Raw genomic sequence first — 115,343 nt, 5'->3', positions numbered from 1 at the left:
ACGATAACAACGGAAACAACTACGGCAATGCCAATGCCAACGAGCCGTTCGGTTCCGGCAACGCCTCAGGCGGCAGCAACCCTGCCAACACTCCGGCCATGCCATGGAACGGTATCTTCGGCAGCAACGGCCAGAACCCGAACGCCGGCCAGAACAGCAATGGCGGCAACGGGAACATTAACGATTTCGGTACTTCCTACAACCCGTACAATGCCGGTTCCGGCCGGCCGGAAGGCCCTAACGGCGGCAATTTCGGTGGGCCGAACATGCCCAACGGCGGCAACGGCAATGGCAACGGTTACGCCCAACCCACCTCACACAGCAGTGTCGTTTCGGCCATCGTCGCCGCCGTGGTTACCGCAGCGCTGTGCCTGGGCATCGGCTATCTTGGGATTTCCAAAGGCTGGGTCACGGTACCGACCTCCAGCAGCATGTCCGGCATCACTTCCAACAAATCCGGCTCCGGCTCCGCCAATGTCAAGGGCGGCCAGGCGCCGGACTGGGCAGGCGTCTCCTCGCAGGTCTCCAATTCGGTGGTCTCCATCACCACGCAGGTCAGCCAGGGCATAGCCAAGGGTTCCGGTGCGATTATTGACAACAAGGGCCACGTAGTCACCAACAACCACGTCGTTTCCGGCGGCAAGAACATTCAGGTCACGCTTTCCAATGGCCAGATTTATAATGCGAACGTTGTCGGGGCCGACAGCACCACCGATCTTGCTGTTATACAGATTCAGAGCCCTCCGAATGGCCTCAAGCCGGTGCAATTCGCGGATTCCAGCAAGCTTGCGGTTGGTGAGAACGTCATGGCCGTCGGCAATCCGCTGGGTTACGACGACACCGCCACCACCGGTATCGTTTCCGCGCTGAACCGCCCGGTTTCGGTGATGGACGACAACAATTCCGAAATCGTGACTAATGCGGTGCAGATTGACGCGGCCATCAACCCCGGTAACTCGGGCGGCCCGACCTTCAATGCGGCCGGCCAGGTCATCGGCATCAACTCTTCCATTGCCTCCGCTTCCTCGTCCTCAGGCCAGTCCGGCTCCATCGGCATCGGCTTCGCGATTCCGTCGAACCTCGTCAAACGCGTGGCCGACCAGATCGTCGAGAAGGGCTCCGTCGAGCATGCCATGCTCGGCGTGACCATCAAGTCCGCCAATGCCGAATCCGATGGCATCAACCGTGGCGGCGCGCAGATCACCACGCCTTCTACTGGTGGTTCGGCGGTCGTCAAGGGCAGCCCTGCGGACAAGGCCGGTCTCAAGGACGGTGACACCGTGGTGGCATTCAACGGTCAAGCGGTCGGTAGCAGCTCCGCGTTGCTTGGCTACGTCCGCGCGGCGAGCCTTGGCGACAAGGTGAAGCTCACCATCGTGCGCGACCACAAGACCATGGACGTCGATGTCACCCTCGATCAGAAGGAAAGCGACGTCAAGGGCAGCAACCGTTCCGAAAACCAGAAGGAGAACGGCAACGGGCAGGGCCAAAATGGTCAGGGTCAGAACGGTCAGGGCCAGGGCGGCAACAGTGACGGAGATGGCGGCGGCCTCTTCGATCCCTTCGGCCTCTGGTAAAGCGAGGCTGTTGGTCAACATCTGCATTCGGCCTATCGGCTGAGGGGCAGAAATTGAAATGCATGATTGGTTCCGGGTTATTCCTTATTTTGGGAATATTCTGGAACCATTCGTGCTTTATAGCCATATTTCGCAGTATTTTGGAGTGAATTTAGCTTAGAAATAAATAATGTATTAAAAGTTCATACGTCTTATTTTCTATATATAATTCAGTTGATTGTTTAAAGATATTGCATCTTTTGCAAAATTGGGGAATTAGAAAAGACTGAATTATATTGTCGCGTTTTAAGTTTGTGCATATTCTAGTCAGTGCGATCAGCGGCGTTGCTGCGTTGGGAATGTTCGCTCCTTCCGCAATATGCGCCCCGAATATGGCCGGGGATAATGCCGGAACGTCATCGGTGTCGGCATCCTCCAAACTATCGTCCGGAGGCGAATCCTCTCAGTCCCCGTCGCAGACTGTGTCGCAGCAGGTCCCGTTGCAGCAGGGTTCATCTCAGACTGAAAGTCGGATTGCCGTCGATTCCAAGAATCGGCAGCAGGGTGAGGAATCTGCCGCTGCCAATCAAGCGACCAATGGTTCATCGAACAACAAGTTGGTGGGCTCGAAGCCGAATCCGCAGCAAGACGCTGGCTCGTCGGCTGCAAATCCTGGCGTCATCTACAACAACGGCTCTCAGCCCAAACAAAACGATGATGGCTCCAAGGCAAGTATGCCGTTGACCAGAGGCGGCACCATCATCACCCATGATGTTGCTACCGCCAGCGACAACGTTGTAGTCAGCAGACTCAACCTCGACAGTATGCGCACCGGGCAGGCGCCCTTTGATGCCGATGACAACCCCGGCGACGATTCCAGCGACAGCAATGCCATTGTTCGTTCTTTCGACAAAGTCACCTACGATTACGATTACACGCTCGCCCCGCAGTCTCCGACGGACTATTATCGCGACGCTCGTGTGCGTTTCGACGTCCACATCCCGGTCGATAAGAACAAGGCGGTGCTGGACATCAACGACATGAGCTGGATCGACCAGAATCCGCAATATCCCAGCACTCATACGGACAATCCCGACGGTTCGCAGGACTACGTCTTCTGGCGCCACACCACCGCCTCTCGGCCGGGCACCTACGTCGCGCCGGGCACTGCCTCGGTGACCATCGTCCTCAAGATCAACGTCATGCTCAATGGGCAGACGCTTGCGCCGAGCGTCAACGCACGTTCCGAATACACTGGTGACACCGTCGGCAAAACCGATACGCCACGCGCACTGACCATCAGTGCCAAGACGAGTCTCGATATCCGCATCGGCAATTTCGCAGGTGATTCTACCGTCACCCAAGCCTCGCCCGTCAGGAAATTCGATTTTGACAAGCCCGATGCGGCGGGCCAGATCAACTACGGTTTGGGTAAGAAGCGGGGCTACATCACCGGTATGCCTTGGGCCGTCGATCTGCGCTGGCCCAAAGCCGATATCGTCCGTGGCAAGGGGATGAAAGGCCTGGAGGCCCCGCAAGGGCCGATCACCTTCAACCTGAGCACCACCGACAAATGGAACAAGGACAATGGAGACATCGCCGACGCCGGAGCGGACGTACAATCCAGATTCTGGGGGCTGGCACCGGTGACGACGCCGACCATGAGTCATGCGGACGCGGTCGCACAACAGGCGACGCCGTCGACGCCGGGCAGGGAACTCAACAACGACACGCAGAACTACGTGCCGCGCTCGGACAATTACAAGATCGCCGGCGGCTTCCGCTCCCATACCGACAGCAGGGACCACAACAGGACCTACGACAACGGCGACTACCAGGTCACCCAGGAGATCGGCGCCGATTACACCGCCTACCATTTCACGCTCAGCGGCTACGACATCGGTTCGTTCTGGCCAAAGCAGGGGAGTTCTCCCCAGGCCGGCGCGTCATGCAGCGATGAGTTCATGGGCAATAATTGCACCGTCCAAAATGTCGGCGAAATCTCGACCGGTTATCTCTATCTTTTCCACCCCGTCGATAAAACCGACAGCCAACTCCAAGCGGCCTATGGATCCGGAGTCACCGTGACCCTTACCGCCGACGAAGGTGGCATGAACTACACCGATGTCAGCGGCGTGGCTTCCAATACCTCTGGCTCCGATCGGAGCAATCAGGCGGTCAACGATCACAATACCGACGGCAGTACGGTCAATAACGACAACTGGCGGCCGGACAGGTTCAACCTCGTCGTCCCGGGTTCCGTTTCGCCGTTCTACGGCTACGCCTGCGCCACGGATCGCGCTTATGAAGAGAACGGTGTTGACTGCGCGGGATGGACGAGCGACGACAACCGCAAAGACACCGATGTGGCCACGCCGGGCGACCCCATCCGTATTTCAACGGCATACGTCTTCCAGCAACCCGATGCGAAACTACCTGTTGGCCACATGATGCTCATCAAAATCGATCCAAAGGTCATTGATCTGGCGGACGAAAACCATCTTGACGCCGGAGGCTCAGGTGGTTCGGGGGTGTATGCAGGGAAAACAGGGTTCTTCCACAGTTGGAATGATCCCGATCCCTTCTCCAACCGGGCCACTCCGGTCAAAGCCAAATATGCGGTCAAGCCGGATGGCTCGGGATGGGCCGATGACACGGAGGAACGAACTGCTGTCCTCGGCGACCTTAGGTATTACAATTCCAAACCTGAAGCCCAGAGTCACGGCACTGTCGTCGGCGTCCTGCTCGCCTCCAACCAGCCGGCATACAGCCGTAGCGCAGGCATCGAGACCAAGTTCAGTATGGGCAATATCCGCGCGACGGTTCGCAGGGACGCTCCGGACGGCTCGGTGGCCCAGCTCAGCGCCATCAACTATATGTATACGCGTCAACAGATGAAGGACGAAAAGAGTCTGTCCCTTTCCGTCGAAGGCCAGGACTCTGATTGGGCCGATTGGACCATGACTCAAAATCCTATGGATTGGTATTTCAACGACCATCTGCAGGGCGCGATCGATACCGGCACGTTCCAACAGAAACCATACATAAAGCCGTCATACAATGTTGCCGGCTATCAAGTCGGCTCTGGCACCCACGAACGTCAGTGGGGCGATGCGCTTTATGTGGCGGGTGAGCAGCCGGCGGTCGACATCTCCGTCGCGCAGAAAACGGGTGGGCATCCCAAGTCCGAGTTCGACCTCGACAATCGGCAGCGTACCGTGGATTGGTCGATTGGGGCTAGAATCCGCACCATAACCAGGAGAGGTACCAGCAACGCCACCGTCACCGCTACTTTGCCGGTTGGTCTGCATTATATAGTGAATTCATCCAAGCTCGACGGTATATATACGGAACATACGCCTGATGCCGGCACCGTGATCGGCGGTATGGACCTTGAGCCGACCGTCACCCATAACTCCAATGGCACCACCACTCTCGTCTGGCAGGTTCCCGATATTCCGCGGGACAACCATGACCGGACCATCCATTTCAGCACTACAATCGGCAATGAGGATGATGCCAGCCAGGACGCGAAAAACAACGACCGCTATACGGTCAGTGCGTCCATCTCCTCTGATGGCTATCGTGTTTCGCCGAACACCGCGAAGGGAACCTTGAGCTCGGCGAGTATGGGCGTCTCCAAGCTGCGGGAAGCGGGACTCACCACACGAGCGAAGACACTCATCAACGAAATTGGACAGCCGTTCGTCTACCGCTCGATGTTCGGCAATTATTCGCAAACCGGTAAGGCAAATCCATTCTCATTGGAGATTATGCCGCACCACGGCGGCAACGACAGCCTATCCACCTTCCATGGCACCTACCGGATTCAGAGTGTACGTATCAAAGCGCAGGGCGGTGCTTCGCTTAGTGGCTTGGTGGTGCGATATTCCACTGATACGAGCCTGCAGGGAGCGAGTGTGAGTCCGGAGAATATCACTCGCACACAAATCGATACGCATGCGGATGTTTGGAAGACGGTCGATGTCGTCCCCGATGGCGCCGACGACTTGGTCCGCATCGATTCCAGCAGCAGGTCCCTTGCCATGCCTTCCAGCGGTGTCACGGCCATGGCGTTTGAGCTTCCGACGCTGCCGGCTGGCTCTAGTCTGCTCATTGACACCACATTGAAACCCCGAGACAACAATGCAGGGGACTTTTACGAGCAGCAGTGGGCTGATGGCGCCAACAACGTCATCGCGTTGACCCAGACTTGCAACCGCATCGTCAGCGGCACGGTGTGGTATGACTCCAACAAGAACGGTCTCAACGATCCCGGCGAGCCCGTCGTCCCCAACGCCTCGGTGAAGCTGGTCGATGGTTCGGGCCATATCGTGACGGATACGGGTGGGCATCCGTTGCAGGGCGTGACCGACAGTCATGGAAACTATAGGTTCGACGATGTCTCATCGGGGTCAGGGTATCGCGTGCTCGTCAATGGTCCGAGAGGCCTGACACCCACCACCGCTCATGTTGGCGACGACAGGACTATCAACAGCAAGGCCGACGAGAACGGGTCCATCGCCATCGCCGGCATACCGGCATTGACAAGAATGGTCAGCCCGACTTACGAAGACGATTATGAGAATGAGGGGCTCGTGGGTCCCTTGGACGCCGGAGAAACTGGATTCGTCATCGTCAAGAGGCTTCTGGGCCGCGATTGGCTGCCGGGCGAACAATATAGGTTCAATATCGCTCCTATCGGTGGCGCGCCGGCCACGGGTGAGGGGCAAGCGGTGCCTTCCAGCGTCAGTGTGGGAGGCTTGGGCAGCGCTGCTGGGCGGAAGACGGTACTCGTCGACGCTACCAAGTTCACGCTCCCAACGACGGATCACTACACGTTCAGATACAAAATCACGGAGGATGGTACTGGCCATCACACGGATGTCGCCCCGGCACCGGGCACTCCCACCGAGTATGTGCTGACGATTGTGGTCTACGACGATTACAGCGATTTCACTCGCCATGTGGTCGTGACGCTGAACGACGCCAGCGGCACCAGCGTTCATGCTGCGACTTTCACCAACAAATACACGCCTGCCTCGTCTGGGCCGAGTTCTGGTAACAGTGGTACGTCTGGGTCGTCCGGTGACGATGGCACATCCGGGTCGGGTTCCGGTGACGGCAGTGTGTCCGGATCAGGAACCGATAATGGCGATACGTCTAGTGCGTCCAAGCCAGGTCCTGGTGGTGGCGATACGTCTGGTGCGTCCGGACCGTTACACGGTAATAATAACGATTCTGTGCCAGCTAAGTCGGCATTTGGTAATGTCAACGGACCGGTTTCGCCGAATACGATTCGCGGGAAAGGCACGTCTGCTGCGCTGAAGCCTGCAAAGGCAGCGATGGCGAAGACCGGAGCCGAGACGTTCGTGATTGCCTTGATGTCCTTGCTGACTGCGGCCTTGGGGATTCTGATTGTCTGGTTCAAGAGGTCACGAAGCAACATGTGACGATAAAGCCTGGTGATTTGGTGGGTTGTCGGCTTCGGCCGGCGACCCATACAAATTTTGCGATGTGTTGTCGGCATCGTTACGCTATACTGAAGTTCATTATCTTTACGCCGTGTATCGGTGGTTTTGTGCCACCGGTGGGTTAACAAGGCGTGACCAACTTGCTTGGGCACGCAACTTGTGTAGCCGGGCAGTACACGCGCAAGGAGAATCATGCGGGTTATTCGCAAGATCGGCGACATCTGCCGGCGAGTACCTATGCTTCCTGCCACTATCGTGGCTGCGATTTTTGTGGCTTTATTCTGGAATTACCGGCCATGGTCGGACGGCATCGAAGCGCTTGATATCGGCAATTTCGTGGCCGTTCCGCCGGATGCCGGGGCATGGCATATCGGGCCGTTCGCGTTCAATCCTTCCGTCGGCCAGCTTATCGTGGTGCTGCTCGTCGCGTATTCCGTTTTCGATTCCGTTCGTGGGATGATCGCCTCGCTCAAGGCTGGGCATGTGGGCATCGATGTGCTGGCGATTCTGGCGTTGCTCTCCACGCTTGGGGTGCAGGAATATTGGGCCAGTTGGGCTGTCGTGCTGATGATCTGGTCGGGCGAGGCCATCGAAGAGTTCGCCCAGACCAGGGCCGAAAGCAATCTGAGTGCCTTGATCGCCGCCGCCCCGCAGATGGCGCACATCTCCGATTTGCCGGGTGTGCATACGGCCACGGACGGCAAGGATTCTGCTGTACATAGTGAAACTTCAAAACCAAATGAGGATATTGCAGGAAATCATCTTGCAGCGCTATTTTCCAATACCGATAGGCGTTTGGCAGACGGTTTCCGAGCAACTTTGGCAACGGCTTTGCCCCGCGGTGACGCGCGCGATCTGGAAAATAATCTATGCATGATTAACGCGGATGATTGCAACTGTGAGTTGTCTTCCGTTGCTAAAGACAATGCTGCAAATGTGCCGGAGAATTCTCGTCGAATGCGCGCGCAGCCCGTGGGCTCGTTGGCACGGCACACGTTCATTGGTGGGTCGTTGGCGAGAAGTTCTCAAGCCGCAAAAGCATTGGAATCGCAGGCTTCGCAGAACGCGCATTTCCATACTGTTCCCGTCGATCAGGTCGCATTGGGCGATGTCTTGATAGTTTTGCCGGGCGAGACGATCCCTGTGGACGGCGAGCTTCTGAGCGGCACGGCGACGTTGGATTTGAGTGCCATCAACGGCGAACCGTTGCCGCGTACTGTGTTCGCAGGCGCTCGCGTGATGTCGGGGGCAATCAACGGGTCGACGATGATCGTGATTCGCGCAACGCAACTGGCTCGAGATTCGCAGTACCAGCAGACCATGCAGCTGGTCGATTCCGCGCGTTCCTCGCGTGCGCCGGTGGTCAAGACCGCCGACGTGCTTGCGGTGCCGTTTACCATTGTTTCGTTGATTATCGGCATTGTCGCATGGATTGCGTCCGGCACCCCGGAACGGTTTGCACAGGTGCTGGTACTGGCCACTCCCTGCCCGCTGCTCATCGCCGCGCCGGTGGCGTATATGGCTGGAACGGGACGGCTTGCGAAGGCCGGAATCTTAACGAAAACGCAGGAAGTATTGGAGAATCTCGGCAAGGTCTCGCATATCTTCTTTGATAAAACGGGCACACTGACGGTCACGAAACCGCAGGTTGTGCGGATCGATGTGCCGGAAGTCGCGCGCAAGCGGTTGCCCGTGGTGCTCGATTTCGATGGCGAAAAGTCGAAATCGCAAGCTGAACAATATATCGAAGATGTCATTGTGGAACTTGCCGCGGTGGTTGAGACCTACTCGGTTCATATTCTCGCTCAGGGTATCGTGGCTGCTGGTGCCGCCGCGTCGAAGAAATTGCATAATGGCCGCACGGCTTTTCCGGTGGTTAAAGGTGTGCACGAGGATGCCGGAAACGGCGTGCAGGGCATGGTCGAAGGCCATACGGTTCGCGTTGGTCGCTTGAGTTTCGTCATGAATGCGAGTGTTGATAGCGGCAACGGCGACCGTCTTGAAGCCAAGACAGCTATGGGTTCGCAGGCTCCCGATAATCCCAATTCTGGATTACGTTCGGATGACGTATTCCCGCCGTCGCAATTCAAGCCGCGTTCGGCCGACGAAATGGTGTCGTACGTTTCTGTGGACGGAATTTTGGCCGCGCGAATCGTGCTGCGTGACGTGCCTCGCGAGAATGCCCGCGAATCCTTGCAGCGCTTGTGTTCCATGGGTATCGGCAAAGTGACGATGTTGACCGGCGACTCCCGAAGTTCGGCCGACGTGATCGCCGGCGAGGTCGGTATCGATGATGTTCGCGCCGATTTGCTCCCGCAAGATAAGGTATCCGCGGTCAAAGCTGCTTCGCATGAAACCTTGCAGCATCCCTCGAAAATCGAGGCGTTCCTTGACCGACTTTCCGGCCAGCCGAAGCCGCGCCCGATTTCGGTGATGGTCGGCGACGGCGTCAACGATGCTCCGGTGCTGGCTGCGGCCGATATCGGCATCGCGATGACGGACGGCACTTCTACTGCCGCCTCGCAAACTGCGCAGGTCGTCATCATGAACGATGACATTGCCGACGTGCCCAAGGCCGTCGCCATCGCCCGTCAGACCAAGCGCACCATGCTGCAGGCCGTAGTAACCGGTCTTGGCCTCGCTCTGATTTGTATGGTCGCCGCCGCGTTCAACCTCATTCCCGTGGTGGTCGGTGCGTTCACGCAGGAGGCCATCGACGTCGTCTCGATTCTCTGGGCGCTTACCGCGCTCCGTGATCGCAAAGTGTGAGTTGTGGAATGCTTGGGTTGCTAGGGTCCGACTCGTCTGTGAGCCGGATTCACTTGGAGCGGCGATTTTCGTGCTGACAGCTGCCGGCTTCTGGCGTGATCGGGGGTGTTGCGAAGATGAAGTATCGCGTGCTGAATGTTCGCCGAACGAAAATATGTGTGATGTATCTCACTATTGTGATTTTGATGTCGTCGACGTTCTGGTCGTACATTTGTAGTTTGCCGCGATATTCAAGGGAAAAAGGATCGCTGAGAAGCGTATTGCGGATAGCAATCAAAAAACGATATTAGCTGCTTATTTATAACATATATGGTTAGAAATCAGCGAAATTTGATGGTATGGTCTCACTCTGGCTCCGTCAAAACATGACGGGTCGATTGGGATAGAAATCTATGAATAATGCAAAGAAATCAACAAAATCGTTGAAGAAAGCAATGGTTTCCGCCGCAGCGCTTGTTGCTGGTGTCGCTATGCTGGCGCCAGGCACGGCTCAGGCGAGTCAGACCAGTTCGGAGTGTGTGACGGATCAAAGCTCCATCGTGCAATGCTTCCATGACTGGAGTCTTGCCTGGGCGGTTGCTGGCCAGACTCATAGCAGCATCAATGATGTCTTCACGTCTGCGATGGCTGATTCCGTCACCAATGTCAAGGCTAATGCTGTCAATACCTTGGTGGGTGTGCAGAATTTGCCGCATCTGCGTTCATTGACGGTCGGTTTCGGCAATGTCTATAATTTGCAGCCGCTTGCTGGGCTCAGCGAACTAAGCGATCTCACTTTGCGGTACAACCATGTCGACAACGTAGCGCCGTTGGCGAGCGACGCCGGACTCAAGAACATCGACATGACCGGCAACAATGTGCACGATGTTTCGCCGCTTGCCGGTCTTCACGGTTTGCAGAGTCTTAATTTGGACCGCAACCATGTCGATGATTTGCGTCCACTATCGGGCCTGTCGAATCTGAGCAATGCGTCGTTTAGCCCGGAGAGCATTAACCGTCCCGATGCGGCATCCTCTGATAACGTGTCGCTTGAGAGCGCCGTCGCGGCGGATGGCTCGCACGTAACGCCTACGGCCATGGTTCCTGCGACCGGTGTCTATGATCCGGCGACCGGAACTGTGAATTGGGATCACACGGATGATTCGCACAAGGTTTCGCTTCAATTCAAACAGAATGTGCGCGTCGGTGGAGCCAACGCGGCGTTCTCCGGTAATATCGAGCGTGCTGTGCCCGCGGCGAATGATTCGCATCAAAATAACCAGGATCACCAGAATCACCAGAATCAGAACCACGGGAACCAGAATCAGAATCACGGGGATCAGAACCAGGGTCACCAGAATCAGAATCATGGGAACCAGAACCAGGATCACGGGAACCAGAACCAGGATCACGGGAACCAAAATCATGGGAATCAGAATCAGAACCATGGGAACCAGAATCAGAACCATGGGAACCAAAACCAGGATCACCAGAACCATCAGGGCAATCACTCCAATGGTTCGCACCCCTCGGTGACCCGTACGTACCGAGTGCAGTTTGACTCGGAGCATGGCAGCCGTGTCGCCGATCAGCGGGTTTCCGCCGGCCAGACCGCTTCCGAGCTGCAGGCTCCTACGCGTAGGGGTTATACGTTTGTTGGTTGGCAATACAATCACAAAACGTATGACTTCAGTACTCCAGTGACGCACGATATTCAGCTGCGCGCGCAGTGGAAGCGAAACTGAACAATCGAGTGATTAAAGAGTAAAGGTAGCTGATGTGCGGCGACGCGGCTTTGTACATGCATCCGTTTGGGCGGTAGCGTGCATGAATGCTTGGGTCGCCGCATTCAACTTTATTTCCGTGGTCATGCGCATTCATGCGAGAGGACATTGGCGTCATCTCGATTCCCTGGGCGTTGACCGCGTTGTGTGAGCGTGGGTGACGGAGCGCGACTTTGCTGGCTGTATGTCTGAATCGATAGTAAAGATATCGCTTGTGTTCAGGGGCTTATGCTAGGCGATTAGTCGATTGAGGGGAATGCCATAGGTGTTATTGTTTTTTAATACTTATTGTTTATTGATGATGATATGGCGGCTGGTATGCAACGTGTTCAGGGGAAGCGTGGCGGCAAGCTCGCGTTGATTGCCGTGGCGTGCCTGCTTGCTGTTGCTGTGGCGATTGGGGGAATCGTGGCCAAGTATCATGCCGATCAAAAGCAGTGGATGCGTAGCGTTGTGTATAGCAAAGAAGCTGACAAGGTATTCAGAGACACATTGGTAGCTCAATATGATTCAAAGGCTTTTTCTAAAGACGGCGTTATCCAGTCTTATAAAGTTGACGACAAGAGCATTAAACATAGTCCTATGGGAGGAATATTAGGAATCCGTATCATCAATGACAAGCCGGATTTGTACGTGTATTTTTCACTCGATAAAACAGCGAAACCGGTGTTTTGAAGGGCGGCGGCGGAGGCAACTCGGCTGCACTCGGAAAACTTCTGAAGAATGAGCAATAAAGCCAGAACCATAATCAAAGATTCCGGCTTTCGCGCCAAATGCTGGTATAGGCGTGACGGTAGGCTGATAACGGCGGAATAACGCGTATCTCGGGAGGTTCGTATGCCTGGAATTGTTCTGATTGGTGCCCAATGGGGAGACGAAGGCAAAGGTAAGGCGACTGATCTCATCGGCACGAAGGTCGATTATGTCGCACGCTTCAACGGCGGCAATAACGCGGGCCACACGGTGGTGGTCGGCGACGAAACGTATGCGCTGCACCTGCTGCCCAGCGGTGTGGTGAACCCTCACGTCACGCCGGTGATCGGCAACGGCGTGGTGGTAGACCCTGAAGTGCTGTTCGAGGAGATCGACGGGCTGGAGTCTCGTGGTGTGGACTGCTCGCGCCTCAAAGTCAGCGAATCGGCACAGGTCATTGCTCCGTACCATCGCGTCATCGACAAGGTGACCGAGCGCTTCCTCGGCAAGCACAAGATCGGTACCACTGGCCGTGGCATCGGCCCGGCTTATGCCGACAAGATCAACCGTGTCGGCATCCGCGTGCATGACCTCTTCGATGCCGAGCGCCTGCGCGACAAGGTCGAGGCGAGCCTGCATCAGAAGAACCAGATGCTCGTCAAGCTTTACAACCGCCGTCCGATCGACGTCGACGAGACCACCGACGAGCTGCTGAAGCTCGGCGAACGCTTGAAACCGTACGTCGCCAATACTTCATTACTTTTGAACAATGCGCTCGAAGAAGGCAAAACCGTGCTTTTCGAAGGCGGCCAGGCCACGATGCTCGACGTCGACCATGGCACTTATCCGTTTGTGACATCTTCCAATCCAACTGCCGGCGGCGCGTGCACCGGTACCGGCGTCGGCCCCACGAAGATTGACCGCGTCATCGGCGTGGCCAAGGCCTATGTCACCCGCGTGGGCGAGGGCCCGTTCCCGACCGAGCTCAACGACGATTCCGGCGAATGGCTGCGTACGCAGGGCCACGAGTTCGGCGTGACCACCGGCCGCCCGCGTCGCTGTGGCTGGTTCGATGCCGTCGTCACCCGTTACGCCACGCAGGTCAACGGTCTGACTGATATTGTGCTCACCAAGCTCGACGTGCTCACCGGCTTGAACGAGATTCCGATCTGCGTCGCCTACGACGTCGACAACGGCGACGGTACGCACACCCGTTACGACGATATGCCCATCGACCAGGCTGCGTTCGCCAAGGCCACACCGGTCTACGAGACCATGCCCGGCTGGACCGAGGACATCTCGAAGGTGCACAAGTTCGAGGATCTACCGGCCAACACCCAGGCCTACGTCAAGCGCCTCGAGAAGATCTCCAACTGCCGCATCTCCGCTATCGGCACCGGCCCGCAGCGCGATCACATCATCGAGGTCCGCTCGCTCGTCGACTGAGTGCCGATTGCGGTTGTGTACTGCTAGAGGTGCTGATTGCTGAGTGCATGTTATTGATATTGGCGCAAAAGTGCATTTTAGTGTTGCTAAAGTGCACTTTTTCTATACCGTCCTCAGAAAGGTGTGCTTAAGAAGCAGTAGGCTGCATTTTTAGTGACAATGTTGTCGTAGTGTGTTCGATGGACGCCAAGCTTATGCTTTTGTGACGCTGACGCCAGAAAAGCACAGATTGATAGGTTGGACCTCGCTTCTTGTCGTCATATTCTGATAGATTCTAATCATCTATGTTATTTGGTCGCTACCGGATGAGTTGGGCGACAGTGATGTTGCTGTTGTTTTTGAGGAAGAGAGCACAATGTTCAAGCGAATAATTGGCATTGCAGTATCAGGTTTACTGGTCGTTGCCGGCATAGCTCCGGGGGGCTCTGCGTTTGCCGGTTCCGTTGAAAACTCTGGAGTATCGTCGACACGGAATACACGAAGTGATGATACCGGCAAAGCTGGCGGGCGCCAAATGCGGGCGCCGGGTGTCGTTTCGCAGTCGTCGGAGCAGCCGGAAAATACGGATTCTTGTGTGCCGCAAGTAGGTAAACTCGCCTCGTGTCTGGTGAATTCAAGTTTCGACTATCCTTATGGCCTTTCCTTCAATAATGCTGGTTGGGATGACTGGGCAAGGATCGATCCCCAACAAGGCCCTACTTCTCCGTGGCAAACAGTCTCTGATTGGAGTTATGAACGGTTTGGGTGGAATTCGACGCAAACGGTGAACCCTGTTGGCGCCGTCGAGGTCAGACGTGATGCGGAATCGAACAATCGGTATGCCGAAATCACTGAATCTCAGTTGAATACCAGCATTTATCAGGATATTAAGACGGTTCCGGGAGCCACGTATCGATGGTCGTTGCGCCATACCAGTAAAACACGAGGCTTCGTCGACAAAATGCAAGTGGTAATTGGGGCTCCAGGGCAGGAGCAAGTGCAAAACAATGTCATGAGGACGGTCTCCAACGGCAATGATTCCGTGGGCGGGCCATTGACGGAAATCGCCACTAAAGTCACTAATTCCAGCCCTGCCAATCATGAAGGGCAATGGGAAACGTACGAGGGTGAGTATGTTGTGCCAAAGGGTGAGACAACCACCCGTTTCATGTTCCAGGCAACGGCTTCTCCAAGTTATGATAGCGGTAATGAAGTCGATGATATTACGTTCGTTAAGACGCGTTCATTGACCTATGATGCCAATGGCGGAGAGGGCAAGTTGCCTACGGACATTGAGGGTGGCCAAGGAGCGTGTGCCGTCTTGCATATGCCGGGTGACGCTCTGACTCTGCCCACTGCGGCAAAGGACGCGGACTGCTGGGATTCGAGTATGCTTACTCGGCCAGGTATGTCGTTTATGGGCTGGTCCCAAAGGGAAACGGATCCCGTGGCTGTTGCTGCTGACCCATCAAGTGCCGGAGTCGTTTCAACGCTGACCATGCCGGCGAAAGATGTGAAACTGTATGCAGTGTGGAAGGCCGATCCGGCTGAACTTCGCTTCGATGCTAATGGCGGCACGGGGACGACGGCTGCGGTCGTAGGCGTAACCGGCCAGGCTGTGACCGTTCCCAATAGTGGATTCGCCCGTCCGGGATATTCATTTGCCGGATGGAACACACAAGCTGACGGAAAGGGTGATACTTACGCTGCCAATGCGACCTACCGTATGCCTGCCAGTGGCGTAACCCTTTATGCGGTGTGGAAGGCGGAGAGTGCAAAGATTACGTATGATGCCAATGGCGGCACGGGCGTGACCGCGGCGACGTCCGGTGCAACCGGGCAGGACGTGGAGTTGGCAGCGAACGGTTTTGCCCGTAACGGCTATTCGTTTGTTGGGTGGAATACGCAGGCCGATGGCAAGGGCACGGGTTATGCCGCTCAAAGCTCGTATCGTTTGCCGGCTGGCAGCTCTGTTTTATATGCGATATGGAAGGCTCAGGCTGCGACGGCTCATTTTGATACCGAGTGCGGCAAGGTATTTGATATTCAAGGTGTGACCGATGAAGTGGTGACGTTGCCTGAGTGTTCCTGCACTCGTGCGGGGTACCATTTCGTTGGATGGAGCGATACAGCGGTGAAGCATATTGCCGTTCGGACAATTTATCCGAGCGGATCTACGTACCGAATTCCTGCCGGAGGCGCTACGCTGTGGGGTATATGGGATGCTGATGCGGCTGATGTCCGTTACGATGCTAACGGCGGCAGTGGCTCCATGCAGGCTTCTGTTGGCGTTACAGATCAGAGAATCGCGCTTGCTGCCAATACATTCGTTCGTTCAGGGTACACATTTGCTGGGTGGAACACCGTCTCCGATGGAAGCGGTCAGAGTTATCAGTCAGGAGACAATGTGAATCTGCCGGCTGGGGGATTATGGTTGTATGCGCAATGGACAAAGAAGGATAGCGACCCTTCTACTGGTGGCGGTAGCTCGGCTTCTGGCGGAAATGCTGGTGGGCTGACTCCCGGAAATGGCAGTGAAACGGGTAATAATTCGGAAGGAAGCAACCCAAGCGGTAATGGGCAACAACATGCTGGTGCCTCGTCTGTTCCGCCGTCTGCTTCCGGCGACCCGAATTCTTCGAATCCCCGGGCTCCCCAGACTTCTCGCAATCGTGCTCGTACTGGCGGTGACCAATCTCATGCGACTTCTGGCCTAGCGGTCACAGGAGTCACGGTAAGTTTGATTGCAGCGATTTCCGGTGCCCTTCTTGCAGTAGCTGGCTTGTTGATATTGTTCAGGCGCCGTTTGGATGATATGGAATAATTAGTGGATTGATTTCGATTCTGTTGCCGTCGTCACCGTTACGAGTTCGCTGCATGCGCTTCATTATGGCATGACTGACCTCGTGTATGCTCAAGGATGCCGAAAAGTGCGTTTTACGGTTTTTAAAGTGTGATTTTCTGGTGTCAGGTCAGAATGATGCACTTTAGAGGTGTGAATAGGCACTTTTCTGCCAGTAGTGTGCGAATAGTGCGTTTTAACGTGCCCGGATACGCCTTTCTGGCGCTAGTAACAGAATGGCGTGCTCGCAATTACGGCTTGCGTTTTTAGTTGTTGATGAATGGCGGAGGTCGTTACCGGTTTCGCAGAGATAGAACGTACCGGCGGAAGGTCACGAATGCGGCTATCAGAACGGCCGCGGCAGCGATCATTAGGGCAAGCGGTGCTGTAATGCGGTATCGTAGGTCGCCGGTGAAAGGCAGGCTGGTCAGAGGTGGCGTAGTGCCGCCGAGGAACGCTTCAGGCGAGATGACGCTGAGCCGGCCGCCTCCTCCGCCACCTCCCGAGGCATTGTTTCGCCAGGTGTCGTCGATGTAAAGGTGCGAGCTGGTGTCGTAGCTGTCGAAGGCAGTGCTCTCGGGCAGATCGAGGCTCCAGTTGTGGGCGGTGGTGCCGTCGAAAGCCGCTGTGTTATCCATGGTCGCAGTGCCGCAGACGTAGTTGTTGGCCGCAGCGTCCATTGGTTTGACGCAGGTCTTGACCGAATTATCGCTGCCTTGGGTGAGCGGGGTGACCGTGAGCGGTCCGTCGATGGCGCCGGATTGATATTGTGTGTAAACCCAGATGTATGGTTTGCCGGTGACGTTGAGATTGGCTGACCATATATTATTGAGACCGCCAAGCCAGGAAGGGAATCTGGGAACTTGAATATAGGAGGTCGGCATCCCAAAGACCTGTGTGCAGCCTGCTGGAATGTCGTTGTTATCGTTGCTCCAGCCGGTTTTGGCCGGAGGCGCTGTGCCGTTGGGGCCGGTGGTGTTGGTGGAGCAGGCGCGTATGCGCACGGTGACCACTTGCCCGCCGGATGAGGTGCCGGTGCCGGAAGCGGTGCCGGCGATGGAAAGTGTCCCGTCCGAAGTGAGCGTCGCCGCATCGACTTTCAGTCCCCTGCTCGAAGAGCCGCCGACGCTGGGAGGGCCGATGACGTTCCAGGGCTGGGCGGTGCCTGTCGCGATGACGTGATGGCTCGTCGGGTCGCGGTGCACCTCGCTGATGACGGGAGCTTTCGCTTCATGCCACACGGCATAGAGCGTCAGGGTTTTGGCTGTTGGGTGCGAGCTGTCGTACTGCCAGAAGGTCGGCGCGTGGTTGCCGGGGTTATAGGCGGGATCCGGCTGCGTGGCCGTCGGGCTGGTGGCCCAGCCGGCGAACATATCGTGCTCGCCTTTGGCGGGGATGACGTTCGCGGGAATGGGGGATGTGGTGAGGTAATGGTTGTCCACGTCGGCGAAGCCGGACATGTCGGCCGGAGCGCCTGTGCCTCCATTGGCGTCGAATGTGATGTTGAAATACGGTATCATGCCGTTTTTCGAAACAGGTCCGGCTGTTATGGTGTTGCCGGTGAGAGGGTCGGTCATGGTAGTCAGCGCTTTGATGGCGTAGGTTCGGCCCATCACGGGTTGGATGCTGGCTATGGGAATGCCTGTTTCCGTCCATGTGCCGGTGCCTGTTTCGGCTTTGTTATAGCCCAAAGGCGTGGTGATGGTGGTGGTGCTGTTGGCGAGCGCATTGGCTACAAATGAGTTGGTTCCGGTCGCAGTGTTCGATACGATGATGTCCGCGGTCGGGCTCGCGCCAAGGGGAGCGTGGACGATTGGTGAGTTGTTGTCGATTATGGGCGCCGGTACCTTGGTCCACTGGGCGTAAAGCGTGATGGTTCTGGCGGGGTTGGAATCGCCTTGGGCCACGGTGATGGTGTCGTTCGGCTGGTAGGCTTGGCAGCCTCCCGTGGTGCCGCCGCCCGCGCAGGTGTTCCAGCCGGTGAAGACGTATTGGGGCTTGTTTGCTGTAATCACGTTGCCACGCGGCACGGTGATGATCGCCGCTGCGGTGGTGGTGTCGTAGGAGACCGGGGTAAAGCTGGTGTTGCCTCCGTTGGCGTCAACGCTCAGCTGCACACTGGTCGGCATCAGTCTTCCGTCCCAATACGAACCGGCGGGATTGCTGGAAGTCACCCGGGTTTCCAGATCAGGCAACGCGCCGATATGCCCGATGTGGGAGGCGTTGTTGTCGAGACTTGACATTTCCTCCCAGTTGATGGTGTCGTTGACATTCGATAACGCGCTGCTGGTCAGTTTGGTGTTCGTGCCGAGTTTCAGGCGACGCAGGCCGCTGGGCAGCAGGTTGCTCATCGATGGGGTCCGGCTGGTATCGAAGCTCGAGATGTCGAGCGTCGCAAGAAGGGTGCACCCGTCGAACATGTAGTTCATGTTGGTCACGAGCGGGGTGGTGAAGTTGGGATAGATCCACGAGGTCAGCGACGAGCAGTCGTTGAACATGAATTCCATGTTCGTGACCTTGGAAGTGTTGAAACTCGAGAGATCGACGGAGGTGAGGGCGTTGCAGCTTTGGAACATGGCGTTCATGTTGTTGACGCTGGTGGTATTGAATTTGGAGAGGTCGAGGGAGACGATCTTGGAACAGCCCGCGAACATACGGGCCATGCTCTTGACGGAATGGGTATCAAATTTGGATAAGTCGAGGGAGGTCAGCAGCGAGCAGCCGTTGAACATGCTGGACATGCTGGTCACATTGCCCGTCTTGAAATTGTTGGAAAAGCGGATCGACGTGAGGGCGTTGTCGCCGTTGAACATGTCGCTCATGTCTTCCACATTGGCGGTGTTGAAACCGGAGAGGTCCAGTTGCGTCAGCCCCGTGCAGAAGTAGAACATGCTGGCCATGCCTGTGGTCTGACTGGTGTCCCAGCCGGTGATGCCGTTGATGGAGGAAAGCGAGGTGCAGCTGTCGAACAGTCCGGCCGCCGCGGATTCGGCCAGGTGCAGAGAGCCGCCTGTGGTGTCGACGCTGGTGAGGCTGTACATGTCGGTGAACATGGGATTGAGGTCGATATTGCTTTTGAACAAGGTGAGATTGCCTTCAACCTTGATGCCGACGATGCTGCCGCGCCGTGAATTCCAAGGTATGCTGCTTGCCCTGTTTGGAATATCCGGGCTGGTTCCGCCAGTGAGGTGCAGTACGCAATCGCTGGTGATTTGCCATTGGATGGTGCTGCGGTCTTGGCCGCTCACGCCTGTAGCGCCGGCGTACGGTGTGCCCCAGTTGGCCCAGTTTGTCGCTCTGCAGGTGGCTTGGGGTCCTACCTGCGGAGCGGATGCTTCGTCTTGTGGCTTGATTCGGTTCGAGACTTTTACCACGTTGTTGCTTCCGGAGTTGGCAAATCCGGTTGGCTCCGTGGCGGACAGAATATTGGAACCGTTTACCGGTGAGTCGGTGCTATCGGCGTTCGCAAAAACTGCGCAGGAGGTCATGACTGTGCATACCACTGCCGCGACGAGACGCAGCGGGGTTGTGTACCAGCGTTTTTTCATCGGTAATCACCTCTCCGAAGCGCTTGAGGCAACGCATAGAAAGCCTGCAAAGCCTCCGAGTCGCTGTTGCGGACGGAGGTTTGAAGTGGGAATTGTAATGCGTGTAGGCGATTTACCATAGGCCGATCAATTTCCACCAGAGCGTACCGACTCCGGCATAGATAATGAGATTGACGAGGCTGACGATAAAGCCGACCTTCCACCATTCCTTCTGGCTGACGTAGCCGGTGGAATAGTAGATGGAGGCGGTGCCGGTGCCGTAATGCGTCATGCCCGGCGAGATGCAGGTCAACAGGCCCAGCAGCATGGTGGCGACGATCGGTGGCACGCCCAGCGAGACCAGGATGACCGCGAACGGGATGAAGAACGTCTGCACATGGACGAGCACGCTGGTCAGCAGATAATGCACGTAGAGGTACAGCAGCACGATGACCACGATGGCGAGCCATGCGGGAATGCCGGCGACGCTGGAAGTCAGTACGCGCTTGATCCAGCCGACCACGCCGGTTTTGTTGAGGTATTCGGTCACGCCGATAAGCGGGGCCAACCAAAGCAGGATGTTCCAGCCTTGCTTTTCGGCGAAAACGTCGTCGAGATCGATGATCTTTAAAATCAGCAAGGCGGTGAGGCCGAGCATCGCGATGAGCGTGTTGTCGAGCTTCGTGATGCTTGAAGTGCCCCAGAGCACGACGACGAGCACGAAGACGGCAATCATGAGGTATTCGTTCAATGCCATCTTCGGCATCTTCTTGAGTTTGTCCTGCGCGGTCTTGTGCACGACGGTGAGGTCGGCGCTTTGGCCTTGCGGATGGTGGATTGCGAGGATAACGATGGGCACGATCATTGCGGCGAGCAGCGTCGGAACGCTTGCATACGCGAACCATTGGAACCAGGAAATCTTGATGCCGAAGGTGCTGGCGGCCATGCTGGCGACCAACGGGTTGGTGGCCATCGAGGTCAGGAAGAGGCCGCCGATAATCAGGTTCAGATGGAAAGTGGCCAACGTGAGGAACGAGCTCACGGAGCGCTTGCTCGGATCTTTGGGCTCGTCAAGTGCCTCGACCAGCGACTGATTGATCGGGAAGAGGATGCCGGCACCGCGTGCGTTGGTGTTCGGGATGACCGGGGCGAGGACCAGATCGCAGGCGGCCATGACGTAGGCCAGAGCCAGCGGGCTGCGGCCGAAGTGTGCGATGAGCCAGTAGGCCATGCGCGCGCCGAGGTTGGTCTTGCGGAAGCCGATGGCCATGAAGAAGGCGAACAGCACGAGCCAGACCGGGGCGGAGCCGAAGAACGAGATCAGCGTCGCGGCCGGCATCGTGAAAGTGACGCCCAGAAGTGTCATCATCGTCAGTGAAAGGGTGGAAAGCGGGGCCACGTTGAACACGCACCCTGCGAGGAAGAAAAGCACGATGGCGAAGCTGTGCCAGCCTGCGGTCTGCACGTGCGCGGGCGCAGGCGTGAACCACATGAAGATGAGGCCTATGCAGCATAAGAGGAAGAGGGCTAGGGGAATTCTCTTCCTGGTGAGTACCGAAGACATAATGGCTGCTCACGGTCCTTTCGAATCATGGCTTTTCATTCTCTTTTTAAAAGGTTTCCGTTACTTTCCGAGCACGCCATGAAGCGCACGAAACCCATGGTTATGACTACCGTACATGGTGGAATTTTGTATTGCACTGGATGACTTGGGTTATTCTGCCTAACGGATTTTTGAGAACCTGCCATTTATTCATATAGTGTCGGAGAAACAAAAATTCCCGCCGACAATTGTCGTGTTATTCGCTAAAGAAACTAGCAAAAATCCCCGATTTCGTCTTCGCTGACAATGAAATATAGCAATCAACAAAAGGTCGGTTGCCAGATTTTAAAAAAATAAATTGACAGAGCCAATTCTATTTTGCTATCGGCCGACCCGGTTATCTACCTTGAGCTCATTGCAAATCACAGGCAGAAAGCGGCATAAAGTGGCACGCTCTCGATGTCTTTTTCTCGGCCGAAGTTCTTGGTGGAGAGTCGGATCAAGCGTTGGGGCTGGTATTTGTCTTGGTAGGCCCGAAGGCTGCGCGAACGGACATTATCGGAGGATTTCACCTCGATCGGTGTGGCGGTGCGCAGTGTTGCTTGGTCGCCGAGCGCGGCGACGAAATTGACTTCCGCGTCACTTTTGCTGGTCCAGTAGCGCAGGGTGTGACCGCTTGCTGTGAGTGTTTGCGCCACATAGTTTTCGGTGAACGCGCCAAGGTCAAGTGAGCCGCGCAGCTGCGGGTTGAGCAGGGTTTCGACGGGTAGTTCGCTCATCGCGCCGAGCAAGCCGGTATCGGCCATATAGATTTTGAATGCCGAACGGTTTTCGTGCAGTGCGAGTGGAAGCTGGCCGGAAGTGATTTGCACGCAGCGGCTCGCTAGTCCTGCAGTTTCTAGCCAGTCGAGCGCGAAGGCATACTGGCTCGCTCGCCCCCCACTGTGAACGATCTTATACTGGAATTTATGGTTTTCTTTGGCCAATTGGGCGGGAATGCTGTTGAATGCCTCGCGTATGCGTGCGGTTTCGGTGGGTAAGGCGTATTTGGCCATGTCGGCAACGTAAAGGTCGAGAATGTTGCGCTGTATGGTGCGAATTTCGCCAAAATCGTGGTTGTCGGCAACGTAGGCGGCCACGGCTTCAGGCATGCCGCCGCAGAGCAAGTAGGCCCAGTAGCGGTCGAGCGCGTCGTCGTGTCGCACGTATTGTTCGGATAATCTGTATTGCGCTTGTATGTCGTCGCGCATGGTTTCGTCGCCGAGCGCGAGCAGGAATTCGTCGAAGCTCATCGGCCGCAGCGTCATGGTTTCGACCTTGCCGACCGGCGCCGAAAACCCTTCGCGCTTGACGGCGACACCGAGCAGACTTCCGGCGGCGATGACGAACGAACCGGGCAGGCCTTCGTTGAAATATTTGAGGCTGGCCAGCGCGCGGTTGGAGGCTTGAATCTCGTCAAGGACCACGAGCGTCTTGCCCGGATCGATCGGTTTGCCTTGAACCTGGCCGAGTTTGCGCAGGATGGTTTTCGGCTCAATGTCGCCGTCGAACGCGCTGCGGGCGGCAGCATTGGCTTCGAGATCGAAGTAGGCCATGTCATTGAATTCGTCGTGGCCGAAATGCCGGATAAGATAGCTTTTGCCGGTCTGTCTGGCGCCATAGACGAGAAGAGGCTTGCGCTCGCAGTTCTGCTTCCATACAAGAAGCTGCTTCATGGCGTTGCGGTACATGTTTTGCCCCCTGCTGTTACAAGCCCGGTTTACTCGTTCCTTGGCTATCCATCATACCCGATTACCGAAGTTATCTCCGAAAAAATGTAAATTTCTACATTTTTTTGGAGATAGTTGCGAAGAGTGAATGTCTGATTGGTATTCAGCGGATTTTGAAAATCTACTCTGAATTCCGGGGAATGCCCCATATGATTCGTTGGGAATCATTGGCGTTCGCGGACAGCTAATGTGACTGTTGAAATACTGGTGAGCTTGCTGCCCATACGTATCTCTACACGCCATGTTTGCAACGTTTTACCGACATTTTCGGGAGTTGCGGTGGCGGTCAATGTGCCAGACGTCACAGGGCGGAAGTGATGCGTGCTGATGTCTACTCCGACCGCGACGTGAGAGGCATCAAGCCGTGCCATCGCGCCCAAACTTGCGGCCTCCTCAGCCAAAACAGCATTGACGCCGCCGTGCAGAATCCCGAAGGGTTGTAGAACGTTTTCTGTAACCGGCAATGTTAAGATGACCTTTGACCGCGAGATTTCCTGTTGTTTGATGCCCAGATAATTCGCAAGTGACATACTATCGAACCTCGCATTCGCAATAGGGGACATGACGCTAAGGAGCCAGCATGGCGACAAGTCACGATTTTGAGACCGTCAAAACATACGACGAAATACTGTTCGAGCGACTCGACCATATAGCCAAAATTACCATCAATCGGCCCGAGAAGCGAAACGCCTTCACGCCGAAAACCATTGAAGAGCTGATTGACGCCTTCACGCTCTGCCGCGACGACGCCACGATCGGCGTCATCATCTTCACCGGCGCGGGCGACCTCGCCTTCTCGTCGGGCGGCGACCAGGGAGTGCGTGGCAACGGCGGATACGTCGGCAGCGACCAGGTTCCGCGCCTCAATGTGCTCGATCTGCAGCACTTGATCCGCATCATCCCGAAGCCAGTCATCGCGATGGTCAAGGGTTGGTCGGTCGGCGGCGGCAACGTGCTGCAACTGGTCTGCGACCTGACGATTGCGGCCGACAACGCGAAGTTCGGTCAGACCGGGCCCAAGGTCGGCAGCTTCGACGCGGGCTACGGCTCCGGCCTGCTCGCTGACGTCATCGGACAGAAGCGCGCGAAGGAAGTCTGGTTCCTCGGCCACTTCTATTCTGCTGAAGAGGCGCTGCAGATGGGTTGGATCAACAAGGTCGTGCCGCTCGCGGACATCGAGACCGAGACACTCAAGTGGTGCGACGAGCTCTTGACCAAGTCGCCCATGGCCCTGCGCTTCATCAAGGCCTCCATGAACGCGGCCACCGACGGGCTCGCGGGCCTGCAGCAGCTCGGCGGCGACGCGACGATGCTTTTCTACACCACCGACGAGGCGAAGGAGGGTCGCGACGCGTTCAACCAGAAGCGCACGCCCGACTTCGACCAGTTCCCGAAATTCCCGTGATCGCAAGCCGTTGCCCACGCCCCGGGTCTCAGCCTGCGCGTGCGCAACGGTTGCTTGACTATGGCATAGTCGAAACGGATTGGGGGAATCTGTGATGGACAATTGGGTACTGAAACGTGCGATGCTCACGCCGGAACGCACGGCTGTGTTCGACGGCGAGACGCGCTATACGTTCGGCGACGTGTTCGACGAGGCCCAACGGCTGGGCGGCGTGCTCAGCAAGTTCGGTGCATTCAAAACACAGAACGTGGCGATGGTCTCCAATAACAACGTCCGCGGCTACCTGCTGGCTGTCACGCTGCTGCTATACGGCAAGACCGTCGTGTGGCTCAACAAACGCCTGACCAATGACGAGCTCGCCGGCCAGATGCGCGACGCCGGAGTCGCCTGCTGTCTCAAGGACGACAGCCTCCCCGATGATTTGCTGGATGGAGCTTCAGCCGATGGCAACGTCCATATTGTCGGTTTCGACGAGATATTCACGAAGGCTGACAGTTTCAAACTTGGTGATAACTCTGCTGCTTCCCTGCGAATTTCGCCGATTCCGCGTGAGTTCAGCGACGACCAGGTGGTGAGCATCATGTTCACTTCCGGCTCGACGGGCGCGCCGAAAGGCATTCAGCAGACCGTGCGCAACCACTTCACTTCCGCGACGAGCGTGGCGCTGAACCTCGGCACGAGCCCCGCCGACGAGTGGCTTTGTGCCGTTCCGATTTTCCACATCAGCGGCTATTCCATCATTCTGCGTGGTCTCATTTTCGGTGTGGCAGTGCGTCTGATGAATCATTTTGACGCCCCGGAAATGGAACGGATTCTCACCAATGAGCCGGTGACGTGGGTTTCCGTCGTCCCGACGATGCTCAAGGAGCTGGTGCCTGAGCATGAGCGACGAATATCGGGCGCGTTGGGGCTTTCGGATTCCGCGATTGCATCCGTTGGTATGCCGAATAATAATGCTGAAAATATTGCGGATTCAGGTGCACGTTCTTCCCGAGCGTCACAATCGGATGTGCCTTCCGTCCAAGCATTGGGTTCCGATAATTCCGGCATTGAAAGTTCTGTGTCGGACCCGGTCTCCTTGCCGGCCAATTTCGGCTATTCCCCTGCCTTCAAGGGTTTCATTCTGGGCGGCGAAAAGTCCGACCTCAAACTGCTTAAACGCTGCAACAAGCTTGGCATGATCGTGGTGCGTTCGTACGGTATGACCGAAACCTGCTCGCAGATCGTCGGCACCGGCACGGGCGACGGCGCTCGCAAGCTGCTGGCAAGCGGCAAACCGTACTTCACCACCTCGCTCGAGCTTGCGGACGAAACCGGTGAAATCCTTATCAAAACCGGCGCGCTCACGCCAGGCTATCTCAATCGCCCCGGCGTTTTCGAGGCCAGGAAAACCGGTGACGGCTGGTACCGCACCGGCGATGTCGGTCATCTTGACGACGACGGCTATCTTTACGTCGACGGCCGGCTTGACAATATGATGATTTCCGGCGGCGAGCACGTTTTCCCCGAGGAGGTCGAGCGCGTCTACGCCGAATGCCCGGGCATTGATGACATTGCCGTCACCGCCGAGCCCGACGAAAAGTGGGGCGAGGTTCCGGTAGCTTACGTGGTGTGCAAAGAGGGTTACGACAGGCTTGCGGAAAACAGGCAACCCAGCGTAGCCGCTCCCGTTCCTGACGAATCGGATGCCGACGAATCCGCCGCAAAAAATATGCCTGCTATCAGGGCCGGGGCGATTACTACCGGCGAACCGACATCGCGAGTTGACGGCCGGGAAACCGATGAATCGGTTGAGAGCGATCGCTGCAGTAAGGCGAAGCAAGCCCGCGCAGAGGTTTCGGGCTCCTTAGACGCGCGGTGGCGAGAGTTCGGCCGGGACAATCTGGCGCATTATAAAGTGCCGCAGCGTTTTTATCGTGTTGATTCCCTGCCGCGCACGAGCACGGGCAAGATCCGTCGCTTCCTGCTCGGCGAAAACTAACACAAAGGCGGAGATTGTTCCAAGCCCCGGTTTCGGCGGTGTTGCGGAGTCTCATCTCTTGAGGCGTAATTTGAAAATACCAGGTTTGCGATGCAGCCTGAGAACGTGCAATATATCATATTATAATAACTGGATGTTTCTTATATATACAGTTTAATAAAATAGATAAATCAATTATAATTTATAAGGTTTTACATAAAATAAATCAGGATTCTTCATCTGATTAAAGCCTGAACGCATCGATAAGTACTGGGCAGTATCCTTTATTTTCAGCGCTTTATACAACTATGCCTAAAATGTTTATTTCTCAATTGCGATACGCTGATAGGATGATGGTAAATATTTTTAGTTAATGTGCTTTTTGGTTATAGGCAAAGGATTTATGCAAAACGGCATTGACGGGGGAATGGGGAAAGTGTCCCCTTGTGATAATGCATATGCCGCGAGGCTCTGATCCGAAGGCCAGGGGAGTTAGAGATATGAAGTGGTTTGACAGGCGTCGAACAATGAAGCACGCAGCCGATACAACGCAGAATGCGGGTGGGCAGACCAAGAAACAGCTGAAGTGGCTCGTGGCCATGGTGGCTGCCGTGGCAACGTTGCTGAGCGGCGGAGTGAGCGCTTCAGCTAACCCCAGCGATCCAAATCCTTCCAGCAGCTCCTCTCAATCTGCGCAGCGTAGTAATAAGGTGGGCACCCAGGGGGATCCGGAGTACCAATTCCTCAATTTCTCGCAATCCGTTTACGGTGTTGGTGGCGCGAACCCGACGGCCCTCAAGCCCGGCGACAAATTCACCTATCAATTCAATCTCGGCTGCTCCGAGACCAACTGCGAAGACGCGAGCCTCGTCGATCAGCTCCCCGCGGCCCTGCAAGGCTTTGTCATCACTGATTTCACCGTCAGCTCGACCCTGCAGGCAAACGTCCAATGGAAGGAAGGCGGGGTGAACCAGCCTTCGAGGCCCGCAACCGTTGGCGCCGGCACCTCGTTCACGGTGACCCCGGGCCAGCAATTTGTTTCGGACGGAACCAACAAGACCGGTTTGGTCGTAGGTATGAACGGCTCGGTCGGTCTCACGTTGCAGGTTCCCGCAAACTTCTCGCCAAGCGATCCGCGCAACAAAACCGATTTCATCAATTCCGCAACGCTTTCCGCTTCCAATTCCAAGTCGGTGACTTCGTCGGCCACGGCGAAGGTGAGCATCGACCAGAAGCTCGAGGCCAAAGGCACGGCTTCGTTTGATCCTGCCAATACCCAGTACGTGGCCGGTGCGGCACAGGTTCTCAAACTCAACGTCACGAACACCTCGAACATCAACGCCGACAAGGTTGTCGTCCAGATTCCGCAGGATGCTCAAGCCGGCGCGAATGCCACTTCGCTTGACACCAACAACCCGTTCCGTTTCTTCGATTTTGATAGTTTTGGCGCTACGGTGATGCCGGCAGGCGTCACGCAGGTGCAGACGGATGCCTATGTCAAAGACGGTACCGGCAAATGGAACTGGGTCAACGGTGTTGCCGCGCCTGCGTTCGCCTTGCCCGCCGGTGTGAGCGTCGGCGATGTGGCCGGACTCCGCTTCACCTTCTCGGGCGGAACGATGGCGCCGAATGCCGCGACCGCCAGCCCGATTATCCTCAATCTCAAACAGCGTTCGACTGACCGCAACGATGCGAGCAATAGTCCGCTTGCCGGATTGAGCACGTCGTCTTCCGTCAGTCCCATCGTTCAAGCCAACGCCGCGAAGGGATCGCAAACCGGTGTGCCGACGGCTTCGGCCCCGGCGACGGTAACGCTTTCGCCGAACCAATTGAACGTCACGGTGAGCGAGTCCCTCGACCCGGCCCGTCATCCGGCCGGCAACAAGGCGGTCGGAACGGTTGTGCTTACTAATGGCAACTCGGCGGTGGCAAAGATGGAAGCCAAGGTTGGCAGCGGCTTCTTCAGTTCCGATATTCAGTTCGACGGTTTCAAAGAGGGTATTGCATATCCGGCGGGTGCCGATAGCGGAACGGTTGTCTACCACATGCTTGGTGGCGGCCCTGACCAGAGCGTGACATTCGCTAATGGCGCGGTCCCGGCGCCACCCACCGGTGACATCTCTTCCTTCGAGATCAAGTTCGGATCGACTCCGGCTGGAAGCGTCGTTGATCCAATAGTTGCCGGCGCAAACACTTCCGTCAGGTTCACGGTGAAGTCCTCAAGCGCGCACAGCTTCCCAGCAGGCCAGACCACGCAGGATATCACCGATGCCAACACCACCGCGAAGGTCATCGCGTACAACACGGCAACGGCATCCGCCACGGCTCCGGCCGCGACCATGACGCTGGTCAAGCCGCAGATACTGGTGAGCGTGAACAAGACGGTAAGCCCGAGCGATGCCGTCCCGGTCGAGCATCAGGCGGTGGTTGGTTTTTCCGAGTCGACCAGTGCCAACACCGATTATCTGCAGCCCAATGTCATCACTGTTGAAGATTCCTGGGTCAACAAGACCATCGACGGGAGCGGCACGATCCACGACGGCACCTCCTCCGACACTAATAATTTCTGGAACGTCTTCGATTTGAATGCCATCGAAGCCACACCGATTCCCGCCCATACCAAGTTGACCGTCAGCGTCAACCTTCCAGGCGTGGGCTGGGTCGATCTCGACAGCAAAGCCGAGCAGAACACAAGTTATATGTATAGCCTCGGCGCAGCGGATTTCAAGACTAAACTGGGCGCCGCCCATTCTGGCGCGACTCCGGACCAGGTCACCGGCATACGCTTCAAGCTCGAAGCCCAGGGCGCCAACAACGCCTTCGCCGGCAGCACCTCGATTTCTCAGTATGTCAGTTTCGTCGCCCGTGACCAGAAACGTGACGGATCCGGTCCGACCGACGTCCTTGACAATCCCGGCCCGCAGCAGCCGACGAAATACGATTACGGTAACACCACCAGTCTCGCCACTTCCGGTGTGACGGATGATGGCCATGTCGTCCACAGCAACGCTCTCGACGCAGATGCGACCAATCAGAAGAAGGTCGGCATCTTCACGTTCAATAATCCGGATCCCCATATCGGTCATGATTTCTACGGCGTCAACGACTGGATCAGCACGACGTTCACCGATCCCGACGCTTCCGGGGCTCCAATCAGTGCCGTGGCCTCGCTGTCCAGCAAGAAAGTCACCTCGCATCTCAACTGGGGCGTCGACTCGGATATGGTTTCCGTGTCGGTCAAGCAGTCCGGAGATGTGGCGGATTATCCGGACGCGGGTGCGCACAACGATCAATGGCATGACGTTTTCAATCTGATTTCCATCGATCCCATTGCCGTTTCGGACACCCCGTATACCAACGGTTGGTATTTGAAGTATGACAAAATCACCGAGGTGCGGGTCTTCCGCGCTTCCGCTGGCGCTTGGGTCACGGTGCCGGCGCCGGACGGAACGTGGCAGAACGCCGACCGTTCCTTTAAGGGTTACACGGTGCCGAGCGGTGATATTGAGGATGTCACCGGCCTCGAGGTGAACCTGGCGCCGGACGATGCCGCCCGTAGTGCCGACATCGCGGCAGGCAAGACCTACGTGCCCCATCCGGGAACGGGCGTCGTGGCTTCTGCCCCAACGCGTGATTTCTCAGCCACTTGGCAGATTCGCGACAAGAAACGTGGGGCAGGCACGTTCGTCACTGGCAGCGTGCTGCATGCGGGCGACACGAGCCATCATCAGCCGCAGAATGACAGGTTGGATGCCGAAAGGGCGACGGCCGCGGATCCCGCCTATCCGAGCATGTTGTATTACGTGGCGAAGAATGGTGCGAAGCTCGACATCACTGATTACAAAGCGGCCATCAAGGAAGGCGATGGAGGAACGTATAACCTTCTGGTACCGCCGCATGGTGTTTCCGTCCCGGTCGGTTCCTATCCGACGCAAACGTATGACATCTCTGCGACCAACGATTCTGCGAACCGTGCCTCGTACCTGCGTATCGTCACGCCTTCGGAATGTGATACCGGCAGCCAGACCAGCTGCTATACCGCCAATACCCCGTTCGCGGCCACGCAGAATCCATTCACCGCATCGCAGGTTCCCGATATCGGCACAGGCAAGCTCGATTCCACCTCGACGATGCCCAACATGTTCAACCGCCAGACGCTGACCCATATCGATATCGGCGCAGACGACCCAAGCCAGATATCGCTTGCCGATTCGCGTGTCTATATTCTTCGCTATACGCCGACCAATTACGCGACCGGCAGCGGCACTTTCGCCGTCGATCCGTCGATCACGACCGCCGCGCAGGCCAACGCCATGACGGAAGCCGACCTTGCCAATGTCGTCGCCGTTGCGGTCACTTTCCAAGGTTCCTCCGACCCGGCAACGGTTGGCCCGACCCTGACTAAAGGCAACTACGTGCATGTGAAGCTGACGGCACGCGTGCGTGACACATTACGTGCTACAAACCAGCCGTTTGTGCCAAGCGCCGCCGAGGGCAATAATGCCTACGTCAGCCGTGCCACCGCGCAGATCTACGCGCCGATCACCGACAGCGATGCGGCAGATAAGCCCACCAAGTTCATCAGAACGAACGTCAATTACCGCACCGGAAGCCTGCTGACCTCCATCGGCGAGACCATCGCTCCCAACAACCTGGTCGAGGTCAATCCACAAGTGCCGCAGACTGTCACGATGAACGCGAACAGCACCAACGGAGCGAGTGCGGATTCCACGCTTTCGCCCACCAAGGTGACGTTGACGAGCTGGCCCGACGGTCAGGGCAAGAGCGGCAGCTCTACCAAAACCGGTCACTTCTGGAAGAACTTCAACTTCACCGGCCTCACGCAGCTCACGTTCCCTGCAGGCGCCACGAAGGTGAAGATCGGTGTCTACGGGCCGTTCGGGCCCGGCGGCGCGATGGGATGGAAAGACGGAGCCGAGCAGGCGCAGCTTCCCGGCGGAAGTGTGGCTTATGATTTGCCGGTAACGTCGGCACAATACAACGATATCCAAGGGTTGCGTTTCGCTTTCACCAACCCGGACGCTCTTGGCAATCCAAAGTTGTTCACGGATTCCAGCAACGTCTCTTGGAATTCGCAGATCCAATATCGGGTGGCCCAGCGCACAACCGAGCGCGGCAACGATACACAGAACGTCGTCTACCCGGGCAGCGAGCCCAACGCGGTCTCCTCCGAAGCGGAAAGCATTCTGCGCGATGGCGTCAACCCCGACCAATCCACCTCTGCCGATACCAGTACCTCTATGATCTGGGGCTCCGGCATAGCCGGTCTCGGCGTGAGCGAGGTGGCCAACAACGGTACTCCTTCGGTCGAGGTCGGGCAGATGGTGCCGTGGGATGTCTACTTCTCCAACATCGGCACCGGGTACCTCGATATTGACAAGGTGAGCGCCGACCTGCCCGCCGAACTGCGCTATACCGGCCAGGGAGGCCCCGGCGATCCGGCCCATTCGATTGTCTTTACGCCTGGTGCTGTCAGCGGAGTGCCCAATTCCGGACAGCTTAATACCGAGCCGACGCTCGATTCCAGCAACCCCAACAAGCTTGTGTTCAGCTGGCCGGCGGGCAAGAGCCGCATGTTGCCGGGCGAAGTGGTGAAAATGACCATCTGGTTGGAAGTGGAGCCGGGTGCGATGGCTGGTGCGAACGTCAACCTGCCTGTCACGGTCACCAGCAAGAAGCATTTGACGCGTTTGTGGTATGTCGACGGTCATCCCAACACGGTTGATCCGGTTACGGATGGCACCAGCCCCCTCAGCATTGGTGGTAAGGTGACGGCTTTCGTCACCCCGTCCAGCGGCGAAAACGTCTACATCGTCGGTGGTGTAAAAGGCAGCAAGCCGGGCGCAGTCAATACGCTCGATCCCGCCCAGACCTGCACCCCGACTCTCACCGCGCTTGACGGCCATAGCTATTACCGCGCGCCGTGCCGCGCCAATACCGCCGTGGGTGGCAAGGACGATTGGGTGCTGCACATGGTCAACGCCGGTACCACCACGGAAAAGAAGGTCCAGTTCTTCGAGCAGCTTCCGGCCAAACACGACAAGAGCGTGGTGGCCAGCAGCGATTACCGTGGTTCGACCTATCATCCCGAGCTCACCGGAGCCCCGAGCGTCGTAGGAGCGCCTGCGGGTACGACGGTGACCATTGAGGCTTCCACCGATACCTCGCCTTGCGTAGGTACGTGGAGCACGTTGCCGGGTATTTCCGGCAGCCCCGCGAACACGTCCTGCTCGGCCTCTACTTGGATTCCGAGCGCCAGTGTCACAGATTGGTCGAAAGTCACCGGCCTGCGTATAACCCTTGACTTCACGACTTCCACCGATCACGGGCTCGTACCCGGCAAGGGCGCGGACGTCACGTATACGGCCAAGAACGTTCCGGCAACATCCCCGGGCTCGCTCGCGGACGATTCCGATCCATCGGTTCCCGTTTCGCTCGATCAGGCGGCCGGCGTGCAGGAGGCTTGGGGCCAGTTCGGCATCCTTTATACTTCAGCGGACGGCACCATGCATCCCGCTGCGCCGGAACGCTTTGGCACGCGCATCGCAACCGGTTCCCTCAAGGTCAACAAGGCCGTGGAAGGTGCCGCCGCGAGCGCGTATACCCCGCAGCAGGTCCGTGCCTCGGTTACTTGCAAGGACGCCGATGGTAATTCCATACTCTTCGGCGGCCAGAGCCACGGTCTGATAACGCTCAACAAGCAGATTGACGGCACTTACGCGGCCGGCAGGCTTCCGGGCATTCCGTTGAGTGTCGATGGCAGCGGCTCCGGCAATACCGTCTGCACGGTTTCCGAAGACGGCACGCTCGGCCAGTTCGGTGAGGCCGCACGTACCGTGAGCGTCAATGGTGACAACAACACCAGTGATTCCGATACGGTGAATATCACCGCTGGCGACACGCTCGACGGAACCAACAACCCGACCAACGCAGTGGTCGCCGCCCAATCAGCGAAGATCACCAACACCTACCGCTACTCCGGTCTGAGCGTCACCAAGAAGGTCGACACCAAGGCCGACAAGGGCAGCTTCGGTCCGTTCAACTTCAAGGCGATTTGCACGACTAGCGACGGCCAGACGGTCAAGTTCAATGGAGGTCGTGACGACAGCGTTTCATTCACGCTGAGTGACGGCCAGACCTGGAGCGCGCCGGCCGATACGGTTCCGGCCAACTCCACCTGCACCATCACTGAAACCGATACCTCGGCAGCCGACAAGACGGTATTCACCGGCGACAATGTCACCGACAATACCAACGGCAGCGCGAGCGTTCGCGTCGGCGACGGCAGCGCAAGCGACATCGCCCATCTGGTGGCCACCACGGTGACCAACCATTACGACGCTGGCACGCTTACCGTCAACCGAGCGGTTTCCGGGGCCGGGGCTTCCCGATATGGCAGTGTTCCCGTCACCTTCAAGGCGGTCTGCGATTATCGCGGCCAGCAGCTGCTCAACGAGAGGTTCGACCTCGCCGGCTCGGCTACCAAGAGTTTCGGCGTCTTCCCTGCGGGCACGCAGTGCACCATCACCCAGGTGACCGATTCGGGCGCGACGAACCATACGTTCCTGCCTGCCAACGGCCAAGTGACCATTGCCACCGTGGCGCAGGCCGGCGCTGCCGATGCCGCTGCTGTTGCCAGTTCCGTCGTTCCAGGCTCCGTTCCCGGAACCCCCACGCTGATCAACGATCTGAGCAGTGTCACCGTCGCCGAAACCGACAGGTATGACGTGGGCCAGGTGCCGATTGTCCTGAAGCGCACCGGCGACGAAAGCGCCGTGCAGTCTCGCGGCAATGGTCCGTTCAAGATCAAGGCCACCTGCACCTACCAGCGCGACGGGGACCCTGTCTCGATTGATTTGGGCGGCGACGATACGTTTGTTCTGAACGGATCGAATGGTTACAGCACAACGCTTAACGACATTTTGCTGGGTGCGCATTGCGCGGTCGTGCAAACCGATTCTGCCGGCGCGGATTCCACGTCGATCGCCCCGGTGAACGGCGAGGAGACGGTGGTCGAGGCCACGAGCAGGAACACAGTGACCATCACCGATGTCTTCCGCAACAAGCCTTCCCTTGCCGGTCCTGTCGCCGGTCCCGTCAGCGCTCCCGTTGCAGGTCCCATCGCTGGTCCCGTCGGTGGTCTTCTCGGGGCCAATGGTTCTGCGCCCAACGGCTCCAGAGTCAACGGTTCCGCGGCTAACGGTCGCTCTTCGATGGCCAGGACAGGTGCAGCGGTTGCCGGTATCGTCGTGCTGATTATCATTCTGCTTGCGGGCGGTGCGATAATCCTCTACATGCGCCGTCGTTCGACGGGTGGCGATGAGAGCGATACTGCTTTGGATGATTCCGGCGATTCGGTTGAGTCCGGCAAACCCAATGGTTCGGATGATTCTCCATCAACGGATTCCGGCGAGACGAATCACGGAATGTAATTTGGTAGCCGATTGAAGTTGAAGGCCGGATATGTCAAACGTATCCGGCCTTCAACTTTCCGGGTAGTAGGTATGGAAGAACAAATAATATTATTTCTTAATAGGTCCGAATAGTGAGATGCCTGCGGGTGCCGGTTTAAAATCGTGCCTACGGTAATTAACTAAACGGGTCACGAACCCGAAAGAACTTGGTAAATGCGAAAGGAGGACGCCATGAAGAACGGATTGATGAGTTTCAACGCGCAGTCTGCACGAATTATTAGCCCGTCTTCGTTGGCGGCCTGATTTTCGTATTCAGCTTGAGCCCCGCCAATGAAGGCAGGGCAAGCAGGCGAATCGTTCAGTCGAACGAATAACGATATTAAAACAAATATCTAGCGTATAGCTTTCTGAGCCCTGCATTCAAACGCAGGGCTCTTTTTGTTATTACGCCCCAAAAGGTCACCGTGGTAATGCCGCAAGTTCGTGCACGAACAAAACTCAATACTCGATAACTCAATAAACGCAAAACTCAAAACCGGCTAGACGACCGGAATCCAGCGCATGCCGCAAGGATTCCAGATCGGCCGCCCGCGCAGCTCAGGAAGCGAGACGCAACGCAGGCCACGGGCGGTGAGAGCGGCAAGAGCGACGAGAGAATGAAGCAGTAATCGGTACAAACGTACCGGAGGAGAGCATTATGACATCAGTCGACACAGCGACTGGAAACGGCAGTGGCAGTGGCAACGGCAACGTCGGGGCCGCCGCACGCAAGGCAAAACTTCAGGAGATGGCGCACGATTCGGTAGGCACTGTCATCGCCGCCTCGATGGTCGGCACGGCCATTGAATTCTACGATTTCTACGCCTACGGTACCGCATCGGCGAACTATTTCCCGAAGATTTTCTTCTCGGACAAGACCAACCCGACCGTGGCGCTTTTGGTCAGCCTTCTGACCTTCGCCATCGCCTTCATCGCCCGTCCGCTTGGCTCGCTGATTTTTGGCCACTACGGCGACAAGATGGGCCGCAAGACCACGCTGGTCGTCTCCTTGATGACCATGGGCCTCTCTACCTTCCTCATCGGCTGCCTGCCGACGTATAGCCAGTGGGGCCTGCTCGCGGTCGTTGTGCTCTGTCTCTGCCGCTTCATCCAAGGCATCGGGCTGGGCGGGGAATGGTCCGGAGCTGCTCTGGTCGCCACGGAAAACGCTCCGGCCAACAAGCGTGCGCTTTATGGCTCCTTCCCGGAGCTCGGCGCGCCGATCGGCTTCTTCCTCTCGAACGGCACCTACTTCGTGCTTGAGTCCTTCTGCACTCCGGCGCAGATGCTCTCCTGGGGTTGGCGCGTGCCATTCCTGCTCTCCATCGTGCTCGTCGTGGTCGGCCTCGTCGTCCGCGTCCACATGGAGGAGACCCCGATCTTCCGTCTCGCCCAGGAGCAGAAGAAGACCGTGAAGTCCCCGCTGAAGGAAGTCTTCCGCACTAGCTGGCGTCAGGTCCTGCAGGCCACGTTCATCGTCGCAGTCACCTACACGCTCTTCTACACGCTGGCCACCTGGTCGCTGGCTTGGGGCACCAAGACCAAGCGTGAAGGCGGCGGCGGCCTCGGCTTCACCAACCGCGAGTACCTGCTGATGCTCATGGCCGGTATCTGCGTCTTCGCCCTGTTCATCGTGCTCTCCTGCGTCTACGCCGACAAGCTCGGCCGTCGCCGTGTGCTGATGTTCTCCGCGGTTGCGCTGGTTGTCTTCTCGTTCGTGTTCCCATACTTGTTGATGGGTCACCGCAACTTCGTGGAGATTATGGTCTTCCTGTGCGTCGGTTTCGCTTTGATGGGCATCGCCTTCGGTCCTGTCGGCGCGATTCTGCCTGAGCTCTTCAGCGCCAACGTCCGCTACTCCGGCTCCGGCTTGGGCTACAACCTCGCCGCCATCGTCGGCGCCGCCTTCGTCCCGACCGTCGCCACTTGGCTTTCCTCCCACTGGGGCGTCAGGTCCGTCGGCCTTTATATGGCCGTGATGGCGCTGTGCTGCCTGGTCGCCCTGCTCACCTGCAAGGAAACCAAGGACACCGACTTCACCGCGTGATGGCGCCGGGCTGTCGCCTCACGGCTTGATTCGATCAGACTCTCGGTGACAGCCCTTATATATGCGGACGATCACGCGACGTGTCTCCGTTCATTGAAGGTATCTTTATAACTGAATATTTATAATTAAATAGTAATAAAAATTTGAAAATGGCTTTTGGCCCGGGATTCGTCCCGTCTCAATCTGTGAGAATTACCTGTTCGATAATTGGACGGCGGCGCTGTTCGCGATGTGACCGGCGTTACAATGAACGGACACGGGACAAAATCCCTTTCGATTAAGAGCCAATTTCTAGGTCGCGCAGGCAGATTGCCTAGCCCGGCACAATAAATAATGAATTATGCAAGGAGTGCATATTATGGCAGCACAAATCTGGTACGAAGACGACGCTGATCTTTCCGTTCTCGACGGCAAGAAGGTCTGCATCATCGGTTACGGTTCGCAAGGTCACGCTCACGCGCTGAACCTGCGCGACTCCGGTGTGGACGTCGTCGTCGGCCTGCGGCCTACCTCCAAGTCCGTTGAGTACGCCAAGGAGCAGGGCCTGGAAGTCAAGCCCGTCGCTGACGCGGTCAAGGAAGCGGACATCGTTATGTTCCTGGCTCCTGATCAGTATCAGGGCACGATCTATAAGGAAGAGGTCGAGCCCAACCTGAAGCCTGATGCGGCGCTCGCCTTCGCGCACGGCTTCAACATTCGTTACGGCTACATCAAGCCGGGCAAGGGCCACATGACCTTCATGGTCGCTCCGAAGGGCCCGGGCCACATCGTCCGTCGTGAGTACGTCGCCGGCCGTGGTGTGCCGGTCGTTGTCGCCTGCGAGAACGATGACAAGGGCGACGGCTGGGATATCACCCTGGCTTATGCCAAGGCTCTCGGCGCCCTGCGCGCCGGCGCCATCAAGACCACCTTCAAGGAAGAGACCGAGACCGACCTCTTCGGTGAGCAGGACGTGCTCATGGGTGGCGTCAACCACTTGGTCGAGACCGGTTTCGAGGTCCTCACCGATGCCGGCTACCAGCCGGAGATCGCCTACTTCGAGGTCTGCCACGAGCTGAAGATGCTCGTCGACCTGATGAACGAAGGCGGCCTGAACAAGGCCCGCTGGTCCTGCTCCGACACCGCCCAGTATGGCGACTTCACCTCCACGGTGATCGATGAGCATACCCGCCACAACATGGAGCATCAGCTCCAGCGCATCCAGGATGGCTCCTTCGCTAAGGAGTTCATGGACGACCAGGCAAAGGGCGGCCCGCACTTCAAAGAACTTCAGGAGCAGTACAGCCACGAACGTATCGAGACCGTCGGCCCGAAGCTTCGTTCGATGTTCTCCTGGCTCAAGGGTAAGTCAGCCGACGCCGACGAGAACGAGTCCTTCAACGGCGACATCGCCCGTACGCAGGTTCAGGAGTGAGCTGCGCGCTCGCGTTGAGCCGCTAAGGCCATTCGTTCCAGCTGACTGAGCGTCCTCACTCATCGGCCTAAACGTTTAAAGGGGTTGCCACCAAGTTTCGGCTTGGCGGCAACCCCTTTTGTTTTCAGATTTGGTTTTGCCGTGTAAAAACCCTCAGATTTTTGTGTCCAGAAATACGATAGCCCATGTCTTATGGCACAGGCTGAAGAACTTATTATTAAAAAATATTATAAACACAAAGCTGAGGGAATGAGATAACAGACTTATTCTAAAAGATGGATGCTTGTACAGGCAGGGATTATTGCTCAAGCAGCCAATCGAGTAGGTTTTCTTGTTTGATACCTTCGTGATCCCCGTTGCCGATTCTGTCTAACGTCAGCAAGGTTTTCGGATGGTTGTCATTAATGCTTTGCAGCAGGCGAGATTACGGTCCAGCGTTTCGCTGTGTGGAATTTGCATTGCGTTGTATGGCGTCACAATGATGTGACGTACTTCACAACCAATAAAAAGAGTTAAAACGCAATAATTTCATTGATGTAATGCTTAAGTGTTCTGCTGTATGGCAAAAGAAAAAATCAAGCGGATTCACATCAAACCTTCTGCGTGAAAACAGGCGTCATCTCGCGCAATATTAGGCAAAACGCAAAGGCGTCATCGCGATACGCTTTTTAGGTATTACAAAAAAGAAAAAGATTTGTTTCAAGCGCGAGAAGGGCGCTGAAGGCGTCAATAAGAGGCAACGCGCAATCGATTTAAGGATGGCAGACATGACCGCACGTAACGAATTGCCCAACCGCAATAACCCAGTCAGCGGGCAAGATAATTTGACGGGCAACCGCCATAACGTCTCAAAGCAGAAGAAGAGCCTTATGGATCCCCTTGACGATTTTAATTTTGCCGGTGAGCGCGGTACTTTCGCAGGTGAACACGGCCAGCGTGCAAACTCCGAAGGGAAACAGTCCAACCTCACAAGTGGGAAAGGCAACTTCGCGAACGTGCAGTGTCACTTCGGGGATCAAAAAGGGAACATCGCGGGCAAAGAGCGTAACTTTGCCCAGGGGAAGGCCGATGCTGTGGACAAGCAGGGCATTCTGGCCCGTTTCGGTTCCTGGAAGCGTGTCCTCTTCATGGCAGTCATTTTCATCTGGCTCGCGGTCGGTTGCTTCGCGGCGTACAAGGCGTTGAATACCGAAACCATAGTGACGGAAAATCCTCAAACAGTCTCCGCCACCTACGAGGAAAAGCAGGCCGGAAGCAACGAGACCGTGGCTCCGGCTTCCGTGGCCCCGGTTCCTGTGGCTCCGGCGGTTGCGTAGCCGAGTAGAGAAGCATGATGCTACGGTTTCGCTGAGAATTATTGACGCCTTACGAAACTTTGCTCCGGCTTTCCGGATTGATTTTCATTACCTAAAACCTGTCAGTCTACTGGCAGGTTTTGTTTTGCGTGGGTTATGCGGCGATATGGAAAGGTCGAAGCCGACCTTGTATGTCGCGGCTTTTGAGGGTTTCCTGAATCTGTTTGGGCATCCCTGATTGAACTCGATGCGTTTTGTGATAAGGCCGGCGGGAGCAACGAGGTGCTGCGTTGCGCGGAATGCGGATGAGACCATATCACAATTAAGACCCACTATGATTATATAGTGGAAAATGTTTATTATTAATGAAGGAAGTGGGTAGTCCGCTGCCAAGAAAATTGTCGGAAGGACATGACAATGCAGGAAGATAATAACCCGTATGGTGGTGGCTCAATGCCCCAACCCAATGCGCAGTACAACGGCCAGCTGCCTTACGCCTCGCAGCAGCCTGCGGATCCGGTGCAGCAGCCGGTTGACTCGGCACCGCAGAAGTCGATGAGTCAGATGCCGCAGACGCAGACGTCGGATTCAGCGCAGCAGCAGCCGTCGATGGGCGGCATGCCACCGCAGCAGCCTGCGAATCCGGCATCGCAACCGCCAATGGGCATGCCCCAGCAGCAGCCCATGGGGCAGATGCCAAAGCGCCCGGGTATGGCCCTGGCCGCTCTGATTCTGGGCATCGTCGCCATAGTCATGTTCTGGATTCCCATCGTAGGCATCATCTGTGGCATCGCCGCCCTTGTCATCGGTATCATGTCCATGCGTAAAATTAAAGCCAACAGGCTTCCCGGCAAGGGCATGTCCGTCGCCGGCCTCGTCACCGGTATTATCGGCATTGTCCTTTCCCTCGTCATGTTCATTGCCTCGTTCTCTATCGGGGTGAACATGATCAATAAAGTCACGAATCCTTCGAGTTCCGCCACTACTTCCCAATCGTCGAAAGCCAAGGACGATGCGCAGAAGGGGCTTGATACCTATAACAAGACGAAGGGCAAGGAGCTGAAGGGCAGCGGTAGCTTTGGAGGTGCCGATGTCAAGATCGTCTCCGCCCAAAAAGGCCCGAACGATGACGAGGGACATCCCACGGTGGTCATCACCTACCAGTACAAAAATACCGATAACGAAAACCGTTCTTTCATGGAAGGCGTCCAAGACAAGGTATTCCAAAAAGGTGTTGCCTTGAAATCTACGTTCTACTCGGAAGACGTTCAGGGGTATGACATGGAATCCAAGGACACCACCGTGCAGCCCGGCGGCAGTTTGAATGTCACCGTCGCATACGCGTTGAGCGACGAGACCTCGCCGATCGATGTGGAACTCCGCTCGAGCGTTGATTTCAACGATCAGACGAAGATTACGCAAACATTCAACTTGCAGTAACGGCCTGCAGCCGCCAGTGTTGCGGCTTGGCGTAAATCGCAAATAAGTACCGGTGTTGGCGTCAGACAAGATCGAACCAGCGCCACGGTGCAATGTCGATGCAGAAAACCGGTCACTTAGGACATCTCCAGTGACCGGTTTTCTGCATATTCGGGCGCACATGCTGGAAAGCGGGCAGGTCTCGCACAACGTGGCTATGTACTTGTGGACGGTGTTGAGGGGGGCGTTATGCTCCTGCTTCAAACTTATTGGTCTATTGCGGCATGAAAAGGGAGTCGAAAGTCCTGTCAGTCTGTCGACAACTTTTATCGGAAACCTAGAATCCTGCCAGTCTGCCGACAAAACTTTATAATTCGATATGTTCCTGTCGTTCTGTTAATCGAAATAAGTATCTTGGAGCCTGAGAACAGTTATATTGTGACCAATATTCTTTATTATTGATAAAATAAATGGATAGCCCGTTGCCGGGAAGACTGCGAGAAGGACGACAACTATGCAGGAAAATGACAATCCGTACAATGACAATCCGTACAATGATGGCGTTGTATCCCAGCCCAATGTGCAATATGGCGGCCAGGCGGCTTCGCAACCGCCGATGGGACAGATGCCGCAACAACCGGTTGACCCGACATTCCAGCCTCCTTTCAACCAGATGCCGCAACAGCAGCAAGTAGGCCAGATGCCGCAGCAGCCGGTAGGACCGACGTCTCAGCCGCCGATGGGTATGGCCTTGCAGCCCCCGATGGGTATGGAGCCCGAGCATCCGTTCGGACCTGGGGCGAAACGTCCTGGGATGGCCATTGTCGCGCTGGTCCTGGGCATTGTCGCCATTATTTTGTTCTGGATTCCCATCGTAGGCATCGGCTGTGGCGTCGCCGCTATCGTGACCGGCATCATCTCCATGCGCAAGATCAACGCCGAAAGGCTTCGCGGCAAAGGCATGTCGATCGGCGGCCTGGTCACCGGCATCATTGCGGCCGTCCTTTCCGTCATCGTATTCATCGGCTCGTTCAGTACCACGATGGAGCGGCTCAACGGCAATACGGGAGATTCCTCGGATTCCTCAGCCATCTACGCCCCTCCTCAGGGTGACAAAGACGAGAAGAAGGAAGAGCGGGATTACAAGAACCCGAAACTGAAGATACTGAAAGGCAGCGGGAGTCTTAAGGGCGCTGATGTGAAAATCGCCTCCGCCAAGAGGGAGCCGAAAAATACTGAAGGACATGCGACATTAATCATCACCTACGAATATAAAAATACCAGCGATAAAAAGCTTTCTTTTCTGAGAGCTGTCGATTACTCGGTTTCCCAGAACGGCATGAGTCTTTCAGAGGACTATCTGCCGAACAGGGATGGGCGATATAAGGGATATGACGGAGAGTCTCTTTATACTGACGTGGCGCCCAACGATAGTTTGAAGGTCACAGTTGCCTATGAGCTGGTCGATGGCTCAACACCAGTGGATGTGGCGCTTGAATCGGGCACTGATCTCGACGATACGACCTATATCACGCAAAGAATCAACCTCAAGTAATAGATTCACGGTTTTGTAATAGCAAATCGTGATTTTGGGAAAAATCTGTTCTCTCGAATCGTTTCTTAGGCGATTCGAGAGAACAGATTTTTTTGTAGGTTCATGTTCCCTGATTTTCTTATCGATTCCGGTTTCTGTTTCAGTGTTGGTCTGACGAAGCGCTGTTTCCTGCGCTCGCCGCACTTGCAGCAGCCTTTTTGCGTTCCTTCTTCAGTACTTCGGGGCGGGCCGAGGAGACGTCCATATCCTTTAACTTCACGATGTGGGTGTGGTGCGTGAACTTGAAGCCGAAGTAGAGGATGGCGACGAGGATGACGCTGAAGTAGGTCATCAGGATTTCACCCCAGTTGCCGGAAGCGAAGGCCGGGATATCCTGGCCGCAGATCACGACCAGGCAGATCACGATGGCGAGGATCGGACCGAGCGGGAAGAGCTTCGCATGGTATTTGAGCTCGGAGAGCTTGTGGCCCTGCAACTTGAACGCGCGGCGGAAGCGGAAGTGGCTCAGTGCGATGCCGATCCACGAGATGAAGCCGGTCAGGCCGGTCGCGGTGACGAGCCACATATAGAACTTCGGGCCGAAAATGCTGGACGAGAAGGCCAGTGCTTCGATGCAGAGCGTGGTGATTAGCGCCGCCAGCGGTACGCCGCGTTTAGTGGTGGTGCCGAGGAACTTCGGTGCGTAGCCGTTTTTCGCCATGCCGTAGAGCATGCGGCTTGAGGCGTAGGCGCCTGTGTTGACCGCGGAAAGGATCGAAGTCAGCACCACCGCGTTCATAATGCTTGCGGCACCGGCCAACCCCGCCTTTTCGAAGACGATGGTGAATGGCGACATCGCGACGTTGGTGTCGGAAGCACCGAGCAGGTTCTTGTCGGTGTACGGAATGATTGCCGCGATAACGAAAATGGACAAGAGATAGAACAGCACGATGCGCCAGAAGACGTTGTTGATGGCCTTCGGCACCGCCTGGCTCGGGTTTTCGGATTCGCCGGCGGTGACGCCCACGACTTCCGTGCCCTGGAACGAATAGCCGGCGATGAGGAAAACGGCCATGATCGCCGGCAGTCCGCCGATGAACGGTCCGCCTTTGTAGGTGAAGTTCTTGAAGCCGACGGCCGGCTGGAACATGATGCCGCAGATCATCATCAGGCCGATGACGATGAAGATGATGATGGTGACGACCTTGATGAGCGCCAGCCAGAATTCCGTCTCGCCGAACGCGGAGACCACGAAGGCGTTGAGGCAGAAGATAATGACGAGCATGGTCAGGCTCCACACCCAGCCCGGCGATTTCGGGAACCAGTACTGCATTAAGAGCGCCGCGGTCGAAATGTCGGTGGCGCCCGCGATGGCCCAGTTGAGCCAATAATCCCAACCCATAGCGAAGCCCAGCGCGGGGTCCACGTATTTGGAGCTATACACGGCAAAAGAGCCGGAAACGGGCATGTTTGTGGCGAGCTCGCCGAGACTGGTCATCAAAAAGTAGATCATGAATCCCATGGCCGCGTAGGCCACGAGTCCGCCGCCAGGCCCGGCTTGCGCGATGGTGCCGCCAGAAGTCATAAAGAGGCCGGTGCCGATGCACCCGCCGAGCGCAATCATCGAGATGTGGCGGGTCTTGAGCTTGCGGACGACGTGGTTGCCCCCGCCTTGCTTTTGCGGTTTACCTGTTTTCCCGGTGCTGTTCCCGGCTCTTGTGGCGTTACCTATTGCTGTGCCCGACTCGCTGGTCATGTGGCGCTCCTCTTTCACGGGATTCCCTGCTCGTGTATTGCATGTCACGTCCTTCGACGTGACGTTTTGATGGAAATAAACCCATGGGCCGTCCCACCGTGATTGACGGTTGGAATTTGCGGCTCGTTTGAACATTCCCCCAACATTTCGAAAGTGTAAGAGGGCAAAAGGATATTTGTGTTAAGGGGTTCGGGATTTGGCGAGAGTATTCTCACGATCCGGCAAGTAAATCCGTCTACTCGCCCGTTTTGCTCAGGCTGCTTTGGTTTATTTGCAATATAAATTCTCATTTATGCTTTGGGATGGTCCACTTTATGAGACGGAGCCCAAAACCTTTGCATTTGGCATGAAAGTGAGTGATAAATACCGAAATGTCGCATTACCTAAGAGGGAATGTCGAATTATTTTCGCTATTTTTTATCACATATTGTCATTTTGTGGGTAATAAATCCCTTCGGGCAGTGCCGTGAAACCTTGATGTCATCTCTCGCGGCGTACTCTATTCTCTATTGCGCGCATAAGCGGCAAGTAGCGAAGGAAGGATGATGACACAAATGGATGAAGGCAGGAATGCTGCAACCAATGCCGATATCAACGCCAAAGCTGCAAACGGTTCGTCGGCGAACGCGGCGAACGACACCTCGGGCAAGGTCAGCGGCGGTAGCGTCGGCGAAACCACCAATCAGCTCGAGCGAGGCCTGAGCAACCGTCACGTCCAGTTCATCGCCATCGGCGGCACCATCGGCACCGGTCTCTTCCTTGGCTCCGGCAAGTCGATCGCGTTGACCGGCCCGAGCATCATCCTGGTCTACATCCTCGTCGGCGTGATGATGTTCCTGTTGATGCGCGCTATCGGTGAGCTGATGTATCACGATCCGAACCAGCACACCTTCATCAATTTCATTGGGAAATATCTCGGCGCAGGATGGGGCCATTTCGCAGGCTGGACCTATTGGACCGTCCTCATTCTGCTTGGGCTTTCGGAACTCACCGCAGTCGGCACGTATTTCGTCACGTTCTTCGACACGTTCGGTTTCAATCTGCGTCATTGGCAGTGGCTTGTGGAAATCTGCTTCCTCGTCGTGCTCGTGACCATCAACCTGATTGCCGTCAAAGCGTTCGGTGAAACCGAGTTCTGGTTCTCGATGATCAAGATCACCCTGATCGTCGGTTTGATTGTAACTGCCGTGGTCATGGTCATCATCGGTTACCATTACCCTGCCGTCCAGATTCATGGCGTCGACCACATGAGCCCTGCCGGCCATGCAGGATTCGACAACATCTTCAACGGGCTTTCGATGGCGCCTAACGGCTGGATGGCTTTCCTGATGAGCTTCCAGATGGTCTTCTTCGCCTACGAAATGATTGAGTTCGTCGGCGTCACCGTTTCCGAGACCAAGAACCCGCGCAAGGTGCTGCCCAAGGCGATCAACGAGATCATCATGCGAATCCTGATCTTCTATGTCGGCGCGCTTGTTGCCATCATGCTCATCGTGCCGTGGCGCACGTTCAAGCCGAACAAGGACGGCTCCTTCGCCTCCCCGTTCATCATGGTCTTCCAGTACGCGGGCCTGAATTGGGCTTCGGCGCTGGTCTTCTTCGTGGTCATCACCGCCGCGTCTTCCGCGTTGAACTCGCTGCTTTATTCCGCAGGCCGCCATCTCTTCCAGTTGGCCGAGGTCTCCAAGTCGCCCATTATCCGCAAGGTCGGCGTCGTTTCCTCCCACAAGGTTCCCGCGCGTGCCATCGTGGTCTCCGCCTGCTTCATCCTCCTGTCGCCGATCATCAATGCGATTCCGCAGATTTCCAACGTTTTCGTGCTTTTCTCCTCGGCTTCCAGCGCGGTGATTCTCTTTGTCTATATCCTGACGATGATTGCTCACCAGCGTTACCGTCAGTCCGTCGATTTCGAGCCGAACGGCTTCGTGATGCCGGCCTACAAGATCACGAACACGCTGACGATCATCTTCTTCGTGTTCATCTATGTGACGCTCTTCCTTTCCCCGGATACCATCGGTTCGGCCATCGCCGGGCTGATTTGGCTGGTGCTCTTCGGCGGGTATAGCCTGATTCGTTATCGTGGGAAAGAAGCCGAGCTCTTAGTCTGAAAAACTGCCCGCGCCCTCCAATATGTCCAGTTGGAACGTTTGATGAGGGCGCCGCTGTCCTGTTCCAGGCTGATTATGCTGAGAGCATGATTTTTTTTAAAAAGGTTTTTACCTTTGAGAAGTAATGCAAATAATTTTACATTAATGATATTTTTTATCGGAACGTGATTGCGAAAACCGTTGTGAGGATTTGGAAATCGGGTTGCCAAATCTGAATATTGTATTACTACAAAATGCAAAGATGCCGACGAAAAATCTTACATCAATGTGGGTTGTGCAACAATAGTTGCCTTGCAATCGGCCTCGGATCTGTTCCGTCAGACGCCAAAGTGATACAATATTTTTATCTGTAAAGCAGATTTTCGCGAATATAACGGAGGTAGGAAATGGCTAAGGCAGTTAAGGCACAGCATGGAGTTCGTCAGCTTCAGGAGCGCACTTGGTGCGTTCGTGCAACTTCGGAGCTGGCTGATTGGGTTCTTTCGGGCGCGGCAGACGAAGAGGTTCGTCCTTCTGCTCTCATTCGTGAGGCTGTTGGCGAGTATCTGAAGCGTCATCACGCTGATCTTCGTCCGGTTGCGAAGGCCTGAGCTCGGATTCGAATTTTATAAGATTTTGTGTCTGCGCCTGAAACGTAGGCGCCTGCCACTCGTCGTTTATGCGGCGGGTGGTTTTTTATGTCTGCAGGAGGGTCGGTTTTTCCTCTAAATGATGGTCCGTGGTTTGCCCAGTATTCATACGGTGCGATCATTTTCAGCACGGAGCAATAGCGGTACCGCAAACGATCCGATGTCATATCCAGAATATGATGTTTTTCACATTTAGTAGAATATTAATAGTGTTAGCTATTTAATGGTGTTAGCATTACGTGTGCATTAATCGTCAGAAACGGAACGGTCATGGGATTCGAACAGGAAGCGCTTCAATCGCTGCGTGAAACGGTGCATGGCAGCAAATCGGCCATGTGGCATCAGGTCGAGGGCGCAGGCAAGGGCGAGCCCTTTGTGCTGCGTCATCTGCTCAAGCATGGCACCCAAACCCCCTCGCGTCTGGCCGAAGCGTTGCATGCCAGCTCCGGCAGGATCTCGGCGTTGCTAGGTTCCATGGAGAAAAAGGGCTATATCACCCGGGAAATCGACGATCGTGATCGACGCAATATCTTGGTCTCGCTAACGCCGAAAGGCACCAAACAGGCCAAACGCGACCGCGATGACATCGATTCGGTCGTTCGCTGGATATTCTCGCAGATGGGGGAGCGCCGCACCCGCGAGTTCGTCGAGCTCTCCCAAGAGTTCATGACCTATATGTCGGTATGCAAGCCTGGCGCTCCCAGACCTAGCGCGGAAGAAGTCACCGCGGCGTTCGCCGCCAAGCGTGAGCATAGCGAAAAGCGGAAGGCCGAGGCCTCTTCTGCGCAGGCCGACGGGTAATGAGCGATTTTTCGCATAATTGAATAGGAGTGCTGAAAGTCGTCCGCTTGGCGACCTTTGGCGGCCACTTTCCGGCATAACGAGGCAATGCTATAAATCGGACGTTTGGAAGTTGTCAGCGACCGTTTTCTAGCAGAATTCGCGCTATGAACGGGCCGTTTGGTTCCGCGTGTTCCTACGCGTTGGGTGAAAAGCAGACACAACCCAGCGGCCGCGAGTATTGTACGTTCAGTCAACAAAATATTTAACATCGTTAATCATTATGGGTGCTCGGTAATTATGACTCCGAGGCCACAACAAATATGGAAGGGGATTCATGCTTCGCATCAGCAAATATCTCTCCAAAACGGAGATCGGGCAGATGCTGCTGAGCCTTGCGTTCATCGCAGGGCAGGTATTTTTCGACCTGAAGCTGCCGGACTACATGTCCAAGGTGACGGCGCTCGTCGAGACGCCGGGCAGCAAGATGATTGACATCTGGAAAGAGGGCGGCAAGATGCTGCTCGTTTCCTTGGGTTCGGTGCTCTGCGCCATCGCCGTCGGCTACCTCATGGCCCGCATCGGCGCCTCGTTCAGCCAGCGTCTGCGCTCGCTTGAGTTCCGCAAGGTCGAGTCGTTCGGCCCGGCCGAGATGAGCAAGTTCTCCACGGCCTCGCTGATTACGCGCTCTACCAACGACATCACGCAGATTCAGATGTTCATCACCATGGGCGTCCTGCTGATCTTCCGCGCGCCGATTATGGCCGTATGGGCGATTTGCAAGATCGCCGGCAAGGGCTTCGAATGGACGGTGGCCACCGCCGTCGCCACGGTGCTTATGTTGGTCTTCGTCGTCGTCATCATGATTTTGGTGATGCCCAAGTTCCGCTCGATGCAGCGTCTGACCGATAACATCAACGCCGTCGCCCGCGAGAACCTGACCGGCCTGCGCGTGGTTCGCGCTTATAACGCCGAGGATTATCAGGAAGACAAGTTCGCTCGTGTCAACGCCGATTTGACCAACACCCAGCTCTTCACCACCCGTGCGATGGCCGCGATGAACCCGGTCATGTCCAGCGTGATGAACGGCTTGGGGCTGGCGATCTACTGGATCGGCGCCTACCTTATCAAGGATGCGCAGCTGCCGGCCACCAAGCTCACCGATTTCTCGAACATGGTCGTCTTCTCCAGCTACGCGATGCAGGTCATCATGGCCTTCCTCCTCTTGAGCATGGTCTTCGTGCTCTGGCCGCGCGCCGATGTCTCTGCACAGCGTGTGATGGAGGTGCTGGATACCGAGCCGAGTGTCAAGGACGGAACGCTTACGCAGGGCAAGCCCGGCGAAACCGGTACCGTCGAATTCCGCAACGTCGGTTTCGCCTATCCGGATACTCGTGAGGAAATGCTCAAAGATATCAGCTTCACCGCCAAGAAAGGCCAGACCGTCGCTTTCATCGGCTCCACGGGTTCCGGAAAATCCACGCTGGTTAACCTGGTGCCGCGTTTCTACGACGTGACCGAGGGCGAGGTCCTGATCGACGGCGTCAACGTCAAGGATTACGACATCAAGGATCTGCGCGACAAGATCGGTTACGTGCCGCAGCAATCGGTGATGTTCAAGGGTACCGTCGCCTCCAACGTCAGCTACGGCGACCGCCCAGGTGATTCCGAGACTGTTGAGGTTGCGGATACTTCTACCGCCAAGGGCCGCAAGCGCGAACTGGCGCTCATCGCCGGCGAGGACAAGCGCGATGAACTGACGCTTGAGCAGATGGACAACGTCCGCGAATCCAGCGAGGTCGCCCAGGCCGACGAGTTCGTGGAACGTATGGACGGCGAGTATGAAGCACCCATCGCCCAGAGCGGTTCCAACGTCTCCGGCGGCCAGAAGCAGCGCCTTTCCATCGCCCGTGCCGTCTATCGTCATCCGGAGATCATGGTCTTCGACGACTCGTTCAGCGCGCTTGATTTCAAGACCGACCGCGCGGTGCGCGACGCCCTCAAGAAAGATGCCGCAGACTCCACCAAGCTCATCGTCGCCCAGCGCGTGGGCACGATCATGGACGCCGATACCATCGTCGTGCTCGACGACGGCAAGGTAGTGGGCGAGGGCACACACAAGGAACTGCTCAAGACCTGCAAGGTCTACAAGGAGATCGCCGAGTCCCAGCTGAGCCCCGACGAGCTGGCCGCGTAATGACTAAGGGACGGCGGAAATGTTGCGAAATTACGATATGCCAATAAATATCGGAGTGAACCGTTCGCTTTCCGTCGTCCCCCTGCCAGCCAAACCGATTATGAAAACAAACAAACGTTAGATTTATAGGAAAGTAGCCAACAAATGCCAAGAATGAGGGGACCGGTCGAAAAGCCGGCCGATTTCGGCGGAGTGATGCTCAAACTGGTGCGTTACTGCCGCAAATACCTGCCCGTCATCATCATCGCGCTCATCTTGGGCGCCGCCGGCACCATCTGCCAGATCATCGGGCCGGACCAACTGAAGAACATGACCAATGCCATCGCCAAGGGCCTGCCCGCCATGGTGCACGGCAAGCCCGTGATGGGCGCGGTCGATATGGGTGAGGTCACGCGCATCGCATGGCTTCTGGTCGGCCTGTACGTCGGCTATGCCATCTTGGGGTACGCGCAGCACTGGATGATGGCCACCGTCACCCAGCGCATCGCGCAGAACCTGCGCAAGTCGATTTCCGACAAGATCAACAAGCTGCCGCTCAAATACTTCGACCACACCAGCTATGGCGACGTGCTCTCGCGCATCACCAACGACGTCGACGCCATCGGCCAGACCCTGGGCCAGTCCCTGGGCATGCTGATCACCTCGACCACGCTCTTTATCGGCTCGCTGATCATGATGTTCTACAACAACGTCATCATGACGCTGTGCGCCATCGCCATTTCCATTCTGGGCGTGGTCATCATGATGACCATCATGCACTTCTCGCAGAAGTACTTCGCCCGTCAGCAGATCGCGCTCGGTGACGTCAACGGTCACGTTGAGGAGATGTATTCCGGCCACATCGTCGTCAAGGCATACAACGGCGAAGCCGACTCCATCCGTCGTTTCGAGAAGTACAACAACGACCTCTATGATTCCGCATGGAAGAGCCAGTTCCTTTCGGGCCTGATGAACCCGATGATGAACATGGTCGGCAATCTGAGCTTCGTGGCGGTCTGCATCGTCGGCGGTGCGCTCGCCATCAACGGCAAGATCGAATTCGGCGTCATCGTGGCCTTCATGATGTACGTTCGCCTCTTCACCCAGCCGCTTTCGCAGTTCGCGCAGGCCTTCCAGAACCTCCAGCGTTGCGCCGCCGCGTCCGAGCGCGTCTTCGGCTTCCTCGAGGAGCCCGAGATGAGCGACGAGTCCAAGAAGCCTGCGCTGCTCGGCCGAGACCCGAAGACCGGCAAGCCCACCCGCGTGCGTGGCGACGTCGAGTTCAAGGACGTCAGCTTCGGCTACGAGCCTGGCAAGCCGATCATCCACGACTTCTCGGCGTCCGTCAAGGCCGGCCAGAAGGTCGCCATCGTCGGCCCGACCGGTGCCGGCAAGTCCACCATGGTCAACCTCCTGATGCGCTTCTACGACATCAACGGCGGGGCCATGTACATCGATGGCATCGATACCTCTACGGTTCCGCGCGCCAATGTGCACGACCAGTTCTCGATGGTGCTGCAGGACACGTGGGTTTTCCGCGGCACTGTCAAGGAAAACGTCGCCTATTCCAAGAAGGACGTTACCGACCAGCAGATCGAAGACGCGTGCAAGGCCGTCGGCCTTGACCACTACGTGCGCTCGCTGCCGCAGGGCTACGACACCGTGCTCGACGACAACTCCTCGCTTTCGCAGGGCCAGCGTCAGTTGCTGACGATCGCCCGCGCGATGGTGCAGGACGCACCGATTCTGATTCTGGACGAGGCCACCTCGTCGGTCGACACCCGTACGGAGGAACTGATCCAGAAGGCGATGGACGACCTGACCGTGGGCCGCACGAGCTTCGTGATCGCGCACCGTCTCTCCACCATCAAGGACGCCGACATGATTCTGGTGATGAACCACGGCGACATCATCGAACGCGGCACCCATGACGAACTGCTGAAGAAGGGCGGTTTCTACGCCGACCTTTACAACAGCCAGTTCTCGACGTTGGTCGAGTAAGATTCGTCGATAAATTCAGGGGTTTGCAACGGTAAAAGGTAGCGGAGTTAAGCCCTATTTTAAAGGCCCATTCACTACGTAGGACGCAGTGAATGGGCCGTCCGCGCGTGTAGATTTGTTTCAGTTTGGTCGGAATGTTCACAAATTGAAGTTATGGGTCAGAATATTTGGTTTATGATTCGAGTTTGACCTTGTGGGAGTAGCATTTCGCTGTGTTATTTCTCGGCGGATTCTAAGCGAGCTTTCCCAGTAGGTCCGAACGGTGTGAGGGCGAGGTCGAGGCATGGCGGCGGGACCTCGGAGGTTCGGCAGCGCTGGTGCTGCCTGGAATGCTCGACCAGTCGGGTACCCCTCAACTACAAGGGTCATGCAACGCTGCGTCGCGAGCTGGATGTGTCCTCGCGTGGTTGCTCGGCGGTCATATCTTTGCCGAGCAGGGTGATCGTTTCGGCACGGCCGCCGGTGATGACGGCGGGTCGGAATGGTGATCCCCATGCCCGCAGCGGGGTGGCTGGGAACTAGGTTGTGGCGCTGCCTAGGGCGCTCACAGCTACACGAATCTCAACCTTACCCACCAGCCCAGGATCCAGGCTGCCAAGGAATTGCGGAAGCTGTAATCCCGGCTGTTCAGGGTGCATGCGACCGAAAAGGCGGCGAGATTGGACGAAGGCCTCAATGCGTAGTACGAGCGGTGGAAGGGAACCGTTAATGAAGCGCACCACGGCGAAGGGCGATTCGGCGTATGCGGCTGGAAGGAAGCGGTGGTGGGCGCATGAGCGGCTCCTCCGCCGCTGTAAAAGGCCCGAACCCCTTTTCCGCGGCCGGAGCCTGTTCCACCTCATACTTACCGCCGGACATCGTTTCCTTTTCTTCGATCTCGTCCTCACACCGTTCAGGACTACCAGAAAAGCTCGCTAAAATCCGCCGGAAATACCATAGCGAAATGTTTGCTCCCACAAGGGCAAACTTGAATTGTGAACCACATAGCCTGGCCTATAGCCCGCAAACTGATGTATTTCGTCTTAAGCGAAAAATATGAACTTATCAGAATCTTCACAAATTTTTTTTGTCGCATTTCATTTAAACCCTTTGACGTAAGACCCTTGGTTTTTGTAGCTAATTTTCATGTCGAATAATTTTAATTATATTAAGATAATGTACATTTTAAATTTGTCTGTTTATTTTTATTGAAATATAAAGGGTATTTGTTGTATTCGTTGCTAAATGGATTTGTATTATGAGTGCTATTATTAAAAAACGAATTACAGGAAAAGAAAGATGTCAAAGGTTTTCTTTTGGCATTGAGAAACTCGAGAATTGCGCTAGTAAATAGGCCATGACAAGGTAACAGACTTCAACAAAGTCGGCAACTTTGTGATGAAAAGAATATTTAGGGAAGTTGATTGAATGAAGCGTCAGAGGCTCCTTACGCGACTGATAGGGCTCGTAGCTGCCGTCGTACTGACGGTTACAGTTGCGATAGTCGCAGCGAAAGTACCCGCATCAGCTGATAACCTTGGGGTGAGCAGCCAAAGTGGCATGAGTGTCCGAGGCGGCGGGGTCGGGCCGCAAGCCAACAACGATTGGAAGTGGCAGTCCGTAGACCCGATGCACAACGGTGCGTCCCGCAAGCCTGTGTTGTATAAGCTTCTGGCTAATAACAATAAGATCGATACGTTGCGCGATGAAATGCGTATGGATTTCGTGGTCCGTGTCGCACATGGCGAAGTCGATCCCACAGTTGCGACCAGAGGCGATACTGGTCTGAGAATAATATACGATTACGGCGATGGTGGTGTCAGCAGTAACGGAGATCTTTATCCGAACTATGCTCATAAGGTCAGTTATCTAAATACAATTTACGGAGGCGACAAAAAAGCCGGAGCGACGAAATGGGCTGAAAATAACCAAGAATATTATACTATTCTTTCCGTGCAGAGCTCGGGTCCTTATGATTTCGTCACGGTTTCCATTGAAGGGGATATGAACATTCCCGATGAGCAGAGCACCTATTGGAACCGGGCCAATGCTCATGGGGCCGTATGGAAACAGCACGTTTGGGCTCTTGTAGGACCGGCGGACAGGAGTCCTGATAGTTCGGGATCTAGCGCATATAATTGGCTCAACGCGTATGTCAGTAGCAGCCTTGGTGGCAGTTGGAGCGGCCAGAAGGCTTCTGCGATTAATACTTACCTCACTTCAGGTGACGGAGCGCCGTTTGCTTCGAATGTAGCTACGGATGCTGATCAGACTGCATACCCGGGCGTTTGTTACAACGGTTCATACAATCATGGCTGCAATATTCCTCAATCGTGGGTTGGGTTTGATGAATGGCCCATGCTTTGGAGTGATGTCGGCGGCCAGGGTGGCGGACAGTCGAACTGGGGACTTACTACCGATAACGGATTCTCGGAATCGCGTGCCGGCGTCTCTACCGGACCAGGAATTGCTCCGCCAAAATCTTTCTTTGTCCGTTGGTATGATTCGGCGCTCAACGGAAGAAACGCAAACGATCCCTGTTCGAAGGTCAGTGGTTTCAAATACCAGTGGATAGGTTTGCAGGACGGGAAAAACTGGGTTCCGGTCAAAGACCTCACACCTACTGCCAAGGAAGTCAATAATGTGCCATTGGTTGGTTTCCAGCCAACGGGTGGTACGGAATTTACCATGGATGCTTATAACAATGGTAGTTGGAATCATATCGGGAATCAGCCTTATTTTACCCAACTGACTGCATTGAATTCTCCTAACAGCAATGGCAACACCTTGATGGTAGATGGTGCCGGCACTGCGAATTCCGCGATGAAATCTGATGGCAGCATTGACTTTAAAAAAGCCAAGGATGATCAGAAGCTCGACGGTTATTTCAAGCTGGTCACTTGGCCTGTTGTCGATTCCAGCTGCACTGCGACCGATCCTTTGGCTAATCCTAACCTTGAAGCCCACGGCATCGATGACACGATGGCCGTCAATAATCAAACAGCTGTTCAACAGCAGATTGATACAGGTTGGACCGTCGGCACTGCATTCTACAAGTTCGACGTCGCTCGTCCTAAAGCACCTACGATTCTTCAGGTCTCGGATGATAACGAAGATACAACGGCCAAGCGCCAGAACTTTGTAGATTTCCCTAGCGATTCTACAGATCCACAACTTTCATTGGGAGACAACAAAGCATGGTCGCATGCCAGCGAGCCGACGATTCGTGGCGATCATGCTGTGTCCGGTGACATTGTGCACCTTTATTATGACGTTCCCAATCGTACCGATTCAAGCGGGACTCTTACCAATAGAATCATGAAGAAGAATGAGAGTGGTTCTAACGATAACGGTGACCAATATGATAACCTTGGTACCGAAGTGGGCACGGCGACAGTCGCGGCGGATGGAACTTGGGCGATACAGGACACTACTCAGGTTGATAATACCAAAAAGGGCGAGCGAGTGCGCCGTTATCATGCCTATGAAGTAGATCCTGCTGACCAGATGCAAGTCTCTTCGCATGTGTCGGACATCTCGATAGTCGATTTCTATTCAGGTCCCGACGCCGCTCCGACGTTCAATGCAATCATATCGAAGCCGGATGGTACCCATCTCAACTCCGATGTGCCACATACGGTACTAAACACTTCGACTAATACGGCGGCTTTGCCCACGGGCTCCAAGGTAAAGATTTCCGGCACCGTTTCCTCGACGGACGGCGGATCTGCGTTGCATATCTATGCCAAAGGCAAGGTGAAACCATCGAGCAGTAGCCCAAACGGCACGGAGCTGACGGGTAATTCGAAGGTTTCGTGTTCGATCGGTAACACTTCGAGTAGCTACAGCATCAATAATCTTCCGCAGGGAAGCACTACTTGGCAGTGCGTCATCGACCCGAGCTGGTTCGCCGACAACGTGGGCACCGAAGGTGACCAGTGGACGTTCAGCGCGATTTCGAAGACTTCAGATGGTACCGAATCCGCCGCTGCCACCCAGGCCTCAGAAGTCAATGTTTTTGCGCCGAAACCGGGTATGGTTTCAGCCGATTGGCGGGGTGTGATCGGCACTGCCGTCCCTGCGGACGCCAATGCCGTGACCGGAGGCGTCAATGAAGAAGGTGCGACGGTTATCGTCACTTGGCCCGACAATACAACGTCAACCACGACGATTGACAACTCCTCCAGTGGCAAGCCCAAAGGCTATTGGCAGATTCCTTTGCCTGAAGGTATGCGCAAGGGCATTGTCAAGGTCAAGGTCACCGATAGCTCCACCAACCAATCCGTTGAGGAAGACCTCAACATGGTTCCGGAGCCGGCTCTCAGCAAATTGCCGTTCACCGGTGGGTTCTCGCGATGGACGCTACTGCTGGCGCTGGCAGCCGTGGTCATCGCAGTCACAGCTTATGTCGTCTTCCGAAAGACGCATTCCCGTTTGGTTCATAAGGGGGTGCATGCGAAGTGACGTATGTGAATTTCGGTCCCATGCAAGGAGGTAAACAACTTGACACTGGGTAAGTAACGAACTCATGCCTCGTCGAACCGTCGCGTGGCACATACGAAAAGAACAATTTTATTCGAGCAATCGAATGCAAAAAAGGAAATAAAGGAAAAGGAAGGCATTCCATGAATAGGAAAGTCAGTCTTCGTGCGTTTGTAGGTGCAGCGGTATCCGCCGCCACCCTTCTCGCACTGGCACCTCTCGGAGTAGCGAACGCTGCCGAGACCAACATCGACATGGGTACTCAGGTAGATAACACCAAAAGCACGATTACCATCAATGGCACTGACCACAGCATAACCGGACACAAGTTTGCCGCGGTCCAGATCGGCACTTACGACAACGCGACCGCCGATCTGAGCACAAACAAACTGACTTCTGTGTCGGTCGGCACTGTTGCGGGTGTGAAAAACGACGCTGTAACTGCATTGTCTGACACTAAAACTCAGTTGAGTCTTCCAACGGCTGAGGCCGCTGGTTTTGCTGGCAACCCGGTGGGTGAAGTTGCCAACAAGTGGCTTGGCTACGGCAGCAGCGGAGACGATACGAGTTCGAATACCGAAGCTAAAGCCTGGAACGGCAACCTTCGCAAGTTCGTCACCAATCTGACCAATACCTCCGGCTGGAACGCGAAGTTCACTGGGTCAAGCCTTACCGTTGGGCCTGTGGCTTCGACCAATCCTGCCACTACTGAGGCTACGATTACCGTGGGCACCCCTGGTGTCTATCTGGTAGAGGACATCACTTCCGACTTCTCGGCGTCCACCACCGCTCAGAAGAACTCGATTCCGATGTTGGTCAGCACCGGCATCACGACTAAGGCTGATCCTTCCACCTCTACGCCCAGTTACGTTCTCAATACGCTGGGCACCACCGAGCTTGGCAAGATCAACATGAAGGCCGATGAATCGAAGATTACCAAGACATTGGATACCAGTGCCGGCGTTACCAACGATCCTTCAATCGGCGGCAAGCTGCATTACGTCCTTTCCAGCACTGTTCCGCTGACCACCGGTTATAAGCACTACATTTTCAACATGACCGATGCCACCTCGCAGGCCGGCCTGACCTATACCGGAACCGACGACGTAACCGTGACCATTGGCGGGAGCCCTGTACCTGCCACGGATTATGAGATTAAAGAAGTCAAGTACGATGCTCCGTTCACCAGCAGCACCAAGTTGCTTGTCTTCGATTTCACCAAGTCCATCCGCTCCAAGACTTACAGGGATGCGATTGTTATCAAGTTCGCGATGCAGGTCAATGACGAGGCCAAGGGCGGCGCGCTCCTGAACGGCGCTGTGCTCAATACCTCGAACGACACCAACCATCAGCCCGATACCGACGCTGCTCCGACGCCGAATCCTGACGGCACTGATGTCAACTGCAACGTCACTCCGGCTCCTGCCAACTGCACCAACGGCTCCATCAGCAACGAGGTCATCAGCGGTCAGGACAACTCCGCGTCCTCGGCCTACTTCCGTGACTTCGATCTGCAGAAGGTCGCCAAGCTCAGCGGCTCTGGTCTGGCCGGTGCGACGTTCCAAGTCCTCGACTCCGAAAACCATGCGATCTACTTCAACAAGGTCGGCAATGGCTCCTATAAGAAGGCCATGACGCAGGATGCCCCCGCTGTCACTGAGCTCAGCGTGTTCCACATGGGTAACGGCGACCCCGATCCCGCCACTGGCGCTCCCTCGGACGAAGGCCAGCTGAAGGTCGACGGTCTTGCCGAAGGCACTTACACGGTCGAAGAAGTCACCGCTCCTAGCGGCTATTCCACCACCTTCAAGCCTAGCTTCTCTGTGACCCTTGGACATCAGGATTCCACTCATATGGACGTGAACACGTTCACCAATACCGCTGACACCTGGGGTCTTGTTAACGCCACTTCCACTGCCCACACGGTAAACTTCACCGACGGTTTCGCCAAGGTCCAGAACGTGACCTCGATCTCGCAGCTGCCGTTGACTGGTGGCGCGGGCGTGATTCTCGCTCTGCTGGTTGTCGTGGCCCTCGGTGCCCTGACTGCAACGCTGATTGTTGTGCGCCGTCGTCTTGGTGCCAATGACAACGGAAACGCGAATGTCGCCGTCGCCGCGTGAGCATGTGACCGTAAGACATATATGAGTTGAGGGCACTGTTCGTTCGGTTTGTCCGAAAGTTCGGTGCCCCGGACTCCCTAGCCGGTCGGTTGGTGCGGTCTGCTTTCTTTCCGACTCGGTAACAGTTGATGGGGTATGTCCTGTGTAACCGCAGGTCATACCCCATCCGCGGTCTATACGTGGATAAATTTTGTAATAATAATCCATATAAGTCGATAATTCATGATTATTCGACATTGGTTATTGATGCCTGATAGCAGATAACCAATAATCTTTTCATTCTTGATCGGTACATAATAATTAATGTTTATGCCGATGATAAATAATTCATAGTCAAGGAGCGACAGATGACGTCAACACAGGAAGAGGTCAAGCCTCAAACGGCTGTTGCGCCTTCGTTTGACGACATTGTTTCGGCAGGCGTGGGGAAGATCAACAAAACACGCAGGATTATCATCATCATCGTCGATGTCATGATCGTCATCTGCCTGATAGCGCTCCTCGTCGCCGCGGCATGGTTCCCGGCCCGCTGGATGTTCAATATGTATAAGGAAAGCACCCAGGTCCAGGATTCCATCAGCCGTGTCGCCCAATGGCCGCAAGGCAAGATTGCCGACGAATACCACCGTGCGCAGGCCTATAACGCCCGCATTGCCTCCTCGGGCCAGCCGCTGCTCGGCGAGTTCACCGATCCGTTCGATACCGGCAACCCCAACGCCAAGCCAAAATCTGAGAAAGACCAGGAATACCAGTCTTTGCTCAATGACGGCACCGGGGTAATGGGGGTTGTGCGCATCCCAAAGATTTCGGTGAAAATGCTTGTTTTCCATGGTACTGGCGACAATGTGCTGATGCAAGGTGCCGGACACCTCTACGGCACAAGCCTGCCGGTGGGCGGGCCCTCCACAAACGCTGTCCTGAGCGGGCATACCGGGTTGCAGAACGCGCTACTTTTCACCCGTCTTGATGAGCTCAAAGATGGCGATATCTTCTATATCCAGACGCTGAACCGTACGATGGGCTATCGCGTGATCGGCATTCATGTCATAGAACCGACCGATACGCATCTCTATAAAGTGGTACCTGGTCAGGATTTGGTCACGCTGATGACCTGCACGCCGTACGGGGTCAATACGCAACGACTTGTTATCACAGGTACGCGTCAGCCCATTCCTGAGCCGATTCCGGATCCGGAGAACGCCAAGGGCGATCCGGTGGTGTTCGGTGTGCTCGTTGCGCTCGCCGGATTGGTTCTGGGGCTTGCAGCGGTGCGTTCGCTGCACCGTAAGCCGTGGCTGATCCAGCACTCCGATAGCGCGATGCGTCCGCCGTATACATGGTTGTGGTGGCTTTCCCAGCGTATGTCGCAAAAGAAGTTGCCTCGACACGAGGATTAGTAGAGTCTTTTCGGGGTGCGAAAGGCCGGCGAACTCCTTGCATGGTATGCGGAGCAGCGGGATTTTCCGGTGGAAAAGGCCAGCGGAATTTACTCTAGTTCGTCAGTCGGCGGTCTCGCTTTGAACTGATGCCCGGTTGGGATTCTGTAGTTAGGCATTCGAGACTGCGATTGCCTGATTATTGATTATTGGATTTAACTATCGGATTTAATTATTTACCGGTTTTATTTCTCCGATTTTCCATCTTTTTCGTTTTCCGAATTATCTTCTGATTCAAATTCCGAATCATGGTGAATCACCGGCTTGATATTTTCCGGACGCTGGGGAAGCGTCTGGCCCACTGGGATTTCCACCGTGATCATCGGCATCGGCATCGTGCTGGTGTCGAGGTTCGGGTTCTGTTCCTGGGTCAGCACGAGCTCGCGTGCCTCTTCCTCGCTGCCCACCGTCGGCATGGAGCCGGGCAGCGGCGCCTTCGAGGATTCGCGCATCACGATGGCGGCGATGCCGCTGAAGATGGCGAAGAACATGATATAGAAGCCGGGGGCGTCGTGGTTGCCCGTGAGGGTGATCAGCGCCTGCGAGACCAGCGGCGTGGTGCCGCCGAACAAGGAAACGGCGAAGTTATAGGAAAGGCCCATACCGGAGAAGCGCGATGCGGTCGGGAAAAGCGCCGGCAACGTGCTTGCGGAGACGCCTGCGTAGAAGGCCACGGGCACGGCGAGCATGGCCAGCGCGCCCTGAATCGACCAGAATGTGCCCTGATGCAGCAGCTGGAACGCCGGGTAGACCAATACGAACGTCGAAATCACTGCGATGCCGTAAATCGGCTTGCGACCGATCTTATCGGAAAGATGGCCGATCAAGGGCAGACACAGCGCCATGATGATCAGCACCGGCACGGTCGCGGCCGCGGCCATCGTCGGGGTGGTGCCGACTTCCTCGCGCAAGTAAGTCGGCATGTAGCTAGTGAGCACATAACCGGCGGTATTGGTGGCCGCGACGATGGCCACGGCGATCAGGAGACGACGCCAGTGGCGCTTGATGACGTAAAGCATCGTGCCGGGGCGGTCCCAAGGGGATTCCTGCCGCCATGCGGCTTCGTGCGCTTCGTGCGACCAATGCTCCTGCTCTTCCTCTTGGCGCTGCTGGTGAGCGGCGAACTGCGGGGTTTCGGGGATATGGGTACGCAGGGCCATCGCGAGGATGCCCAGCGGAATGGTCAGAAGATAAGGAATGCGCCAGCCGCCGTTGACCATGGCGTTCGCGCCCCAGCCGTTTTCGACGATGGTCGTGGTGATGGCCACCATCGCGGCTCCGAACGCCGAGCCGATGTAGGAGCCCATGTCGAGCCAGGCGCTGTAGAAGCCGCGCTTGCGGTCGGGCGAGAATTCGGAAATGTAGGTGGTCGCTCCGGAGTATTCGCCGCCGGTCGAGAAGCCCTGTATCATCTGCAGCGCGTAGAGGGGGACGATAGCCCAGACGCCGATTTGCTTGCTCGTCGGCAGGATGCCGATAAGCGCGGTGGAGACCACCATCATGCCCATCGTCAGGAACAACACCTTCTGTCGTCCGACGCGGTCGCCGAGCGGGCCCAAAACGATGCCGCCCAGAGGGCGGACGAGGAAGCTCACCGCGAAGCCGAGCAACATCACGATAAGGCTCATGCTTTTCGGCAGACCGCTGGTGAAAACGCTTGCCATCGTTACCGCGAGATAGCCGTAGATGCCGAAATCATACCATTCCATGAAGTTGCCGACCACGGTGCCGGCGATGGCCTGTTTCAGCGTTTTTTCTTCGACGACGGTGACGTCTTTGGTGCGCAGGAACTGGCGGCGGACATGGACTTTCTGCATTTGCGGTTCGTCGGTTGCCTTCGCTGATTCCGGTTTATCGGAACCTGCACCAATATGCATTACATTCTTGACGCTTTGAATCGGATGGACCCCATGCTGACTCTCCCCAGAGCGCCTGGAATCGTCGTTCTGCCGTTGATCGGCTGGTGATGACATGACAAATCTGTCCTTTCAACGCGCAACCTAGCTCGTCTTATGGGCGCTAGCGCAATTACACCATAATAGCTCTTTTCCGTTTTAATTTTATTGTTGGGCTTAATCGTGATTGCTGTATTGCCGATTTGCACTCGTCTTTGTTTGCCTCAGCGCCTGTATTGCAAGCAATGCCTTGGAGTTGAATTCAGAAGCAATATTGAACCGCTTTGAAAAACTGGCGGGCTTGCGGCACATTCGGCCAGAAATGGTTCTTTTCCAGTATTCCGAGACATTCCGCGGGGTCGATATGGTACTCCTGCACGATGGCGCAGACCAGTTCCGCGCGTCTTTTGTCGGGTATGCTGGCCGGGCTCATCAAGGCGATATCGCAGGCCGTTCTTGTCGGCGAGGTCACTTTCAGGCCGGCGATGGAGCTTATTTGCCCTTCGGGGACGTTGCGGTCGTAAGTTTTGATTGGACGTCCGTAGGCCATCGAGCGGAAGTGCGAAGCCGAAATGATGTCGATGGCGTTCGGGAATGCGCCACCCATCCATACCCACAGGGCGCTACGGCCACAAGCGATTGACTGGCTCGGCGCCACTTTGGTCATGATGATGCCCCTGCCGAACAGTGTATCGGAGTATTCGGCGAGATAGGCGTTGATGTCATCGAGGCGACGCACCGCGCCGAAATCATCGAGCCGGTTCATGCTCAAGGGCCCGGGCAGATCGCGGTTGCTCATCAGCATAGGCATGGTGTGGTTTACGGGTGTCGGCGTCATGACCGTGCTGACGTTGGTGACGCCTATGTTCGGTTTGCGGGTGGTTGGGAGGTTTTGCTCGAAACGCTTTCCTTCGAGGGCTGCGTCTTTGCGGTCCGGTTTGCGTTGTCTGCGCCCAAGAATGCCGGGGCGGCCGTTGCTTTTGACTTGATACATGGACGGTTTCGCCGCGCTTGGCGGCGGTCGGCCGGTGCCGAAGTTTTCGCTTCGTTCTGCGGCCTCGCCTGTAGTGGAATGGTTGATGTGCTGTATGGTCATGGTTGCATTGTTCATGTTGTGCAATATAGATAGGTCGCCCGGTATCGCCAAATCGGAAAATGCAAAAAGTGGATATGTGGACAGCCGGCGGCCTGACTTTGAAAATTGTGGACGACACGGTCAACAAGCGGCTTTGTTCCGCTCGTTGTCTCGATTCTATTGACGGTCTTTATAAAAAAGCCGGTTGCTGTCCCCGCTGGGCCCAATAATCGGTAGTTATGACTCATATTTTGGTGAACGTTGCATGGCCGTACGCGAACGGCCCGCGCCATATCGGCCACGTAGCCGGTTTCGGCGTGCCTTCCGACGTATACGCACGCTACGAACGCATGAAGGGCAACGATGTCCTGATGGTTTCCGGCACCGACGAGCACGGCACCCCGATTCTGGTCGAGGCGGACAAGGAAGGCGTGAGCCCGCAGGAGCTCGCCAACCGATACAATCGCGTCATCGCCAAGGACCTCTGCGACCTTGGCCTGAGCTACGACCTCTTCACGCGCACCACGACGGGAAACCACGAGCACGTTGTGCAGGAGATGTTCAAGCAGTGCCTCAAGAACGGATACATATATAAAGGTACGCAGAAGGTCGCGATTTCGCCTTCTACCGGCCGCACCCTGCCCGATCGTTATATCGAAGGCACCTGCCCGATCTGCGGGGCCGACGGCGCTCGCGGCGATCAGTGCGACAATTGCGGCAATGAGCTCGATCCGGATGAACTGATCAACCCCGTCTCCAAGATCAATGGGGAAAAGCCGGAGTTTAAGGAAACCGAGCACTTCTTCCTTGATCTGCCGGCGCTCGCTGAGGCGAACCTCGCGTGGCTCAAGACCCGTGAAGGCTGGCGCACCAACGTCATCAACTTCTCGCTTGGCCTCTTCAAGGAAGTCAAGCCCCGTGCCATCACGCGCGACATCGATTGGGGCATCCCAGTTCCGGTCGACGGTTGGATCGACAACCCCAACAAGAAGCTCTACGTCTGGTTCGATGCGGTTATCGGCTATCTGTCCGCCTCCATCGAGTGGGCCCGTCGCAAGGGCGACCCCGAAGCATGGAAGAAGTGGTGGAACGACCCGAAATCACCTGCCTACTATTTCATGGGCAAAGACAACATCACCTTCCATTCTCAGATCTGGCCCTCCGAGATACTCGCTTACGACGGTGAGGGTTCCAAAGGCGGCGAACCGGGCGAATACGGCAAGCTCAACCTGCCTGAGCAGGTCGTCGCCAGCGAATTCATGACGATGGAAGGCAAGAAGTTCAGCTCCTCGCGTGGCATCGTCATCTACGTCAAGGACATTCTTGCACGCTACCCGGTTGACGCTGTAAGGTATTACATTTCCGTGGCCGGTCCAGAAACTTCAGACGCCGACTTCACCTGGTCCGAGTTCGTACGTCACAACAACGAGGAGCTTGCCGCAAGCTGGGGCAACCTCGTCAACCGCGTGGCGAACCTCATGTACAAGAACTTCGGTGAGATTCCGGAGCTTGACGAGGACTCCATGACCGCCGAGGATCGTGCGCTGCTCGAAGAAACGGCCACCGCATTCGACGTGGTCGGCGGGCTCATCGAACACCATCATCAGAAGAACGCCTTGAATGAGGCCATGAAGGTCGTCGGCGACATCAACAAGTACATCTCCGCGGTCGAGCCGTGGAAGATCAAGGACGACCCGAAGCGTCTCGGCACCGTGCTGCACATCTGCGCACAGGCGGTCAGCGACGCCAACCATCTGCTTGCCCCGTTCCTGCCGCAGTCCGCGCAGAAGGTGTGGGAGGCGCTCGGCGGCGTCGGCACATTCTCGCCGCTGCCGCATATCGAAGAGGTCGAAGACCTCGACAAGCCCGGCTTCAAGTACCCGATCATCACCGGTGACTACGAACTCGGTCGCACGGTGCATCCCTGGCAGAGCGAGCCGCTTATCCCCGGTACCCCGGTTCCCAAGCCTTCGCCCATCTTCCAGAAAATTCCGAAAGAGGCCATCACCGAAGAACTGACGCGCTTCGAGGCCGACTTGGAGGCTCGTAAGGAAGCCGAGGCCAAGCGTCTGGAAGAGGCCAAGGAAAAGCTCACCAAGGAAGAACAGAGCGAGTAGCGCCTTCCAGTCCAAGCGGACGGCCTTGCCGATAAGCCGTTGTGACGCTTCGACCTTAGCGCAAAAATCTTGCGATAAGGCCGAAGCGTTTTCTTGTATAAACTACAGGTTTGTGCTTTGAGCTGAGCTTTTGAGAATGCGGCTTCTGCGTGAAAATCAGACTTTGTATCGCATTTTGCCGCCCATCGATGAGAGATTTTTCGTTTCGAGACATGAAAATGCGCGTGAAACTATACATATCGCTTTATTTTTACAAAATCGTTACAATTTTCACAGACTTCTTTGAGTTGCAGGCATCGTTTTTCCAAGGAAGATGCTGTTATATTAGAGATGTCAGCAGTTAAACCGCTGGCGAGATTCTTCTTTGAATCCCATAATTGAACCTTCTTCTCTCTTCTCTCGCCCGGCGGCTTTCTCTCCGCCGGGCATCTCTTTTCTTGATGGTTTTTCCGAGTTTTGGTTCTGTCCGTAAACTGGTTGTCAACGACTGTGATATGCCGTTAGTCTTTATAGTTGTGGTTCTTTTCCGAAATTGATACAGCCTGTAGTATCGGTGAAATTCGTAGTGTGCAAGCTGACTCCCTCATTGGACTCAGCTCGCACCCCTCAGAATTTCAGTCACAGCGTGCGGTGAGGGCCTCCCACGGATCGAGCACTACCGGATCGGCTTGTGTTGCCTTGAGCGTCTTGTCGTCCAGGAATTCCTTGCGGATAATGACCTCGGTGACAAACTGGTCGAACCATTCGCCGTCGGCCACGTAATAGCCGTCGGTTCCGGTGGACTTGCCCCAGCTGTTCTCGATCTTCCAGCGGTTGGGCTCGCCATTTTCGTCAAGGTTCACGCCGGTGATGGTCATGGCGTGGTTGCTCGGGTAGTCGCTGTATTCCAAACCGTTCGCCTTGTCGATGCTGAAATCGGTGCCGAAAAGCTCGTCCACGCGCACCGCGTTCTTGCTGAAGTAGCCACCGTCACGCAGGCAATATTGCATGCAATCGCAGGCGAACCAGATCGGGTGCCCGGCTTTGACCTGATCGACTGCCGCCTTGCGTAGCACTTTAATCGGCACATTGGTGAAGTCAAGGTTGCCGGTCTCGGCGACATTGGTCGAATACTTGAGTTGGAAATGCGTGTAGAACGGCCGGTTTTTCATCGGATTGTTGCAAAGTGTCACGAAATCGTTGACGTCCACCGGCACGTACTTGTGATAGAACTCAAGCGGCGTGATGTCGTGCTCCACGATCTGCTTGCGCTCGTCAATTCCGGGCTCACCTTCCGATTTCTCGGCCTTTGCTTCTGACTTTTTGGTGGATGCGTTGGACGTTGCATTTTTCTTCGCAGCCTTGGTGTCCTTGTCGTCACTGCTCTTGTCGTCATCGCCGTCTTTTACGCGTGCCCGCCAATCGAACTTGGCCGGCGGTTCGCCCAATGCAATCGCGCAAATGCGGTAGATATCTTCCATGTATCGCTTCTTGAATGTACGAAGTTCATCAATGCTCTTGCCGTTGCGATGATGCTCGCGCAGCTGGATCGTGAACTGGTGCAGCTTCGTGGTCAGATATTGTGTGAATGCGTCGGAATCCTTGGAATTCTGCGATTCCGGATAAGCTGATTTCGGTACAAGCCCATATTTATTGACCAGATTGACAAACATCTGCCACCAGCCGCCGTCATCGGCTGGATAGGCGTTGATTGCCTCGAACGTGCGGCTATCGGTCGGCTCGTCGAGTGTGTTCAGCACGTTCTCGAGATAGGTGTTCGACTTTTCGAACTTGTCCCAGAAAAACAGATAGGTCTCGGAAAACTCGAAATCCTCAAGTTTCCAGCGGTGCATCAGTTCATAACGCAAGGTATTGAGCGAGGCGAACATCCAGCATCGTCCGCTGCGCTGCTGGTCGGTGATGGTGCCCTGCTTCAGCTCGATCGAAAAATCGTGAGTCAGCTCGCGTGTGCCTTCATAGCTGGTAGCCGCTTTGATGACCCCGTTTTTGACTGCCGCATTTGCCGCGACATGATTCGCGCGCGCCGCGTCTCCGGTGTTGTAATTTTCGCTATACTGACGCACGTCTTCAGCGTCTATCGCCTTGGCGTCATTGTCGTTTTCGGTCACCTTGTCTGTGCTCATCATTCCTCCGTTTTCGTATGTTCATATTCTATCGTGACGTTTCTTCGGTCGGGAAAGTGTATGAAGATACATAGCAATAGCATTTCGCGGTCACACCTTAGACTGGGGTTATTGACGAAATGCCAAGGAAGGTGCAAATAATGAAATATAGCGAACTCGGGACGTCGGGTGTGAAGGCCTCTCGCGTGGCCCTCGGCGCGATGCGAATGAATTCCAAGAGTGCCGATGAAGCGCGTGAAATCGTGGGTACGGTGTTGGACGGCGGTGTGAACTTCTTCGATACGGCCGATTGCTATACTGCCGGAGAGAGCAGCCGTCGGCTTGGACAGGCTCTTAAGGACGTGGGCGTGGACCGCGGCTCGATCTATGTTCAGACGAAATTCGGCATTTACCGCGATCCGAAGAGCGACGACATCACCCGCTACAACTTCTCGAAGGATCATCTTCTCGCCGCGCTCGACAGCGAACTGAAGAACCTGCAGACCGATTACGTCGATTTCGTACTCCTGCACCGCCCCGATACGCTCGTCGAGCTCGACGAGTTGGCGGAAACGTTCAACGAGCTGCAATCCAGTGGCAAGGTGCGTCATTTCGGCGTCAGCAATGTGAACCCGATGCAAGTTGAAATGTTGCAAAGCGCTCTGGACCAGAAACTGGAGGTCAACCAGCTGCAATTCGGCTTGGGACACACCGGCATGGTGCAGCAGGAGATTCACGTCAATATGCAGGATGCGCCGAGCATCGACCACGACGGCGGATTGATCAGCTATTCCCGCCTCAGGAAAATGACCATTCAGGCGTGGAGCCCCTTCCAGACCGGCTTCTTTGAGGGGGTCTTTATCGACAACCCGAAGTTCCACGAGCTCAACGAGGCGCTGCAGCGCGTCGCCGATGCGCATGGGGTGACCAAGAACGCCATCGCTGTGGCATGGATTCTGAGGCACCCTGCCAAGATGCAGGTGCTGCTGGGGTCGATGAACCCGAGCCGTCTGAAGGAGATGATGGCTGGAGCCGATGTGGAAATCACCGCCCAAGAGTGGTACGACCTCTACGTCGCCGCCGGCAACGATCTGCCGTAAAGCGCTGATTTCTATATATTCATGCGGGTAAACGGCATCTGTTTTCAGCTCAGGTGCCGCTCACCCGCATTTTTGCATGCATGCGCGTCGCCAGCGCTGGTAAACGGAGGTTGGTTCGTTGTTGAATGAGGTTTACCCGCACGACTTTGTGCTATTGGCGATTTCCGTCGTGGTGCTGCCGGTAAGCGGACTTTGGTTGCTGTGTATGTGCGGTTTCCCAGCGTTAATGCGTCGGCTTCGCATTTTGCTGCTGATAGACGGTATCTGGTTGTTGGTTATATGCAGTTTTCCGGCGGCAAAGTGCATACGTGCGCGTTTGCTTGTTGGACAATTATGGTTCTGGGGTCGTTCGGCCCGCTGTAATCCCGCGTTGCTAGGGTAGGGGCGTGCACTACTTCACCCCGAAACGTTGCGCCAGCTCGCGCAAGATCATCTATCACGATAAGGCCCAGGCCGAGGCTGCTGCTCGGCAGGCCTTCATCGAGCGTGACGCCGAGCTGTGGGTCTATCGGTGTGAATATTGCGGTGGCTGGCACTTAACCCATCACGATCCCAAAGAGGAACAGTTTCTGCGCGGCATCAGTGCCCAAGCCGCTGTCCAACGCGGCAAACCGCGTTCTCGTAAGCGCGGTTTCAAGCCGCGACGTCGGTAATTCGGCAGCTAGGCCAACATGCAAAAATCCGTATCGAAACCCATGGATATGAGAGCTTCGATACGGATTTTGTTGTGTTCGCGTTAGCGGCAATTTCAGTGGTCGAGACGGAAGCCCTGCTTTTCGGCAGCCGGTTTGACAGCGCGGCTGAAGACGCCGGTGTCGACGGCGTTCTTGGTGATCTGGTCGCTGAAGGCGTCGACGGGGCGCGAGGTGTTGCGCAGATCGTAATACTGATGGACAGTGTCATCGAACTCATCGAGGTCATGCATCAGATTGGTGTCATCGGCGGGGTAGCGGTCGGTGAAGAACTGTGTGGAGCGTTCCATACGCGGCTTCAGCGCCGGCGACTGGTCGGGCTTGCCGAGCGCAAGGCCAAGCACAGGGTAGGTGAATTCCGGCAGATGCAGCAGCTCGATCAGCTTGCTCGGCTCGTTGAGTACGGATCCAAGAATCACGCAACCCAGATCAAGCGAATAGGCGGCGGTCTCCATGGCGTGCAGCGCGAGCACGGCGTCGTTTTGCGCCTGAGAGAAACGATAACTGGAATTGAGCGTGAATTCGGCGGAATGGATATTGACGCCCTTGCGTTCGGCGATGGCGGCGTTTCGGTGCTCGTCGGCGACGAAGATATAAAGCAGCGGCGCTTCGGCCACGTAGCTCTGGTGGCAAATCTCGGCGATGTTGTCCTTGATATCTTGGTCCTCCACGCGCACGGCCGACCAGTCCTGCAAATACTGGCTTGAGGCGGCGTGCTGCGCCACGGTTTCCAAAGTGGCGACGGTCTGCTCGTCGATGTCCTCCGCCTTGAACTTGCGGATCGAGCGCCGGTTCAATAGGGTTTCGATGGTCTGGTTGCTACGAAGGTTATTCTGTGATTCGGTCATAGCCATATTCTTTCAGATATTGATGAATCAGGTCATCGATTTTCAGCTCTGGGTAACGCGACGGATGTGAGATTGATATCTATTTTGCGGCCGTATCTTTGCTGGTGTATTTGTGACATTTTACTTGTTTGCAAGGCGGTTCTAAGTAAAAAGCGACAAATAGAGGTCGTAAATGTGACTTTTTGCTTAGATGTCGGCAGCAAGCAAGTAAAAAGTCACAAATAGCTGACGATAACCTATCTCATTCGCGGAGATTGGCGTTTTGTTCGCAGTCGGCATGTAAGTGCTGCGAAAAATCGTGCACACTCGACCGTCTTCGGGGGGGCTTGCTGACGGCTGTAGCCACCGCGCAAAGGAGCCGGGCTGAGCGGCAACGATATCGGTGAAAGGCGAAACTGGCTTGACGATTTCGACGGCTTTTGGCTATTTTCCGCTTCGGCGGTTCTGACGGCGGGTGACCAGGGCGTTCGAGCCGCGTGTGCCCAGCGTGGAAATCACGGAGCCGAATGCTGCCGAGGCCGCAGCGAAAATGACGCTGGCGATGAAACCTTGTTGTTGTGCGTCTTCTGCGCTGTCTCCACCGGCAGGCGCATGGCGGTTGGTGACCTGGTTGTCCCAGATGGTTTTGAATATCTTGCCAGCCAGCGCCCCCAGTACGGTCGGCAATACGACTTTGACAATCTTGTCGCCCAAGGTGTCGGGGTCTTGCAAACGATGTTGGCGCATGGTTTCTACTTTCTTGTCGACGCGATGGAGGCTTTCAACGATGTGGTCGGCTGTGGAGGAGGACGATGAGGGCGAAGGCGTAGGCGACGAAGGTGACGGTGCAGATGTTTGCGGCGTTGACGATGAGGATGATGCCGAAACTGAGATGGTGGACGCAGACGGTTGCAGCGCCGATTTCGGTGCCGAGGGTCCGGAAGCCGAAGGTTCATGACCTGTGGAACCGGCTTCGGGAGATACGGAAGGCATAAAAGAATCCCATGCGGGTGTGCTTGGAGCCTTCGTGGCTTCCTTCACTGCGGTTTTGCTGTGTCTTGCGTGCATCTTTCCATAATAGACGCGGCACTGTCCCTGATGTTCAACGAGCTCAATGGGTTGAGGATTTTGTCGATTCGCTTGTTGGCCCATTTGACTTTTGGGTTTTGCCGGTTCCGCTGGGTAGCAGGTAAATCCCGATGACGGACGGCGGTGTTGTTGCGATGGCGTCAACGAAAATTATGCATTACAAATTATGGGTGGGGTGATTAGCGGATTATGCCCAATTGATTTTGCGCGTCTTGACGGCCTGCGTTAGAGTGACGTTATGACTGATTATCTTACTTCGGGCGAAGGGGCCTCGAAACCCGGCTACTTGGTGTTGCTGCGTCATGGCCAGACGGCATGGAGCGTTAGCGGGCAATACACCGGACGTACGGATGTGCCGCTGAACGAAGAAGGCCGCCGCCAGGCGTTGGAAGGCGGAAAACGATTGCGTGGGGCGTTCCCGGACGGTTTTGGGCGTGGGCACATTTTTTCCAGTCCGTTGCGTCGTGCCCGCGAGACCGCGCAATTGGCCGGTTATTCCGATTTTGAGACCCTTGACGACTTGATGGAATGGGATTACGGCCCCGCCGAAGGCCGAAGGCGTGAGGAGGTCGGTGCCGTGCTGGGGCACGATTGGTGCGTTTGGGATGAAGGCCCCGAGGTGTTGCCGGCACGGATGCAAGGTGATTGGGTCTGCACTCTGCCCGACAGCGGAAAAGTCGACGTTCACAGTGGTGCTGGCGAAACGGTGGATGAGGCGGCCGCCCGCGCTCGACGAGTCATCGGAAAAGTGACGCCGTTGATGCTTGCCGGCCACAATGTCCTGCTCGTGGCGCATGCCCATATTCTGCGTATCGTCACCACGCAATGGCTGCGTGCCGACCCGCATTCAGGCCGTTTCCTGCGTCTCGACACCGCCCATCACTCGGTGCTCGGATACTACAAAGACGACCCCGTCATCATCCACTGGAACATTTGAAAGATGACGGCAAAGAGCGGCGATCCTCTTGTCGCCGCCGCTGTAGCCGATCAGAAGACGAATAAGCAGCAAGTGAGCTGGGGCTTCAACATGGTACCGCCTCATGCTATTTCGTAGCATTTATGGTTGAGTGCTGATAGGATGAAGAACAGCATTTTTACGGAAGATTGTGCACCGACGTTGTCTGCACAAAACCTGTCGGGTATGAGGAGAAGATAAGCAATGGTCACCATGCAGGATGTGGCGGATGCGGCAGGGGTCTCAAAGGCGACGGTTTCGTATGTAGTATCTGGCAGCCCCCTGATTTCCGAGAAAACCGCAAGCAGGGTACGCGCGGAAATGGAAAAGCTCGGGTACTCCATTAATCATGCCGCGCGTGTGCTTTCGACCTCGAAGACCGGGGCGATCGGGGTGTTGTCTTCGGCCGAGCAAAACGCGTCATTCTCTCTTTCCCTAAGCGCCTATCTGTATGGCATCGCTCGTGCCGCAGGCGATATGGGCTACGACACCATGCTTCTTGCGGGTGCTGATGGCGCGAGCGCTTTGAAATCCGCGGCGCTCACCAAGCGCATAGACGGTGCCATCATCCTCGACGTTCGCAACGGCGATTCGCGGATTCGCGCAGCCGTCCAATCCGGGTTGCCTACAGTCCTGCTCGGTGATCCGGAGGATTCGATGGGCCTTGATTCGGTGGACGCGGATTTTGAGGAAATCAGCAGTACTCTGGTCAATTACCTGTACCGGTATGGCCATAGGGATTTGATTTTCATCGGTTGGCCGAAGATGACCTATGAAAGGCGGCTGAACTACGCAATTCGTTTCAGGTCCGCGATGGTCGAACGGGCGCAGGCGTTGGGCATGAAGATTCATTGCATCTACCCTGAAAACAGCATGGCCGATTTGTTGCGGCGATTGAAGCGTGCGGTGGAGGAATACGGCGATGCGACCGCCATACTGATTCATAACGATGCAGCCGTTATCGAGGTGTCCCAAGCTTTCTTGAGCCTCAATATCAAGATTCCCGAGGATTTCTCTGTTGTTGCCGTCATCCCCGACAAGGTGGGCGTTGGCATGCAGATTCCTTTCACCGCCATGAATCTCGACATCAACGCGATCGTCAAGCGCACCGTGGGCACGCTTGTGCACCGGATAGAGTCACCGGACGGCCCGGCTAGGCGTGTGCTGGTCGGTCAGCATCTTCTGCTGGCCGATTCCGTAAAACGCATATCGCGATAAAAGGTCCCGTGTTGGTTCGTTTTGCACGGGCCGACGGTTCGAGCCGGCTTGATAGCGCGGTCAAATGAATGGATCAATCCGGCCAAGACCGGGTGGTTGTGCGTAACCGCGATTGGTGTGAACGTTGAAGTGGACTTCCGCTTATGGGCCGGTTCCAGACCCTTAGCAGCACTTTATTCAATGAATTGAATTTTTGGGAAGCATGGTATATAATGGTTATTGAACCGATTAAATAGCTGGTTTACTTTGATTTAGAAGTGACGGAACAAAGGGGTCTGAATTGCACGTGAATCAATTTTCAATGAGTTCCGACGGACATTCTCTGTTCTGGACGGGCGGGGGCGAATATCTGCGCATTGACGCTTGGGGCCGTAACAGCGTGCGGGTCCGTGCCCGCCAAATGCATGAGCCGATCGAAAACCTGGACTGGGCGCTTCTGCCCGGGCATGAGGGTGAGTCGGCTACAGTCACGATTGACGACGACGGTTGTGCGGCGACGTTGGCCAATGGCGATATCAGCGTTCGCGCAAAGTCTCACCACAACGTTTATGAAGGCGCCGGTTACGAGCAGTTCCATTGCGAGCTGAGTTTTTATAATGCCGACGGCAAGCTTTTATTCGAAGAGAAACCGATCGGCGGGAATCTGAATCTCAAGGCCCGTGATTTTGAAGGCATCTGCGGAGGGGATTTCTCCGTGACGGCTTCCTTCGTGGCGCCGGTTGACGAGCATCTCTATGGAATGGGCGAATACCAGCAGAACGTCCTTGACCTGAAAGGCTCGACGTTCGAGCTGGCGCATCGTAATTCGCAGGCATCGATTCCGTTCGTCGTCTCTTCACAAGGCTATGGGTTTTTATGGAATAACCCTTCCATCGGCACGGCGACGTTCAGCAAGAACGAGACGGTCTGGCGTGCGCAGTCCGCGAAGCAGCTGGATTATTGGGTGACTGCCGGCGGCACCCCTGCGCAGATAGAGCGGCAATATGCCGATGCCACCGGTTACGCCCCGGTCATGCCGGAGTGGGGTCTGGGCTTCTGGCAATCGAAACTGCGCTATTGGAATCAGCAGCAGGTGCTGGATGTCGCCCATGAATTCAAGCGTAAAGGCATTCCGCTCGACCTGATCGTCATCGATTTCTTCCATTGGCCCCACATGGGGGATTTCCGCTTCGAAACCGAGTTCTGGCCCGATCCCAAGGCGATGTGCGACGAGTTGCACAGCATGGGTATCAAGGTCATGGTTTCGGTATGGCCGCAAGTGGCTTTGGACTCCGAAAATTATCTGCAGATGAAGGCCGAGAATCTTTTGGTCGGTACGGATACCGGCGAAGATATCGGTATGATGTTCGAAGGCCCTAGCCAGTTCTTCGATCCCACCAACCCTACCGCACGTGATTTCGTATGGGATACATGCAAACGTAACTATACCGATTATGGCATTGATGCTTTTTGGCTTGATGAGGCCGAACCGGAATATGGTACGTACGATGTCAAGAACTACCGTTATTACGCCGGTGCGGGCCAGCAGGTCGGCAACATCTATCCGGTCGATTACAACAGGTGTTTCTACGAAGGTCAGGTCGCGCAGGGCCGGCAAAACGACGTGGTCAATCTTACGCGTTGCGCATGGGCGGGTTCCCAGCGTTATGGCACCTTGGTCTGGTCGGGGGATGTCGGATCCACTTTTAACGACCTCAAGGCCCAAATCACCTGTGCCATCCACATGGGTATGGCCGGAATTCCTTGGTTCACCACCGATATGGGCGGCTTCCATGACGGCGATATCAATTCCCCGGCTTTCCGGGAACTCTTCATCCGTTGGGCTCAGTTCTCCTGCTTCTGCCCCGTGATGCGCAATCATGGAAGTCGTTCGGGCCTGCAGCCAGACGGTTCCATGAAGGAACAGGTCAGAAGCGCCGACGGAAGCCCGCGCTCGCTTTCCGGAGTCGACAACGAGCCTTGGAGCATGGGCGAACAGGTTGAGGATATAGTCGTCAAATTCATCAAGCTCCGGGAAGTGCTGCGTCCGTATACGCGTACGCTGTTCGAGACTGCCCACGAGGATGGCCAGCCCATCATCAGAGGGCTGTTCTACGAGTTCCCGGACGACGAGAAGGCGGCCGACACCGCCGACGAGTACATGTTCGGTCCTGATTTGCTGGTGGCCCCGGTGACAACGCTAAAGGCGAGGTCGCGTGAGGTCTATCTGCCTGGGGATGCTTCGGTTTCATGGACCGACTTGCGTGACGGACGGGCATATCCGGGCGGTTCCACCATCGATTCGCCGGCCCCCCTTGATTCTTTGCCGGTGTTTGCAAAGGCGGGAAAGGATTGGGGACTGTTGAAGCGGTTGTGATTGTTCGGTGCTTGTGTCGTTTTCTGTTTGGGTTTTCGCTATTCGTACGCAAAATAGGACATACGAATAAAAATTGTAGAAAGGAGCGTGAGCTACAAAAGGGTTTCAAAGAAAGGGGGAATATTCGGCGAGATCCGATGCGGCTTGTCCCTATGGATTTCCATTCATAAGGTCGTCGCCGAAGTCCGCTGGATATCCGTGTGGTAACGCTGAATATGGTTCAGCGACAATTCAGTAATCTCGATGAACGAGAGAAGGTACAAAGATGAACCGTAAAATCAAGTCGATAGCAGTGTCGTTTATCGCGGCCGCTGTATCTGTCGGAATGCTTGCGGGCTGCGGAAGCTCGAAGTCGTCTGACGACAATGGCAAAGGCAAGGTCTACTATCTCAATTTCAAGCCCGAAGTGGCGAAAGAGTGGAAGGCGTTGGCCGCCGAGTACACCAAGCAGACCGGCGTGCAGGTCACGGTCGAGACCGCGGCTTCGGACACTTACGACCAGCAGCTCAAGAGCGAGATGTCAAAGAGCGAAGCGCCCACGCTTTTCCAGATCAACGGGCCGGTGGGCTACGAGGTATGGAAGGACTATACCGCCGATCTGAAGGATACCGAGGTCTATAAGCAGCTTCAGGATCCGAGTATGGCGATCAAGGATGGCTCGAAGGTTGCCGCCGTGCCGTACGTCACAGAAAGCTATGGCATCATCTATAACAAGAACATTCTCGACAAGTATTTCGCGATGAGTGGTGCAAAGGTCAAGTCCATCAAGGATGTCAATTCCTTTGCCTCGTTGAAGACCCTCAGCGATGATCTCCAGGCGCACAAGTCCGATCTGGGCATCAAGGGTGCCTTTACTTCAGCCGGTTTCGATTCCAGCTCCGACTGGCGTTTCAAGACCCAGCTCGCCAATATCCCTCTGTATTACGAATTCCAGAAGGATCATATCACCAAGCAGCCCAAGACGGTGAAGGGCACGTATCTGCCGCAGTTCAAGGATATCTTCGATCTGTATCTGAAGGATTCCACGACCGAACCGTCGCAGCTGAGCTCGAAGACCGGTGATGACGCCAATTCCGAGTTTGCGCTCGGTGAGGCTCCTCTCTATCAGAACGGCACTTGGGCCTGGTCCGATTTGCAGAAGGCCGGAGTCAAGGCTGATCAGATCGGCATGCTGCCTATTTATATTGGCGCCCCTGGTGAAAAGGATCAGGGCTTGACCACAGGTTCGGAAAATTATTGGTGCGTCAATGCCAAGGCTTCTTCGGCCGATCAAAAGGCGACCGAAGCGTTCCTGAAATGGGTGATTACCTCGAAGGACGGCAAGCAGGGCATCAGCAAGACGATGGGCTTCAACACCCCGTTCAAGTCCTTCAGCGACGTCAAGGCCGATAACCCGCTTATCGAGGCTGCAACCGAAAACCGCAAGGAAGGAAAGAAGCAGGTGGATTGGGACTACACCATGATGCCTTCCGAGCAGTGGAAGAACGATTTGGGCAACGCATTGCTCGAATATGCCCAGGGCACCGGAAAGTGGGATCAGGTCAAGACCAATTTCGTTGACGGTTGGGCCAAGGAATATCAGGCGGCTCACTCCAAGTAAATGATTTGGTGATGGGATGATGCGAGGTGTTTGAAATGGTGTTTGCGGTTTTAAGCACCTCGCATCACACAATGAAATGTCTCGAGACGTAATTTTGGATTCTAGGCGCTTGTAATCGGATGTAACAGTTATGGGAGAACGTTTTCATTTTTTGTTTCTTTTTTTGACATACCGGTTCTATGCCCTATGTTTCGTTATTTTCAGGATTTTCCTAATTCTGACATTCTGATTTTAAAATGAGCTTGACTTGACAGCTGAAATATGCTAATGTAAGCGTTTACTGGTTTGATATGTTATCACGGACGCACATATTAGATGCAGCAATATCAAAAAATTGAATCCGTTTGCAATTTTGCATGCGCACTCGAGGAGGAGAAAGTGGGCGTGAAATGATTTCAATGGCTGGAAAAACGATTCGCAGGTGGTGGGCGTTATTCGCATTGCCTACGTTTGCGGCTTTTGTTATTGGCTTTGTGATTCCGTTCGTGATGGGCATCTATTTGAGCTTCTGCAAGTTCAGCACGGTGACCGATTCGCAATTCATCGGATTGGCGAATTATTCGGCGGCAATCAAAGACCCTGAATTCTGGCACGCGCTGTGGTATACAGTGGCGTTCACCATCGTAACGGTGCTGATTATCAACATCTGCGCTTTCGCAGTGGCGTATATGCTGACCAAGGCGATCAAGGGCTCGACGATTTTCCGTTCGGTGTTCTTCATGCCGAACCTTATCGGCGGCATTATCCTGGGCTATATCTGGCTGCTGCTTTTGAACGGCATCCTGGCTCATTGGAGCAAGTCGATCACCTATTCAGGAACATATGGTTTCTGGGGTATGGTTGCCTTGTACTGCTGGCAGCAGATAGGTTACATGATGATTATCTACATCTCCGGTCTGCAGTCTCTGCCCGGTGATGTCATCGAGGCGGCGGCGGTCGACGGTGCAAATTCCCGGCAGACCCTGTTCCGGGTTACGATTCCGCTGATGATGCCTTCGATCACCGTCTGCACATTCCTGACGATGACCAATGGCTTCAAGATGTTCGATCAGAACTTGGCGTTGACTAATGGCGCACCTTCGAATACATCTGAAATGCTGGCGCTCAACATCTACCGTACGTTCTACGGACGTGCAGGGTTTGAAGGCGTCGGCCAGGCCAAGGCAGTGGTGTTCTTCATCATCGTCGCGATTCTGGCGATTATCCAGAACAAGTTGACCACGAGCAAGGAGGTAGAGGCATGAGCGACAAGGTAAAGCATTCTGGTCTGTGGACGCTGTTCTTCACGATAGTGAGCTTGATCTGGATCTTCCCGATCGTGCTCGTCGTTATCAACTCCTTCAAGCAGAAGGCGTATATTTCGCGTAATGCGTTCTCGATTCCTCGCGGCAACGAGTTCGTAGGTCTGGAAAACTACCGGAGGGGTGTCGAGCAGACTGACCTGTTCGCAAGCTTCGGGTGGACCGTCGTTGTCACTGTCGGTTCGGTTCTGCTGATCCTGGTGTGCACTTCGATGTGCGCATGGTGGATTGTGCGAGTCAATAACTGGGCGGCGAAGGCGCTGTACGCGCTCTTCCTGTTCAACATGATCGTGCCTTTCCAGATGGTCATGTTCACGCTTTCCAAGTTGGCCGATATGTTGGATCTCAACACTCCTTGGGGTCTGTGGATTATTTACCTTGGCTTCGGCGCGGGCTTGGCAGTATTCATGTTTACCGGCGTCATCAAGGGAATCCCGCAGGAGCTTGAAGAGTCCGCCATGATCGATGGTGCTTCGGTTCCTGGAATCTTCTTCCGTATCGTGGTGCCGATTATGCGCCCCTCGATCATTTCGGTTGCGATTCTTGAAGCCATGTGGATTTGGAACGACTTCCTGCTTCCGTATCTGACACTGGATATGCGCAAGTACAAGACCATGTCGATCGCCATTCAGTACCTCAAGGGTGGCTATGGTTCGGTTGATATGGGCGCGATGATGGGCTGCCTGGTGCTGGCCATCATCCCAATCATCATCTTCTACCTCTTCTGCCAGAAGTACATTATTAAAGGTGTAATGGCTGGAGCGGTAAAGGGCTAAAAGCCCTTTACAAACAACAGCCCAGTGGGCTGTTGTTTAGCTCCAGCCTGAGTGAGGCCGAAGGCCGAACGAAGGTAGTATTGAGTGAAACCCGCCCGAAAGGGCGGGTTTCTCCATAATTGCAGGGCCGAAGGCGGAGCGGTGAGAGTTAGAGGCCTTTTACGAGTAGTAGGACCTTGGATGGTGGCGGTCCTGTGGTTTGTTGTTTAGTTCTGGCCGAGGCCGAAAGGCCAAGCGAAGGTAATATTGAGTGAAACCCGCCCGTAAGGGCGGGTTTCTTCGTAATTGTAGGGCTGGAGGCGGAGCGGTGAAGGGTTGAGTTGTTAGTCACTAGCAGTGCTGTGGCTGTTGCTCGGTTCCGGCTGATGAGAGGCCGCAAGGCCGAGCGAAGACTGCATTGAGTCAATTTCCATCTGTAAAGGTGGGGTCTTCTGTAATTGCAGTACCGAAGGCGAGACAGCAAGAAGGGTTGATCAGATTTTAAAACTTATAAGAAGAAGGGCCACCCACGTATAGCGGGTGGCCCTTCTTGTGTTGTTTGCCTTATACGGTTCGCAGCAATTGCTCGGATACCGCGCGAATCACGGTGTCGGGCAGCTGTAAGTCGCCAGGGGCTTCTTGCAATGCGTGCAAAGCGGTCAGGCCGTCCTTGCCGTATTGGCGAATGGCATCGTAGGCCTTTTCTTTGGCCAGATAGTTGATCTGTGCGTCGTAAAGCACTTTCATCGCGTCTTCGACCGTGTTTTCCTCGCAAGGTCGAAGTGGCGAATCCAAGTCGATGCTTACGTCCGAATCCCGCGCGATACCCCGTAGCGCGACGGAAAGGCTTTGGCTCTTGTCATCATACCTGCATTCTGCAGTCTGGTATTTTTTGCCATCTACCGATATAATCGGTGCCGCGTCATCTTTGGCGATTCCGCGGAAAACAACGGTCCAGTCTCTTGTCGCAGGCAAGCAAGATGTATTACCTTGTGGCCGGCCGATGGTGAAGCGGGCGTTGCCCCCATTGCCGTTTCCGACGTTCAGCCTCAGAGCCGTCGTCGCGCGTACGCTGCCGTTGGTATGCACGCCGTCGTCTTCAATGAGATCAAATCGACCATCATCACCCGGAAAGACCACAATCTCCAAGTGCTTCGGATTCTTTACATTGTTGACCGGTCCGTTGGTTTCGTCCAAAGTCTGCATCGGCACGATGGCCCCGGCCTTTGCAAAGACAGGAATATCGGCAAGATCGCGCCAGAGTTCGAAGTTTCTTCCGGCTGGTGCGGGCGCATCGTAACGCTTGCCGGTGAAGAAGTCGAACCATTGTCCCTGAGGGAGCCACGCTCTGGCAGACCCTTTCTGCACTTCACGTGCCTGAGGGGTGACGATGGGGGCCACCACCAGTTGCGAGCCGAACCTGAACTCATCGTCAACGCGGTAAGCGTCATCGATTTCAGGACTCTGCCAATACATCGGCTCGACGAGGGGCCGACCGTCAACGTGTGCCCGCCAATTCATGCTATAAAGATAGGGAATGAGTTGTTGGCGCAAACGCAGCGCTTCGGTCATCGCAAGCCTGGTCTCAGTATGGAAGTTCCAGGGTTCCTTGCCGTTGAACGGGGAGTCCGTGGAGTGCAGTCGGTTGATCGGGCTGAAGGTGCCGAGCTGGTACCAGCGCGCTTCCAGTTCTTCGTCTCGGTAGCCGAACATGTGCCCGCCGATGTCGTGGCTCCACCAGCCGTAGCCGATGTTGCTTGCGGTGGCAGTGAAATATGGTTGGAATTGCAGAGATTTCCAGGAGACGACGGTATCGCCGGAGAACCCGACGGGGTAGCGGTGCGAGCCAGGGCCTGCATACCTTGAGAAGGTGATCGGCCAGCGGCCATCACGTCCGGAATCAAGATAGTGCAGGTGGTTGAGGATCCACAGGGGGTCGAGCCCCTTTTGCCGGGTCACGCCTCCCTGTTGCCAATCGATCCACCAGAAGCTGACACCTTCGTCTTCAAGGTGATGGTGAAGGTTGAAATAGGTCTGCATGAATTTCGGGCTGGAAGGATCGAAGACGATCGGCTCCTCGCTTTTGGAGTCGACGCCCATCTTCCTGGCTATTTCGGGGTAGCAGTCCTCGAAGGCCCTGATGCCATCGCGCGGATGGATGTTCAGCGTCACTTTCATCCCGTTTTGGTGCAGTTCGTCCATGAATTTTTCCGGATTGGGGAAGAGTTTGCGGTTCCATGTATAGCCGGTCCAACCGGAACCGTATTTGGGATCGATGTCGTCGACGCGGTGCCAGTCCATGTCGATGACCGCGGTGTTGAACGGTATCCCCTCCTTTTCGAAGCGCTGCATGAGGTCCAGATATTCATCGCTGCTGTATTTGTGGTACCGGCTCCACCAGTTGCCGAACGCGAAACGGGGAAGCAACGGTGTCTGCCCGGTAAGGCGATAAAAGTCTTGTATCGCTTCGATATAGCGGTGTCCGTACGCGAAGATGTAAAGGTCGATGCCCTTGTGATTTCTGGGTTCGACCCACATGCCGAAGGGGTTCGCCTGCCCTTGCACCGAGTCGGTCTCCACCAATTCGTTCGACGAGGAATCGTCGAGGAGTGCCCATCCGTTCCTGGAGATGATGCCTTGTCCCAGCGGTATCTCGCCGTCTGCCTTGTCGAGGGTCCGGGCGGTTCCCTTGAGGTTCCCGACAGGTTCGGCGCCGAAGTTCCAGGTGTTCCTTTGGCTGTCCCGCAATCCTTTGACCACCACGCTCAGTCCCTCTTTGCTGAACGGTTGCATGTCGTAAGTCAGCCTCAAATGGGGAGTTTCGACAATCAGTTCATCGTCTTTGATCCTCTTGGTGAATTCCGGTTTTGTATCCCAATTCCGGCATGTTACGGTCTGCGTGGCACGGTCTTCGAAAAAGCCGTCATCCTGCCATTCGAGACGAATCAGTGATTCCGTAATGACCCCGATGCGCCAATTGTCGCCGGCGATAGTAGTCGCCGGGTCCAGCGCTGGTCGAGTGGTCAATTTGGGGAAGGATGGCATCTTTGTTCTCCTTTGTGGTGCAATTCCTTGAACTCTTGTCGTATTAAGTTTAGTCAAGGGCCCTAATCTATTTCGCTGTTTCAAACGGCAAAAAGAACAGCCCGTAAGCTCTCGAAATGAAGGCTTAAAGGCTGTTCTTTCAGCATTCTGGATTGATGTTAATCCTCGAACTTTGTGGCTTTGGGCAGCATGCCGGTGGCCTTCTGGTTATCGGCCCATTCGCTCTTCCAAACGTTCAAGTATGTACTCTTGACGTTGTCCCAGCCCTTGGTGCCTTGGGTGTATTCCACCAAGGCGTTGCCGATGCCGTCTTCCCACTGCATGCCAGGAATCGCGAAGCTGCGTAGCGGCTTCTTGCCCTTGGTCTCCCATTGGCGGGCTGCGGTGGTGATTGGGTTGTCCGGCTGATACTTGGCATTGTCGAAGCCCTTGAAGGGGACGGAGAAGCCCATTTCCTTGGAGAGGACCGACTTGCCCTGATCGCTGTTGACCATCCACTTGATGAAGTCGAGGGTCGCCTTGCGGTCAGCTGCGTTGATGTTCTTGTTGACGGCCCAAGCCGCATCATAGATGGATGGCGGTGCGTATGCTTCTTCGCCCTTGATGCCGGTGAAGTAGGAGGGCAGCATACCGATATCGCTGTCTGCCACCTTGTTCTTGCGGATGTTGGTGTAGGACCAGACACCGTTGGTGTAGAAGGCTACCTCGCCGAGCGCGAATTCGCCGGCGATGTCATCGGACGTCTTGGAGCTCAGCATCGTTGCCGGTGTCGGGCTGTTCTGCACCTGCAGGTCGATCATGTTCTTGTAGTTGTCGAGATAGGTGCCCTTGAGTTCCGGCTTGAACGTGGTGTTCGAGTCCTTGTACTCGAAGAACAGCGGGATTCTCGAAAGATGTGCGGTGAAGCGGTATTGCGCTGAAGCGTCCAGGCCCGGGGTCGCGAACGCTCCCTTGATGCCCAAATCGCCCTTATGGGACTGGATATCTTTCACGACCTTCGTGAAGACGTCCCAATTCTTGATATCGGCATCGCTCTTGATCACGGCATAAGGCTTCGAGCAATAGTCCTTGATGATTTTCTTGTTGTAGATGATGCCGTACCATTCGGCTGCATACGGCAGCGTGTAGGCGTTTTTGCCGTCGCGATAGGCGTTGGTCTTTCCGGCGTCATTGAGCAGTGAGAAGACTTCGGTGTCTTGCAAAGGCGCCATGTGGCTCTTGTATTTGGTGAAATCGTCGTAGCCGCTGATGCTGAACATGGTCGGCGGTTCCGATTTTGCCAGCTCGGAAGCCATCGTCTCGTCCATTTCCTCTGCGGAAGACGTGCTGATTTGTACTTCGACACCTGTTTTTTCGGTGTACTTCTTGGCAAGAGCCTTGAACTGGTCGGCGACTTCGGTTTTGCCGTTCAGGAAGTAAACGTGGCCTTTGCTCGAATCAGTTTTGGATTTCCCGCCGCAGCCGGCCAAGCCGGTGGCGATAAGGGCAACGCTCAATACCGTGACTGTTGCCTTTTTTGAGAAATTCATAATGATTTCCTCCTTCTGTTTCTTCGATTATGCATAGTCGAAATGCAACTTGGGATAGTGATTATCTCGTTTGCCTTCTTTGCTGCTGTGCAAACTCCTCTTCGGTGAGTCATGGAGCACGATTTGTGGCCCAAGAAAAGTCTCAACAAAAAGTTGAAGCTTCTAAATTAAATATAGCACTATTAGTCAATTCATGTGACTATTTTAGTAATTTTTCTTTGATTTCCGGTTTGATCATGGTCGGCAATGCCCTCAGGGCCTGTGATTGCAAGTCATGGGCATGGTTAGACTGTAAGCTGATTGTTCTACGACTGTACTTTTCCACATTCCAAGGGAGGGCCCGATGTCGAGAGAAAAAGATCAGCAGGCTCAAAGCGATGGCCAAGAAATCAATGGCGATGAGCGTGAAATGATACTCGCCGCATTGATGCAATTGGTCGATCCGCTCTCCCGTATTCTTCCTGATTCCGAAGTCGTGCTTCATGATTTGCGCAAGATGCCGAACACCATCGTCGCCATAGCGAATTCCCTGACCGGTAGGGGAGTGGGCGACCCGGCAACGGATCTCTTGCTCGCTGAAGCCGCGCAGGGCGACGTACGCACAAAGGTCTCCTATCGCACGACCTTGCCGGATGGGCGTGACTTGCAATCCACCACCATCGCGATTAAAGACCGCAATATGAAGACTTTTGCAGCCCTTTGCATCAACAGTGATGTCTATATCTGGCAAAAACTCTCGAGTATCTCCAGTCTGATGCTTGGCCAGACGGTCAAAGGGGAGCGGCCGGCCGAAGAGAATTTCGCGAAAAGTGTCGACGAACTCGGCAACCTGATTATCGATGGGGCGATTGCCAAGCAGGGGATCCCGGTCGAGCTCATGCAAAAGGAGCACAAGATGAAAGTCGTTCAGGACGCCAAGAACGGCGGTGTTTTCCTGCTCCGGGATGCCGCCGATACCATGGCCCAAAAGCTCGGTGTTTCAAGGTTTACCGTCTATAACTACCTCAAGGAACTGGACGCGGATTCAAGCGGGGAGAACGCCGGAACGTCTGAATCCGCATGATGTGCAGCCCAAAATGGATGTAGGGAAACGGCTTGGCAAAAAGTACGGGCGAGCTGAATCCGTATGCATCTTGCCCGTATTCTTTTCTGATTGGCGAAATATGAGGCAATCAGCGCCAATGTCTTTTTTATCGGAAAGGCCACCTGTAGTTGTCGGCAGGTGGCCTTTCCGATAGGTTCTGAGTCGGTTTACTTGGTTGCCAACAGCCAGACGGAGGCATCCTGAAGAAGCTTGCCGTCGGCATCCAGATCAGCCGAAGCCATCAGCTGCGTGGCGTTGGCGGGCAATGCGACAGGCGCTGCCCCGAAATTCGTGATGTTGACGAAGCTGTGCCCGTCGGCATCCGCGGCAGGACGAGAGTAAGCGATGACGTCATGTCCCATATCGAGCATGTCGATGGAATCGTGGTCGCCGGTAGCGGTGAGCAATTGTGCACGGTTCTTCAGCAGCTTGCTGTAGAAGTTCAGCATGGAATCTGGATCGGTGGCTTCCTTGTCGGCCGCGAAGTCCTTGAACCACAGTGGCTGTGGCAGGTGCGGGTCGGCGCTCGCGGAACCGTCCTGGCGGGTGGCCGGCGAGAAGCCGAATGAGGCGCCTTCACCGAAGTCCTTGTCCCAGCTGGCTGGTCTTGGCTCGTCGCTGGCAGTCCAAGGCAGCGGCACACGGCACCCGTCGCGTCCCTTTTCGGTGAAGTTGCGCAGCGTGCGGAACGGGGTGGGGTCTTCCAAGCGGTCCCAAGGGATATTCGGCACCTCGAATAGGCCAAGTTCCTCGCCTTGGTAGATGTAGACCGAACCGGGCAAGCCGAATTCCAGCATCGCTGCGGCGCGGGCGCGGCGTGTGCCGAGTTCGCGGTTCTCGATGTAGGTGGTGCCGTTGCGCAAAATCCAATCGGTGGCGATCTGATGCTGGGTATGCGCCTTGACCTGCGGCAGGCCGTAGCGCGAGGCGTTACGGGGAATGTCGTGGTTGCTCATCACCCATGTCGAAGTGGATCCCCCGCTTTCCTTGGCACTTTGAAGGCCCTCGGTGACGGCGGTGCGCATTTCGTCGACATCCCAGTTGGCCTTGGCGAATTCGAAGTTGAAGACCTGGCCGAGCTCGTCCGGCGAAGCATAGAGATGTTGATGGTCGGGGCGCACCCAGGCCTCGGCGACGGCGAAACGTGGCGGATTGTACTCGTTGAAGACCTGACGCCACTCCTTGTAGATGTCGTGGACTTCGGGACGGTCCCACATCGGGTTCAACCCGTCATGGTTCGTCTGGTCCTGGACGGTGTACTCGCGGCCGAGTTCCTCCAACGATTTGCTGTCGAAGTCCTTGGCCAGCCCGTGGGCCACGTCGATGCGGAAGCCGTCGGTGCCGTGGTCGCTCCAGAAGCGGAAGGTCTTCTTGAACTCTTCGTGGATGTCCGGATTCTTCCAATTGACGTCGGGCTGTTCCTTCGCAAAGATGTGGAAATACCATTGTCCGTCATTCACACGTTCCCATGCTGGTCCGCCGAACAGGGACTGCCAGTCGTTGGGCGGCAGTTCGCCGTTCTTGCCGCGACCTTCGCGGAAGACATAGCGATCGCGGGCGGCCGATCCGCGTCCCGCCTTGAGTGCTTCCTTAAAGAAGCGGTGCTTGTCGGAGGTGTGGTTGGGCACGATGTCGACGATGACCTTGATGCCTGCCTTATGGGCCGCCTCGACCATCTTGTCGAAATCGTCCATGGTGCCTAGGCGCGGGTCGACGTTGCGGTAGTCGATGACGTCGTAACCGCCGTCGGCCAATTCGGAAGGATAGAACGGGGAAAGCCAGATCGCATCAATGCCGAGCGAGGTCAGATAATCCATTTTCTCGGTAATACCGGCGATGTCACCGATGCCGTCGCCGTTGACATCCTTGAAGCTGCGGGGATAGATCTGATAAACGACGGCTTGTTTCCACCAGTCATCTCGAGTATTGTTGAGAGTCATTGATGTCCTTCCTTGGAGAGTGCAGTACTGCCTTATTCATAAGTACCATGACAACGTTATCAAATCTATCATAATCCCAGGAGTGAAACAAGATATCTGGGCATGTCTGCTAAAGGAACGCAAACAATAGAAAATGTTTTCATTGCACATGATGGCGTATGCTGTTGTATGGAGTTCACGATCGATCACATTTGATACTTAAAGATAAAGGCGGAATATGAAGTGGCTTTCACCTGATTCAGGGTTCATGCGGGGGCTGTCGGATCTTACCGATGCCGTTTGGATCAACATCCTGATGCTGGTTACCTCCATTCCCATCATTACCATCGGTGCGGCTTTGACCGCCGGCCATGATGCGTCGAGGCGCTCGCTTATCGGTGAGGGGCACGTCACCTCGAACTATTTCAAGGCCTTCAAATCAAATTTCAAGGCCTCGACCATACTCTGGTTGCTCTTCGGCACCACCGGCGCGGCGATTGCCTGCAGTTGGGTGTTTTTGCAGATCACACCGCTGCTGATCCCGAAATTCGCGTTCACGATCGTTTGGCTGATAGGTTTTGAATGGATTTGGGGGCTTCAGGCCAGGTTCAAGAACTCCATCGGCGGCACGTTGAAAAACGCGTTTGTGTTCGGTGTCTCCTACTTCGGCACCACTCTCGCTCTGGTTGTTGTAGACGTCATTTTCGTCAGTCTTATAGTCGCATCGTGGTTCTATATGCCGCAGGGCGAGTTTCTTCTTTTCGTTTTCGGTTATGGCTCGATGATCATGATCCATATCCCGATATTGGAGCACGTTTTCAAGCGTTATCTGTAGTCTCTCGCAGTCCTGCTGGCGGCAACCGGTTTTAGACAGCTCTCGATGGATGAGTACAGTGGTTGCCTATGGGACGAGTGACGCTTCAAGATGTGGCAAAGGCAGCCGGAGTTTCAACGGCGACGGTTTCCTGGGCTGTAAACGATAATCAAAAGGTTCGTATTCCCGAAGTCACGCGTAAGAAAGTTCGTAAGGTCGCGCGCGAGTTGGGCTATCACCCCAATGCGCTCGCAAAGGGGTTGGCCCGCGGAGAGTCTTCGCTGATTGGGTTCATTAGCGACGGCGTGGCGACCACCCCGTTCGCCGGCCAGGTCATTCGCGGGGCCCAAGATGAGGCATGGCGCAACGGCAGGATTCTCCTGATCGTCGATACCGGCGGAAAGGCCTCGATCGAGCATTCGGCTTTCGAATTCATGCTTGAGCACCAGGTCGAGGGAATCATCTATTCCACATGGACCCACCGCGTGATCGTCCCTCCTTCCGAGCTTCGTCCTTCGAAAAGCGTTTTGGTGAACTGCTTCGACAAGAACCATGATTTCCAGGCCGTGGTCCCCGATGAATGCCAGGGCGGACGTGCCGCCACGCAGCTGCTGCTTGATCACGGGCATAAACGAATCGCTTTTCTGAACGATCCCCAGCCTACCCCGGCTTCATGCGGCCGCCTCGAGGGGTACCGCGATGCCCTTGAAGCTGCGGGAATTGTTTTTGATCCCTCCCTCGTCATCAACGCTCAGGCGGATCAGGAAGGCGGCTACGGCAGCGTCGACAAGCTGTTGGCCACGCATGCCACCGCTGCTTTCTGCCATAATGACCGCTTGGCGATGGGCCTCTACGACGCCTTGCGTGAGCGTGGCCTCAAGGTGCCCGAGGATATTTCATTGGTGGGCTTCGACAACCAGGAAGTGGTTTCGGCCCATCTTCATCCGGCGCTGAGCACTGTGGGGTTGCCGCAGTACGAGCTCGGCGTGTTGGGGGTTCGCGCCCTGATCGATTTGGTCGATGAGGGCAGTAATGACGGGCAGCCGGACGGTCCTTTGCTGGTCGAATGCCCGCCGGTGCTGCGTCACTCGATTGTGAGCGCTTGACACCATCAAACAGTGTGCTATTATTCAATTAATGTTTATTGCTTAAGCGATTAAACATAAGCATAGGAATGGTTGTTGTCGTATGGGATTTTGGCCGTGCAAAGTCTTGTGCGCCCGAGCCGATGCCGATGACGGCATCAAAGAAAGGTTGAAATGAAGCTGTATTATCAATTCCCGGGCACATGGTTTGGCGACTGTATGCCGTTCGGCAAGGGGGATGATTTCTTCCTCTTCCATCAGCGGGATAACCGTAATCCTGGCCCGTTCGGCGAACCTTTTGGCTGGTCGTTGGCCACGACCAAGGATTTTGTCCATTACAAGGACTGTGGCACCGCGATTCCGCGTGGAGCGGATGATGCCCAAGACCAGTTCATCTATGCGGGCAGCGTCTTTGACGGCGAAGGTCAGTACCACGCTTTCTATACCGGCTATAACCGCGATTACGAAGCGCAAGGCAAGGCGTCTCAGGTGTTGATGCATGCCGTAAGCGATGATCTCTATCACTGGACGAAAACCGAAGACAAGCTCACCTTCACACCGCAGCCGGGGTATGACCCCGACGACTGGCGTGATCCGTGGGTGATCCGCGACGATGAGCATGACCAGTATCTGCTGATTCTCGGTGCCCGTAAGATCGGCCCCAAAACCCAGCAGACCGGCCGTACCGTCAAGTTCACTTCCAAGGACCTCAAAAACTGGAAGTTCGAAGGTGATTTCTGGGCTCCTGGTCTGTTCACCATGCACGAGATGCCTGACCTGTTCAAGATGGGCGATTGGTGGTATCACATCGTCACCGAGTACAGCGACAAACATGGCATGGTCTACCGCATGGCCAAAAGCCTTGAGGGCCCGTGGATCGCGCCTGTCGATGACGCTTTCGACGGCAGCACCTACTACGCCGGACGTACGTTCGAGCTCAATGGCAAGCGCGTGCTTTTCGGCTGGGTTGGCACCAAGGAAGACAACGATGACACCAAGAACTACGAGTGGGGCGGCACGTTCGTGCCTCACGAGGTCTATCAGCGCGCCGACGGCACGTTGGGCTGCCGTCCGGTGGACACGCTGTGGGACGCGTTCAACGAGCGCGAGCCCATCGCCGATGTCGCCATCGATTCCCCGCATGAGCGCAAGGAAACGACCCTCGTGCACAATGCCGGGGATCTGTACTCCTTCGAGGCGGATGTGACGTTCGGCGAAGGCACACGTTCCTTCGGCTTGCGTCTGCACAAGAACGAGGAAGACGGCAAGTCCTACCAGTTCATCTTCAAGGTGGGCGAGAACCGCTACCTCTTCGAGGGCAGCCCGAACATGCCGTGGTTCACCAATATGAACATCGGCGTGGAACGTCCGATCCAGCTCGAAGCTGGCAAGACCTACCACATTCAGGTTGTTGTCGACGACACCATCGCCACGATCTATGTCGATGGAGTCGCGCTGAACGCCCGGATGTACCAGAAGCCTGGTGATGATCTGACTATGTTCGTCACTGATGGGTCTCTGCAAATCACCAATGCGTCTGTAGCGCGTGGAATCAAGGAGTGATGATTGCCTTTGGGCGACTGCGGTCGGTGTATTACCCCTCCACGGCGATTGCTCATAGACAAACAACATTTAAGTGGATAGAATTTTTCTTATCTGCTTAAGCGCTTAATTTTCATTCGCCGGTTCGGCTCGCGTGTCGATCCGGACCAGCGGATATTAGTTACAAAGAAGTAAGAGTCATTGGAGGTAATGATGAAACGAATCACGAAAGTGATCGCCTTGGCCAGCGCTGCGGCGATGTCGCTGGGAGTGCTGGGAGCCTGCGGGAGCTCGAGTTCCAGCTCGAGCAAGGGCCATGTGTACTATTTGAGTGCCAAGCCTGAGCAGCAGGACCAGTTCAAGGAAATTGCAAAGAGCTTCACCAAGGAGACCGGCATCCCCGTTGATGTCTCCGTGGCTTCCTCCGGGTCCGCCGACCAGACGCTGAAGAGCGAGCTGGCGAAGTCCCAGGCGCCGACCATGTTCGATGTCGACAACAACGATTTCGACAACTGGAAAGACTATTATGCCGACATGTCCGGCACGTCCATGTACAAGGATCTCGAAAAGTCCGATTATGCCATGAAGAACGGCGACAAGGTCGGCGCGGTTCCCTACGTCATGGAACGCTACGGCATCATCTACAACAAGGCGATCCTCAAGAAGTATTTCGACGCCGATTGGTCAACCATCAAGTCCATCGACAAGGTCAACAACTTCAAGGCGCTGAAGACGGTGGCCGATGAGATTCAGAAGCATAAGGACGATCTGGGCGTAAAGGGCGCGTTCTCCTCCGCCGGTTTCGATTCCAGCTCGAGCGGCCGTTTCGGCGATCAGCTGGCGCATATCCCGGTGTACTACGAATACAAGGATCAGAACACCACCGTCGAGCCTCCGACCGTGACCGGCAAGTATCTGCCGGGTATGCAGAACATCTTCGACCTCTACATCAAGGATTCCACGGTGGCTCCTTCGCAGCTTTCCGGAGCGACGATGGATGATTCCAACTCGGAGTTCGCACTCGGTGAGGCCGCCTTCATTCAGAACGGCACCTGGTCGTACCCCCAGCTCAAGGGCCAGAAGGTCGCCGACAAGGATATGGGCGTGCTGCCGATCTACATCGGTGCTCCCGGCGAGGAGAAGCAGGGCCTGACGGTCAGCTTCATGTACTTTGCCATGAACAAGAATTCCTCCGAGGCCGATCAGAAGGCCACCAAGCAGTTCCTGGACTACATCCTGAAGAACAACTCGGCCCGCAAGGTCGTCACCGACGAGATGGGCTTCGAGACCCCGTTCAAGTCCTATGCCAAGGCCGGATTCAAGAGCAAGAACCCGATCCACCGCGCCAATGATGCTTATGCCAAGGCCGGCGACTACGAGACCGTGATTTACCCGCTGCCTACCCAGCAGTGGAAGAACGGCATGTCCGACGCTCTGCTTGAGTATGCTCAAGGCACCAGCAAGTGGGACAAGGTCAAGACCGCGTTCGTCAACGGTTGGGCGACCGAGTACAAGACGGTCAACCACAAGAAGTGACGGCATCGAGACGGTAGCGGGTATGGTCTCCTGATTTCGGATCATTCCCGCTGCTGCTAACGAAATGCTGGTTCAGTGGGTAGGATTTTTGCCTTATGGCACGAATCCTACCCACATTTTTGTTTTGGGGTAGATGCGCGGAAACCTGGACGATGGTCCAAAAATTGAGAATCTGATACAGAACAGGAGCACGCCGACATTTATGATTCGTAATTCCGATGAATACGTACGTTCATGCCGGGTTTCCAGACGCCTTTCCGCTACTCCTTGCGCGGTGGAGCGGTGGAGCCGCGGAACATGATTTGCGGGTCCAACGTTTCGTGTTTGATTGAGGTTTTTTCGCCGTTGAGAAGCTGAAGGGTGGATTTCGCGATGGTGGCTCCCATTTCCTTGGGATTCTGATGCACGGTGGTCAGACCGACCTGGGAAGCATAATCGATGTCGTCGAATCCCACGATGGAGATATCTTCAGGGACCCGATAGCCGAACTGGCGTAAGCGTGCCATCAGCGGTACTGCAAGAGAATCCTGTTGGCAGCATATGGCCGTAGGCATGTGATCAAGCGCAAACAGTTTTGCCAAAGCGCTGTCGACAATATGCTCGTCGTTGGGGATGTCGATGACCACCGGGTTGATTCCGGCTTCCTTGCATGCGTTTTTGAACCCTTCCTGTCGAAGCATCGCGCTGAAACGCAGCATTCCCGAAACTTTGGGGAAGAAGGGGAAGGTGATGAACACAATATCCCTATGGCCTATCGAAATCAGATGCTTTGTGATGAGCTGCATCGCCCCGAGGTCATCGACGGAAATCGAGGCGGAAAACGCGTCTTCGGGTATCGCGTTGATGCCGGTGATGGGCACCTTCATGCTTTGCAGTCGAGGTGCCTCGTCGCGGTTGATGTCGAAGGAAGTGACGATGACGGCGTCGACATTGCGACGGATGGGGAGGTTTTCGAAGAATGCATGCCGTTCGTCGCTTGAGAGAATCTGATAGAAGGCGATATCGTAGCCCGCAGGTTGGAATACACTGTTCAGGCCTTCGTAGACCTGCGCATTGAACCAGGTTGAGGACCGGTCGTTATTGAGCATGGCTATCCGGTAGGTCTGCCCGGTCTGGAAAACGGAAGCCGATCTTGAGATTGAGAAATCCAGTTCCTTGGCGGCGGCGGTGACTTTGTTTTTTGTCTTTTCGGCCACGAGATCGGGGTGCTTGAAAGTTCTGGAAACGGTTGCAATGGAAACACCGGCAAGCTTGGCTACATCTTCAATATTAGTTTGCATCAGACCTCCATTGTATAAATGAGCAAGATATCTATCAGAGTACACTCAAAATCCTCTTAAAACTACCGAATTGTTTATTTCCTTTCCTGTTTTCGCCATAGCCAAATGGAAAAGCGAAAAAGGAAGACGAAAATCGGTGGAATCCCGAATGGATTTTTCTTGCTGGTTGTATCGCTAGTTGACAAATTTTTTGAATGCGTTTACAATTTTTGAACGTCAATGGTAAAGAAGCCATTGCGAAGAAATGGGTTTCAAGGAGGAAAGTATGAAAAAGGGTTATTCGATTCTGGCCGCAGGGCTTGCGCTGGCTATGTGCGCAAGTATGGCGGCTTGCGGATCGAGCTCGAAAGGCAAAGATACCGCGGCTGCCGACGGTGTCTACTATCTGAACAACAAGCCCGAAATCGCCAACAGCATGAAGGATCTGGCAAAGGCGTACACGAAGGAAACTGGTGTTCCCTTTACGGTGCAGACCGCGGCTTCCGGCACCTATCAGCAGGCGTTGAAGTCCGAATTGGCCAAGAGCGCGCCGCCCACCCTCTTCCAGGTTGAAGGACCGGTCGTCCTCAATACATGGAAGGGTTATGCCGCAGAGATGAGCGACACCGAGATCTACAAGCAGCTGAAGGACCAGTCCTCGGTCCTGCGCTCGCAGGACGGCAAGCAGGTGCTTGCGGTGCCTGTGGTCACGGAGACCTACGGCCTGATCTATCGCAAGGACCTCCTGCAGAAGTACTTCGATATGCCGGGTGCCAGCATCAAGAGCGTCAAGGACATCAAGGATTTCAAGAGCTTGAAGACGGTGGCCGATGAGATTCAGGCCAACAAGGACAAGATTGGCGTCAAAGGCGCGTTCACTTCCATGGGCTTCGACAGCTCGACCAACTGGCGTTGGAACATCCACCTTTCCAACATTCCGCTTGCCTATGAGTTCGAGAAGGACAATATCACCAAGCAGCCAGAGGCAATCAAGGGCACCTATCTGCCGCAGCTCAAGCAGATCTCCGATCTGTATTTGAAGGATTCCACGGCAGCCACCAGCGAGCTGAGTGGCAAGACCATGAATGACGCCGTCGATGACCTGACCGCCGGCGATGCGGTGTTCTTCCAGAACGGTTCGTGGTCTTGGCCCAACCTGGTGCAGGGTGGCCTGAAGGCCGACCAGGTGGGTGCGATCCCGATTTACATTGGTGCCGATGGTGAGAGCGATCATGGCATGGCCACGGGTTCGGAGACTTTCTGGAGCGTCAACAAGAAGGCGAGTCCGAAGGCTCAGAAGGCTACGAAGGACTTCCTGAAGTGGCTGATCACTTCGGACACCGGTCGTAAGACCTGGTCCAAGACCATGGGCTTCACCACGCAGTTCAAGACCTTCACCGGTAAGTACGACAGCGGCAACCCGATCATGAAGGCCTCCGACGCCTATAGGAAGGCCGGCAAGAAGAACGTGGCTTGGGACTTCGTCTACATTCCCAGCGAGGAGTGGAAGACCGATATGTCCAATGCCTTGCTTGAGTATTCCCAGGGCACCGGTTCGTGGGACAAGGTCAAGTCGGCTTTCGTCGACAATTGGGCCAAGGAATACAAGGCTGCTGCTTCGAAGCAGTGAAGTAGCTGACCGATAATTCTCAAAGACGCCGGCAGACCCATATATCTGCTGGCGCCTTTTGTCTGCAGGAACGAGGATCGTGCGGCAGGTAAGGGGCATGGGATTGCGCGCTTGAAATAAAATTGGGGGAAAGGTTTGTCGGTTTTCTTGAAGCGTTCGAGAGCAAATTCGCTTAAAATTCAGAGCATTATATGGAAACGATTTCAGTCTTAGATCGTTGATTTCTGACCTATCTTCGATACCGCAGGAGTGCGTTCCTGATTGTCGGGAAAATGAAGATTATCGGATAGGTATAGACCGTTTTAAATCGTTGATATTTCAATAGTTTTCGTAATATTATGTTAATGACAATATATTTATCTGGTTAAATGCAAAAATTGAATAACAAAGTCATATTTGATACATAGCAATGGATTCTATTGTTAGTTGACAATTTTTTTGAATGCGTTTACACTTTCTTGAAATTACATTTTTATAGTGACGGCCCGTCGCTATGAAAGTATTTCAAGGAGGAAAGCATGAAAAAGGGTTATTCGATTTTGGCTGCCGGGCTTGCGCTGGCTATGTGCGCAAGTATGGGGGCCTGCGGATCGAGCTCGAAGAGCAGTGATACCGCCGCTGCTGATGGTGTCTACTATCTGAACAACAAACCTGAAATCGCTAGCAGTATGAAGGAGCTCGGCGAGGAATACACCAAGCAGACCGGTGTTCCGTTCACAGTGCAGACCGCGGCTTCCGGCACCTACGCGCAGACGCTCAAGTCCGAGCTGGCCAAGAGCGCGCCGCCCACATTGTTCATGGTTGAGGGCCCTGTCATGCTCAACCGCTGGAAGGATTACGCCGGTAATATGAGCGACACCGAAGTCTACAAGCAGCTCAAGGATCAAACCGCCGCGCTTAAGTCCGCAGACGGCAGCCAGGTGCTTTCCGTCCCTGTGGTCACGGAGACCTACGGCCTGATCTATCGCAAGGATCTTTTGAAGAAGTACTTCGATATGCCGGGTGCGAGCATCAAGAGCGTCAAGGATATCAAGGACTACAAGTCCCTGAAGACGGTGGCCGATGAGATTCAGGCCAACAAGGACAAGCTCGGAGTCAAGGGCGCATTCACCTCGATGGGCTTCGATCCGTCTACCTCTTGGCGTTGGAACACGCATCTTATGAACATCCCGCTTGCCTATGAGTTCGAGAAAGACCATATCACTTCTCAGCCTGCGACGGTCAAAGGCACCTATCTGCCCCAGCTCAAGCAGATCACTGATTTGTATCTGAAGGATTCCACGACTCCTGCCAGCGAATTGAGCGGCAAGAACATGAACGACGCAACCGACGATCTCACTTCCGGGCAGGCGGTGTTCTTCCAGAACGGTTCGTGGTCTTGGCCCGATCTGGTGCAGGGTGGTATGAAGGCTGATCAGATCGGCGCGATTCCGATCTACACGGGTATCGATGGTGAGAGCGATCATGGCATGGCTACCGGTTCGGAGACTTTCTGGTGCATCAACAAGAAGGCGAGTCCGAAGGCTCAGAAGGCTACGAAGGACTTCCTGAAGTGGCTGATCACTTCGGACACGGGTCGTAAGACCTGGTCGAAGACGATGGGCTTCACCACGCAGTTCAAGACCTTCACGGGCAAGTATGCCAGCGACAACCCCATCATGCAATCTTCGGAAGCCTATACGAAGGCCGGCAAGAAGAACGTGGCTTGGGACTTCGTCTACAACCCTAGCGATCAGTGGAAGAACAACCTCTCCGACGCCATCCTTGAGTATGCTCAAGGCACCGGAAGCTGGGATAAGGTCAAGACAGCCTTTGTCGACAAATGGGCGACCGAATATCAGGTCGCTGCTGGTGCGAAGAGCTGATCTGATCCTATCGATATAAGCAAATTAGCCGAAACGAGTGGGCGCAGCAGGAATTTCCCTCGGCGCCCGCCTATTTCAAGCCCTTGCCGCGGGGTCGCCGAAATTGCGCTTCAGCCATTCGACGAACAGCGGCATCCATTGCTGCACGCCGACGTCGACGCCGTGGTCATCGCCGGCTGCAGCCGCTTCCGCACTCGCCAGTGAAAGGCCGTGGTGGCCGGTCGGGAAGAAATGCGCTTCGACGTTTACCCCGGCTTCAACGCAAGCGGCGAAAGTCATCATCGCGCCTTGCGCGGGTACGCTCTCGTCCGCAACGGTGTGCCAGATGAAGGTCGGCGGGGTCTTGGCGTCGATGTGCCTGTCGATTGAGACCTCCTCGAGCAGCCCGACATCGTTCCTGCCCTGAGCGCCGAGCAGTTTGTCGAAACTGCCACGGTGCGCGTATTCGCCGGAAGTGGTCACCGCATAGCCGAGCATCAGCCCGTTCGGGCGCACGGCATCGGGGTCATAACCGTGCACGCGCATCGTCTCGTCGCCTGCGCTTGTCGCGAGGTTGCCCGCAAGATGGCCGCCCGCAGAGAAACCGGCAGCAATGATGGCGTCCGGATTGATGTGCCAGGCTTCTGCGTTTTCCCGCAACATCTTCATCGCGTCTGCCGCTTCAAGCAGTGCAGTGGGATAAACGGACGGAGCGCAGGAATATCGCAGAATTGCGGCATTGTAGCCTGCCCCCAGAATTTTCAGCGCAACGGGTTCGGCTTCGCGCTCGCTGGTGAATTCATATCCTCCGCCGGGAATGACGAGTACGGTCGGTCGCCGGCGTGCGGGATCCATTTCCTTGCTGTTATCGATGGAATAGACTCTGAAGTCGGCCTTGGTCCCGTCGATGCCGTTGATGGTCGTGCTGATATACTGCATTGCTTCCAGCCTTCTTGATGGTGTTGTGGTTCAACCGGTGTTACGCATCGTTGGAACATGATCTGTCTAATTGATCATTATGCTGTTACGAGCAGACCTTGAGCTGCGGTGTGCAGTTTTTGCGGCATGTACAACCTCCGTTAAGTCGTCTGCAACAGGTCCATGCGCGATGGGCGTAAAACCGGCCGAACTCGTGGGTTATCCGCAGGACATGGATCGGGCAGAAAGATGCGGGAATGGTGCGTGCCATCGCGTGGTAGCTGCTTTATTTTAGTAGGTTTTAGTATTTTATAACATTCACCTTCTGGCCCATATTATGGAGGCTATCAGAAGGATTTAAGGTTTGCGGATAGACTTGTCTCATTATCGCCTGAGAAGTGATTGAGGTGCGAAAAAGGCACTCATTCAGGCAATAACAGCGGCGAAAGAAGGATTTTATGACAAGTTCGCAAACGCAAACAAGGTCCGAGCGCGGTTCGGTTTCCCGGGACGCCGGCGCTGATGCGCCAGGGGACATTAGCGGCATTACCGGGGAAGATTACCTCGACTATCGGCCCGTTGGCGACGGAGCCGGCGTCGAAATCGACGGCGTTCCCAACTCCCGCGGTATCGGCGGCTACCCCACACAAGACGGTCGAAAGTTGCGTGACGGGCTGTTCTTCCGCTCTGCAGGGCTGAATTTCTTGGGACCTCATGGTGTCGATGACCTGCATCGCCTCAATATCAAGGAGGTAGTGGATCTGCGCGACCCGCTCGAAGTCGGGCAATGGCCGTACACCCTTCCCGACGAGATTCACGTCGACCGTGTCCCGCTCCTGAAGACCACCATGACCGATCACGGTGGCATGAAAGAAGTGGCCAAAGGGATTGATATGGCCGAAATGTATCACGATATCGTCTTCGGTTCCGCCGAGCAGATCGTGTTGATTCTGCGCAAGCTGTTGCAGGATGACGGTCATCCGATGCTTATTCACTGCACCGCCGGCAAGGATCGCACGGGTATCACCGCGGGCATTCTGATGAGCCTTCTGGGGGTGAGCGACGACATGGTGGTTTCCTGCTATGCCCAGTCGGGCGCGAATCTTGGCGATGCGTTCAAAAAGGCCGTACTGCAAGGCCTGGCCAACGATGAAAAAGGCGTCGGCCAGATTACCGCTGCGCAGACGGCCATGCTCGCTTCCCCGCCGGAACTGATGCGCGGCGTGCTCGCCGGCATCAACGACGAATACGGAAGCGTCGAGCAATATTGCCTGCAAAACGGCATGAGCGCTGACGAAGTGGCCGGCTTGCGCGCCCTGTTTGTGCTCTAGGCAATGGATTTATCGTCGTGTTGCCGGAATTTGCAAACCGTGGATTCCGGCAATGTGGGGCATTCCACGTTTTCTGAGCGCAAGAAGGCGCAGGTGGATATAGACTTAGAAGGTATGCGTTTGGACTCCAGCGAAGTCCCGGACGCTAAGTGCTTAGGCGGAATGAGGGAGAATCGGGAAGATAAATCGGTTGCCTTTTCCGCCGAAGGAATGTCAAGTTGAAAGGCGAACAATGACGGAAGCTACAGCAAATATTGGAGTCGTCGGTCTGGCGGCCATGGGATCCAACCTCGCGAGGAACCTCGCACATCACGGCAATACCGTGGCGCTTTACAATCGTCACTATGAGCGCACCGAAAAGCTCATGAAGGATCACGGCAGCGAAGGCAAGTTCGTGCCCGCCAAGACCATCGACGAGTTCGTCGCTTCGCTGACCAAGCCGCGCACCGCCATCATCATGGTCAAGGCCGGCGCGCCGACCGACGCCATGATCGAAGCGCTCGCCGATGCCATGGATCCGGGCGACATTATTGTCGACGGCGGCAACTCCTACTTCAAGGACACCATCCGTCGTGAGAAGGAAATCCGCGCTCGCGGCCTGCACTTCGTCGGCTGCGGCGTTTCCGGCGGCGAAGAGGGCGCGCTCAATGGCCCGTCCATGATGCCCGGCGGCACCGATGAGTCCTGGAAGACCCTCGGCCCGATCCTCAAGTCCATCGCTGCGAAGGCGGAAGGCGAGCCCTGCGTCACCCACATCGGTGAAAACGGCGCTGGCCACTTCGTCAAGATGGTGCACAACGGCATCGAGTACGCCGATATGCAGCTCATCGCCGAAAGCTACGACCTCATGCGTCGTGGCATGGGCATGACCCCCGATGAGATCGGTGACGTGTTCGAGGCTTGGGACAAGACCGAGCTCAACTCCTACTTGATTGAGATTACCGCCGATCTGCTCCACGAAAAGGACAAGAAGACGGGTAAGCCGCTGGTCGATATCATCGTCGATCAGGCCGGTATGAAGGGCACCGGCACATGGACGGTTCAGACCGCCCTCGAACTCGGCACCCCCGTCACCGCCATCGCGGAAGGCGTGTTTGCACGCGGCCTTTCCGACCAGGTCGAGCTGCGTGAAGGTGCTGCCAAGCAGAATATGGCCGGCCCCGACGGCAAGATCGAGTTCGCGAACGACGACGAGCGCAAGGCCTTCATCGAAGACATCCGTCAGGCGCTCTACGCCTCTAAGATCGTCGCTTACGCGCAGGGCTTCAACGAGATCAACGACGGCGCCAAGGAATACAACTGGAAGATCGATCTGGCCGCGGTTGCGCGCATCTGGCGCGGCGGCTGCATCATTCGCGCCCAGTTCCTCAATGTCGTCTCCGACGCGTTCGAGTCCGGCGAAGCTGATGTCTCGCTGCTCTTCGCTCCGTACTTCAAGAGCGCCATCGAGAAGGCTCAGGCCGCTTGGCGTCGCGTGGTGGCTAAGGCCGCAACCTGCGGCATCCCCGCACCGGTCTTCTCGACCTCGCTTTCTTACTACGACGGCATGCGCTCCAAGCGTCTGCCCGCCAGCCTCATCCAGGCCCAGCGTGACCTCTTCGGCGCCCATACCTATGGCCGCGTCGACGAGCCCGGTGCCTTCCACACCCTGTGGGCCGAGCCCGGTCGTCCGGAAGAGAAGATGTCCGACTGATTGCGGACTCGGACTTTTTGATCGGCTTGGCTGGCTGATTAATCAGTTGATTGGTTTAGTTGGCCGCTAATGTTTGTGCCTCCGCTCCTTTTGGGGAGCGGAGGCACAAATCGTATCGAAGGTAAACTCATTTCATGATGTATTGCAATCAATAATTACGATATAATTTTCGTCATTGACGCGTTGTTTTTTTCATCATCCAATGTTTTTGATGTTGTTTTTACAACTTCGTCACCGCATCAGATGTAGTAAACCAAGCAAACTCCTCGGTTCCGGCGGCGAAGCTTGCGGGGTAGGCCGGGTTGTTCGGACGGGCGAAGACGTGGGCTGTGGCATCGGCCTTGCCGGCCCCGCAGGTGAGCATCCAGGTGCAGTGGGTGCGGGCGAGCATTGGTGCGGTCATAGAGATGCGCAGCGGCGGCATCTTGGGAGAGTGCGATTCTCCAACGACCAGATGCGACGAATCGGTTATCCTGATGGCGTCATGGTTGGGGAAAAGCGAGGCGAAGTGGCCATCGGGGCCCATGCCCAGAATCAGCAGATCCATTGTCGGCTCATCGCCGAGTTCGCGTTTGAGTTCGGCTTCGTAATCGGCGGTGGCTTTTGCAAGGAGTTCGTCGTTTTCCGCATCGCTGGCTGCGGCGACCTGTTCGAGGGTGCGTGCATCTGCAGCCATCTCATGGATGTTATTTTCCGGCAAGCGTCCGTCAGCTACCAACTTGTCGAGGAAGCGTTTGCGTGCTTGATACGAGCTGTGGTCCTTATCGGTCGCGGCCACAAATCGGTCGTCGCCCCACCAGAAGTGGACGCGGCTGAAATCGATGGCATCGACCAACGGGTTGGAAGCCATATAGGTCAACGCTCGCAAGATGTCGGTTCCGCCGGTCAGCGCAATGTCATAGCGGCTGCGAAGCGGTTTTGCTCCGTCCCGGTCGTCTCTCTGGCCCAGTCCGTCCAGAATGGCGAGCAACGTGCGCTGTGCTGCGGCCTGGGCCACGGTTTCCGCGTCCTTGTATACTTCGAGTTTTCGATCAGCCATCATGTCTCCTTGTTTGTCGTCTGCTACATAGTTTATCGGAGGGAAGTCGGATATTGGCGCTAAGTCATTCAAATCCCGGAGAACGCCGGTTCTATTTGTTGCTTTTTACTTATAAGCATCTTTATCGCAAGTAAAAAAGCAACATTTAGCTTTTCGCAGTTATCGGCTAGCAGCCCGATTGTCGATGATATGGGTGGATGAGCAGAATGCCGCAAACTCAGATCAATGAATTTGCGGCATTCCAATATTCTGGTTGTCTGGAATTATCGGTTTTCCGGTTTTCAGCCTTGCACCATGTCCCAGCCCGTGCGGATCACGTCGGCATAGACCTCGTCCGGGTCGATGCGACGCAGTTCCTCGCTCAGGCAGTCCTCGAGCGAACGCAACGGCATGGACACGCGTTGTGGTGTCTGACCGGGTTGGCTGATTACGGCTTCGCGCGAATCCGGGCGTTCCAACGAAATCACACCATCGGAACGGTTCAGATAGACGCCGGTAATGCCCTCGGCGCCGGTGACATAGCCGAGCTCCACAGGTACGTTAAGTTTCAGCGCAAGCCATGCGGCCAACAGTTTCACTGGCAAATAATCAGGCTGACCGCTGACCTTGACGGACTCGATCGGCAGGTGTGGCGGCTGGTCGGTGGTGGTCGCGAGCATCGCGCGCCAAGTGGTCAGGCGTGTCCAGGAGAAATCGACGTCCTTCGGCTCCCAGTTGGCACGAAGCTTGGCAAAGGTCTTGTCAGGGTCTTTGGAACGCAGTGCGTCGGTGATGCGGCTTCCGGCCATGGCGCCCAGTGGGTCGCGGGACGGGTTCTCGGGTGGGTTGGTCGGCCACCAAGTGACAACGGGTGCATCCGGCACCAGCAAAGGCATCACCAACGTGTCCATATGCTGGCAAAGTCCGCCGCGTGGGCGCAGGATGATGACTTCTCCGGCCCCGGCGTCGGCACCAAATCGAACCTGTGCGTCCAGGTCGGTCTCGTTTTCGCCTGAATCGGTGACATAGCAATCCGGCTCTTTGTCAACGTCGCAGAAGGGCAGCTCTTTGCTGTTCGGCACGATGGCGATGACTCGGCACGGATGTTCGCGGCCTGCTGAATTGGCGATTCTCAGGGCGTTCTCGAGCTCTTGTTCATCCGTCGAGATAATCAGCGTCAGGACGCGGTCGTTGCCGGCCTCGCCGCGCTCTTGATGCAGTTCGTCGATTTTGCGTGCAATGGCGCTGGTCTCGGTATCGGGCATTTTGATAATCATGGCATCCTCCAATGGCGTCCATCGCGCTCAAGCATTTCGTCGGCTTCCTTCGGTCCCCAAGTACCGGCGCGGTAAGGCTGCGGCTGAGCGAGTGTGGACCAATATTCCTCGATTGGATCGAGAATCTGCCAGCTCAAATCTACCTCTTTCGTGGTCGGGAAGAGCGGCGGGTCGCCGAGCAAAACGTCCAAAATCAGCCGTTCGTAAGCCTCGGGCGAGTTTTCGGTGAAGTTTTGGCCGTAGCTGAAGTCCATCGACACGTCGCGGACCTCCATCGCTGTGGCTCCTGGCACCTTTGCGCCGAAACGCATGGTGACGCCTTCGTTGGGCTGCACGCGGATGACGATGGCATTGTTGCCGAGTTCGCGTACGGCGGTCTGCTCGAAGGGCAGGTGCGGCGCGCGCTTGAAGACTACGGCGATTTCCGTGACGCGCTTGCCTAGGCGTTTGCCGGTGCGTAGATAGAACGGTACTCCGGCCCAGCGGCGCGTATCGACGTCAAGCGTGATGGCGGCGTAGGTCTCGGTCGTGCTGGACTTGTCGATGCCCTTTTCGTCGAGGTAGCCGCAGACTTCCTCTGAGCCTTGCCAACCGGCCGCGTACTGACCGCGGGCAGTGTAAGCGCCGAGGTCTTTCGGCAGACGGACGGCGGAAAGCACCTTCGTCTTTTCGGCGGTGAGGTCGGAGGCGGCGAAGCTCACTGGTTCTTCCATCGCGGTCAAGGCCATCAGCTGCAGCAAATGATTTTGTATTACGTCGCGTGCAGCGCCGATGCCGTCATAGTAGCCGGCGCGGCCACCGATGCCGATGTCCTCGGCCATCGTGATCTGCACGTGGTCGACGTAGTTGGAGTTCCAGATTGGCTCGAACATGGAGTTGGCGAAACGCAACGCCAGCATGTTCTGCACGGTTTCCTTGCCGAGGTAGTGGTCGATGCGGAAGACCGAACTCGGGTCGAAGACTTCGGAGACGACGCGGTCGAGTTCCTTCGCGCTTTCGAGATCATGGCCGAACGGCTTCTCGATGATGACGCGGCGCCAGGCATCGTCGTTCGACTTCGCCAGACCGGAATCGGCGAGTTGCTTGGAGACGATGGGGAAGGCGCTCGGTGGCACGGACATGTAGAACGCGTGGTTGCCGCGTGTGCCGCGGTCGCGGTCGAGTTCCTTGACCGTCTGGCTCAGACGCTCGAAGGCCGCTTTATCGTCGAATGTGCCTTGCACGAAACGCATGCCCTTGGCCAGGTTGGCCCAGGTCGATTCGCGGAACGGCGTGCGGCAGTGGGCCTTCACGTTTTCCTTGACAAAATTGGCAAATTCCTCGTTGCTCCACGGGCGGCGGCCGAAACCAATGAGCCCGAAGCTCGGCGGCAACAGGCCGCGATTGGCCAGATCGTAAATGGCCGGTTGCAGTTTCTTTTTGGCTAGATCGCCGGTGACACCGAAAATCACCAGACTGCAGGGGCCGGCAATGCGTGGCAGCCGCAGGTCCCGCGGATCGCGCAGAGGGTTCACCCAAGTATTAAGTTCACTCATAACGCCTAGTGTAGTGGCAAGTCCTGTATCAGTCAGCGTAAAACCAGTGCCATGGTCACCTTTGTCGCGCTAATCACAGTTACGTCGTCGTAACGTGTGATTCGTAGAGTTCGGTCTCTGCGCTTTTGCTATGAATGACCATAAAAATGTAGCGCGTTTGTCGAGTGATGAACCACAAAACCGCCAGAACGTTGGCTCTGACGGTTTTAGAGGAAGCGAAGCAGCTTGTTTCGTTGCTTTGATCATCTGCCGAGGTGGAAGAAATGGCCGATTTTTTGAGCTGCGTTCTTTGCCGTATTCGCGATGGTGTTCACAGCGTTCGTGGCCGTATTTTTTGCGCCGTTGACAACCGCTGTGGCGGCATTGCCGACAAGGTCGACGGCTCCCTTGGCGATGTTAACAACTTGGTCGCTCAGAGACGGCTTGTGCTGCGGGGCGGATCCCGTGGCCGGATAGGCGGTCTGGTCATTGTGCCAGTTGGCATAGAGGGTGATGTCACCTGTCACCGGCGTATTGAAGTTGTAGTCTTCGTATTCCGTCTTATTGTTCGAAGCATTGTCTGAAGCGCCGTTCTGCCCGGGCTCGACGGCAACCTGCCAACCGAGGAACGTGTAGCCGTCGCGTTTTGGATTGGCGGGTTGGGTGGCGGTCTTGCCGTCGGAGACGGTCTGGCTGGCCACGGCGCTACCTTCGTTGGAGTTGAAAGTGATGATGTGCGACGTCGCTTCCGGGACGAGGCAATCGCGCGTGATGGTGCCGCTGAAATGGATGCTGCCTCCGGCAATGTGGATGTAGTCCGAGAAATCCAGTGACAGGTTGGCATGATTGCCTGCAGTGGGTTGCGTCCAGGTGACGGTGCCGGTTTTCGGGTTATAGCTGCCCGACGCGGGCTTCAGATTCGTGGGACTGATCGGTGAGCCGTCGGGGGCCACGGCGGTTTGGATACTCGCTGGATTGGCGGATGATGTGCCGGCCGAATTCGATTCGCTTAAATTCCTGGATTGGTTCTCCAGGCTTCCTGTGGAGAGGTTCGGCAATTTGGACAGCGGCCTGGTGTCAACGATCATGTTGCTGCTGAGATCCAGGTAGGTGAGGCCAGTAAGCCCTTCAATGCCCGAAAGATCGGCGATGCGATTGTGCGCGGCGTTCAGTGAGTCGAGCTTTTTGAGCTGGCTCAACGGTTTGAGGTTGCTGACAAGATTGCCTTGGCTGATGTCTCCCAGATCGAGGTAGGTAAGGTCGGTGAGTCCGGACAGCGCGGAAATGTCGGAAATCTTGTTACCGGCAAGGTTCAGATTCGTCAGCTTGGTCATCTTCTGCAATCCGTCCGTCGATGAGATCGCGTTGGTGTCGAGATCGAGGCCGGTGAGATTGGTAAGTCCTTCCAGCGGGGTCACGACGGAAATCTGATTGTCTTGCAGTTGAAGCTCGTTAAGTGCCGAAAGCCTGCCGAGCCCGGAAAGGTCTTTGATGCTGTTGCCGCTGAGGTCGAGGTAGGTCAGATTGGTCAGGTTTCCGAGCGTTGACGTGTCGGTTATCCTGTTGCTGTTGGCTTCAAGCGTGGTGATTGCCTTCAGGTCGGCAAGTCCCGAAAGGTCGTCGATCTGGTTGCCGTTCAGTTTGACGTTGGTGAGGCTGGTGAGTCCGGCAAGGGGTTTGGTGCTGGTGGCTTTATTATCGCTGACGTCGAGGCTTTCCATGGCGGGCAGCGTTTTGAGGCCGGAAAACGCGGTGATCTGATTGTTGTTGATTTCAAGTTCATTGAGCTTGGCGAGTCCTGCCAGTGCGCTGACGTCGGTGATCGCGTTCCGGCCCAGGTTCAGGCTGGTCAGCTCTTGGTGGTTGCGCAGCGGGGTGATGTCCTCGATCTGGTTGTTGCTCAGGTCGACGACCGACAACTTGGTGAGTCCGGTCAGCTGGCTGATGTCGGTGATGTTGTTGCCGGGCAGGTTCAGCTGACCGAGGTTGGTGAGGTATTGAAGACCGTCAAGGCTTGCTGTGGGCGATGATGGGTGGTCGTAGCCGCCGTCGTTGACGATGGTGGTGCTGTCGATGACTTTTTGGGTGAATGTCGAATTGGTGGCGATATTGGTGCCTGTCGTGGCGCTGGCGGATCTTGCGACGGCTTCTGCCAGGCTTTTGTCGGGGAAGCATTGGGCGATGGTGCTTTGCCCGGTCACACAGCCCTGCGTGGTTTCGTCCGCTTCGGCCGAAAGCGGTGTCAGCGTTGCGATGCCGACCAATGCCGCAACGCCGATGGTGCAGACTTGCCTGACGGCATGGGACAGTTTTGAAATGTTGCTTGTTGGATTGCTCATGGTTTGGATCCCTAATTTATGATTTCAAATAAATGATTACTATCACGTTACAGTAATAACAAATGTTGATTGACTTTGCTTTAGAGTGAAATTTTGCATCTTGAAGTATGGATTTGCGCCAAACGGAAGATGGCGCGTCGCAGGCCAATAGAAAAATGGGAAACGGTAAAGAGGATGGCGATTATTTCGCCGTATCCTGATTGCCGTTTCCGTCCCTTGCTATCTGATTTCAACTGAGCTGGCCATTCGATTGCTGATTGGCTTCATTCTTTTGCGATGAAGATGAAAGCCGTCGCACGATGACAATCGTCAGGCCTGCGGCAAGCAGCAGTAAAGCCAGCACGGCTACAGCAGCTATCGCAGCTCCTGTGGAGGAGATCCTTTGGCCAGTACGCCCGTGGGCTTGCGGCGAGGGGATGCGGCCGGTGTGCTTTTGGGCTGGGGCGGGTCCCTGCGTCGGCTTCTGAGTCGGTTGTTGGCTGGGCTGCTGTGGCTGCTGACCGGGATGTGTCGTGCCTGGTTGCGCAGGAGCGGAAGAGGATCCGGAACCGGATTCCGGCGCCGAGAGCTTCAGCGTGATGACGCCGCTGACGATGCCGCTTGCCCTTCCCAACGCACCGGTTTCGCTGAAGTTGAGTGTCCCTTCCTTCGTGCCCTCCGGGTAGCTTACTTTTACGCTGTAGCCGCTGAGGCTTTGCGGAGCGATGACGGAGGCCGAGCAGCCGCTGGGCGCACAGGTCGCTTCGGCGGAGTCGACCCGGTTCATCTCGGGAAGCTCGATGGTCGCCGGCGAAAGGGACTCCACCGTGATGCTCGAGTTCTGGTCCTTTAGATTGAACGTGGTGAGGCCACTCAGTCCGGTCAACGGAGCAGTGTCGCTGATGTGGTTGCCGTCAAGACTCAAGTCGGTCAGCCCGACCAGGTCGGCGAGCGGTTTGACGTCCCCGACCTGGTTGTTGTCGAGGTTGAGCGAGGTGAGTTTTTTCAGACCGGACAAGGGGCTGATGTCGGCGACCTTGTTATCGGCGATATTCAGGTCGGTTAGATTTTGCAAATCGCTGAGCGGGGCGACATTGTCGATCTGATTGCCGGAGATATTCAAGTCGGTCAGCGAGGTCAGGCCCGAAAGTGCGGACGTGTCGGTGATGCTGTTGCCGGCCAGATTGAGGTCGCGCAGTGTGGCCGGCTCATCGCCTTGGGAGCCGATGAGCGCAGACGGCGACGAGGCCAGCGACCGAGTCCTAGGCAAAGTCGTTGTCTGGTCTGCAAGCGCTCTTACGGCAGTCTTTCCGCCGCCAAGTCCGGCAAGTGGGGAGATATCGCTGATGCGGTTGTGCGAGAGGTTCAGCGAGCGGAGATTCGTCAATCCGGACAGCGGCGACAAATCACTGATTTGATTGTTGCTAAGGTCCAGGCTCGTCAGTTTCGTGAGCCGTTGCAAACCTGTGAGGTCCTTGATGGCGTATCTGCCGGTCCCGTCATCGCTATGGCTAAGTTGTGTGGTGTTATCGATCATTGCTTGGGTGAAAGTCGTGTTGACGCCGGGATGGTCGGCTTGGGCATAGGCGACTGCGTCTGCAAGAGTCTTGTCGGGGAAGCAGGAGGTGATGCTGGTCTTTCCGATTATGCAGCCTGGCAGTTTCTCCCACTTGGCATTCAGGGTGATATCGGCTGTCACGGGTGTGTTGAGATCGTAGTCGGTCAACGTCCCGTCTTGCTTGATTTGCCATCCGACGAACTGGTAACCGGTGCGATTGGGTACCGTGGGGGCTGTCACGGGGGAGCCTTCGTCGACAGTCTGGGCAGGTATCGTGTCGTCGTCGCCGGTAACGAACGTTACGGTATGGACGCGAATCCATGTGGCGTATAGCGTGATGTCGGCCTTCACCGGGGTTTTGAAGTCATAGTCGGTGAAGATTCCATCTTTCTTGATTTGCCAATGGCCGAAGCGGTATCCATCGCGTGTGGGCTTGTTCGGCTCCATCGCGGTACCGCCGTCACTGACGGTTTCATTACTCACAGCGCTGCCGCCTTTAGGATCGAAGGTGATGGTATGGGAGGCAGGAGTCGGTGTGGTATTGGCGACGCCGGTGATCTTTTGCGAGATGGTTCCGGAGAACGTTGCGTTGGCTTTTCCGATTGCCACTTGCGTTTGGAATGTGAGGCCGACATTGGTGACGCCATCGATTGAGTTCCATTTCACTGTTCCCAAAGTGCTGTCGTACGAGCCGTTCTCTGGTGTAAGCGACGTGGGTTCAAGATGGTTTCCGTCAAGTCCTTTGGCCGATTCCATCGTTATCGATGATGTCGTGCCAGCGTCTGGTAATGATACGGTCTGGTTGTCCAGATTGATGTGATTCAGATTGGTCAGTCTTGCGATTGGACTGATGTCACTGATTGCATTCCCGCCAAGCGACAGGCTGCTGAGTCCTTGCACATGGGTGAGGGGTGTGGTGTCCTTAATCTGGTTGTCTTGCAGTTCCAGCTGATTGATCTGTGTGCCTTCGAGTCCGGTGAGGTCGCTGACCTTGTTGTGCAGCAAGTCAAGGTCGTAGAACGTGCTGCCTTTCAGATTACCCAGGTCGCTGATGGCGTTGTTGTCGAGGGACATATAGGTTGCGTTAATTGGCCCTAGGCCGGAGAGCGTCTTGATTTGATTGTTTGACAGGGAAAGAATCCATCGTCCAACCGAATGCCCTCCAAGTGGGCTGAGGTCGCTGATGTGATTATTGTCAAGATATAGAGTTTCTGTGCCGGCAGCTTTCAGTGGTGTGAGATCGGTGAGTTCATTATTGCTGAGGCTAAGATTTGCGATCCGGCCATCCTCGATCGGTTCTACCGAGCGGATGTGGTTGTTATTGGCATAGAGTGTCGTCAGTTGTGACATATTCGTTAGTGACGGCAACTCGGTGAGAAGATTGTATGACGCATTGATATATCGCAGTTGCCGCAATCTGGCCAGCGGTGCGATGCTGGTGACCTTGTTGCCCTCCAAATCCAGTCGATCAAGGTTGTCAAGCTTGGCCAGTGGCGAGAGGTCAGTGAAATGGCCATTGACGTTATTGCCGTTTTGGTGGTTGCTGCTGATGTCAAGTGTGCTGAGATTGGTCATGTTCTTGAGCGCGGACAGGTCACTTGCAGAGGTGTCGTTAAGGCAGAGGAACCGCAGATTGAGATGGCTCAGCGGTGTGATGTCGCTGATTTGTGCGTTGTCGGAGCCCCAGGTCCAAGTATTGACTGGTCTGCCTTGATCGTCATATTCGGTATGGGTGACTCCGTCGATGTAGACGCTTTTGCATATATGGCGTTGAAAAGGGTCGAATTGATCGTAGCCAAGTTGTTGGCGGACGGTTTGAAGCGTTTCATCTGAACCCCTGCCGATGTAAAGGTTGCTTAGGTTGGTGAAATCCTTCAGCGGGGTGAGGTCGGACACCTGGGTCCCGGAGATATTCAACTCTACAAGACGGTTGTTGCCAGCGATTCTCGTGAGTGGGGAGAGATCGGAAATGTGGTTGAAGGCGATACCGAGAATGGCGAGGGACGAAAGGCCGGCAAGGTTGCTGAGGCCAGCCGAATGGTTCCAGCCGCCGGTTTCGTCTTGAAGCTGTGCCCCGTTGAGATTCAAGTAGCCGAGGTTATGCAGCGGCTGCAGCTGGGTGATGTCTCGGATGGGGTTGTCGCTGAGGTTCAGGTTGCTGAGATTACGCAAATGGAAGAACGGATTGATGTCCAGATAGCCGTTACCGGGATTGTAGGGGTCATATCCGCCGAGATTCTGTATTTGGTTGGAACTTAAGTCGAGCAGTACGAGATGCTCGCATTTTGCGAGCGGAGCCAGGGTACTGGTTGCTATCGGGCTTCCGTCTTGGTGAATGAGCTGTCCGTGCAGCTTATTGCCGCTGAGGCTGAGTTCCTCCAAGCCGCTCAGGCTCGCGAGGGGATCAAGGCCATTGACGGGTGCCGAAGGGTTGGCTTGTTCGTCGTAGTCGGTGATTTGGTTGCGGTCTAGAAAAAGCTGCCGGAGGTTCGTATGATCCTTGAGCGGGGTGATGTCGTGAATCTGGTTATGGCCGAGATCTGCATACTCCAGCGTTTTGATGTTTGCCAGTGGGCTGATGTCGGAAATCTTGTTGTTATTGACATTGAGTTGCCTGAGATTGGTCATCGTCGAAAGGGCGTTGATGTCCGTAAGTTTGTTGTTGCTCAGGTCGATTGTAGTGTCGCCCGGATAGAAGCTATCCTGCGGACCGACTGATTTCGTAGGTTCACTGCCGTCGCCAAGTTTGGTGAACAGCTGCAGGCCTTCGATTGAGCTTATCGATTTATTGCCCAGATCGAGCTTGGTGGTCTGGTCGATCATCTGCTGGGTGAAAGTGGACGTGGTCTTGGCCTTTTCCTGTTCGGCAACGGCCTTGGCAAGGTTCTGGTCGGGGAAGCATTGCGCGATGGTGCTTTGTCCGACGGTGCAATTGCCGGAAGGTGACGGGGTCGTAGGCGCAGGGGTTTGCTGAGAGTTGCTTTGCTCTTGTGGTGTTGACTGGGCGGATTGCTGCGATGCTGACAATGGTGTCGTTTGCTCACTTTGCGCCGGTTTCGAAGCAGTCGGCGAGCTCTCTGGTTTCAGCGTTGTATCCGTTGGAGAGGCAGTTTTTTCGGTTGGGGCCGGCTTCGTTGCCGGTGCGGGAGAAGACGGCGATTGGGTTGACGGCGATGATACCGATTGCTCCGACGGCAGTGTTGCGGAGGCGCTCGCGGTTTGCTCCGAAGCCTTGCTGGAGTCGAATATGCCCGGTTGGCCGGCCGCGGAGGCCGTGGGGGCAAGCATCGCCATGCTGATGATTGCCGCGCAACCGGTGACGAGTGCTTTACGAAGGCCGTGTGGGCCAGTTGTTTTCTTCATTGGTTCTTCTCTCTATTCTTCTGATGAGCTGACAGATGTAAACAATTCGCCATTCAAATCTGTTTCACATTTAATTACTTTTAACTAAATACAATAATACATATTTTGTTATTTGTATGGTCATGTGCAATTGATGTGCGGTGCGATTCTGGCCTGTGGTCTGATAATCCGCGCCACAAGCCAGAATCAGACTTTTTGATTGTCCTTGTTTTAGGGTTTATTCTCCTTGCCAGTGTGAGGTTTCAACGCCTCGTTGGGCAGTGCTGTGGCGCTTGATCAGGTAGCCGATTGCCGCTGCAAGCACGATGGCAGCCAGGGGGATGATCCACCAGAGCTTGAAACCGGTGCGGGCGCTCTTGGCGGGGCTGGCGTCGGATTGGGCGGTGGAGCACTTGGGCAGGCCGATGTAGTCGGAGTCCTTCCGGCCCGTGTTCTCGCCTTGGCCGGTGCCGTCCGAGGCGAGCCAGTCGGCCTTGTGGCTGGCTTTGGCTTTGGCACCAAGCCTGCGGGCCACGTCGTCGGGCATGCACTTCGGGCGCGGTCGAGGCTTCCGGGCCGTGTCGGGTGAGGCATCGCCGTCGGTCTGGCTCTGCGGTGCAGGTGTGGCGGTGGTGTCGCCATTCTGCTCGCCGGTCGGGCTGGAGGGCCTGTTGGCTGTGTGGCCGGTGGTGCTCTTGTGACTGTCCGTATCGGAGGGCCTGTTGGTGTTGCCATTGCGGTTGCTTGGGCTGGACGTCTCGCCAGTGAGAACGGGTGTGGCAGCGAGGCTAGGCCGGCTTGTGGCGACAGGGCTGTTGCCGACGGGTGCGATTGGGCTGGTCGGCGCTCCTGTGTTGCCGCCCGGAGTGGTGCCTCCTAGGTTGGTTCCCGAACCGGGCATGGATGGGGTCGCGGGTATGCCCGGCGTACCTGGTATGCCGGGGTTGCTGGGGATATTGGGAGTGCTGGGGTCGCCGGGTGTGCTGGGGTCGCCGGGGGTACCTGGGTTACCAGGTTTATCGGGTGTGCCGGGCTGGTCGGGTGTGCCGGGAACCGTGTTCTGCTCCCATTTCGCCTGCAATGTGAGATTGCGGGTCACGGCAGTCTCGAGCTGGTAGTCGATCCACTTGCCGTCCTGCCAGATCTGCCATCCCTTGAAGGTGTAGCCCTCGCGGGTAGGCGGTGTGACCTTGCCGCTGAGGTTGTCGCCGTCGCTCACGGTGACGGGAAGAACCGTGGTGCCACCGTTGGCGTCGAAGGAAACCGTGTGAGTAATCTGGCTCCATTTGGCGTAGAGGGTGAGATCTTCAGTGACGGGGGTGTTGGAGTCGTAGTCGGTGTAGGCCTGGCCAGACTTGGTTTGCCAGCCCTTAAATACGTAGTGCTCACGCGTAGGAGGTATGAACTTGTCGGTGAGGTTGTCGCCTTCGTCCACTGCGACGGGGGGAACGAAGCTGCCTTCGCCGGTTTCAAAGGTGATTTTATGGGTGATGATTTTCCATTTGGCGTAGAGGGTGAGGTCGTCGGTGATGGGGGTGTTGAGGTCGTAGTCGGTGTAGGCCTCTCCGGACTTTGTTTGCCAGCCCTTAAATACGTAGTGTTCACGCGTAGGAGGCGTGACTTTGTCGGTGAGGTTGTCGCCGTCGTTGACGGTCATGGGTTCGATGGTGCTGCCGCCGTTGGCGTCGAAGGAAACCATATGGGTGATCATTTTCCATTTGGCGTAGAGGGTGAGGTCGTCGGTGACGGGGGTGTTGAGGTCGTAGTCGGTGTAGGCCTGGCCGGACTTTGTTTGCCAGCCCAGGAACGTGTGGTGGTCATGGGTCGGTGGCGTGACTTTGTCGGTGAGGTTGTCGCCGTCGTCCACGGTGATGGGGGAAACGAAGCTGCCTTCGCCGGTTTCGAAGGTGATTTTGTGGGTGATGATTTTCCACTTGGCGTAGAGGGTGAGGTCGTCGGTGACCGGGGTGTTGAGGTCGTAGTCGGTGTAGGCCTCTCCGGACTTGGTCTGCCAGCCCTCAAATACGTAGTGCTCACGCGTAGGAGGCGTGACTTTGTCAGTGAGGTTGTCGCCGTCGTCCACGGTGATGGGGGAAACGAAGCTGCCTTCGCCGGTTTCGAAGGTGATTTTGTGGGTGATGATTTTCCACTTGGCGTAGAGAGTCAGATCTCTGGTGATAGGGAGCTGCGTGTTGTAGCCGATTCGCTGTCCATCGTCGTTGTCGTATTCCCACCCAATGAACGTGTAACCTTCACGCGTGGGCGGTGTGACTTTGCTGTCGTTGAGGCTGTCACCATTGTTGACGGTAATGGGGGCGATTGAAGTGGCACCGTCGCCTGTGACGAAGGTGATGGTGTAGGTTTTCGGGGTGGGTGCTGGGCGAGATCGTGTGATGGTGCCATTGAAATCTATATTCTTAGTTTTATAGGTGAATTGCACTTCGAAATTATAGGCTACGGTATCTTCTGTCCACATTGCAATACCGGTCGAAGGATCATAGGTGCCTGAGCTCGGGGTAAGAGAAGGCTTGATATATGCCCCATTTTCATCTATGGCGGTTTTAATGGTTGCTGGCCAAGGGGTGGGGTCGTCCAGATAGCTGCGTTGGTTATAAACGCGTATCACGGAGTTGGCTAGCTTTTTGAGCGGGGAGATGTCGGTGATGCTGTTGTTACCAAGGTCGAGGTTGGTGAGGTTGGTGAGGCTGGCAAGTGGTTTGATGTCGGTGATGCGATTGCTGTTGAGGTTGAGGTCGGTGAGGTTGGTGAGGCTGGCAAGTGGTTTGATGTCGGTGATGCGATTGCCGTAGAGGTCGAGGCTGGTGAGGTTGGTGAGGCTGGCAAGTGGTTTGATGTCGGTGAGGTTACTGTAATGGAGACTGAGTTTGGTCAGTTTCGTGAAATTGGCGAGTATGACAAAGTCGTCCTTCTGCCAATAATAATCGATCGAGCGTTGTCCAAGATCAAGATCGGTAAGACGCTTGAGATTGGAAATGGGTGTGAGATTCTTGTATCCATTGTAATATAGGTTGAGATTGGTAAGCTTGGTAAGCTTAGTAATGGGCGTGATATCGCTGATGCGGTCGTATTTGAGATTCAGCACGGTGAGGTTGATGAGGCCTGCGAGGGGCTTGATGCTGATACCGGGATTCCCTTCGAGGTAAAGCGTGGTGAGGTTGGTGAGGCCTGCGAGGGGTGTTGTATCTTTGATTTTCGTGGAAGTGCTATAGCTGGGGTGCGCGAGGGACAGTGTGTCCAATTTGGTGAGTTTGGCAAGGGGCTGGATGTCACCGATGGAATCATCGTCGAGGGTGAGGTTGGTGAGGTTGGTAAGGCCGGTGAGAGGGGTCAGGTCGCTGAGTCCGGAGTTGAAGCTGAGATGGAGCGTGGTGAGGTTGGTGAGGCCTGCGAGGGGCTGGATGTCACTGATGCGATCTTGATTGAGGCTTAGACGGGTGAGGTTGGTGAGGCCTGCGAGGGGCTGGAGGCTGACGGATTGGAAATCGTTGAAAGAATGGTTAAGTGTTAAGTCGGTGAGATTAACAAGGTGTTCAATTCCCGAAAGATTCCAGATACGGTTATAGCTGTCATAGCTGCTAGAGATCACCGTGATGCTGTTGATTATT

At 55.7% G+C, this 115,343-nt stretch carries 63 protein-coding genes (2 of these 63 running past the window's edge); 42 read left to right on the top strand and 21 right to left on the bottom strand.

Annotation, left to right across the window (positions count from 1 at the left end; genetic code table 11):
• The 7 genes from PT279_RS04465 to PT279_RS04435 form a co-directional block, all read left to right on the top strand.
• Nucleotides 1–1,577 carry the 3' portion of a trypsin-like peptidase domain-containing protein gene (locus PT279_RS04465; protein WP_277165856.1) on the top strand. The gene continues 469 nt to the left of window position 1, outside the view, so the window shows 1,577 of its 2,046 coding nt (coding positions 470–2,046); the start codon falls outside the window, past its left edge; it ends in the stop codon at nucleotides 1,575–1,577.
• 371 nt (nucleotides 1,578–1,948) lie between these two features.
• Nucleotides 1,949–7,009 carry an SdrD B-like domain-containing protein gene (locus PT279_RS04460; protein WP_277165854.1) on the top strand — a complete coding sequence of 1,687 codons (5,061 nt, stop codon included), beginning with the start codon at nucleotides 1,949–1,951 and terminating at the stop codon, nucleotides 7,007–7,009.
• A 213-nt stretch (nucleotides 7,010–7,222) separates the two neighbouring features.
• Nucleotides 7,223–9,799 (top strand): heavy metal translocating P-type ATPase, encoded by a 2,577-nt coding sequence (locus PT279_RS04455; RefSeq protein ID WP_277165852.1) that lies wholly within the window; start codon nucleotides 7,223–7,225, stop codon nucleotides 9,797–9,799.
• A gap of 392 nt (nucleotides 9,800–10,191) precedes the next feature.
• Nucleotides 10,192–11,523 (top strand): InlB B-repeat-containing protein, encoded by a 1,332-nt coding sequence (locus PT279_RS04450; protein WP_277165850.1) that lies wholly within the window; start codon nucleotides 10,192–10,194, stop codon nucleotides 11,521–11,523.
• Nucleotides 11,524–11,880: 357 nt separating this feature from the next.
• Complete coding sequence (locus tag PT279_RS04445) at nucleotides 11,881–12,237, top strand: DUF1310 family protein (protein WP_277165848.1); 357 nt, start codon at nucleotides 11,881–11,883, stop codon at nucleotides 12,235–12,237.
• Between the two features lie 162 nt (nucleotides 12,238–12,399).
• Nucleotides 12,400–13,701, top strand: a complete 1,302-nt coding sequence (locus PT279_RS04440; protein ID WP_277165845.1) for an adenylosuccinate synthase — start codon at nucleotides 12,400–12,402, stop codon at nucleotides 13,699–13,701.
• Between the two features lie 310 nt (nucleotides 13,702–14,011).
• Nucleotides 14,012–16,504, top strand: a complete 2,493-nt coding sequence (locus PT279_RS04435; protein ID WP_277165843.1) for an InlB B-repeat-containing protein — start codon at nucleotides 14,012–14,014, stop codon at nucleotides 16,502–16,504.
• Between the two features lie 311 nt (nucleotides 16,505–16,815).
• Here PT279_RS04435 and PT279_RS04430 read toward each other — a convergent pair whose 3' ends face one another.
• From PT279_RS04430 to PT279_RS04415, 4 genes are all read right to left on the bottom strand, one after another.
• On the bottom strand, nucleotides 16,816–20,070 hold the full coding sequence (locus tag PT279_RS04430; protein WP_277165840.1) for a BspA family leucine-rich repeat surface protein: 3,255 nt from the start codon (nucleotides 20,068–20,070) through the stop codon (nucleotides 16,816–16,818).
• Between the two features lie 112 nt (nucleotides 20,071–20,182).
• A complete protein-coding gene (locus tag PT279_RS04425) occupies nucleotides 20,183–21,613 on the bottom strand; it encodes a DASS family sodium-coupled anion symporter (RefSeq protein WP_277165838.1) in 1,431 nt (476 codons plus the stop codon).
• Between the two features lie 401 nt (nucleotides 21,614–22,014).
• Complete coding sequence (locus tag PT279_RS04420; protein WP_277165836.1) at nucleotides 22,015–23,322, bottom strand: ATP-binding protein; 1,308 nt, start codon at nucleotides 23,320–23,322, stop codon at nucleotides 22,015–22,017.
• Nucleotides 23,323–23,525: 203 nt separating this feature from the next.
• On the bottom strand, nucleotides 23,526–23,891 hold the full coding sequence (locus PT279_RS04415) for a PaaI family thioesterase (protein WP_277165834.1): 366 nt from the start codon (nucleotides 23,889–23,891) through the stop codon (nucleotides 23,526–23,528).
• A gap of 50 nt (nucleotides 23,892–23,941) precedes the next feature.
• Here PT279_RS04415 and menB point away from each other — a divergent pair, with 50 nt between their 5' ends.
• From menB to PT279_RS04375, 8 genes are all read left to right on the top strand, one after another.
• Nucleotides 23,942–24,766, top strand: coding sequence for a 1,4-dihydroxy-2-naphthoyl-CoA synthase (gene menB / locus PT279_RS04410; protein WP_277165832.1), 825 nt, complete (start codon nucleotides 23,942–23,944; stop codon nucleotides 24,764–24,766).
• Nucleotides 24,767–24,860: 94 nt separating this feature from the next.
• Nucleotides 24,861–26,747: an AMP-binding protein gene (locus PT279_RS04405; RefSeq protein ID WP_277165831.1), complete on the top strand. Its 1,887-nt coding sequence runs from the start codon at nucleotides 24,861–24,863 to the stop codon at nucleotides 26,745–26,747.
• A gap of 506 nt (nucleotides 26,748–27,253) precedes the next feature.
• Nucleotides 27,254–35,179 (top strand): DUF5979 domain-containing protein, encoded by a 7,926-nt coding sequence (locus PT279_RS04400; RefSeq protein WP_277165828.1) that lies wholly within the window; start codon nucleotides 27,254–27,256, stop codon nucleotides 35,177–35,179.
• Between the two features lie 769 nt (nucleotides 35,180–35,948).
• On the top strand, nucleotides 35,949–37,247 hold the full coding sequence (locus PT279_RS04395) for an MFS transporter (protein WP_277165959.1): 1,299 nt from the start codon (nucleotides 35,949–35,951) through the stop codon (nucleotides 37,245–37,247).
• A 358-nt stretch (nucleotides 37,248–37,605) separates the two neighbouring features.
• Nucleotides 37,606–38,661 carry a ketol-acid reductoisomerase gene (gene ilvC / locus PT279_RS04390; RefSeq protein ID WP_277165826.1) on the top strand — a complete coding sequence of 352 codons (1,056 nt, stop codon included), beginning with the start codon at nucleotides 37,606–37,608 and terminating at the stop codon, nucleotides 38,659–38,661.
• Nucleotides 38,662–39,419: 758 nt separating this feature from the next.
• Nucleotides 39,420–39,977, top strand: a complete 558-nt coding sequence (locus PT279_RS04385; RefSeq protein ID WP_277165824.1) for a hypothetical protein — start codon at nucleotides 39,420–39,422, stop codon at nucleotides 39,975–39,977.
• A gap of 396 nt (nucleotides 39,978–40,373) precedes the next feature.
• Complete coding sequence (locus tag PT279_RS04380; protein ID WP_277165822.1) at nucleotides 40,374–41,396, top strand: DUF5067 domain-containing protein; 1,023 nt, start codon at nucleotides 40,374–40,376, stop codon at nucleotides 41,394–41,396.
• A 493-nt stretch (nucleotides 41,397–41,889) separates the two neighbouring features.
• Entirely contained in the window at nucleotides 41,890–42,930 is a 1,041-nt protein-coding gene (locus tag PT279_RS04375; protein ID WP_277165820.1) for a DUF5067 domain-containing protein, read from the top strand.
• A 139-nt stretch (nucleotides 42,931–43,069) separates the two neighbouring features.
• Here PT279_RS04375 and PT279_RS04370 read toward each other — a convergent pair whose 3' ends face one another.
• Nucleotides 43,070–44,665 (bottom strand): amino acid permease, encoded by a 1,596-nt coding sequence (locus PT279_RS04370; protein ID WP_277165818.1) that lies wholly within the window; start codon nucleotides 44,663–44,665, stop codon nucleotides 43,070–43,072.
• Between the two features lie 545 nt (nucleotides 44,666–45,210).
• On the opposite strand from PT279_RS04370, the gene PT279_RS04365 reads away from it, so the two are divergent.
• The 8 genes from PT279_RS04365 to PT279_RS04330 all read left to right on the top strand — a co-directional run bounded on the left by PT279_RS04365 (nucleotide 45,211) and on the right by PT279_RS04330 (nucleotide 60,340).
• Nucleotides 45,211–46,773, top strand: a complete 1,563-nt coding sequence (locus tag PT279_RS04365; RefSeq protein WP_277165958.1) for an amino acid permease — start codon at nucleotides 45,211–45,213, stop codon at nucleotides 46,771–46,773.
• Nucleotides 46,774–47,159: 386 nt separating this feature from the next.
• Nucleotides 47,160–47,363: a hypothetical protein gene (locus PT279_RS04360; RefSeq protein WP_277142805.1), complete on the top strand. Its 204-nt coding sequence runs from the start codon at nucleotides 47,160–47,162 to the stop codon at nucleotides 47,361–47,363.
• 309 nt (nucleotides 47,364–47,672) lie between these two features.
• Nucleotides 47,673–48,203: a transcriptional regulator gene (locus tag PT279_RS04355; RefSeq protein WP_277165816.1), complete on the top strand. Its 531-nt coding sequence runs from the start codon at nucleotides 47,673–47,675 to the stop codon at nucleotides 48,201–48,203.
• 316 nt (nucleotides 48,204–48,519) lie between these two features.
• Entirely contained in the window at nucleotides 48,520–50,379 is a 1,860-nt protein-coding gene (locus tag PT279_RS04350) for an ABC transporter ATP-binding protein (RefSeq protein ID WP_277165814.1), read from the top strand.
• 144 nt (nucleotides 50,380–50,523) lie between these two features.
• Entirely contained in the window at nucleotides 50,524–52,359 is a 1,836-nt protein-coding gene (locus tag PT279_RS04345; protein ID WP_277165812.1) for an ABC transporter ATP-binding protein, read from the top strand.
• 1,695 nt (nucleotides 52,360–54,054) lie between these two features.
• Complete coding sequence (locus PT279_RS04340) at nucleotides 54,055–56,802, top strand: hypothetical protein (RefSeq protein WP_277165809.1); 2,748 nt, start codon at nucleotides 54,055–54,057, stop codon at nucleotides 56,800–56,802.
• Between the two features lie 161 nt (nucleotides 56,803–56,963).
• Nucleotides 56,964–58,943: an isopeptide-forming domain-containing fimbrial protein gene (locus PT279_RS04335; protein ID WP_277165807.1), complete on the top strand. Its 1,980-nt coding sequence runs from the start codon at nucleotides 56,964–56,966 to the stop codon at nucleotides 58,941–58,943.
• A gap of 347 nt (nucleotides 58,944–59,290) precedes the next feature.
• A complete protein-coding gene (locus PT279_RS04330) occupies nucleotides 59,291–60,340 on the top strand; it encodes a class C sortase (RefSeq protein WP_277165804.1) in 1,050 nt (349 codons plus the stop codon).
• Between the two features lie 224 nt (nucleotides 60,341–60,564).
• Here PT279_RS04330 and PT279_RS04325 read toward each other — a convergent pair whose 3' ends face one another.
• Both PT279_RS04325 and PT279_RS04320 read right to left on the bottom strand, forming a co-directional pair.
• Complete coding sequence (locus PT279_RS04325) at nucleotides 60,565–62,352, bottom strand: MFS transporter (RefSeq protein ID WP_277165802.1); 1,788 nt, start codon at nucleotides 62,350–62,352, stop codon at nucleotides 60,565–60,567.
• 184 nt (nucleotides 62,353–62,536) lie between these two features.
• Nucleotides 62,537–63,385 (bottom strand): hypothetical protein, encoded by an 849-nt coding sequence (locus tag PT279_RS04320; RefSeq protein WP_277165800.1) that lies wholly within the window; start codon nucleotides 63,383–63,385, stop codon nucleotides 62,537–62,539.
• Between the two features lie 203 nt (nucleotides 63,386–63,588).
• On the opposite strand from PT279_RS04320, the gene metG reads away from it, so the two are divergent.
• On the top strand, nucleotides 63,589–65,466 hold the full coding sequence (gene metG, locus PT279_RS04315) for a methionine--tRNA ligase (RefSeq protein ID WP_277165799.1): 1,878 nt from the start codon (nucleotides 63,589–63,591) through the stop codon (nucleotides 65,464–65,466).
• A 614-nt stretch (nucleotides 65,467–66,080) separates the two neighbouring features.
• On the opposite strand, the gene PT279_RS04310 is transcribed toward metG, so the two are convergent.
• The gene (locus PT279_RS04310) at nucleotides 66,081–67,574 is read right to left on the bottom strand and encodes a C1 family peptidase (protein WP_277165956.1); all 1,494 of its coding nucleotides are present in this window, start codon (nucleotides 67,572–67,574) and stop codon (nucleotides 66,081–66,083) included.
• Nucleotides 67,575–67,729: 155 nt separating this feature from the next.
• Here PT279_RS04310 and PT279_RS04305 point away from each other — a divergent pair, with 155 nt between their 5' ends.
• Nucleotides 67,730–68,668: an aldo/keto reductase gene (locus PT279_RS04305; RefSeq protein ID WP_277165796.1), complete on the top strand. Its 939-nt coding sequence runs from the start codon at nucleotides 67,730–67,732 to the stop codon at nucleotides 68,666–68,668.
• A gap of 386 nt (nucleotides 68,669–69,054) precedes the next feature.
• Nucleotides 69,055–69,321: a hypothetical protein gene (locus PT279_RS04300; protein ID WP_277165795.1), complete on the top strand. Its 267-nt coding sequence runs from the start codon at nucleotides 69,055–69,057 to the stop codon at nucleotides 69,319–69,321.
• 95 nt (nucleotides 69,322–69,416) lie between these two features.
• Here PT279_RS04300 and PT279_RS04295 read toward each other — a convergent pair whose 3' ends face one another.
• Both PT279_RS04295 and PT279_RS04290 read right to left on the bottom strand, forming a co-directional pair.
• The gene (locus PT279_RS04295) at nucleotides 69,417–70,208 is read right to left on the bottom strand and encodes a nitroreductase family protein (RefSeq protein WP_277165792.1); all 792 of its coding nucleotides are present in this window, start codon (nucleotides 70,206–70,208) and stop codon (nucleotides 69,417–69,419) included.
• Between the two features lie 423 nt (nucleotides 70,209–70,631).
• A complete protein-coding gene (locus PT279_RS04290; RefSeq protein WP_277165790.1) occupies nucleotides 70,632–70,934 on the bottom strand; it encodes a DUF4235 domain-containing protein in 303 nt (100 codons plus the stop codon).
• A 40-nt stretch (nucleotides 70,935–70,974) separates the two neighbouring features.
• Here PT279_RS04290 and PT279_RS04285 point away from each other — a divergent pair, with 40 nt between their 5' ends.
• The 7 genes from PT279_RS04285 to PT279_RS04255 all read left to right on the top strand — a co-directional run bounded on the left by PT279_RS04285 (nucleotide 70,975) and on the right by PT279_RS04255 (nucleotide 79,482).
• Entirely contained in the window at nucleotides 70,975–71,145 is a 171-nt protein-coding gene (locus PT279_RS04285) for a hypothetical protein (RefSeq protein WP_277165788.1), read from the top strand.
• 369 nt (nucleotides 71,146–71,514) lie between these two features.
• Nucleotides 71,515–72,213, top strand: coding sequence for a histidine phosphatase family protein (locus tag PT279_RS04280; RefSeq protein ID WP_277165786.1), 699 nt, complete (start codon nucleotides 71,515–71,517; stop codon nucleotides 72,211–72,213).
• Nucleotides 72,214–72,435: 222 nt separating this feature from the next.
• Nucleotides 72,436–73,449 carry a LacI family DNA-binding transcriptional regulator gene (locus PT279_RS04275; protein WP_277165784.1) on the top strand — a complete coding sequence of 338 codons (1,014 nt, stop codon included), beginning with the start codon at nucleotides 72,436–72,438 and terminating at the stop codon, nucleotides 73,447–73,449.
• A 301-nt stretch (nucleotides 73,450–73,750) separates the two neighbouring features.
• On the top strand, nucleotides 73,751–75,805 hold the full coding sequence (locus tag PT279_RS04270; protein ID WP_277165782.1) for a TIM-barrel domain-containing protein: 2,055 nt from the start codon (nucleotides 73,751–73,753) through the stop codon (nucleotides 75,803–75,805).
• Between the two features lie 265 nt (nucleotides 75,806–76,070).
• Complete coding sequence (locus PT279_RS04265; protein WP_277165779.1) at nucleotides 76,071–77,405, top strand: ABC transporter substrate-binding protein; 1,335 nt, start codon at nucleotides 76,071–76,073, stop codon at nucleotides 77,403–77,405.
• Nucleotides 77,406–77,794: 389 nt separating this feature from the next.
• Entirely contained in the window at nucleotides 77,795–78,649 is an 855-nt protein-coding gene (locus PT279_RS04260) for a sugar ABC transporter permease (RefSeq protein WP_277165777.1), read from the top strand.
• Nucleotides 78,646–79,482, top strand: a complete 837-nt coding sequence (locus PT279_RS04255) for a carbohydrate ABC transporter permease (RefSeq protein ID WP_277165775.1) — start codon at nucleotides 78,646–78,648, stop codon at nucleotides 79,480–79,482. Before PT279_RS04260 ends, PT279_RS04255 begins: the two co-directional genes overlap by 4 nt.
• Before the next feature lie 543 nt (nucleotides 79,483–80,025).
• On the opposite strand, the gene PT279_RS04250 is transcribed toward PT279_RS04255, so the two are convergent.
• Nucleotides 80,026–82,506: a TIM-barrel domain-containing protein gene (locus PT279_RS04250; protein WP_277165773.1), complete on the bottom strand. Its 2,481-nt coding sequence runs from the start codon at nucleotides 82,504–82,506 to the stop codon at nucleotides 80,026–80,028.
• Nucleotides 82,507–82,664: 158 nt separating this feature from the next.
• On the bottom strand, nucleotides 82,665–84,035 hold the full coding sequence (locus PT279_RS04245) for an ABC transporter substrate-binding protein (protein ID WP_277165771.1): 1,371 nt from the start codon (nucleotides 84,033–84,035) through the stop codon (nucleotides 82,665–82,667).
• A 343-nt stretch (nucleotides 84,036–84,378) separates the two neighbouring features.
• On the opposite strand from PT279_RS04245, the gene PT279_RS04240 reads away from it, so the two are divergent.
• Nucleotides 84,379–85,098, top strand: a complete 720-nt coding sequence (locus tag PT279_RS04240) for a PAS domain-containing protein (RefSeq protein WP_277165769.1) — start codon at nucleotides 84,379–84,381, stop codon at nucleotides 85,096–85,098.
• Nucleotides 85,099–85,286: 188 nt separating this feature from the next.
• On the opposite strand, the gene PT279_RS04235 is transcribed toward PT279_RS04240, so the two are convergent.
• Nucleotides 85,287–87,059, bottom strand: a complete 1,773-nt coding sequence (locus PT279_RS04235) for a glycoside hydrolase family 13 protein (RefSeq protein WP_277165766.1) — start codon at nucleotides 87,057–87,059, stop codon at nucleotides 85,287–85,289.
• Between the two features lie 217 nt (nucleotides 87,060–87,276).
• On the opposite strand from PT279_RS04235, the gene PT279_RS04230 reads away from it, so the two are divergent.
• From PT279_RS04230 to PT279_RS04215, 4 genes are all read left to right on the top strand, one after another.
• Nucleotides 87,277–87,873: a YesL family protein gene (locus PT279_RS04230; protein WP_277165763.1), complete on the top strand. Its 597-nt coding sequence runs from the start codon at nucleotides 87,277–87,279 to the stop codon at nucleotides 87,871–87,873.
• Nucleotides 87,874–87,941: 68 nt separating this feature from the next.
• The gene (locus tag PT279_RS04225; RefSeq protein ID WP_277165761.1) at nucleotides 87,942–88,958 is read left to right on the top strand and encodes a LacI family DNA-binding transcriptional regulator; all 1,017 of its coding nucleotides are present in this window, start codon (nucleotides 87,942–87,944) and stop codon (nucleotides 88,956–88,958) included.
• A gap of 153 nt (nucleotides 88,959–89,111) precedes the next feature.
• A complete protein-coding gene (locus PT279_RS04220; RefSeq protein ID WP_277165759.1) occupies nucleotides 89,112–90,500 on the top strand; it encodes a glycoside hydrolase family 32 protein in 1,389 nt (462 codons plus the stop codon).
• Between the two features lie 189 nt (nucleotides 90,501–90,689).
• Complete coding sequence (locus PT279_RS04215; protein WP_277165757.1) at nucleotides 90,690–92,015, top strand: ABC transporter substrate-binding protein; 1,326 nt, start codon at nucleotides 90,690–90,692, stop codon at nucleotides 92,013–92,015.
• A 260-nt stretch (nucleotides 92,016–92,275) separates the two neighbouring features.
• On the opposite strand, the gene PT279_RS04210 is transcribed toward PT279_RS04215, so the two are convergent.
• A complete protein-coding gene (locus PT279_RS04210) occupies nucleotides 92,276–93,295 on the bottom strand; it encodes a LacI family DNA-binding transcriptional regulator (protein WP_277165755.1) in 1,020 nt (339 codons plus the stop codon).
• 265 nt (nucleotides 93,296–93,560) lie between these two features.
• On the opposite strand from PT279_RS04210, the gene PT279_RS04205 reads away from it, so the two are divergent.
• Nucleotides 93,561–94,904 (top strand): ABC transporter substrate-binding protein, encoded by a 1,344-nt coding sequence (locus tag PT279_RS04205; protein ID WP_277165753.1) that lies wholly within the window; start codon nucleotides 93,561–93,563, stop codon nucleotides 94,902–94,904.
• Nucleotides 94,905–95,422: 518 nt separating this feature from the next.
• A complete protein-coding gene (locus PT279_RS04200; protein WP_277165751.1) occupies nucleotides 95,423–96,769 on the top strand; it encodes an ABC transporter substrate-binding protein in 1,347 nt (448 codons plus the stop codon).
• A gap of 75 nt (nucleotides 96,770–96,844) precedes the next feature.
• Here the strand turns inward: PT279_RS04200 and PT279_RS04195 are convergent, their stop codons facing one another.
• Nucleotides 96,845–97,687, bottom strand: coding sequence for an alpha/beta hydrolase (locus tag PT279_RS04195; RefSeq protein WP_277165749.1), 843 nt, complete (start codon nucleotides 97,685–97,687; stop codon nucleotides 96,845–96,847).
• Nucleotides 97,688–98,124: 437 nt separating this feature from the next.
• Here PT279_RS04195 and PT279_RS04190 point away from each other — a divergent pair, with 437 nt between their 5' ends.
• Both PT279_RS04190 and gndA read left to right on the top strand, forming a co-directional pair.
• Nucleotides 98,125–98,997: a tyrosine-protein phosphatase gene (locus PT279_RS04190; protein ID WP_277165748.1), complete on the top strand. Its 873-nt coding sequence runs from the start codon at nucleotides 98,125–98,127 to the stop codon at nucleotides 98,995–98,997.
• Between the two features lie 232 nt (nucleotides 98,998–99,229).
• The gene (gene gndA, locus PT279_RS04185; protein WP_277165746.1) at nucleotides 99,230–100,690 is read left to right on the top strand and encodes an NADP-dependent phosphogluconate dehydrogenase; all 1,461 of its coding nucleotides are present in this window, start codon (nucleotides 99,230–99,232) and stop codon (nucleotides 100,688–100,690) included.
• A 220-nt stretch (nucleotides 100,691–100,910) separates the two neighbouring features.
• Here the strand turns inward: gndA and pgl are convergent, their stop codons facing one another.
• The 6 genes from pgl to PT279_RS04155 form a co-directional block, all read right to left on the bottom strand.
• Nucleotides 100,911–101,729, bottom strand: coding sequence for a 6-phosphogluconolactonase (gene pgl, locus PT279_RS04180; RefSeq protein ID WP_277165954.1), 819 nt, complete (start codon nucleotides 101,727–101,729; stop codon nucleotides 100,911–100,913).
• Between the two features lie 281 nt (nucleotides 101,730–102,010).
• Nucleotides 102,011–102,985, bottom strand: coding sequence for a glucose-6-phosphate dehydrogenase assembly protein OpcA (locus PT279_RS04175; RefSeq protein WP_277165744.1), 975 nt, complete (start codon nucleotides 102,983–102,985; stop codon nucleotides 102,011–102,013).
• The gene (gene zwf, locus PT279_RS04170) at nucleotides 102,982–104,520 is read right to left on the bottom strand and encodes a glucose-6-phosphate dehydrogenase (protein ID WP_277165742.1); all 1,539 of its coding nucleotides are present in this window, start codon (nucleotides 104,518–104,520) and stop codon (nucleotides 102,982–102,984) included. Before zwf ends, PT279_RS04175 begins: the two co-directional genes overlap by 4 nt.
• Nucleotides 104,521–104,762: 242 nt before the next feature.
• On the bottom strand, nucleotides 104,763–106,838 hold the full coding sequence (locus PT279_RS04165; protein ID WP_277165740.1) for a leucine-rich repeat domain-containing protein: 2,076 nt from the start codon (nucleotides 106,836–106,838) through the stop codon (nucleotides 104,763–104,765).
• A 229-nt stretch (nucleotides 106,839–107,067) separates the two neighbouring features.
• The gene (locus tag PT279_RS04160) at nucleotides 107,068–111,738 is read right to left on the bottom strand and encodes a leucine-rich repeat domain-containing protein (RefSeq protein WP_277165738.1); all 4,671 of its coding nucleotides are present in this window, start codon (nucleotides 111,736–111,738) and stop codon (nucleotides 107,068–107,070) included.
• A gap of 217 nt (nucleotides 111,739–111,955) precedes the next feature.
• Nucleotides 111,956–115,343, bottom strand: partial view of an InlB B-repeat-containing protein gene (locus PT279_RS04155; RefSeq protein ID WP_277165736.1) — the 3' portion only. 521 nt of this gene lie beyond the right edge of the window; 3,388 of the gene's 3,909 nt are visible here — the last part of the coding sequence; its start codon lies off the right edge, out of view; the stop codon is at nucleotides 111,956–111,958.

This window comes from Bifidobacterium sp. ESL0784, from assembly GCF_029433295.1.
GTDB lineage: Bacteria > Actinomycetota > Actinomycetes > Actinomycetales > Bifidobacteriaceae > Bifidobacterium.
The sequence above is the reverse complement of the archived record's forward strand: the minus strand, read 5'-3'. Positions and strand labels throughout refer to the sequence as shown.

Coding starts and splice junctions, on each gene's coding strand:
- zwf (WP_277165742.1), bottom strand. CDS start 104,520: ATGAGTGAACTTAATACTTGGGTGAACCCTCTGCGCGATCCGCGGGAC.
- PT279_RS04385 (WP_277165824.1), top strand. CDS start 39,420: ATGGCAGACATGACCGCACGTAACGAATTGCCCAACCGCAATAACCCA.
- PT279_RS04280 (WP_277165786.1), top strand. CDS start 71,515: ATGACTGATTATCTTACTTCGGGCGAAGGGGCCTCGAAACCCGGCTAC.
- menB (WP_277165832.1), top strand. CDS start 23,942: ATGGCGACAAGTCACGATTTTGAGACCGTCAAAACATACGACGAAATA.
- PT279_RS04160 (WP_277165738.1), bottom strand. CDS start 111,738: ATGAAGAAAACAACTGGCCCACACGGCCTTCGTAAAGCACTCGTCACC.
- PT279_RS04420 (WP_277165836.1), bottom strand. CDS start 23,322: ATGTACCGCAACGCCATGAAGCAGCTTCTTGTATGGAAGCAGAACTGC.
- PT279_RS04290 (WP_277165790.1), bottom strand. CDS start 70,934: ATGCGCCAACATCGTTTGCAAGACCCCGACACCTTGGGCGACAAGATT.
- PT279_RS04320 (WP_277165800.1), bottom strand. CDS start 63,385: ATGAACAATGCAACCATGACCATACAGCACATCAACCATTCCACTACA.
- ilvC (WP_277165826.1), top strand. CDS start 37,606: ATGGCAGCACAAATCTGGTACGAAGACGACGCTGATCTTTCCGTTCTC.
- PT279_RS04175 (WP_277165744.1), bottom strand. CDS start 102,985: ATGATTATCAAAATGCCCGATACCGAGACCAGCGCCATTGCACGCAAA.
- PT279_RS04305 (WP_277165796.1), top strand. CDS start 67,730: ATGAAATATAGCGAACTCGGGACGTCGGGTGTGAAGGCCTCTCGCGTG.
- PT279_RS04215 (WP_277165757.1), top strand. CDS start 90,690: ATGATGAAACGAATCACGAAAGTGATCGCCTTGGCCAGCGCTGCGGCG.
- PT279_RS04405 (WP_277165831.1), top strand. CDS start 24,861: ATGGACAATTGGGTACTGAAACGTGCGATGCTCACGCCGGAACGCACG.
- PT279_RS04325 (WP_277165802.1), bottom strand. CDS start 62,352: ATGTCATCACCAGCCGATCAACGGCAGAACGACGATTCCAGGCGCTCT.
- PT279_RS04165 (WP_277165740.1), bottom strand. CDS start 106,838: ATGAGCAATCCAACAAGCAACATTTCAAAACTGTCCCATGCCGTCAGG.
- PT279_RS04340 (WP_277165809.1), top strand. CDS start 54,055: ATGGATTTCGTGGTCCGTGTCGCACATGGCGAAGTCGATCCCACAGTT.
- PT279_RS04205 (WP_277165753.1), top strand. CDS start 93,561: ATGAAAAAGGGTTATTCGATTCTGGCCGCAGGGCTTGCGCTGGCTATG.
- PT279_RS04260 (WP_277165777.1), top strand. CDS start 77,795: ATGATTTCAATGGCTGGAAAAACGATTCGCAGGTGGTGGGCGTTATTC.
- PT279_RS04350 (WP_277165814.1), top strand. CDS start 48,520: ATGCTTCGCATCAGCAAATATCTCTCCAAAACGGAGATCGGGCAGATG.
- PT279_RS04265 (WP_277165779.1), top strand. CDS start 76,071: ATGAACCGTAAAATCAAGTCGATAGCAGTGTCGTTTATCGCGGCCGCT.
- PT279_RS04425 (WP_277165838.1), bottom strand. CDS start 21,613: ATGTCTTCGGTACTCACCAGGAAGAGAATTCCCCTAGCCCTCTTCCTC.
- PT279_RS04345 (WP_277165812.1), top strand. CDS start 50,524: ATGCCAAGAATGAGGGGACCGGTCGAAAAGCCGGCCGATTTCGGCGGA.
- PT279_RS04335 (WP_277165807.1), top strand. CDS start 56,964: ATGAATAGGAAAGTCAGTCTTCGTGCGTTTGTAGGTGCAGCGGTATCC.
- PT279_RS04440 (WP_277165845.1), top strand. CDS start 12,400: ATGCCTGGAATTGTTCTGATTGGTGCCCAATGGGGAGACGAAGGCAAA.
- PT279_RS04375 (WP_277165820.1), top strand. CDS start 41,890: ATGCAGGAAAATGACAATCCGTACAATGACAATCCGTACAATGATGGC.
- metG (WP_277165799.1), top strand. CDS start 63,589: ATGACTCATATTTTGGTGAACGTTGCATGGCCGTACGCGAACGGCCCG.
- PT279_RS04220 (WP_277165759.1), top strand. CDS start 89,112: ATGAAGCTGTATTATCAATTCCCGGGCACATGGTTTGGCGACTGTATG.
- PT279_RS04235 (WP_277165766.1), bottom strand. CDS start 87,059: ATGACTCTCAACAATACTCGAGATGACTGGTGGAAACAAGCCGTCGTT.
- PT279_RS04210 (WP_277165755.1), bottom strand. CDS start 93,295: ATGCAAACTAATATTGAAGATGTAGCCAAGCTTGCCGGTGTTTCCATT.
- pgl (WP_277165954.1), bottom strand. CDS start 101,729: ATGGCTGATCGAAAACTCGAAGTATACAAGGACGCGGAAACCGTGGCC.
- PT279_RS04370 (WP_277165818.1), bottom strand. CDS start 44,665: ATGACCAGCGAGTCGGGCACAGCAATAGGTAACGCCACAAGAGCCGGG.
- PT279_RS04330 (WP_277165804.1), top strand. CDS start 59,291: ATGACGTCAACACAGGAAGAGGTCAAGCCTCAAACGGCTGTTGCGCCT.
- PT279_RS04230 (WP_277165763.1), top strand. CDS start 87,277: ATGAAGTGGCTTTCACCTGATTCAGGGTTCATGCGGGGGCTGTCGGAT.
- PT279_RS04450 (WP_277165850.1), top strand. CDS start 10,192: ATGAATAATGCAAAGAAATCAACAAAATCGTTGAAGAAAGCAATGGTT.
- PT279_RS04455 (WP_277165852.1), top strand. CDS start 7,223: ATGCGGGTTATTCGCAAGATCGGCGACATCTGCCGGCGAGTACCTATG.
- PT279_RS04295 (WP_277165792.1), bottom strand. CDS start 70,208: ATGACCGAATCACAGAATAACCTTCGTAGCAACCAGACCATCGAAACC.
- PT279_RS04445 (WP_277165848.1), top strand. CDS start 11,881: ATGCAACGTGTTCAGGGGAAGCGTGGCGGCAAGCTCGCGTTGATTGCC.
- PT279_RS04460 (WP_277165854.1), top strand. CDS start 1,949: ATGGCCGGGGATAATGCCGGAACGTCATCGGTGTCGGCATCCTCCAAA.
- PT279_RS04415 (WP_277165834.1), bottom strand. CDS start 23,891: ATGTCACTTGCGAATTATCTGGGCATCAAACAACAGGAAATCTCGCGG.
- PT279_RS04400 (WP_277165828.1), top strand. CDS start 27,254: ATGAAGCACGCAGCCGATACAACGCAGAATGCGGGTGGGCAGACCAAG.
- PT279_RS04395 (WP_277165959.1), top strand. CDS start 35,949: ATGGCGCACGATTCGGTAGGCACTGTCATCGCCGCCTCGATGGTCGGC.
- PT279_RS04255 (WP_277165775.1), top strand. CDS start 78,646: ATGAGCGACAAGGTAAAGCATTCTGGTCTGTGGACGCTGTTCTTCACG.
- PT279_RS04245 (WP_277165771.1), bottom strand. CDS start 84,035: ATGAATTTCTCAAAAAAGGCAACAGTCACGGTATTGAGCGTTGCCCTT.
- PT279_RS04200 (WP_277165751.1), top strand. CDS start 95,423: ATGAAAAAGGGTTATTCGATTTTGGCTGCCGGGCTTGCGCTGGCTATG.
- PT279_RS04195 (WP_277165749.1), bottom strand. CDS start 97,687: ATGCAGTATATCAGCACGACCATCAACGGCATCGACGGGACCAAGGCC.
- PT279_RS04285 (WP_277165788.1), top strand. CDS start 70,975: ATGTGGTCGGCTGTGGAGGAGGACGATGAGGGCGAAGGCGTAGGCGAC.
- gndA (WP_277165746.1), top strand. CDS start 99,230: ATGACGGAAGCTACAGCAAATATTGGAGTCGTCGGTCTGGCGGCCATG.
- PT279_RS04365 (WP_277165958.1), top strand. CDS start 45,211: ATGACACAAATGGATGAAGGCAGGAATGCTGCAACCAATGCCGATATC.
- PT279_RS04360 (WP_277142805.1), top strand. CDS start 47,160: ATGGCTAAGGCAGTTAAGGCACAGCATGGAGTTCGTCAGCTTCAGGAG.
- PT279_RS04250 (WP_277165773.1), bottom strand. CDS start 82,506: ATGCCATCCTTCCCCAAATTGACCACTCGACCAGCGCTGGACCCGGCG.
- PT279_RS04240 (WP_277165769.1), top strand. CDS start 84,379: ATGTCGAGAGAAAAAGATCAGCAGGCTCAAAGCGATGGCCAAGAAATC.
- PT279_RS04275 (WP_277165784.1), top strand. CDS start 72,436: ATGGTCACCATGCAGGATGTGGCGGATGCGGCAGGGGTCTCAAAGGCG.
- PT279_RS04430 (WP_277165840.1), bottom strand. CDS start 20,070: ATGAAAAAACGCTGGTACACAACCCCGCTGCGTCTCGTCGCGGCAGTG.
- PT279_RS04380 (WP_277165822.1), top strand. CDS start 40,374: ATGCAGGAAGATAATAACCCGTATGGTGGTGGCTCAATGCCCCAACCC.
- PT279_RS04355 (WP_277165816.1), top strand. CDS start 47,673: ATGGGATTCGAACAGGAAGCGCTTCAATCGCTGCGTGAAACGGTGCAT.
- PT279_RS04190 (WP_277165748.1), top strand. CDS start 98,125: ATGACAAGTTCGCAAACGCAAACAAGGTCCGAGCGCGGTTCGGTTTCC.
- PT279_RS04270 (WP_277165782.1), top strand. CDS start 73,751: ATGAGTTCCGACGGACATTCTCTGTTCTGGACGGGCGGGGGCGAATAT.
- PT279_RS04225 (WP_277165761.1), top strand. CDS start 87,942: ATGGGACGAGTGACGCTTCAAGATGTGGCAAAGGCAGCCGGAGTTTCA.